The following is a 115,343-nucleotide window of genomic DNA, read 5'->3' as shown; positions in this document are numbered from 1 at the left end:
AAACACCCGCTTAAAACGATTGAAAAGGTAGCTATTTTCTCCTCTCAAATTAACCAATAAGGCCCCACAAAAACCTGCAATGACAAAGAATAAGGGCATTCTGAATAAATGCGTCCACTTCGCGATAAAATCAAAAACTATATGGTTAGTCACATCCGACGTAAGCCAGATATTTTGAAATGATGCGCCGTAGGCAAGCGCCGCATGAAATATAATGCCGAGTAATAATGCAATGGTACGGAGATTATCAATATAGTGATATCGCGTGTTTGTAGTCATATTTCCATCCTTGGTAGTTTTCATGAGTTTACCTCATAAAAGGGTCAAATAATGAGTCACTATGAGTAATTCACGTAACGAAATGTTTCGGATGAAATACCAAAAAACGCGTTTTATCTTGTTGGTGAAGACAGTAACTTTAACGTACACTGCAGCAGTGCTTTAGTTACTAATATGAGGTTTCTGTGACGCAGCAAGAAAACAAACCAAGTGGATTTTTCAGTCAACTCTTATTCAATATCATAGTGCCCGTTATCATCCTGACTCGCTTTTCAGGTGACGAACATCTCGGACCAAGCTTAGGTGTTGCAGTAGCGCTTGCTTTTCCTCTAGGGTTTGGTCTTTGGGAATTGAAAAAAGTCGGTAAGTTTAGTTTTATTTCTATCTTAGGTATTGTTTCAGTGTTATTGACTGGTGGGATCAGCTTATTAGAACTTGATGTGAAATATATAGCTATTAAAGAAGCTTTGGTACCGGGTTTAATAGCAATAGCCATCTTTGTAAGCCAACATACAAAGTACCCGCTTTTAAAAACTATGTTATTTAACCAAAATACCCTCGATGTTGCCCGTATAGAAAAAGCACTCGCAGAAAAAGGTAACTTAGAGAAACTACCAAAAATACAAGCTACAGCATCGAATATTCTAGGTGGCTCTTTTTTGTTTTCTTCTGCAATGAATTACATCTTAGCGAAAATTATCGTTGTGAGCCCCACAGGTACTGAGGCATTCAATAATGAACTTGGCCGGATGACAGCACTCAGCTACCCAGTGATAGCCATTCCAAGCATGATTTTATTTTTTGTCGCACTCTATTATTTGCTTAACTCAATCAAAAAACTATCAGGGTTGTCTCTAGAAGAAATGTTTCCTGAGAACTAGAACAATTCTAAAGGCTAGAACAGGCGTGTATGAATATTATTCAAATACGCCTTTTTTATTTAGAGTCCATGAACTTTCAATTCCACAAAAAAGCCAATATAGGTCCATAACTCAACGCCTATTAGTCAATAATCAAATTTATCGCTTTAGTTTAAAAGTATTTAAAACATCAGCTCTTGTTTCTTGAGAGAGCTCTTCTCACATTTTAAATCTTGCTTCACTTATTTTAAAAAACATTCAGTTGTATTTTTTTCATTTGCCAAAGTGCGCTTTTTACCTATAAGTTTTTAACGTTTTATTTACAAGGAAACATTATGAAACTACAAATCAAAAAACAGTCACTTAAACAACTTTCACAAAAATCATTAAGTAATGAGCAAACAGCAAAAATTGCTGCGGGTTACTTCACGCCAGACCCTCAATCTTGGCTAGTGTGCCCGACTCACCCTGCATTGTGTCAAAGCGCTCAAATTACACAATGCTGGGAAGGGTAAGGTATAGAAGCTCAACATCTAATATTAATTAGATGACCCAATGTGCTGAGTAAAGAATTAAGAATCGTGCAGTCGCACGGTTCTTTTATTCATCCCGCCCCTTTCTACCTCACTCTCTTATTATTAAAAAGTACCTTTATTAGAAAAATTCATTTTCCAAACACATATAGATAACGGTAGCTTATTTACAATTATTTTACACAAGGTACATCAAGGAGCGATGGTCGTACTCTACCTTGTCTTTACCGAGCCTAAAGTCTGAATTGTCGTTTTACTCCGAGTTTAGGTTGCTAACTCGCCTGCAAATTATTGCATGGCATTAAAACAACAAAAGGAATTAATAACATGTTGAAAACATCAAATACCCTAGTTGCAGCAGCTGTAATGGGCCTTTCATCACTTGCTTCAGGCAGTGCATTAGCGAGCAATGGTGACCTAATGGTTAACCAACCAAGTGGTGTCGTTGTCGGTTATTGGCATAACTGGTGTGATGGCGCGGGATACAAAGGTGGTAATGCGCCTTGTGTGGCGCTTGAGCAAGTTAACAGCCAGTATAACGTCGTGAACGTCTCATTTATGAAAGTGTATGACCTTGCAGAAGGACGTATTCCGACTTTTAAACTCGACCCTAAAATTGGGTTATCAGAGCAAGACTTTATTGCTCAAATTGCGAAACTGAATAGCCAAGGCCGTAGCGTGTTACTTGCCCTAGGTGGCGCTGATGCATTAATTGGCCTAAAAACCGGTGACGAACAAGCATTCGCTGATGAGATCATCCGCTTGACTGATAAATTTGGCTTTGATGGTTTAGACATCGACCTTGAGCAAACAGCTGTTACTGCTGACGATAACCAAACCGTGATCCCTGCCGCTCTTCGTCTTGTGAAAGACCACTATGCTGCGCAAGGCAAAAATTTTTTGGTGACCATGGCGCCTGAATTCCCCTACTTAACGCAGGCTGGTAAGTATATTCCTTACATCACCGCACTCAATGGTTATTACGATTGGATCAATCCGCAGTTTTACAACCAAGGTGGTGACGGCGTATATGTTGATGGTGTGGGTTGGATAGCACAAACCAATGAATCACTTAAACAAGAGTTTATTTACTATATGTCTGACTCGCTTGCCAACGGGACTCGTGGCTTCCATAAAATCCCACATGACAAACTAGTGTTTGGTATTCCAACCAATAATGATGCTGCGGCATCCGGCTATATTCAGAACCCAAATAACCTGTACAACGCGTTTGACCAGTTAAAACAACAAGGTCAGCCACTTAAAGGGGTCATGACTTGGTCGGTTAACTGGGATATGGGTACCAACGCGGCTGGCACGACCTACAACCAAAGCTTTATTAAAAGCTACGGCCCATTTATCCATGGTCAAATAATTGATCCACCAAAGAATGCACCAATATTCAGCGGTGTGAGCAATACGCGAGTTCGCCAAGGTGAGATATTCGATGTACTCGCAGGTGTGAGTGCTACCGACAAAGAAGATGGCAACTTAACCAGTAATATTCTGGTTTCGGGCAATGTCGATACTTCAACAACAGGCCAATACATATTGGTATATAGCGTCAGTGATTCAGCAGGTAACGAAACCAAGGCAACTAGAACCGTTGAAGTGTACAGTAACAAGCCTGTGTTTAGTGGTGTGGGTGATGTGCAGTTGGCGGTCGGCTCAAGCTTTGACGCCCTCGCAGGTGTCAAGGCAGTTGATGAAGAAGATGGTGATTTGACAGCAAACATCACGGTCACAGGCAGCGTTGATATAAGTACAGCTGGGCAATATCAACTGACTTATAGTGTGTCTGATAGTGCACAGCAAACTACGTCAGTCGTTCGCACAATCACCGTGTCTGATGCTTCATGTGCAAAGCCATGGGATCGCAATACTGTGTACTTAGCAAACCAACTTGTCAGCCACAAAGGCGATATTTATAAAGCGGGTTGGTGGACTAAAGGCGAAGAGCCAGGCACGACCGGTGAATGGGGAGTTTGGCAGTTAGCGGATAACGCATGCCAGCTATAACTAAATAACCAAAGTTCAGGCTAATTGGCCTCTTTATTAAGCCATTCATAGTGCTAAGTTTTACTATGAATGGCTTGTGTAACGACGTCAATTTAGGTACTAACAGTTAGTCTTTTTTAAAACGCAAAATCAATGACTTCAAATATCTACATAAAACTTCTAATAAGCCTAACTAGTTTCAACTTAGTTTACTGGCTCACTACGATTTTTACTGAACACCCATACTCACTCTCCACTGCAATTTCAGTGTCTTGTGGCATTGTGTTCGCTACCGTTCTTTTAAGCTTTTTTAAAAGTAATCACAGCAAATAAGCCGCTACTTCAAGTTAAAGAACAGCATAGCGACAGCACTCGCTACCGCAGATAAGGAGAGTAAGCGCAACACCAGTATCATCGCGCCTCCAGCTCCACCAGATAAACAATATCGGTAAACCAAGGGATATTCATGAAAGACGAGTAAATAAAGCAGGTTAAACAAGCCAACTCGCATATTATCTATATCAATCAGTTCGCCATTCTTTAAATGTATTTCACACGCATGCACACTCGCCGAGCTTTTAACTGTTCTTCCTCCTATCTGGCGCTTGTACTTTTTATCCATCGTATAGTTAAAGACAACCTCAGCAATATCACTTCTCATTATGGTGAGAGTTTTAGCGTTTTTATTTTTTTGCGCGAGTTTGGCCACTTCAAGCTTTTCTTTACTAACGGTCATCACCCATTGAGAGCCAAAACCGTACTTTCGATAAATTGCGATACGCTTTGCAATAAATACAAATAAAGCACCACCAAGGACAATCATAAACGCCAACAGGGGTGATACATTCGCTTGTAAGTAATAACTAAATATCCAGATAGAAAACATTAGAAAAGCAAAGAAGGTTTCTGCGCCACCAGATAGCAATGCCAAGGCAGGAAGCGAATCTAGCTTAGTGACAGAGCTTTCTCGCAATGACGTTTTTCCATCAAATGCCGCATACCGAAACCAAGTTTTATCATCCAAGTCGATATCAAGCGCATGTCTTGCCATTGAAGTCATATTAAAGTCCGTTTTAAGAATAAATAATTGATACTTATACCCGAAGGAGAAACGCGAGTAAATATTCGTTAGAAAATCAGGTCAGGAGCACTTAGGGCTCCCAACCAAAAAGAAGAGGGTTAAAAATACTTTAAATAATTAAGCTTTTGACAATTGCTCGTTTGACGGAGTTGCAGTCGAACTATGCGACTCGCCTTCAACATTAGCTGCATCGCCCAAAATACGATGAGTGATGGTACCCGCGGTCATTGAACCTGATACATTCAACGCGGTACGCGCCATATCAATCAAAGGCTCAATAGAAATAAGTAAGGCCGCTATCGTCACAGGCAACCCCATTGCTGGCAATACAATCAAGGCAGCGAAAGTTGCGCCCCCACCAACACCGGCTATACCAAATGAGCTAATGGTGATCATCGCAACCAATGACACAATAAAAGAGAAGCTCATCGGGTCAACGCCTACAGTCGGTGCAACCATCACCGCTAACATCGCAGGGTAAATACCCGCACAACCATTTTGACCAATGGTTGCACCAAATGACGCTGATAAGTTAGCAATAGCGGGTGGCACATTTAATTTGTTGATTTGTGTTTCAACATTAAGCGGTATCGTTGCAGCGCTGCTTCGTGAGGTAAAAGCAAAGGTCAACACAGGCCAAATCTTTTGAAAATACTGTTTAGGATTTACACCAAACAAGCCCACCAGCAGGCCATGCACAACAAACATTAATAATATAGCGACATAAGACGCGACGATAAAACCAAGTAAATTCAGAATGTCAGTTAGGCTAGACGTCGCAACCACTTTCGCCATCAAAGCCGCAACACCATAAGGAGTCAGTGAAATCACCATTTTTACCAGTCGCATAACCACGGCTTGTAATGTTTCTACAAAAGTACGAATAGGCGCTTCTAACTCTTCACGCTCTTGCATCACTTTGCGTGCTGCAATGCCCGTTAAAATACCAAAGATCACCACGGCGATAATCGACGTAGAGCGATCCCATGCGAGATCTTGGAAAATATTGGTTGGAATAAAGCTCACTAGCATTTCAGGAATAGATAAGTCACTGACTTTTTCCATTCGCGTTTCTAAGTCAGCAAGTCGAGTGGTTTCGCGAGCACCCTCGGTTAACCCCTCTGCGGTAAGACCGAAAAGTTGCGTAATGGTGATACCAATCAGTGCTGCAATCATAGTAGTAAGCAAAAGAATTGAAATGGAGATACCACTGATTTTGCCAAGTGCCCCTGACTTATCGAGTTTTACAACTGCCGCAATCATAGACACCAACACCAATGGCATGATGATCATTTTGAGCAAACCGACATAACCACTGCCGACCACATTGGTCCAAGCTAAGGTTTCTTGAATCGCAGCGTGCCCTTCTCCTAAGAATAATTGCAGTGCCAAACCAAACACGCTACCTAAAGATAAACCGATTAATACCAACCGAGAGAGCGGCGCCTCTTTTTGTTGTATTTTAAATAGTGCCAAGAGTATTGCTGCAAAGACAGCCAAACTCACCATAGCAATGAAAGACATAGCGTTAACCTATTAATACTGTTACTAACTTACAGACCAGAAAACCGACTGAATCAATTCATCGGTTAAGACGAAAACTTCTTATACGAAGGAAAACTTAAATTAGAAGATAATTTTTAAAGCTTTTACTCAATGCAGCACAGTAATAAATTATTGACTGCTAGAAAAGATTGAATCGGAATGAGATATATTTTCGAGTTATGACACTGTTTAAATAGTGATGCTTGTCGCACTGACTCTCACTATTTTAGACTCCCAAGCTCAGGTATACTTTCGCTGTATTAACTATTTGTCTTTATTGGTTCAATTATGAAGAAGCTTTCAAAAGTACAACAAAAGCAACAAGCCTTAGTTTTACAAATCGCAGATATGATCGAAGCGCAAGGTCGTGAAGAGATCCCAGGTATGCTGCAATGTTGGTTTGATGTGGAGTATCATTTATTTCCTGGTTCGCTTTTACTGTGCTTTCAATTTGAAGATGAGCAATCGCTAGAAGCGGCAAAACCTGATTTATTAAAATGGCAGAAACGCTTAAGCGCAGCCATGCTAAAAAAAGGCGTGATTTTAAAAGACATGCGCAAACATTTAACCTTTACGTTACTTGGGCCAGAAGACTAACCTAATTCAATCAAGAATAAATAAGGCGCATTAAGCGTTTTATTTATTCTTATCTCACAGCAGCAAGCCCTAATCTCTCTTTTCAAGTAACTCATCGATGCCAAACCTGCACTTCGTCGATTCTATATTGAAAATTAAATATTCATCCCAAACTATGGCATATCACTCATTTTACCGATATCAGAGCCATGGCATCACAAAGTAATTTAACTTCTAAGTTAGCGGCACTTGTTGAAGCAAAATCTTTTCAAAGCTTTCTTATTGCAGTCATTTTATTTAATGCGATTACACTAGGTATTGAAACCACCCAATTTGGCAAAACTAACTCTGCCTTACTAGCTAAGATCGATTTAGTCGTCCTTATCATTTTCACAGTAGAACTCGCACTCAAACTCTTTGTATACCGTTTTAAATTTTTTAAGTCTGGTTGGAATTGTTTCGACTTACTTATCGTTGCCATATCTTGGGTTCCTGCAACTGGCCCACTGTCAGTACTTCGCGCATTCAGAATATTAAGGGTGCTAAGACTTTTCTCAGTTGTGCCACAAATGCGCCGAGTTATCGGTGCGCTTGGCCACTCACTGCCAGGTATGGCCTCTGTCATTGGTGTGCTTGGGATTATCTTTTATGTTTCGGCCGTACTATCAACGAAACTTTTTGGACAACACCCTGACCCAAATATGCAGGAGTGGTTTGGCACTATCGGCGCTTCAGCCTATACCTTATTTCAAGTAATGACCTTAGAGAGTTGGTCAATGGGCATAGTGCGCCCAACGATGGAACTATTTCCGCAATCTTGGTTATTCTTCGTCCCGTTTATTATTATCACCAGCTTCGCGGTATTGAATTTATTCATTGGTATTATCGTTGATGCCATGCAGATCATGCATGAAGAAGAAAATCAGCCCGAAAAACCACTGGCAACAAAAGAAGATATTGTAAGAATAGAAGAAAAGTTAGATGCACTACTCAAAGAGGAAAAATGACTAACTTGATCTCATATTAGCTGCTTTACTAGGGGAGTCACTTTGGGCTCCCCTATTCATTTAATAAGTTTAAAGATAATCTTCGTTATTGTAACCAGCCTTTACTACTAAGCTGTTGCATAATTTGCATACCAATAACTTTCACTCACTAAATCTTCCATCGACTCCAGTCTGTCAATAAAAGTCAGACCATCTAAATGATCGATTTCATGTTGAAATATGCGTGCAATAAACCCCGTAAAGACATTTTCATGCTCTAGCCCTTGCGCATCATGATATTTCACCGTTACTGTTTGATGTCTTGGCACTAAGCCACGCATACTAGGTACACTCAAGCAGCCTTCCCAGCCTTTTTCTATTTCTTCACTGGCAGCGATTATCTCAGGGTTAATAATAGCTGTAGGTGTCATCAAAGGGGCATCTGGATATCGAGTATTTGGCTTTGAACACATAATAAATATACGCAAGCTATGATGAATTTGTGGCGCAGCTATACCTACACCTCCAGCCTTTTCGACGATAGACATCATGTCTTTTATCAAATTTTGACATTCATCGGCGAGAATGTCTTCTACAACAAGCGCTTTTTGTTTCAGAACAGGTTGACCCAACTGAGCGATCATTGTTTTTTTATTTTCTGTTAATTGCATTTGTGGGCTCCTTCATACTCGCCTTGAGCACCGCACTATATCGAAATCTATACATACTCACTATTGTAATTTGTTTAATCACTTGAGTGCCTTTAATACATCGACGTATTGTTCCATCGATAAACATTTTACAGTAAGCTACTTGATTCTGTTTAACCCAAACCAAAGGTAAATGTTTTGAGTAAAAGAATTGAACCTGAGCTGCCCAATATTATGCCCGATTTAGACCAGGTTAAAGACTTTAAGCAGTCTCAAGCACCATCGAACCACAAAGCGACTGCATTTGACAAAAGCGAGACGGTTAATCAACAGCCCGCTAAATCAAACAATGCAGCATTATGGCTGTGTATCGTTTCAATCATTGGCTTTTCAGTTGGCGGTTACACACTTCACCAACAAAACATAAAAACTCAAGCGAAACTGTTTGCCTCTGAACAACGAATTGTCGAACTTGAGCGAGCTTTATCAGCCACAGGTGAAGAAATGGGGGAATCTGCGGGCGCCATCAAAGCAAAGCTTAACGCAATTTCCGAGCGTACCGATGAGCTTTGGACACAAATGGATAAGCTTTGGGCATCAGCTTGGCGACGTAATCAATCCGAAATTAAAAAACTGCGCGAGCAAACAGCAGCATTAGAAAACTCACAATCACAACACAATAAAACGCAATCTAATACTACCTCTAGTCTTAAGTCATTATCAGATAATCAAGCTGATATGACGTTAAAACTATCTCTTTTACAAGAACAACTAGATGAAGCGCAATCAATCAAAAATCAGATAACCGCATTGAGCGCAGATATAGATAAACTAAAGTCTCAAGCACAAACCAGAGATTCAAAACAGTTAGAAATTGGCGGCAGCATCGCACAACTTGAAATGACGCAAAGTGCCCTCGTTGAGCAACTTGAGCGCCTTGAAACTAAACTTGCATCAGTACCAACCAACACTCAATCAAAGCAAACACTTAATTAATGAGGGTGCTGAAGCTATTTCAGCACCCAATTTTTACACATCAACGACTCGTTATTTTACGCCATCTGAAGCGTATCTCACTCGCCAGTTCGCTCATTATCGCGTAAACTTAATGGCTAAAGTTAATATTGATGAATGTGCGAGTTTCCTCGTTTATCAATGCCCCTACTCGGTCAGCTAATGGCTGTTTGAGTCCTTGTTTGCTTGAAGGCAATTATGAAAAAAACATTTGAACTAATTCACCCTAAAATCAAAATCGCACGCCGCGTTGACGCGGTTAAGCATGAGCTGAAAAAGTATGTAAAACGCGAGCGTAATAAAAAGCTACCTGCAGGCGTTGATTATTGGGACTTTGACTGTAAATTCGGTAACACGGAAGCTGAAGCTGAAACAGTACATTTATCACAAATCAATAAGTTGATTGATAAAACACAAGATGAGAGCCTAACCTCATTTTATGTTGAGATCTTAGCAAAGCCTGGTTTTAGAGAATCAGCAGACTTTGCTGATTACGACGACGAGTAAATAGCTAAACTGATTTCTTGGCTGAAAACGCACCTACTGAACTGATCCATCATGGCTGTGATATAAATCAGTTCAGTTTACTTAATTTTTCTCTCCCCCTTTTTATTCTTACTTCTTATTTCCGCAAATCAAGTAACCTTTTTATAGGCATCTTTAATATAAAACACCCTGAATTTGTGTTACCCATAACAAATACAAAAGTTAGCAAACATTATCAAACGGCTTTGCATTACCTTATCAATGTCGCTGAACAATCACTTTAACTTAGATTTTGAGTGAACCCATGAACCATAAACTTGTTACCAAAAATCAGTATGAACAACGCCTTCTAGGTGTTATCGACTACATCTATGAACATGTAGATGGTGAGTTGGATGTGAACGTTCTTGCTGATGTCGCCTGTATGTCTAGCTACCATTTTCACCGAATATATCGTGAATTTGCAGGAGAGACCATCAATGTCACGGTAAGAAGAATGCGGTTACTAAAAGCAGCGGCGTATTTAGTGCGTAGTGACCTGTCTCAACAGCAAATTGCAAAAAAGGTAGGCTATGGCAGTATTGAAGCTTTTAACCGAGCGTTCAGTAAACACTATCGAGAAACACCTAACCAATATCGTATTGCAAGAGCTGTTAAGCAAGTGACTATGCTTTATCCAAAATCAGATAAGGAATACAAAACCATGTATCAAGTTGAGCAACAAACAACACCCGCGCTTTCTTTAATCGCCATTGAGCACAGCGGTGACTATATGCAGATAGGTCAAGCATTCGAAAAGCTCTCAATGATGGCTAGCAAGCTAGACCTACTTAACGATAAAACACGCTTTTTTGGCATCTACTACGACGACCCTAAAACCGTTAACACGGATAAGTTAAGATCAAAAGCCTGTATTTCGGTTGATTTAAATACCCTGCCAAAAGAGCATGAATTTGAAGTGATGAGCATTCCCGCTTCTAACTCTGTGTCTTTGCTATTTAAAGGGGATTACCCTGAACTTGAAAAGCCTTATGACTGGTTATTTGGTGAATATTTACCAAGTAGTCAATATCAATTAAAAGACTTTCCTCCGTTTGAAGAGTACTTAAACGACCTGCGTGAGGTTGCGCCGCAAGATCTGCTTACACGTATTTATTGCTTAGTTGAGTAGTCATTAAACTAGGGTGTTTAATTAATCAAACACCCTAGTTTCCTTCCAAGAATAGCCCTTATAGATTCTCGAGCATACAACGTTTCTTTTTACATCACCCGCAACCAACGAACCCAAAAAAGAAACAGATATTTACAAATAAATAACATTCTATAATATCAGCCTCGTGTGTTTAAAAAGCACTCAAAACTAATATTAATAAATGAAAGGAAATCAAAATGATTAAAACAACCTTGATAGCACTAGCAACTGTATTTGTCGCTTCAATGTCGCCAGTTTCAGAAGCTCGCACTGCAACTTATGTTTTTTGTGAAAAAGGTGGAAAATTGGCTTGGTATGAGGAGCATTATAGCTCTCGTTCGGTTCAGGCTACATATTATCGCTGCGTAAATGAAGGTGGCTCACCGAGCATTGTATATATCTAAATCTATGCTCTTAGTGATTTAGCAATGACATAAGGGGAATACACTCCCCTTTATACTAAAAAGGATTCAAATTTTTGCTTTTATTTGGTGTTAATAAGCCTGTTTTCTTTGCTGCTCTAGATAAAATGCGCTGTAAAACAAACACAGTTAAAAACTGAACAATGAGCATACAGGAAAGTAACAAACCACCTATATAGGCAAAAAGGTTTGGCGCTTGCATTAAGGTGGTCATTAAAGACTCTTGATAATAAAAAAACCACTGATTTTCAGCAGGAAATACCCATTCGTGCAACTGATAAAACACGGTTTCAAAGCCTATTATTGCAACTAACACTAAACCCACCAACAGCAAAAATAGCATTATTAAATACACATCTTTAACTCTGAAACCCACCGCGGTTTGCGGCATTGCTTGACGTCGTAATGACAACAAAAATACTAAAACTGAGATACTAAGTGTCACATAACAAACCATTTGAATGTGTTCTAACAACACCGCGACATCGTATAAGTGTTGCACTTCAGCGTTATGTAATAAAGGGTTATTAAAGCTTGCTTCTTTAGAGCTATATTCTATTGCTTGCAACGCAGGCTTGACTTGCTCTAGTGGTAGTTCAATGCTCTGAGCTATCTCCGCAAAAAACTGAATATGTTGTGTTTGAGTAGTCGATTCAAAACCAGAACGATATTGGTTTTGCGGGCCGTACTTTGCGATGGTTTTATTGATTTCTAAGACTTGATACCAAACCGGGTAGGCAAAATTAACAGACGATATAGCCTGCCAAGATATAATAAAAGCGAGTGCGAGAGATAAAAACAGAGCACTCAATGTGGTCAAGACACGCATTGAATTCCTTGTAAAGCTGGCTTTTGTTTGGTCGTTTTATAAAAAGCTTTGTACCACACTCAACACATGTATTCACTCACTCGCGTACAGTGAGTGAACATTTTTTTGCAATCAAATGCTAATACTTACCTATTTGACCCAACTCGCCCGCTTCATACTTAGCCACGACGTCATCTATTTCTTGTTGCGTTGTCATGGCAAATGGACCTTGTTGAACAAACGTTTCTTTGATCGGCTCACCCGACATCACCACAAAGTGGCTCTGCATAGAGGCTGCACCTCGCAACGTTAATTGCTGTAACTGCTCAAAAGAGAGTGCTATAGATGACCCTTGCTTTAAACTTGCCCAATGACCACTTAACTTATACTCAATATCGCCCTCAACGGCATATAGCCATGTATTGAATCCGCTTTGTACTTGATGCGTAAACTGCGCACGGTTGTCGGCATAGCCATCTAAAATAGTTACAGGCCAAACGGCATTGCCTTGTGAAGAGTGTCCATTACTTTCACCTAACACCAAACGAACTCTATAACCTAGCTCCTCAAGAGTTGGCATGTCTTCACGTTTAATATGTAATGAGCTTGGAGCATGATGCTTTAACTTTGCAGGTAGGTTTACAAAAACCTGTAAGCCATGAATTTTAGCACCCGGTCTTGGTGCTTCATCATGAATTGCGCCACTACCGGCATTGAGCCAATATAAATCACCCGCTTCAATATCAAAGTCATTACCCAACGAATCACGGTTATTGAACTTTCCCTCAGTGTCTTCAAACAATATAGATACTGCTGAAATACCAGCATGTGGGTGTGCGCCAAAAGTGGGTACTGTCATCGTATAATGATCCGCCATGATCAAGGGGTCCATCACACCGTTAAATTGCTTGTGGCGAAAGCCTAAACCGGTAAAGCCTTCACCAATATTAAGGGGGCTACCTGTCACTGGTGAGAAATCAATTGTTTCATTTTTGTTTTCATAAGTCGTCATTTCACTATTTCCTGTTGAACTCTTTGCGATGAAATAACTATAACAACTTGGAATTGGTACAAAAACAGACAATAATCGAACTCATCGTTCCATATTTAGAACAATGTAAAGTATTCATGAAATTAGACCTCAACGACTATTACTACTTCGTACACGTCGTGGAAAAGCAAGGTTATACGGCTGCGGCTACCGCACTACAAATGCCTAAATCAAGGTTAAGCCGACATGTCGCGCAGCTTGAGGCCCGCCTTGGTATTAGACTGTTGCAACGCACTTCTCGACATGTCGCGGTGACACAAGAAGGTAAGCACTTTTATGAGCATGCTCGTAAGCTCGTTGATGCCATGGAGCTGGCTGAATCTGCCATGAAGAATACCCAAGGTAAACTCTCTGGCAACGCTGTGATCAGCTGCTCAACGGGTGTTGCGCAATACGCTTTGGGGGAGTTATTAATTGAATTCGCCGAGCAACATCCACAGTTACAAATAGAACAGCGCGTTTCAAACAACATGGCTAACTTAATCTCGGAAGGCGTCGATATAGCCATTCGAGGTCATAGCACCATTCTGCCCGACTCAAGCTTGATCCAACGTTCTATTGCGCGAGTCGACTGGCCGTTATTCGCCTCTCCAGTCCTATTAGAAAAAGTGACACCATTAAAAGATACCACCGATTTGGCTCAGCTCAACTTCTTAAAGGTTGGTCGCTTTAATCAAGCGAACACCATTAACCTCATTGATAGCAATGGCCAAAACACATCGCAAACGGTGGTAGCCAAACTTTGCTCTGAAGATATGAGCACACTCAAACGCGCAGCCATTGCTGGGCTTGGTGTAACCTCACTGCCAAATTATGTTTGTAAGTCAGAGCTTAAAAGCGGAGAACTTGTTCGTGTATTACCTCAATACCTGACACAAGCAGCGCATTTAAGTTTAGTGATGCCATCAAGGCTTGGTGTTCCTGCCCACATAAAAGCATTAGCCGACTTTATTCGTGACAAGCTACCCTGTGTGATGAATTGACAACTAAACCCGGTTAAAACATCTGTCATAATCTTTAGACATACTTTTAACTGTTGGTATTAGACTGCGACTTCATTCACCTAGCAATGATCTATGTTAGGCTTTTGCATGTAGAAACTTATATCAACACAGAATATGTTCTTTGATATTTCAACCTAGGATCCTCAGCTTGAATATACATACCCAGCAAGAAATAAAACAACTCGTCGTATTTGATCTTGATAGAACTTTACTTAACAAACACTCGCAGTTATCTCCGTTAACATTGCAAACACTTCGAGAAATGGACAAGCAAGGTATTCATTACACCATCGCCACAGGCAGAAGCTTTTTATCTGCAGAAGACATTATAAAGGGTCACACTTTTTCTTTACCTCAAATATATACCAATGGCGTCGTTACTTTTTGCCCTGCACAGCAGCGTTTTAGCTTTGATAATTGTTTAGGCCTCGATGAAACCTTAGCTGCAACTGAAGTAATGATATCGAACTCTGCGCACCCATTTATTAATGCACTCAACGACCAAGGAGAGCGCATTGTTTTTCACGGCGAATATAAAAACCGATTCGAACAAGCATTGTTAGAGCAATTTGAGTTATCACCAAAAACACGCATGTTGCCTTTAAGCAGACTGAATCACGACTTTCAAATTACCAACATCAGTATGATTGGCCCCCGTGATGAAGTTATTACAGCACACAACAACATTGAAGCACTCAACCATTTAATCGCTTATTCAGGGCAAGCCATAGAACATGAGGCGTACCGCTGGATAGATGTCCATCATGCCAAAGCCACCAAAGGTACTGCTATCGCGAAATTAAAAGAATTACTCAATATAGAGTCGATTATTTGTTTTGGAGATGGTGATAATGATTTAAGTATGTTCGAAATTGCAGACGAATGTTATGCACCAGAAAATGCCAATATTGAGAATAAACAAGTCGCTACCGCAGTGATTGGTCATCATAATGAAGATGGTGTTGCGAAGTTTCTAACTAAGCGATTTTCACTTTAGATAGCAAGCAAATCTGAGCAATTAGATGTATTTAGCGCCCTATTTTTTGCTACTTTGATATCCAATAACCTGTTATCCTAAAAAGGAACTTGGAAAATAATTCTTATGGAGTAAGAATATGAAAAAACTACTTTTAGCAACAGTCACTGGTGCAGCTGTTGCCTCAGGCGCTTACCTTGTTTCTAATCAAAACGATACTTACACCCCGCTACCTCAGCTAGATTATGTCCCTGCCGATACTGTCTTTTTTTGGTCTCAGCTTGAAGGTTTTCCTTATCTTGAGTATTTGGACGTATTGCCTGATGCTTATAAGAATGCGCATCAGTTTGATGACCTAGTTGAACACATACAACAAAGCGATGCGTCGAGTAATGAGCGTTTTTTCATTAATATTATGGAAAGCTACACTAAAAGTTTAAAGTCATCCGAAGCCTTTGCCAAAACATGGGGTGCTGACAATGACTTTAAGATGTTAGGCTATACAGTGGGACTTCTGCCAGTAGGCAGAGCCAAGTTAGCCAATGTTGAAACCTTTATAAATACAATTAAAACGGCAGCTGATAAATCAGATGTACGTTATGAAGCAACCGAATTAGCAGGCCTACCTGTGACGCGCTTTACTATCGAGCAAGGCGATGAAAAGCTATTTGATATTGTTGTTTCAACCAAAGATGACTGGGTCACACTCACTTTAGATACAGCCTTTAACACCGAAGAAGACTTAAAGGTGGCATTAGCAGCTACAAAACCTACAAAAGCATTGAGTGAAACGAATCGCGTTGAGCAATATATCAACGACTATCATTTAGATGGCCAATCTCTTGCTTACCTTGATACAACCCTTTTAGTTGATGCAATTACAGCGAAAGATCCACAAAGTAATACCACAAGAATGCTGGATAGTTTGCTTGCCCTTTTAGGTAACCAAGACGACCTCGCTTTAATTAGAAATGAAGCTTGCCAACAAGACTTTGCTGATATGGCAAGTAATTGGCCTGCGATTATATCTGGTACGCAAAAAGTTGAAATCACACATAACTATGCTGATCTTCAGATGTCTACTGTATTCGCTTCGACAGATAAGAAAGTGCTTGATGCGATGAGCAATGCCCGCGGCTTTATACCTGAGCACGCACACAACTTGAATGAAGCAATGATTTCTTTTGCATACGGAGTCAACGCGTCGCAAATCTCACCTATGGTTAATACAGTGTGGGCGCGTTTTGCTTCGGCTGACTTTAGTTGCCAACCACTCGTTACAGCGCAAGCGCAAAGTAAAGAATCAAACCCTGCGGCACTCGCAATGATGACCGGCATGCTTGGCTCTTTGAAAGGCGTCAGTTTAAGTCTTTTTGATGTCGAAGTTGTGGAGCATGCACAAAACCCTGGGCAACCTGATTTCAAATCACTCAATGTACTTGCGACAATTTCTGCCGATGATGCTGAAGCCTTATTTAATATTGCTAAAAGCTTCGAACCTACACTAGCAGGTGTCACTTTACCTGCAGATGGCTCTGCCATTGAAGTAAATGAGTTCCTTCCCGCTGGTTTTGAATTAGATGCACCAATCTACCTTGCATTAAAAGGTAATCATTTAGCTTTTTATACCGGTGAGCAAGGCAAAAAGTTTGCAGATACTTTAACTAAACAAACTGTTGAAGCAAACGGTATGATGGCATTGTCAATGAATACCAATAAGTTCTTCAAAGCACTATTGAAGGGCGCAGAAATTGCAGGTGAAGACTTAGGTGACGAGTTTGAACAGTTTATTGGCCAAAATACGCAAATGCAAATTAACCTTGATGTTGCAGATAAAGGGGTGGTTACTGATTCTCAAATTATGATTAAGAAGCTGTAATTCCTCGAGTATCGTCACTTTGCGTAGCCCTCAAGCCCACGCAAAGTGACGCCTTTTAAACATATTTAGCCTTACTTTTTTCACTACACACACCAAACAACTTCCAACCGTTTACTTTTTCATACTCAACGCGACTCCACAATCGTTGCACATTTCAATGCTGCAATGTCTGCGTTCAAAACAGAGCGCAGGTAAAAGAATGAATCAATCACCTTTTGGATCACACTCTGTCCAACCTTTAGGACAGCACATCACGGTCGATATTTTTGAAGCGTCAAACCTTGTTGGCGAAAAACATATTGAAGACATGATGGTTGACTGCGCTAATGCAGCCAAAGCCACAATTTTAAAAACACACTTGCACCCATTCGAAACCAATGGTGGCGTATCAGGCATGATCATTTTGGCTGAAAGCCATATTTCTATTCACACATGGCCTGAATATCACTTCGCAGCCATGGATATTTTTATGTGTGGGGATGCAAATCCTGAACTCTGCTTATCAGTGATTGAGCAATGCTTTAAACCTAAGAAAATGGTGATAAACACGTTAACCCGAGGCGGTAATGTCAATCGCTTAGGTCAGTTTGAACCACTCTTAAACCCGCAACTAAATACAACACTCAAAACCGCATAACAACACGGGGTATGCACGCAATGACTAAAATTAAATGGCATTATGAACAGATGACAAGTGGCATTCATGTGGCACTTCGTTCAGAAAAAGAATTGGCAAATGTAGAAACTGAGTTCCAAGACGTTAGCATCTTTGAAACTCGTCACTTAGGTAAAGTGATGCGTATTGATGATGGTATTCAAGTGACCACCCGCGGTGAACATATCTATCACGAAATGATGGTTCATGTGCCGACTTTGGTACATAACAGAGTGAAAAATGTATTGATTGTTGGCGGTGGAGATGGTGGCAGTGCACGCGAAATACTAAAACATCATGGCGTAGAAAAAGTCGTTATGCTTGATATTGATGAACAAATTATTGAGCTTAGTCGCGAGTTTTTACCTGAAATCAATAACGGCGCCTTTGACGACCCAAGATTTGAACTGCGCATTGGCGATGGCGCGGAAATTATTCCACAGTACAGTAACTGCTTTGATCTGATCGTGCTAGATGCAGCCGACCCAGATGGCGGCGCTTCAGAAACGTTATTCACACAAAGCTTTTTTAATAACTGTCTATCTGCACTTAAGTCAGATGGCATCTTAGTTGCGCAAGGTGGCACACCTTACTTCGAACCTTATATGATGCAATCAATGGTGTCGCGCTTAACTCAGGCCTTTAATAACCCTGCAGGTATTTATATGGGTGGGTGCTTTGATTACTTTGGTGGCTCTCATGCTTTTATCTGGGCAACGCGCAGCGGCACCATTAATACATTATCACTCGAAGAGATTGAATCTCGATTTAATAAAGCTGATATTCAAACCAAATACTACTCACCGGAAGCGCATTTTGGCTCATTCTTCTTATCAAAAGACATGCGTGAGTACGTAAACCAAGCAGTAAAATGTGAAAACGTCGATCAATTATCAATGCCAGAAGCTGGCGATTGGGATGACTATACACCAGAGACATCTCATCTCTAAAAAACGCACTGTAGGTTTATAACACCATGCGCAAATGCGTATGGATAAGCGATTTAAAGCCACTGAAATAAGGTTAACACCATCTCAGTGGCTTTACTCATTTAACCCTTAAGCATTTACCTCAAGTGCGCTATTTCACTGTTAGGTATCACTCAATTCGATGAAAGCACTATTTAAACTATTTGAAAAACTAGGCCAGAAAGACTCCTTTAACAGTCAGCTACGTGAGACCGCGCATAACTTTGCCTTTATTCGTCAGTGCACTAAAGAATTTTCTGGGTGGATAATCATCGCCTTCTGTATTGCTCTTTTCGGTGGCGTATTACAGATTGTGACGTTCGATTTTTTAGGCGATCTTATTGATTGGCTAGACATGACGCATGATCGTACTCAGTTGAATGAGAAAGGACTTGAACTCACACTGGTGGCCTTCACCATTGCCGTTATTATTCCTCTAATCACGCTGTTAAAAAACCTTATTTTTCAGCAACTACTCGGTCCTAATTTACAAAAGAATACCCTTATAAAGCTGTACAGAACTTTAATTGCCTCTCCTGCGAGCTATCACGAAGAAGATGACCCAGGCGAAACGGCCATTGTCATTGTCGATACCTCTGAAGCCATTATTGACACTGTGTTGCAGTTTTGTGGTGTCGCAGGTTTTTTACTGGCCTTTTTGGGGGCATTACTGCTGTATATTGGTAATATTGATGGTTGGCTTGTCATCCCTTTTATCGCTTGGACAAGCATATTTATCGCCCTATTAGTTGGCCGATGGATCCCAAATGCAAGAGTCACCAACCGCTTAGAAGCACAAAGCTGTGCGGAGATCACTGGAAAATTTACTGAGCGCTTTGCTCGGATCCGCACCGTTAAAATGCTCTCTAACTCGCAATTCGAACAAAAATTTGCTGAAAAATGGGCGAACAGACATCGCAGAGTGGTGGCAAAAGAGTTTCGCGTATTCTCAAGTTTTGCCTCTATGGTGGGTCTGCTCAATGGCGTATTAATTGTTGGCACTGGCATACTGTGTTTAAAACTCTGGACGAATAACAGTCTCACTATTGGTGAGTTTTCAATGGTTTTAGCACTCGTTTATCGTGTGATTTCTCTCTCTGAATGGTGCCTAGAAGAGTTTGATGCTTTCTTCGTGTCTTGGGGCCAAATATCAGTTGGAAGAAATGTCATCAATGATTTCCTCGAAGAGGTTGAACATGATGAAGAAGAGGGTACTTTCCGTATCAGCCGAGGCAAAATTACGTTTAAGAATGTAGAGTTTGGCTATGAAAATAAAGCGCCTTTATTCAGCAACTTCTCTTTAAAAATAAAACCTGGAGAAAAAGTGGGGATCATAGGCCCATCTGGTGCAGGCAAATCATCATTACTTAATATGCTCACCGGTATCGACGAAATTGAAAAAGGCGCAATTTATATCGATGGCAAAAATATTGAAGACTATGAAACTGGCAATATCTGTGGTGAGATTAGCTTTCTCAATCAAGACATCGGGCTATTTAATCAAAGCATCTACAACAACGTTGTATTTGGCTTAAATCACATTAAAAAAGCAGATGTATACCTAGCACTTGAAAAAGCCAATGCATTGGACTTTGTATTGCAATACCAAGATGCACAAGGTCGACAAGGACTCGATGCTTTTATTGGAGAAAATGGCGGACAATTATCAGGAGGCCAACGACAGCGTTTAGCACTTGCCAGAGCCATTTTAAGAGATAAAAAACTGCTCTTGTTAGATGAAGCAAATAGTGCTTTGGATCCTGCCCTAAAAGCCGACTTTATTCATTCTTTAAAGACACTTATGAAAGGAAAAACGGTTATTTCAATTGCCCATTCCTATGATGTGCTCACAATGATGGATCGCATTATTGAAATTAAAGATGGCAAGATTATTAGAGACGGAAAACCAGAAGAGATCCTCACCGCTGTAACTTAATTTTAAACCAGTTTCGATAAGATTAATCCGCTTTTAAAACCAAAAAGGTCAGTGAATTATGTCACTGACCTTTCCTTCTCGCTCGTTACCCTATTAAAGATTTTTAATACGAATAGAGCCGTTATTGCTCGACAGTGTAACTTTGGCTTTGCCAGAACCTATTTCACCAGACAGCGTTTTGCGGTTTGAACGGCTTTTATCTACCTCTAAACCAAAGTTATTACTAATTGAACCATTATTCGATTTTGCTTTAATGCTTGCATCAATCGAATCAGGGAAATAAACCGTAATCGACCCGTTTTGCGATTCAACATCCACATCAGACAGGTCAGTTAACACATCACTGAACGATAATTTAACTGACCCGTTATTGTTCTCTACACGGGTATTACCAGCAAGCCCTGTCGCCACCATACTGCCGTTATTTAAAGATGCGTTAACAGCCCCCGTTACACCTTTGATAGATAACGAACCGTTATTTAGCTCCACATCATCTAACTCAATGTGCGCAGGCACATTAATAAAATAATCTACTTTGGCATAACCACTATTATTCCAGCCAAACTGCTTAGCAAAGTGCGTTTCAATATCGATGGTGTTGCCTCTTTGTGATAGCTCTACCTCAACCCTTTCCCTGCCCTCTTTATCTTTACTGTAGATAGTTGCGGTTACAAGCACTTCGTCCTTGCCCCAAGCTTCAATTTCTACTTTGCCATTGGTATTTTCGATTTGTAATTGCGTGCCAGCATCTGCTGAGAACGTCTTCTCCACAGTTTCAGTGTAACGTTGACCGTTATGGGCAAATACACTTGCAGAAGTCAGTGCACAAAGCGCGAATAATAAAGTTGGTTTAACTAAATTCATGGTATTTCCTTTCTCTTAATCACCTGTCTTAACCAATAAGACGCAACCCATGAAGGAAAGGTTTAAAAGTGCAAAATATACGTTGCGAAGCAAGGTTATTTTGCGCAAGGTGAAATAACCAATTTTAACAAGCGATAAGATATACATCTTGCGGAGCAAGATTACTTTTGCGCAACGTGAACTAAGCAATTTTAAATAACGCTACGGTTAACTCCTCCGAAGCAAGGTTATTTTGCGCAAGGTGAAATAACCAATTTTAAATAACGCTACAGTTAACTCCTCCGAAGCAAGGTTATTTTGCGCAAGGGTGACGAGCGACCACAAAAATGTATGGAACATTTTTGAACTGCGAAGCAGGTCCAGAGGATGAAAGGCAGGAAGCCTGAAATCATACGAAGTTTCGCAGCATGAGGAGGTGAGGGTATGAATACCCGATGGGCGTAGCTACATGGATGTAATTCAGCACTGCTCTTAACCTTTTCATTTACAGTGCGCGCAGCAAGACTAGCGTTGAGCGTGAGGCCAAATCGTGCAAAATACACTTTGCAAAGCAAGGTTATTTTGCGCAACAGTAAATGAGTAGCCTTAAAGGCTGCTGACACTGTATCTAGCTACATAGATGTAAAACAACACCGTAAAGCGCACTTAACCTAACCCCTGCATATATAGCTCACTTAATTGAGTTGCAGAAACCCCTATTCCTGAGCTTTTAACACTTTCTTTGTTAAAGAATATCTGCCGCGCAACCTGCTTACCAATATTTTGAGCATGACTTACTTTAGATATCCTTAAGTTATAAAAGTCTTTGAGCACTTCATCTAGCGCTTTGTCACTTTTTAGTACTTGAGATAAATGCCAAGCATCTTCAAGTGCTTGGCAAGCTCCTTGACCAGAAGTTGGCAAGGCCGCATGGGCTGCATCACCTATCATAATTAAGTTCTTATAATGCCAAAACGGCTGAGAGTCCATATCATGTACAAAAATATGCTTCACACTACCTGCTTCACTATAGTTGAGCGCCTGTTGAACATTTTTGGGCCATTGATTAAAACGTTGATGCATCTCCTTTTGCCAGCTACTCTCCGCTCGTGCTCTATCCATTTCACAAGGCCATGCGGCAGCCCAATAACAAAGCTGTTTATTTATCGGCACTATACCAAAGCGGTTATTGCAGCTTCGATAATCCTGAATAATATCGTGCCCTTGAGAAAGTCTGCACTGGCTAATGCCGATAATGTTTATAAAGCCCTGATACTTTGGCGTTACCGTACGCTGATAAAGCACTTCTCGAACTGGCGAGCTCATTCGGCCTTCGCAGCCAACCACTAAATCAAATTGGTCCTGTAACTTTAAAACATCATCAATACCAACTTTACGACCAAAATAAACCCTAGCTTTAAGCGCCTTTAACTCTTGTACAAGAACATAGATAAGATCTCGCCTAAGTATACTGAATGTAGGCAAACCACAAAGAGAGTTTAACTTTGAAATATCAAACTCACTGACCACCTTATCATGCCCATCTAATTGCCTAATTAAAGATGGTTTGCCTGCATATTTGGTAAATTTACTAAGACCACACAATTTCTCTAGTACAAAGCTTCCATTTGGCCATAAAGTAACACCTGCTCCGATTGTTGAAAATGTCGATTGTTTTTCAAATATCGTGACTTTGATCCCTTGCTTTCTTGCAAATATTGCTAAAGCTAAACCCGAAACTCCTCCACCTATAACTGCAATATGATTTATCGTTTTCATATGTTTTCCTTTTTATACGATGTAGGCATACCTTCTCAGATTCACCAACAAGGATAAACATGCTAAGTTTGGCTTATAAATCCCAAAATATGAGATAATCTTATTGGAAAACATTGAGCTCAAATGGTTATTAAGCTTTAAAGGTGTCTACGAAGCTGGTAGTTTCAAACTCGCGGCAGAACAACTGCAACAACCAACATCTAACATTAGTCGGCATGTGGCTTTATTAGAACAAGCGCTAAACGTTCGCTTATTTGAAAGAACAACGAGGAAAATGGCTGTATCAACAGCTGGTGAACATCTTTATCATGGCCTTTCTCCGCTACTTATCGCGATGGCTGATACGCTTCAAGAGGTGCAACGTCAAGGAGACAGCATTGCGGGCCATTTAAAAATAATTGCACCTGACCTACCATTTTTAGCCGACGCAACGGCTCAGTTTTGCGCTCTCCACCCTAGAATCCACCTAAGTTATGACACGCATCTCAATCCCGCTGAAGGCATACTTGAAGGGTTTGATATTGTATTTAAATTTGCTCGTGGTGCCCTTGAAGACTCAGGTTGGGTTGCAAAAGAAATATTACGCTTACCTAGCTGCGTTGTAGCCGCGCCTAAATTATTACAACACTATAACAAACCACGCTCACTCAAAGCGTTAGCTAGAGTGCCTTGCATAACGAGCCTATCAGTATTGCAGGGCATGCCATGGCGCTTTAAAAATGGTGAATGCATTAACGTTACATCAGCTTATAAAGTAAATAGCGGGCAACTAGCAAAAGCAGCTGCATTAAATGCACTTGGCTTTGCTATCTTACCTTTAACTGCATGTCGAGAAGAGTTACAGTCCGGTGAGTTACTTGAAATTGAATTACCCTTTCAGCCAGAAGATCTCGTTTTATACGCTTATTACTCAGGTAAAAAATATCAACTTGCAAAAGTCACTGAGTTTCTCGATTTTATAAAGCAATCGATCAAGGAACAGTGCTAGTTTTCTTCATAATTTTCCAACCTTTACGCCATCAGCTTATTTGGTAAGGCCAGCTTAAAATTGGTTATGTAGAAAGAAAGGTGGTAAGAAAAAATGTTTTGATGTTATTTCAGCGCGGTAAACAAACTAGCTCTTTTACAATCGAAATATATTAAAAATGAAGAAATAAACAGTAAAGCTTATAAATACTGATGAGTTAGAATCAGAGTTTATTGTTCTGCCAGAAGCCATAATGGAGGGAGAGAATAAAAGCTCCCCCACCTTTAATGTTCAAGTACGATAAAGCACTTTAATCACGTGCCAACCAAACTTAGTTTTAACCAACTGCGGCGTTAATACTTCACAAGAAAAGCAGACTTTATCAAATTGTGGCACCATAGTTCCGCGTCTAAACTCTCCTAAATCACCGCCCTTTTTACCAGTCGGACAGTTAGAATACTTCTTTGCTAAAGTTTGAAACTTAGCGCCTTTCTTTAATTGCTTAAGAATGTCTTCTGCTTGCTCTTTATGCTTTACCAAAATGTGTAATGCATGTGCTGTACTGGCCATATTATCTCGATTAACAACTTAAAATTAACTCTTAGAATAATGCGTATTATAACGAAAAATCATAGCCAAGCTAACTCATGATTGCTCTGAGTTACTTTGTAAATAAACCAAAAGGAATAACAAACCCCACTTGAGCTGTCGTATCTCGTTCTAGCGATAGAAATACGTCAAAATTTACGCCAATTCCGATAAACTTACCCCATGAGGCAGACACATGTACTGGAATACCTATACTTGTGCCATCTTTCAAATCACAAATATCACTAGTGCCTAAAAAGCCATTTTGATAGTGTTCACAGTTTTCAGACCACGTGCCTTTACCATAGCCCAAGCCAGCACCGGCATCGACATAACCCCAGCTGAATGGCATAGAAACAAATCGAGTGACACCGTACACTTTAAACTCAGCATCATGGCGTGCTTTTGTTACTCTATTAAGATTTGTGGTCCCAAAAAACTCTTCTTCTGTGTATTTAGAATGAACAAATGCCCAGCCTGAATCATTGTCTCTGACTTTAAATTTAAACGAACTACCATATTGGAGCCCTTCACTTATTTCCAGCCAATACCTATCATATTCTGCATGAGCAGTTGTAGAGAGTAGGCATAGACTGATAGTCGAAAGCAATTTTTTCATGCGTCCTTTCTTCCTTATAAATATTACCGAGGTACATAGGCATAACAAGTGTTCACACAATAGGCGCTATGCTGATACAAAAGACCAAAACCATCTGTCGTTATTAATTGATAAATAGCAATGATTTACGCGCGAAAATATAACAGCCTAACCAACTTAGGTACAAGTGTTAACGTGCGCAAAATACACATTGCCAGTGCAAAAGGTTTATGGCTTCGAGCGCAACGAGTACATTCTCTTTACGCAAGATGAATTAAGCAGTTTTACAAAGTGCCAAGACATGCTCAGGCTACATAAATGCAATACAACACCAACCTTCATTTCAAACTTATTTTCGCGGGGTAAACCCATGACTTCAAACCAGGCTTACAAACTAGAAGACCATATACATGTTACGGCCTTTTAATGACTAAGAAGTCATTAATCTGAGCCCTAAATAAGTAAAATGATTTGCCCCTTATAACTTCGAACCATTCAACTTTGCTAATTGCTGCTTAGCTGAAGCAAAGTTTGGGTCTATTTCCAATGCTTGCTTTAAACGTTTAGTCGCAGCCCTATTTTGACCATTTGAAATTAACGCTTCAGCCAGGCTATCTAATGCATTTGGCGACTTAGGAAAAGCTTCAACGTTTAATTCAAAAGCTGCAATTGCAGCTTGAACATGCTCTTCTTGTAACAATACATAACCTAGGTCATTTAATTGACCTTCAGAGAAATCATACCCTGCTGCTTGATCTGCCTTTAATTGGTGATAGGCACTTATAGCTTTGCTGACATCTTGCTTAAACACGTCATAAAGTACTTGTGATATAGGCTGCTGAATAAATTCATATGTCTGACCTGCCAAAATCGCATCAACAGCTTTTTCATTGGCATCTACACTGTCATCTTGCCCATTATTCGTCAGTAAAATAATTGTGCGATTATCTTCAATTTGACGTGTATAAATCGATTTAAATGCACGCCAATGACCACTGTGCCCCACTTTTTGCTGATTAAAAGCATCCGCTTTTAGCATAAATCCAAAGCCATATTCTTTGGTTTTGCCATCTGTTGTTTTAGTCACTTGTGTGGCTGCTTGCCACGTCTTTGGGCTTAAAAGCTTATGACTATGTAGCGCTTGATCCCAAGTATAAAGATCGCTGGTTGTTGAATAGATCCCTCCCATTCCTTCGATATCAAAAAATGGAATTTGGTCAAATGTACGTTGAGTGCCATTAATTTGCTGACGAAAACCGTATGCGCGCTCAGTTAATCTATGTTCAGTTTTGCTTGTACGGCTTAATGACTGCGTCATTTTCAGAGGTGTAAAAATGTTGCTTTGCAAAAACTCGCCATAACTTTGCTTTGAGATCTTGGACACCAAAATCGCTAGCACGACATATCCCGTATTACTGTAACGCCACTGTGCGCCTGGCTGAAACATCGCCTCTGGGGCTTGGTCAATTAATGCATCTAGCACGGTGTTTTGGTCAAGACTAGCTGTGACTTTCCCCTGACGGTACAAACTTGTTAAATATGGCATCATATCAGCAATACCAGATGTATGATTAAGCAGGTGTTTGATGGTGATCTGCTCATACGGAAAATCAGGGATATGCTGAATCACTTTATCTTCAAAATTAAGTTTGCCCTGTTCTTGAAGCATCATAATTGCGACCGCTGTAAACTGCTTCGAAATTGAGCCAATATCAAATTGGTGTGAAGTTAAAAGCGGCGTATCACCTTTATGATTAACACCCATAGCTTGGTGATATAACACTTTTCCGTCTTCGGCCACCAAGAAACTACCATTACAAAGTTGCGCCTTATGGCACTGTTTAAAATAGGATTTTAATGTTTCTACTCTTGAATCCTGCTCAGCCATTGCTGATTGACTACTCAAAAACATTACACTGCTTACTAAGCTAGAAAGGATGAACTTGTTCATATTAATTCTCGATTATTATTGAATTCGTAGTAATCAATTAACAAGTATCAGACCAAAATTTTACCCTTTATTTATCAACAAGTTAAGATAAAACCTAATCTTCCCGCTATTATTAATGTCGCCAAATCGGAACATAAAACATGTGCAGTGTGTCAATTTCGGGACACATTTCTAGACCATTTGAGAGTATATTTACAGCAATATAGTGTATTGCTTTCGCACCAAAATCGACTCAGTAATACCAAAGAATAAGATAAATTACCTCTACATAAACTAAACAAAGGCGCTCCCATAATGGGGGAGAGATCATAGTTCTGCGATTTTTAATTTTGATCGAACGACCTTACATTTCGTATCAAAAGATTAATCAAGAGGATGAGATTAATGAGAATACGCCACAAACTCTGCGCACAATGCCAACAAAGCAAGTCAGTTATGTACCGGTGCCGCTATAACGGCAACACTGAATGGCAATTTGTCTGCGGCCCTTGCTTACTCGTCATTAAGCAACAGTACTGTGAAACATATCAATATGGTGGGACTTGGAAAGCCCGAAAGCAATAATCAGGCTCTAAATTAAGGTATTCTAATACCTTAGATTTCTCAGTGAACGTTTGGCAAAGTGCCTACTAGTTGTCGATATCTTAAGTTTAAAGCTAAAGTTCGCATTCCATATGAGGGGTCACGCTTAGCATCAGTCAGCAACGTTTCAACCATCTTCTTATCTTTAGATAGTATCGTGACATAATACATACAAGACCTTCTTACATTATGGTCAGGGTGGTGTCTTGCAGCCCATAGAAATAACTCGACTGTTTCTGCGCCCTGCTCAGGTAACCAGGCTAAAGTGTAAGGAATACGGTTATATTCTCCTGAACGTGCACTTTCAATTAAAGCTTCTGACAAAGCATTCCTGATGTCTGGCATATGTGCAATGGAATCAAGCCAGAACTGATTTCTTTTCTCTGAAAAACCGCTTTCTTCATTATGGGTATACTTAATATTAACCGCTGCTAAGGCTGATGCTATTTTTATTCTTTGATCGAGCTCTGGGTGAGTAAATAACTGCCAAAGCTCGCTGGGTGACTCACTAAGCATTATTGATTTGTAAACCAAAACTTCTTCATATGAAAAACCTTCTATCCACTTTTTATGTTCAGATAAATCACGACCCAATTCAGACATATCAACAGTTTGAATAATCATTTCTGGTTCAGAATATTGAATAAGCTCTTTATATTGCTCAACAAAAGGTGGTGGAGCCGCATAACTGATGGGTTTGGTAATGATGCCTGCAACTGCATCAATATAAAATCCAGCTATCAAGATAATTAAGGCGCAAATAGCCAAAAACGATTTTTTATATTTAAAAATAATTACTTTCAAATCAATGTTCCCAATCTTAAATTTATAACTCAGCGCACTTGTAAGTGCATTACCGAAGCCCAACTTTAAAAGACTAAGAAATAATTACATGACGTCGTCCTGACTTGTAATTGAAATTAACCTGACAAAAAATTTTATTATTAATATCAAAAACTAAAAACCGTTTTATATAAACCTATATAAAGTAACTCTTACAAAAAATTGACGCCGCACCTTAATTTTTCAACTCATTCTCGTCAACCTTCTATCTTTGAATAAATATACACTCAATTCAATAACCATTAGAACTGGTTTGAAAAATGCATATATAAATCCCTCTTACTCACTTACGCACGACACTACAATGAATAAAAGCGAAAATACAATCTATGTTTTAAGCGGATACGCTAAATGTGCAACTGCTAATAACAGTAAATACAAACTGGGTAATAAGCACTCAATAGGCTTACTAACTACAGATGAAAACTATCAAGACAACATCCATGAGCTTGAAAATTTCATTAAAAATTTAGGCTGGGATTCAATCTCTTTCTGCATGGTTGAAGAAGTTGCAGACATTAACACTTTGTCGAATGACGTTTTAATCTCGAGCTTTGTACGCGCCAAACAAAACGGCAAATCTTTAGTAGTAAACGACCTACCAATCACTGTGCATTAAAGTGCAAAATACACGTTGCGAAGCAAGGTTATTTTGCGCAAGGTGAAGCAAGCAAGTTTAGCAACCGCCGGGCTATTCTAATCGAAGCAAGGTTATTTTGCGCAAGGGTGACGAGTGAACGAAACGAAGTTTCGCAGCACGAGGAAGTGAGGGGATGGATACCCGATGGGCGTAGCTACATGGATGTAATACAGCACTGCTCTTAAACTTTTCATTTACAGTGCGCGCAGCAAGACTAGCGTTGAGCGTGAGGTCTTGGATGGCCGAAACGGACTCAGGTTAAATTCACGACAGCTCTGAACTATAATTCTGCGCGGGATAAACCCGCGCCTACAAATCGTACCTCAACTCCCTGTAAGCGCCGACTTTATGTCGCGCTTGAATAACGTTACACAAGTTAAGCAGCTTACGTAATCATCAACCACCCTACTCATCCTTTTCTAAATACCGGTTAGCATGCTTTAAACTATGCAAATCATTAAAGCGCACACCATGCTCAGCCATAACCAGCTGTATCTTCTTGCTGATTAACTGGCGAATATAAAAAGGTTGATTCGGTACAAAATGATGAATGGTATGTGTACGACCAAAGTCAAAACAGAAAAGCTGGAAAGGCAAAAACCAGCGACTGCTGATCACATGCGTTTGCTCTAGCAGGTTAGTCACACCACCATAGTAATGCATTGAAGAAGTCACAAAGTTGAGTGACGTTGAGCGGATCATGTTCGGTACAATCAGCACCACCATTAAAAACTCGGCCACCGCAACAACATCCGTCCCCCAAGGAGGCAATTCAAACGGCTGAATAAACTGCACTACATGATAAGCAATCACGCCATATAAAATCGCAAAATAAGCCGAGGTGATTGGAAAACCGGCATTAAACACCTGCAAAAACTTAAAACCTTTTATCTCTTTGCTAAAACGCTTAGAGTTAATCAGTAGACCGAGCAACCCGTCCATGATCACCACCGCTCTTAAAAATGGCGACTTAATACCATTACCGACTAAGCGCTCTTCTAAATCTTGCTCTGTGCCAGACACTTTGTGATGGTGCAGATGTATTTGCCTGCGATACCAAGGATTTACCGTATTAGGACGCATCAACCACACCGTTAACATCATAAAATTATGTATAAATGGCCGATTACTAAAATACTGTTTGTGAATTAGATCATGCTCTAACTCATGGGAAATAGACGTGATGAAGGCAGCTAAAATAATACACAACCATGCAGGAATAAGCGCAAAGTAGTAAAGCGCACCAACGCCAATGAGTAAAAAAAGTGACAGCAACATAATTGCCATCGCGATGCTGTTTTGCATTTTTAGAATAGGAAAACGCGCTCTTAGCGATTGCTCCTCGGCTTTAATCGCACTCACAATGGCTTTAATGTTCTGCTTCTCGGATAACTTTGACATTGAAAATATAACTAACTTCGTGGTGCCAAGATCATAGCGTAAAGGCGGCACTCCCTCGACTAAATGCGGTGGAACCAAGTGCAAAATACACGTTGCGTAGCAAGGTTACTTTTGCGCAAGGTGAAATGAGCTATTTTAAAAACTGCTGAGCCTGCATCTAGCTAGAAGGTGCAAAGGGTTTATGACTGTGAGCGCAGCGAGTACATTCTCTTTGCGCAATGTGAAATGAGTAATTTTAAAAGCAACTGACACAGTTCTACATGGATGTAATACCACGCCAATTTTGCTTCAAAAATTTTTGCGCAATCTCACTTAAGTTATTTTCACTTAATGAACCCAAAACGAAACGACTCTGCCTCAGCAAGGAGAATAAGAATACCTAAAAAGCATAACTCAATGGGTCCCCCCCCTCCTCTACCAATAAAACCTATTGAGTAACATCCATCTCATACTGCTTAAGTATGGCCAACATATTCTCTGGAATTGGCGACTTTTGGCCTGTTTTCATATTAAACATCACCACATTTGCATAACCTGTTGTACAGATTGCTTGCTGCGACTCGCTAAACGCCTCATAACGCATAGTAAAACGATCTTCTTTTATGTCTGTAATGTATGAACCAATATACAAGGTGTCAGGAAAGGTCACAGGTCGTTTATATTGCGCATAAGTGTCGCGTAATACAGGGCTATGCGTCGGCTCAGACAAAATAGATAACAAACCAGTTTGTTGTAAAAAGTCGATTCGCGCGGTTTCAAAATAGCGAAAATACGACACATTGTTCACATGCCCCAGCGCATCCATTTCCCCCCACACCACATTGACCTTAGTGTTGATTGCGAACTTCTCAAAAAATTCCTGCATGATGTTGCCTTTTTTATGGTTATTTGTTTTAGAGTAAAAAACTCATCGTACCAGTACAAAGTGCAAAATACACGTTGCGAAGCAAGGTTACTTTTGCGCAAGGTGAAATGAGCCATTTTAAAAACTGCTGAGCCTGCATCTAGCTAGAAGGTGCAAAGGGTTTATGACTGCGAGCGAAGCAAGGTTACTTTTGCGCAAGGCAAAATGAGCCATTTTAAAACTGCTGAGCCTGCATCTAGCTAGAAGGTGCAAAGGGTTTATGACTGCGAGCGAAGCAAGGTTACTTTTGCGCAAGGCAAAATGAGCCATTTTAAAAGCAGTTGACACTCCATTAAGCCAAATAGATATATGACAACACAGCTCTATCGTTTTAAGCTAATTTGCGCGGGGTAAACCCGCGCGTACAAACCACACCTCTAATCTCTCTTGGTAGACGCAGACTTTATGTCACGCTTCTCGCTTCTGCGCGGGATAAACCCGCGCGTACAAACCAAGCCTCAACTTCTTATAAGCACCGGCCTTTTTTCGAAATCAAAAAAGCCTTTACGAAACCGTAAATGCACACTGCTAAAAATCGCTCGGAAAAATTAAAAAACATAAATATCATAAACTTAAATTTGGGAACACACCTTGCTATTTCAATACTCTAAACATGAATAGTAAGGAAGAAACATGAACTTAATAAGCAAGTTAATCCTCGGGGGTTTAATCACAGCCAGCCTGCACGCCAATGCCATGATAATTCGACATGATGTGAGTGACGGTAAATACATTCAACAAGCAGCCGATTACCCCGCTATTTTCCCTTTGAAAGATGATGGCAAAACTAAAAACTGTGTGGGTACTTTGCTGACTCCGCAATGGGCTATTACCGCTGCGCATTGCACTATTTTATTAGAGCCTGACAGTCAGCTAGAAATAGCAGGTAACAAAGCTAAAGTTCACTCGATTCATTTACCACCTGAATATGGCTATATGAAAGCGATAAAAAATGAGCAAGGCAAAATCATTGATATTGAAGACAAGGTTAAAGACGCGTCATTTGATATCGCTTTATTAAGACTTTCACATCCTCTCAAAGGCGTTCAAACCTTCCCTTTGCTTGAGCAAAAAGTCAATGTGAACCAAACCATAGAAGTAATGGGCTGGGGTGACTTTGGTAACGGTTTGGAAGGCGTCTCTCGCAAAGAGCGAGTGAACGACAGGCAACTGCGTGTCGCGCACAATAAAATAGACGCCATCAACGGCAACTATCTGATTTTTAATTTTGATGCGCCAGATAGCAAAAACGCATTACCCCTTGAGGGCATTAATGGCCCCGGAGATAGTGGCAGCCCTGCCCTTATTAAGCTTCCAAATGGCTATTTCGTTGCGGGGATCAGCTCAGGAGGAGATTACCCGGGTGTGCAAACTCATAAGAGAGAGGGAAAATATGGTTGGCAAGAATACTATATTAATATCAATGCGATGACTGCTTGGATAGCTGAGACCATGGCTTTGAGCATTACGAAAAATTAGAAGGTGTAAAACCTCTTATATGCCGTACTTAAGTGTCACTTTCTGGAAGTCGTAGACTCAGCGCTATGACTTCCAGTTTAAAATTAGGCGACTTTTAATAGCTGCAAACGCTTAGTCAAACCTGTCACAAAAATAACAGGTTTAATAGCGAGTTAGAGCAAACTCTTAACGGTTATTTTGAAACGAAAATAGCCCGATATTAACGGCACTTGGCAGCCAAATAGCCAACTGAGACTTCAAAGTTTGTGGCGCTATATTCATTCGCTCAGCACAATGCGTTACCGCATCACGGTAACATAACGGCTGCGCTTGAAAATGCAGTAATAAGTCTGTTTGCCAGTCGTTTAAGGTTGTGACTTTTAGCCGATATTGCTGTCGAGATATCGCTATATTTACCGACTCTGCTGCAGGTAAGGTCCACGGCTCTGCTTGCTCAAGCTGCGAGACAAGCGGCAATATAGAGTACTCAGTATGAATAAGCTGAACAGATTCAGGAACAGCTAAAATGCGCTCTTCTGCAATACCACAAAGTAACTCAAGTTCACTGATTGCCTCACTTTGATACTCAGTTTCAGGCCCGGGTTTTAGCAGCGCTAATGCTTTTGCTCTTTCAAACTTAGCCAGCTCTGATGGCACACTAAACATCGCTTGTTGATGGGCATTAAAATCACCTTCCGGCTTAGTGTGGGCTAAGAAATCAGAAAAACGCGCACCAAGCTGATGAAGCGTCCAAGATTCTGAGGGCAAGGTAACAATAAATGCTTTGGCAAACGTATCGAACACTTCATCTCCCATAAATCGACAAAGCAACGCAAACTCCCCCCGAAGACATTCAACCAAGCGCATCACATAGCCTGCAGCATAAATATCAACTCTTCTCATGGCGTTGAGTGATTCGCTACTTTTGACGCACTCATGCAAAGTTAAGCCATTGGCAGCTGCTTTATTCAGCTTTTGAGGCAGGTCGCCCCGAACCATTAAGACAGTGCTAAGCCATTGCTGAGTTTGTGTTAAATCGGGTACTTTCATTACAATAACTCTGCTCGCTCGTTAACAATCGGGGTCGAAATGGCATTTGTCTTAGATACTGTATCTTGCTGAGGAATGTGACCTTCAAGTACTAACTTCGCTTTATTTAGTTCTTCAACAAGCTCAGGGAAGCTTGGAATATTGGCATCCCATTCAAGTAGCGTCGACGCCCCACCAGTTAAGCTTTGTGCTAATTGATATAACTGCCAAACTTTTTCTGGAACGGGTTGGTCATGCGTATCAATCAAGCAGTCACCGCAATCACTGGGACCTGCAAGGTGGATCTGCACAATGTGTTCATGTGGTAACTCATGTATAAATTGCTCGGCATTAAAACCATGATTAAAGCTGCTCACAAAAACATTGTTTACATCCAACAACATGCCACAACCAGTAGCTTTAACCAACTCGCAAAAAAACTCACTTTCGGTCAATGTTGAATGCTGAAACTCAAGGTAAGTTGAAGGGTTTTCGAGTATTAAAGGCCGCTCTAAAAAGTCTTGAACTTGATCAATGCGGCGAATAACGTGGTGCAAACTTTCGTCGTTTAACGGCATAGGCAACAAATCGTGGCTATTTAACCCCGCAAGACCTGTCCAGCATAAGTGATCTGAAATAAGTTGCGGCTTCACAAACTCACCCAAAGTTTTTAACTTACTCAGGTATTCGAAATTAAGTGGATCACTACTACCAATATTCATTGATACACCATGCATTACCAATGGATATTGCTCCTTTAACAGATCGAGCACATACCGACCGTAACCGTGATTATCAATATAGTTTTCACTGATGATTTCAAACCAATCCACACCAAGTGGCGTGCCTTGATCTAGATGAGACATAATATAAGGGTAATGCTGACTTCGCAGTCCAACACCAAACCCTAAATTGCCTAGTTTGCTGATAGCAGACGCAGAAAACTGCTGCGTCTGAGTTCGTTTTATCATGCTAGCTTCCCATCAAGTTGAAGGAGGAAGTGCGAGACGAATATCTGAAGGTGTTGGCTGTTCTTTTGGATTACCATCCGCATCCAACAGACCATTGGCATTACAATAAGCTTGCCAAGCAATGTTATACACCCCATCGCCTTTTTCGTAAGGCATTAGTACGTGTTCATCTTGCTTTTCTGGAGCTTGTTTGCCTTTGCACGGATCATCACTTTTTGGATAAGTGTAATCAATGGCTGAGAAACTGTTTTTGTTTTTCAGATCAAACTTAAACAGCTGCATTTTATACTCACCGTCAGCCAGTTCAGGGAATAACTGAGAAGCCGAAATTGGCACTGCACACCCCCCTAAATTATTACACTTATTATCTGCAGGTGCACTTTTCGGCCCTTTAGCGACTGAGCCGCCACAGCTGCCACCAGCGGTTGTACTATGCACAAATCCACATCCCCCTTGTGCTTTACAATCGTTGCTGCCTTTACAACTGTGATACACCTCTGGAGGCGGTAAACCATCAGAGCCAATATTGGTATAACTCATTCCTTGGCAGGCATGGTATAGGGTTTGAGGATTCTGGGGCTCAATACCTGTTACCAGATCTGGTGCAATGCCTGTGGTGGCCCAACAAATCGACACCCTATCGCCAGAGCCACCCATTGCAGGACCAGGAAACTCATTAGTTTGACCAGACCAATAACGGTCAAGCGCTGTCGTTAGCCCTTTAATTGTGCCAACCGCAGATTGGCTAAATAACTTATGAGTATCACCAATATTTGCTGCTAGCTTCAAATTATTTAGTGCTTGAACCACGCTCTCTACCTGCGGCAGTTGCGAGTTAGTTTTATGCGCCTTATCTCCACCATTTGGGTCTAACAACGCTGAACTCCAAGCATTACCCTCAGCAAACCAAGTTGGCCAAGTCATATAACGCTCACTTGAGCTAGCGTTAGGTTTTTCAAAATCAACGATCAGCTGCAATGTGTCTGAGAATATTTGAAAATGATCTTTGTATTTATTCGTGATCCGCGCGCACGCAGAGCCAGAAATAGGCCCTTCATCGCCGCTTGCTGGGTAATCTGCTTTTAATGCTTCGGCACTAGGTTGAAACTTTTCTTTAACTTTACTTGGATGCTCTTCTTCCGATGACGCTGCCAGAGCTGCAAGAAGGTTCTGCGCCCATTGTTCTTCAACCCAGCATTTACTCAGCATTTCAGCTACACCGCCACCTTCGCCTTGATCTGTAATGGCATTCACATTATTCATTAAGGCTTCTTTTAAAACCGTATGATCTGCCTTAACGTTGAGCGAACCATTAATACCTGGGAACTGTGCTTGATAGCCTTTATCGCCAGAGCGTTCATTAAAGTAGTCACGTTGAATCGTTGCGTAATCGAGCAAGCTAGTGCCATCGTCATATTGGATCTGAATATAATTCCAATAACTGAGATACATATGCCCAATGGAACCAAATAATGGCAAATCACTTTCTTTATTGTTTGGCTGCCACCAATCATACGGGGCTTGTTCAAAATACTTAGGTCGCTTTGTTTTTTTGTTTGGTTCTAAGTATTTAGATTGAATAATTTTCTTCGCGTTCTCTTCCGTTTCTTCAATCAGCATAAAGAGCAATGTTTGTTCTTTATTGAGCTCAGTGGCGTTAACGCGTAAGTCTTGTAAAGTTTTGCCAGGGAAGATTTTTTTGAAGTAAGTTTGCACCTCAGGGCTTAGTTTCGATAAGTCTGTAGTGCAGTCAGCAAAGTCCAGAATATGCGGAATACCACTTTGGTTGTTGTAACACTCCCAACCATATTGTTCGTTGATCAATGCCTGACTAGTAAAACTTGGTGTTAGCCCCAATTTACTCGCCATATTTGAGGCAAGCTGTAAGTGCAACATTTCTTCAATAAAGACACTATATACGCCATTGAACACCTGCTGATTCACAGACAGAGCATATTTTTCGGCTTGCTTGTTTACATTACCTGACTCTCCTGCCAAGCAATCAATATTGAAAAGCGGTTCTAAATTAACATCGTACTCATTACGTCTATCTTCAGGAATATAGCCAGCAGAAGGCCCGAGCCCAGGCCAATAACGACCAGGGTAGAGATTCGACGAATCAGCAATTTGGTGTGTGCCCTGAATCGAGTAGAGACTAGTCATATATAGTGGAATTGTGAATAACTCTACGTTAATTGCTGCTTGTGCAATTGCCCGTAAACAAGATAAGTCGGCCTCTTTGTATTTGCTATCACGCGCTTTTATTTTCTGCTTTTGCATAGCACTGAGGAGGAGTTCAGGATTAATTTCTTTGCCTACTTCTACCGATGGGTCTATTTTGTTCTGCACATTCATAACTTGCTCCTTTGTGACGGTGAACGTTGTGTAATATTGCTGGCCTACATAAAAATGTGGCTGGATGTTTTATCCAGCTGTGACTCACAAATTTTAGTTAGCTAGTACAGGTGAGCGATGACCGCTCGTTATACACAGTAGTCGAAAACACCGCTGAAGAAGATTACACAGCATTACAAACTTTTAACATTTACCACATATTAGAATGGTGAATTGGGTAGATTAAATAAATACAGCGATCAGATTTCGTCACTTTGTACTGATTCATAATATATCCAATGTTCATTTTCTGATTTTCATTTTCTTACTTGACGTACGAACAACTAAAACAGCGAAATCAAAGCTTTATATTATTTAAATTCAATACCTTAATTACTTCATCTCCCAAAATAATAAGCATTGTAATAGCCTGTAATGGTTATAAGTATTTTCCATGCTTAAATTTGTGTTACCGCTTTCTAGGAAGAAGTCATTCACTAATTTAAGGTAAAACTATGAAATCACTGTTAGAAAAAAATCACCCATCACTATATGAAAAACTGGAAAATGAACAATGTAACGAAAAAAAGCAGGAGGCTTACTACGAGTTTGTGCAATCTTCAAACAAGATAGAAAAAGCTGATTTTTTTACATTACTACCAGATAAAAGAGCCGCGCTCCTCGACAGTACTGGAAAGAGTATTGAGAAAGAGCTGAAAAGTTTAGTCGACGGCTTAAGTGATATTGCTGATATGGTAGACAAGAAAAAAAGCCACAGCGAGATAGCAGATAAAATGATGGATGTAGGTGTTGCGGCATTTGGCGTATTAGCCACTGAAGCATTTGAAAACACATTGAAAGATCACGACAAGATAACGACAGAAGTGATCAAAAGTGCAATTGAAATCGCACTCGATGTGGCTGAAAACCTCGGTGAAATCGGGGAAATTATTGCTGCAATTATTTTAGTCATCATTCCGATAATTTATTTTATGCTGAAACCCGCATTTACAACTGTACTTATCATCAATGATTCAGATGAAAATTATAAGTTCGGAAAACACTTCAATACACATGGCAAAACGACGTCTTACACAACTTCCATAACATCAACATTTGAAAAAGATGGGCAAACCTTCTCCAATGCGGGTTTTTTCACATCTTCTAAAAAAGATGGAGCACTCTACGGCACACAATCAGGGTTTACGCTACTAACCGGTCAGGAAACGCTCGCATTTGGTGCTGAATGTCCTTTAAATGGCAGCAATAATTGTTATTGTGAGTTCGATAAATCTGCAGAGCAAATCTCAAAACTGACAGAGAAAAAGAAAGATCTGTACCATGAAGTAAGCAAAGGAGGCTTAGGCTTAAATATTCGTGGCAACTCTAAATCTGGTGGCTTAGCTTGGTTTATTGGCCGAATTTATAACACGTAGAGTAAATCATAAGTTATTTTGTAGGTGCCCCATGCTTAGTCTGATTTTGGGGCACAAATAAATATACGTTTAAATAAAATCTGCCGTTTTAATTATAACTCCATTAATCGTGACACAGAGTTGGTATATGTTTCTATTCTCTAATTATTTATGCCGTACAGTTCGCTGTCTTCATATTAATCTATTGAATTAGCAAAGATAAAAAAAGCCCACATAGATGTGGGCCTTTACTCTTATATGTCGTTAAAAGTAACTTAAGATTTTACACCTAAATTATTTTCCTAGCTCTTTAGGCATCGCAGGTGCAACAGTGTGCCTAACTGGTTTAAAGGTTTTCAACTGCTCTAACACTTCGCTAATAGCACGATCAAGTTGTGGATCTTTGCCCTGATTTACCAGTACAGGATCTTGCTCAACGTCAATATCAGGTTTAACCCCTTCATTTTCAACACGCCATTCATGATCTGGTGTAAAGAACCTAAAGTGAGGCACATTCATTCTGCCACCATCAACAAAGTTACGATTTGCCGAAACACCAATTAATCCACCCCATGTCGTTTTACCGATCAGAGTGCCTAACCCCATACGGCTAAAGCTGTAAGGTAAAAAATCACCGCCCGAACCTGCATCTTGGTCGATAAGCATCACTTTAGGGCCATACACTGCACCTGCTGGCGTGCTCAAAATCATATCGCCTGAACGATATTTCCAACCCGCTAAATATTGACGAGACAGAACATCCGTAATGTAGTTTGCTGCTTGACCACCACCATTACTACGTTCATCAATGATCATGCTTGGTTTATCTGTTTGTGGGTAGAACATACGGTTAAAGTTGGTATACCCTGCCGTCGTTGTGTTAGGTAAATAAACGTAGCCAGCTTTACCATCGGTTTGCTGCCAAACGTATTTACGATTGTCTTCAACCCAGTTCCAGTGGCGTAGCATACGCTCATTACTGATAGTCTCGACCACAACTACTTTGGCATCTTCTTGCTTGCCCGTCTTACTTACTTCTAGGCGAACTTGGGTATTCGCTTTACCAGTAAACAAGCGATAAATATTATCTGCGCCAGTTAATGGCTCGCCATCAACGCTATGGATCACATCTCCTTCGGCCACTTCAATGCCCGGCATTGCTAGCGGCGCTTTAAGGTGCGGGTTCCAGTTTTCACCGGTGTAAATTTTGCCAACGGTATACTGGTTGTTTTTAACAACAAAGTCGGCACCTAATAAACCAACAGCAACACGTTGCTCACGATGACCATCACCACCATAAACAACATTGTGGCCGACTTCCATTTCAGAAATCATTTCACGCATCAGATAGTTTAAGTCTTCACGTCGACCAACATGCTCAACCAATGGCTGATACTTCTCATACACCTTTTGCCAATCTAAACCATGGAAATTAGCATCATAAAAATAGTCACGTTGATTGCGCCAGCCTTCAGTGAAGATCTGTGCCCATTCTTGACGAGGCTCAATAAGCGCTTTCACACCACCGGTGTTAATCGCTTTCGCTTTGACCGTTGCCCCCACTTTACCAACGCTGAGTTTATTGCCTTGGCTCAACATCAATAAATGCTTACCATCATGAGAAGTTCGAACGTTGAATACGCCACTTTTTACTTCTTCGACTTTACGCTTTTTAGTATTAAATCGTTTTAAACTTGCATCTCGCAGTGCACGACCTGAAGTTTCGATACTGCTGCCAGGCTGTTCATTCTCAACAAAGTATAAATTCTTGTCATCACCCACAGTTAACGACGAATAGAAACGTTGTGGCACAGGCAGCGCGACAATACGTGTTTCAATGCCTTGGGCATCTATTGCCGGTTTGACTTCTTGCTTATCTGACTTCTTATCGCTTTTTGCTTCTTTACTGTCATCTTTAGCGGCTGATTTATCGTCTGTGCTTTTTTCTTCAACAGCATCTTCATCAGCTAGTTTAGGCAGTAGCGGTGATTTACCATCGGCTTTCAATACCGCTGCGTACAAACCATAACGCTGCGGGTTTTCTTGCGTACTCATATCAAGGAAGAACGCGCTTTGACCATGATTAGTCGATGATGCAAAGTACAATAGTTCTCCATCAGGACTAAACGCAGGAGATGTACTATGGCTCATGCTGTCAGTGATTTTTACATGCTCTCCTGATGCAATCTCATAGACATATAAATCTCTGAAATAATTATCATTGGTTTTGGTATAGGCAAGCAGCTTTCCATCTTTTGAAACCGCGGTATTAAAGCCGTTCATATTGATATTTTGCATGACTTTGGTTTTGTTACCTGAGTCCAACTCCAGTAACCACAGATTCATTTTAGAATCGGTATACACAAGTTGTTTGCCGTCACCGGTGAAATGCAAAAGTCTTGCGTCTGCCACACTTTCGTTTGCAGCAAAGCGTTTTTGTTCTTTACCAAATTGGTCAGCAATCACAATCTGGTAAAGGCCATTTTCATCTGTAATATAAGCCAGTTCATCACCTTTTGGTGACCATAAACCATCGCGGTCATTAGCACCGCTCGACTTAGTTAAATTCTTTGTTGCGCCATCTTTGATAGGCACACTAAAAATCTCGCCACGCGCACTTAACAGAACACGTTTACCCGTCGTTGAAAGCTCCGCATTCGTCAATGAAGGCATGGCGCTTTTCCATGATGCACGTAATTGCGGTAAATCAGGATTTAGAGAGATATCTAATTTTTTACTGCGTTTCTTTTTACTATCAAAAATATAAAGCTCACCACCCATGCTATAAACAATTTCTCGTCCATAGGCATCGGCACTCGTAATATCCCAGTTTTTGTTTTTACTGACTTGTTTTATTTTGCCATCGTCGTAGCTATATAGGCGCTTATGCTTGCTTCGATCTGATAAGAAATACACTTTGTCACCCACCCACATAGGATGCGTGTCGCTGGCATTTACATGAGGGATCTCTTTATAGCTGTTTTCTTTTAAATCGTAGATCCAAACTGGAGGGGTTGTTCCGCCGCGGTGGTTTCTCCAACCACTACTTCCTGCATGCGCAGGGTGATGAGGGTTATAAGCTAAGTAACGGTTATTGCTAGACAAGTCACCATTTGCGACTGACGCCTCCATCACCTTCTGTGGTAAACCGCCCTTAACGCTCACTTTATAAAGCTGGCCAGTACGACCATTAGCTGTTTCACGATATGAAGTAAACAAGACGCTGTCGCCATCATCAGCCCAACCAATCACAGTATCTCTACTACTATGGAAAGTGAGGCGCTTAGGCTGACCACCGTCAATCGATATGATGTAAACATCGCTATTGCCATCATAACCGCCTGTGTAAGCCACCCATTTACCGTTAGGAGATAAATGCGGGTCACGCTCGTCAGCAGCATGAGATGTTAAACGAACAACCTCTTCACCTTTTTTATTAGTACGATAAATATCACCAGCGTAGACAAACGCAATGTGATTTTTACTGATGGTTGGCGACAGAAGCAGTTTTGTATTATCGGATGCATTCGCTGAGGCTGCACTAAAAAGTCCTGCTAAAGCGAGTGTTATTGTTTTTTTATTCATTCCATTTTTCCATATTTTCCGCGTTATAACATAACGAAAGGTTTGTACCTTTTTTATCATAGGGGAAGAAGCTCAATACTAAAACCTAAGAGATCTATCAAACTCTAAGTTAACTCGCCCTTCTCCCTTGAAAAACTTTTAGACAATAAGATTTATCGCTAATAAAACTTAAAGTCACGAAAATTTATGTAAGCGGATATAACAACATGTTGTTTTTATAAGACTTTAGTGGGATGTTTGGTTGGGTGGCTATGTTTTTGCGGTGGTGAATTCAGGCCGCAGGAGTTTATTGAAAACGTAAATGTCTTTAAGTAGACAAATCACTTATTCGTTCTTTTAGTAAAACGAAAAAGAGGTTGTCTTTGAGCAGTCACGGCAAAATTTAAACCTAAAAAGCCAGTCCATTTCCTACATTAAAAAGCAATGAAAACACTTATTGATGTGCAACTAAAACGGGCGCTTTATAGATCCCATCTAAATAAAATTTTATTGATTGTTATCCTTCTTGTTAGACTTAACTAAATTAAAAGAACTTATTTAGGGCATAACATGAACGTAGTTGAAGTTAAGCACCCACTGATTTCTCACAAGATGGGACTGTTACGAACACACGATATTAGCGTTAAAGCATTTCGTGAATTGGTATCTGAAATTGGCAGTTTATTAACCTTTGAAGCAACAAGAGACCTACCGCTAGAAGATACCACCACCGCCTCTTGGCAAGGTGATATCACTACGCAACAACTAGCTGGTAAGAAGCTAACCTTGGTCCCTATTTTAAGAGCCGGATTAGGTTTAAATGAAGGTGTTCTATCAATTATTCCGTGTGCCAGAGTCTCTGTGGTTGGCCTTTATCGAAATGAAGAAACCCTAGAGCCTGTACCCTACTTTGAAAAGCTCACTTCTGATTTAGATAAACGTGTTGCTCTAGTCGTTGACCCAATGCTAGCAACGGGTGGCTCTATGGTAGCGACCATCGATTTATTAAAAAAGCAAGGCGTAAAAGACATTAAAGCCATGGTACTAGTGGCGGCTCCAGAGGGTATTCAAGCGCTGGAAGAGGCTCACCCAGATGTCACACTGTATACAGCCAGTGTTGATGAAAAGCTCAATGAGCAAGGCTATATATTGCCGGGTCTTGGTGATGCGGGTGATAAGATATTTGGGACTAAGAAGTAAAGGTCTGTTAAAAAGAGGCAGCGAAATAAACAGCTTTAATCTGTAGTAGTGGCTTTATGCCGCTACTGTTTTATATGAAGGATTATCCAATTTAGTCATTTTGAACTTATTTCAGAATCTATATGTCTTCATGACTGCTTTCGGCTCTCTGAGTGCTATTAATGCACAGCGCATGACCTATTCCTGTTTCACAAACAAGTTGTACCTACGGGGCAAAGATAAACATCATAGGTTAGATCATTTGAGGCACCACACCCTGTATTCACTTCAAAACTAATGTTTTTAGTCACAAATGGATAGTATCCCTCTGCAAACGCCACAATGCTCACATCAAATGCTAGGTTGTTATGTTCTAAAATTGCATGGTACGCACCCGTTTTTGTATCCTCATTACGATCATCTGACGAAATAAACACTGGTTCCACGGTGCTCTCTTCATTTTCACTTTCCATCACTACACGAACAGATGCGTTTTCAATCAGTACATCACTGTTCAATGACTCTCTAATAAATACATTTATATGAGGTGAGCCAAACCCTGTACAAGTATTTTTTCCGCCTTCAACAGGTGGAGTTTCAATTTCATTTCCTGCGTGGGCATCACTACCACAGCCACTAACATGTAATGCACTCAATAATACTAAGCCGATAGCTTTTAGATTCATCTCAACATCCTATTTAAGAAATTAATATAATTTACTAAAAACCATCATACCCAGTATAGGTACGCAGATAAACCACTGTTTACATTAAATAACTTTTAAGATCTTTGAATTACACTCTAAATTGCGGTAGAAGATTCAGCTACATCTTCTACCGCAAGCTGCTCACTCGCTTTTGGAGGCTCAAAATATTGAGTCACTTGATGAAATACCTCAGGCGTATCGAAATGTGCTCGCTTGGGCTGTGCCAATCTGCGTTTAGCAATCCGAGATAAACATACTTCGTCACTAACCTGTAAATAAAAAAGCGTATGTTCGCACTGAATCTCATTTGCCAGTGAGACTAACCAAGCCCGTTGTTTTACTGTATTTGCAGGGAAATCCATCACAACACTAAGACCAAGGCTAAGTAATTGCTGAACATGTTGTTTTACAAATGGTTTAATTAGATTCGAGTAGTGTATATAGTCATTAAACTTCGTGATTTGATGAGGGTAATGTGCTGCCAACCAGGCATCTTCACTCAATAAAACCGCCTGCCTCTGCTTAGCAATAACTTGCGAATAAGTTGATTTACCCGCCCCCATCTTCCCACAAAATAAAAATAACTGAGCCTTACTGTTCATTCCTTTCCCTCGTCACTAATTGAACATGCACAAAGCGTCTTTGCTGCTTTGTCATGCGTATCTGAGTTGCACTTTGCCTATGAGTTTTTACCGCCGACTTTAATGTATACCGTTATGAACTCACTTAACACCTAACTGCCACTTGTTTAGCATCTAAATGAACAATGAGGTCAGTATTGATTCTGTAGATAGTTTAATTAACCAAGTTGCTTTCTAATTTTTGGCATTATCCGCCTACTGACGGGCACGGTGTCACCCGAGCTCAGTATCAGATTTCCACCGCCTGATGGCAGCTTTTCAAGAGACTGAATCAACTGCTTATTTACAATATATGAGCGGTGTATACGCAAAAACGTTGCCGGCAATTTTTCTTCCATGAGGGTCAGGGTCTCGTTGTGCAACACATTACGTCTATCCAATAGACTGATCTCGACATAATCTCTTGCCCCCTTCACAAAACAAATATTCTCACATGATATCCATTCGCTTTTGTCTGCAAGATTTAGCTTTATTTTGGATGGCGTCTGCTGCTCACTATATTCATCTAGTGCTTGTTGCAGCTGAGCAGCTCTTTGCTGCGCAAGCTGCTTTTGAGACTGCTCGTGTTTATATGCAATGGCATGCTGAACAAAAAAGAATAACAAAAGCGCTGCAACAAAATAATAAAAATAAAGATCGAGAAATTGATTAGGATTTACTGCAATTATGATAAAAAATATAAAAAGTGCACTAGCATGTTTTCTCGCATTTTCCTGCCTATTGAATGCTTGAAAAGCGGTAATTAAAAAGCTGACACCAGCAGGCACTTGTATGGCGAACACGGTTTTATTTTCTATCGTATTTCCCAAATAAATACATACCAGCGTAAATAACATTGAGAGCAAGAAGCAAGCCTTGCGATGATTTTGCACAAACCCATCTATGATATACAACAGCAAACTTAGCCCGCTTAACGTCCCCAGCAGTAAGATAACCATCAACCGAACTTCATGATAAGGGTATTCGTATGCAACTAATCCTCTTGATACCTCAGTCAGCAATTGCAGTACTACTAACAAAGAGAGTATAGGCAGCCAAAAAGTGCCTCGTCTTGGACTCAAGTCTTGCCATACCAACACGCTTAAGAAAATCAAACCGATGATCAAAACACCTAACGGCACCAATGTAGGTAGATAGTGGTGCAATACGATATCTTGAGGTGAATCATAGTATGTAACTATCGCAAGCGGGATTGAACGACTGATATCAAACGCTTTATGATGAGATGACAGTTTAATCACTAGCTCATTTTGATGCTCTTTAAGTAGCCCCTTAGGTATATAGGTTACAAAGTCCATCACACCAGGCTGCTCTTCTTCAGCTTGGAGAGACGGGTAACCATTTCGGCCAATTAATTCGCCATTAAAGTAAAATTCAGCCGCTGCTTGAGCAGAAAAAAACAGCCCTACGGGTTTATCAATGTGCTCGGGGTCGCCTAAGTTAAACGTAGTGCCTATCCAAGTTAATTTATTGCCCGTCTTTACCTCGCTCAAAGGCATCGCTTTGCAGTTTTGTAAGAAGAAGGACTTTGAAGAAATCTTTTCATTTTCATCATAACAAACCCTAACCTCTTGAATAAAATACTTATTAAATTCATCCGCGGCGAGTTGCGTAGAGAATATCATGGTAAAAATAGCCAAAAAGCAACCGCATATGTGATTAATATTTATCACAGTCTGATTCATGAAGGGCCGAACACTCATCCTTATAATTTTTACTACCTTTTGCAGAAGAAACGCCACCGCTTGCATATAAGTGCTAGAAAAGTAAGAAGTAATTGGTAATGTCCTTATCAATTAATATATCGCTTTAAAGGGCTCATTTTTTATGAACTATATCAAAAAATCTGTTTATACAGGAATCGTCTTATCTCAGTTAGTGTTTGCCCCACTCTGTCTAAGTGCGCAGTTAACCCCAAAACAAATAGATGCACTTGTTGAAAAAGCATCAGGCGAGCTTAATGTACCAGGGGTAGCATTGGCAGTTGTGAAAAGTGGTGAAGTGGTCCATGCAAAAGGTTATGGCGTTCAATCTATTGAAAGCAACACACCAGTAAACACCGATACCCTATTTCAGGTCGCCTCAATTTCAAAATCATTTGTCACTGCAGCATTGGCAAAACTCGTAGATGAAAATAAACTCAGCTGGGACGACAAGGTCATTGACTACCTCCCACATTTTCAAATGTATGATCCTTGGGTAACAAGAGAGTTTACTATTCGCGACTTGTTAACTCATCGCTCTGGTTTGCCACAAGGTGCTGGAGATTTATTACAATGGCCTGATGCAGCAGCACATGCAACGCCGGATGAAATCATCTCGGCACTCAAATATTTAAAACCAACCAGTTCATTTCGTTCTGACTATTCCTATGTCAATTTAATGTATATTGTCGCCGAAGAGGTTATACGCGAAATAACCAAGATGCCTTGGGACCAATATGTCGAAAAAGCATTAATTGCCCCGCTGCAAATGACCCAATGTGTAGCAAACCCAGCTCGAATTAAAATACCAAGTAAGCGTGCTATACCACATATGGAAGTTAACGGCGAGCTCAAGGCCACTTTTTTCAAAGATGATAACCAAATTAATTGTGACATAGCGGGTATGGCAAAGTGGGCACAGCTCTTTCTTAGCAAAGGTAAACTACCAGATGGACAAAACTTGCTCTCTGAAAAGCAACATGCAGAAATGTGGAAACCCGTTACTTTAAAAAAAGTCTCTTATGTTGATAAAAAATACGCACAAGCACATTTTCAAGCATATGGATTAGGCTGGAATTTGATGGATTTTCATGGCCACTTGCATGTCTCTCATGGTGGTGCGGTACAAGGCATGACCTCGCATATCGCATTTTTACCTGAAAAAGATGTAGCGGTTATAGCGCTGACAAATCAATGGTCACGAGCAGCCCAAGGTCTCACCGCGACTATTCTAGAGCACTACATTGAATCAGAACCTACAAATTACATTGATGTATACATTGAAGGTAGAAAACGATATGAAGCCTACATAAAACAACAAAAGAAAACAGAAAAGCCTTTGCAACCGGGCACAACCAAACCACCTATGAAGCTTACTCAATATGCCGGCACTTACAAGGATAACTGGTATGGCACAGTGGATGTCACAGCTACAGGCTCAGAGCTTAACATTAAGTTTTCTCGTGGTAACGCGTTAACTGGTGAGCTTAAACACCTAAAAGGCAACAGATTTGTTGCAAAATGGTACGACCGAACATTGAATGCAGATGCGTTTGTTAACTTTGACGTCGACTTCGACGGTAAGGTGAGTGGATTCAAAATGAAAGCGATAAGTGCAAGCACTGACTTTTCTTATAACTTTCATGACTTAGACCTAAAAAGGGTGAGCGAGTAGAAGTAAAGTTAGATATTAATTACTAAGGACAGCCCCCTGAAATTCAACTAATTAGGTAAGTTTAAAGTGGAAGTCATTGCAACTTACCCACAAACACAAATGAAGTCAGAGTCCGAAATCAGCGACTCTGACCCTTTTATGAAAATCAACGACCCTGACCCCTTTGATTCTAGGCGGCGACCGTAACCACCGACCCTTCACGTATTCCTAACAAAAGCAGATTAATAAAGATTACTGAGCAACGTGTAGCGACATGATATTTAGATCCTGCTTGTAAAAACCCTCAAAATGACGAGAAGCCGCTGTGGAATATTTCAATAATAATTATAACCACATGATTTTAATGATAATAAAATTAAAATTAATTCATGATAACTTCATAAGCGACTCACCGAGCAGAGATAGTTAATCTTGTCGTCAACAGCAGAGGAGACAGCATTCGAGCGAGCTCCTCTAAACAGATAGATAAAATAATAAAGTTGATATAAGGATTTTCTTATGCTTTTAAACAAAGTAGCAATGGCAGTAATTATGGCTGCAACATTAAATGGCTGTAGTCAGTTTCAATCGTCTGAAAACATAAAATATGCAGGTGCAGAATTTGTTGAACAAAAACAGGTTGAGCGCGGTGATATTGGTATCGCATATGAAAAGTTTGAATTGGATAATGGCCTAACAGTTATTCTACATGAAGACCATTCTGACCCATTAGTGCATGTGGATGTGACTTATCATGTTGGCTCTGCACGAGAAGAGCTGGGTAAGTCAGGGTTTGCTCATTTATTTGAGCACATGATGTTTCAAGGCTCAAAACATGTGGCAGATGAAGAACATTTCAAAATAGTGACTGAAGCGGGTGGAAAGCTAAATGCCACAACGAATTTAGATAGAACTAACTACTTCCAAACCGTCCCAGTAAATCAATTAGAGAAGATGCTGTGGTTAGAGTCAGACCGTATGGGCTTTTTTGCTCAAGGTATTACCCAAGAAAAGTTTGAAGTTCAACGTGCTGCGGTAAAAAATGAACGTATGATGCGTTATGACAATGTGCCTTATGGGCAAGGTACCGAAAAGTCGCATCAAGCACTGTATGGCTATGGACACCCTTACTCTTGGATGCCAATTGGATATATGTCGGATCTAAATAGAGCTGATGCCAACGATTTAAAAGCCTTCTTTAAACGTTGGTATGGCCCAAATAACGCGACACTAACGATTGGTGGAGCAATTAGTCGCGATGACGTGTTGCCATTGGTACAAAAATATTTTGGTTCAATACCTAGAGGCGAGGCCGTGACCAGCGCTGCAAAACAGCCAGGTACATTAAGTGAAACCCGTTTTGTATCATACGAAGATAATGTATCACTACCACTGATCAGAAAAACCTATCCGACGGCCTATATGGGGCACCAAGACGAAGCCGCATTAGATGCGCTAGGTTATTTTATTGGCCAAGGTGAAAGTTCAATGCTGCATCGAAAATTAGTTGATACTCAGCAAGCTGTCGTTGCAAGCTCTACGCATAAGTGTTTTGAATTATCTTGTCAGATGATTATTGTCGCACTGCCACACCCTGTAAGTGGTAAAACGTTAACGGCGCTAAACCAAGATATTGAAACCTTAGTGAGTGACTACATTGAAAATGACCTGACTCAAAATGACATTGAGCTATTTATTACCAAACGAGAAGCAGAAATTGTTAGAGCGCTGCAAAGTGTTCAAGGTAAAGTGTCAATGCTTGCCGAGTTTGAGACTTTCCATAATAGTCCTGACTACTTGAGTCAGCAGCTAGCGAGTATTAGAGCGCTAAAAGTAGATGATATTAAGCGTGTATATGCTCAATATGTTGCTAACAAACCGCATACTGTGCTCAGCATTGTACCTAAAGGCAAGCCGGAGACAGTGGCGAAACCGGACAATTATACACCAACATTTTTCGAACCAGCAGGCACTGAAACGGCTAAAGCTGAGGTAGAGTTACCGGTTATCGTAGATACTTTTGACCGCAGTATCAAGCCTACCTCTGGTGCTGCAAAAACGCTTAAATTACCAAAGCTTTGGAAAACAAAAACTTTGAATGGTATTGAAGTGTTAGGTACAGAAGATGCTGAAACGCCTACTACAACCTTACTATTACAAATTCCAGCCGGTCGCTTATATGACCCAGAGCAATTACCAGGTCTTGCATTATTAACGGTGGAAATGCTAACTGAAGCCACAACCCAACATACAAAATCAGAGCTCGCTCAGCAGTTAGCTAAACTTGGTGCGGAAATATCATTTGATGCTAAGCCTGAGCACATTGAAATTGAAGTGTCGACTTTAACGAAGAATCTAACGCAAACATTAGCGGTGTTGGCAGAGAAGTTATTGCAGCCTAAATTTGCTGAATCAGATTTTGAACGGGTGAAAGGCCTTGTCATGGAGTACAGTAAAGCAGAGCGAGATAGTGCTGACTTTTTAGCGGATAGCGCATTAAATGAAGTGATGTATGCAAAAGGAAACTACAGTAAACCTTGGTTACCTACTGTTGACGAGCTTGCAAAACTAGAGCTTACCGATATTAAATCTTATTATGCCAAACAAGTTCGCCCGCAAGGCAGTAAATTGTCGGTAGTGTCTGATATGGCGCAGCCTAAACTGATTGCCGCATTGGAAGGAGTATTATCTAAGTGGCAGGGTAAAGGTGAGCTTACCATGGCTAAACCAACACCTGCGCAGTTAGACAGCAACACGATTTACCTTGTGCACAAAGAAAAAGCACCACAGGCGCAGATTAGGGTAGCAACGCATACTGTGGCTGCAGACTTAACCGGTGAGCATTTTAAAAATCAGATTATGAACTTTGCGTTCTCAAATAGTTTTAACAGCCGTATGACGCAAAACTTGCGAGAAGATAAAGGCTTCACCTATGGTATTCGTGGCATTTTCTCTGGAAATCGAGACACTGGACACTATGTGATTTCTTCAGGCATTAATGCTGAAAATGTGGCAGATGCACTAAACGAAATTCAACATGAATTAAACTTGGTTAATACATCGGGACTTACAGACAAAGAAGTGGAGTTCACAAAAAATGCCATTGCCCAAAGAGATGCACTGAAATATGAAACACCAGCTGCGAAGTTAAGCTTCTTTGCGATGATGCACGCACATAATGTTGATTCAAGTATTGTAGAAACACAGGCTAACATTATCGAAAAGGTGACTAAAAAAGAACTAAACCAATTGGCTGCTAAGCACCTTGTACCAACAAATATGACTTACATTGTAGTGGGTGACGCGCCTTCATTGACAACGCAACTAGAAGCTAAAGGCTTTAAAGTTAAAACATTAACCATCCAATAAGTTAAACAAATTGATCCCAACCGTGGCGAGCACTCTGTGCTCGCCATTTTTTTTTTACTCGACTTTTGACAAATAAGCGCATACCGAAGTTGGATTTTTACTTGGTACTGGGAAGACGGAAAACACGTGGTAACTGAGTACCAATACGATGTAATCTATTATTTGTGCTGACATGTCCTAGCGTTGATATAACTTAATTTCATTATGGTATCGAGTGATGTAAGAAATCAGCAGTTTGTCACCATGTGCATCTAAATAGTAGATGCCAGAGTCGGCATTGACTACGGACTTGATATCCCAAACGGTTTCAAGGGTGTTATCGCCATTAAGCTTAAATACAGACTGTCGATTATAAAGGTATATATCACCGTTAGCTGCCGTTATCATGGGTCTAACCTTTTCACCGTTCAAACTATGGTGCAGGGCTTCTCCCGATATTAACGGGGTGACTTCGGTGGTTACAACGTTTAATAGTGCAATGTCTCGATTGCTAGATAGAGTGACAAGCTGGGTATCGTCATACCAGTCAATACCGACAATATTGCTAGCAGGAAGAGTTTTGCTTTGTTGATCTCTGATAGAGATCACTTCAATTATTTTATCATCCGTTATTTCATGGGCGCGCAACTGTGCCACTCGATTATTGTATAGGCGGGTGTCACCATTCTTTTCGTTATCTGGCATCGTGTATAGTATATCGAGTGAGCCTAAAGCTCTTACTTGAGCGACTTTATTCACAGTCTGCTTAACCAATATTTGCCGCTCGGTAGGATCGGAGTCTGTGATGGAATATCCAGCACTCAGCTGTGTGATAGGACTATATCTATGATGTTGGTCGATTCGAATTACACTATATGACTCGGTGTCCTTAAAGAGCGAATCCGTGTAGGCAAACTCCCCCTCTCCAAGATAGGCCATAATCACTTCGTAGATCTTGGGTTTAGCAAAAGCTGTTGACTCGCCCGTTTTTAAATCAATGACATAACTGTCATGATCATAGCCATAAGTCGTCATGAGTAGCTGACTCTTTGACATAGGCAAAACGTATGATGTTGGTTCTACTGCTACTTTCACAGGTGGTAGCTCTGTTAAAGTTTGCATTGAATAACGCTTTATTTCGCTGCGGTCATGGTCAAACCACAACACCGTTTTTTGCTTAGGATCCCAATTTGCAGCCCACAGCAAATGTGGATATTCAGCTAATTTCAAGGTTTTATGGCCATTTAGAGTGGTGACTAATAGCTCAACCTTATCACCAATGTTACGCGTAAAAATTAACTGTTGTGTATCGGGGATGATTGCAAGCAGGCGATCACCAAAACCATGATTGCTGGGTGTCGTGATCCGAGTTTCTTGCTGTGTATTAAGGTCGTAACGATAAATGGCTCCGAGGTTGGGTATCCCTAAATACCCCCATCGGCTATACACAATTTGTGCTTGGCCAAAATCAAATATTGCGCTGATAGAACCGCCAGAGCAAGGGAATAAAACTTGATCGCGGTCACTGGTGTTAAGAGATAGGCGATGTTTGCGATATTCGCACACCGATTGCTCTGAATCTTGCTTAGCTTGGTGTAGATAGTAAATCCAATTACTGTCGGCAGACCACCCTAAAATAGAGCTGTTTGTCGGTATGCTTAGTGCCTTCTCATGTTGGGTGGTGAGATCCATTAATCTTATCTCTCCTAGTACATTCGCTTCATTGGTCGCGGATTTAAAGCTATAAGCAAGGAAGCGCTGATCTGGAGAGTTGTATAATTTGCCGTGATGGCCTCGATACCACGAGAGAATTTGATTGCTAAATGTTGTAGCTTGTGGTAGCTGATGGTTATGCTCAGTAGTTTTACGGGGTATCACTACATATAGAGTGATGGCAATAACTGCCAAGAAAAAACCGGTAAACGCAATAACATAATATTTATAAGGCTTTGATACTTTGCTTTTTTTGCAAATGGGAGTCTCTGCTTCAGCTGACAGCTCCGTTGCATCTTCTAGCGGTACAGTAAAGCTATAGCCTTTTCGGTAGTGTGTTTTAATCACTGGTTTGGGTTGCAGATCAGAAGCCAGCTGCTTTCTTAGCTCAAATATGACACGGTTAATTGTATTATCATCAACAAAATTAAGTTGCCACACGTTTTGTGCAAGCTCTTGGCGAGTAATGATCCGGTTTTGATTTTGAATAAAATACATCAGTGCTTTAAAAAGTAATGGTTCTAGCTCCTTACTTTCTTGGGCATTACTGATGGTTTGCGTGGCTGTATTCAGTTTCCAGCATCCAATATCAATATAGTTCGGGTGCGTTGTTTCGAGATCCATGAAAATTCCAAATTAGTGACGAGTAATATCAACTTGTTTAGGGTCTGTTGAGCTTTGCTGTTTAATTTTTTTCGTGTTTTTTGGTCGTGACGCTCAGTTTGCCGCCTAGTGTTCTAGGTAAAATTTAAGCAACAATGAACAATGCCAACTCAGGTAAATCCAAAGGGCCGCGCTCGATTAGCACTTCTAATGTGTTGCTCCACATGGAAGTAGAGTAAGGTGACTTTTTAGGAGTTCATAGTCTTATCGACTGACTTACATAGAATGACTACGCTACGCAGACACTGCCTTGTATAAATACCACTCAAACTACTGCAACAACACACTTGATGATAAACAGATCCTAATATCGATATTATCAAAGATTTTAAAAGAATATTCAGCAGTTATTCCTTATATCCTTGAAAATTAACAGCTATGAGCGCTGTTTGTGGTTAAAAAAGGCAGTTATATTGTTGAGACAAGCGCTTTAGTGGTTGGGGTTTAATGTAGATATAATGGGATCAGGTCGAACCCTTTGACTATAAATACTACAGATGCAAAACCTGAATCTGTAGTTTGATATAAATGCAATCAAAGCCAAAAATCAACGACTCTGACCCCTTTGATTGTAAGTAAATTGAAAAGCCGTATTGATGTTGATCCGAATCTAAATGACCAATTAAAACTATTAACTAAAATCCTGACCAATTACTTTAATTATTTTAATTATTTAATTTTTTAATTTTCGACCGCTATTTCTTGCGTCTTGGGTGGTGACTATACATGTCCTAAAAATTTTTATTAAATAATAGTTTTGAAGATAAAAAACATAATTTACTCCGATTGGTGCTTTATGAAACTAGGTATCATTTCTCCGAAATAATCGAACCAGAACATGATTTAGCCAAATAACAAAAGGAGAGATCAAATCATGCCATATAACCCTAAAAATTATACTCATTTTCAAATGATCGCTTATGAAACACCTACTTTGCATCCTGCGCCTGCAGGTGGAAATGCGCCAGCCATTGGTGATGTTCCAGTTGAAGACCCAGGCAATGCGGATGCCTACACTCGCCTTTTACGATTAGCATGGGTAGTTGAACAAGCCTATCAACAGGTATTTGCAGCTGGTGACAATGCCAATACGCTAAAAGTATTCATGGTACCAGAATTCTATTTTCGTCCAGATGATGGCCCGAGTAATAGTTACGACATGGTTACCGGTGGTGCCATCGTTAAAGCTTTGTCATCGATGTTTGCTAATGATAAATTTGAGCACTGGTTATTTGTTGTCGGATCGATTTTTTATTATGTAGATGCCGGGACGCGAATCCATTGGAATGACGCCTACATTGTTAAAGGCGGCTACACGGGGATTGATCTACCGACCAAGTTGGTCACTAAAAGAAAAATATCCTCCATTGATGGTGCTAATCCCATTTCGAGTCCCGCCAACCATTTTAAGTTAAGCGATTATCTCGGTACTTGGGCTACCCGACAAAAGAATCTTGGCTATATTGATAATCTGTTGTACGGCATCGAAATTTGTCTCGATCATGGTCTAACCTATGAAGGGGGTAAGAAGGGTTTTTTGAGGGATACAGCTAAGGAATATAGTGTCTACCATGGTACCCCTTACCCCGTAAAACTGCACTTTCTAACCGCGTGTGGGATGCCGTTGAAACCATGCGCTGTAGCAGCGAAAGTCGGTGGTTATGTACTGAGGGTTGACGGTCACTACTGTTGCCAGCCTGGTATATGGAATGTACCTTTTTCTCAATGTGCTAAGGTTACAGCCCAAGATCTTGAGGGTGGGGTAACTTTGGATGCAAATCTGGCAGAAGCATGGCATTTCGATATCCCTCTCTTGCAAAGAGCACCAGTTGTAGCTAACCCTGTTGAAGTGGCGGCCGTTACTCAGCGGGTTGTTGCTTATCAGGTCGCTGAACTTTAAAAGTACGAATAAACCTAATAAAGGTGTCAGGTCAGTTGCTTTACAATGCTTTTAATAGATGGGGTAATCCCCCCATTTTTAATTGAGCTTAAAAATAGAGGGTTGTTGTTTAATTAAATCTAACTTTTGTATGGGAGTACTTTCACCTTAGTGATCCCCACAAAAAATACAATTAAATCAATCATCATCGAGTTTCAGTGTTTTCCAGTTCAATTCCTCCAGCCGTCCTTTGAGCCATTTTAACGCCGCTTTCATCTCAGTGAGAAGGTTTTAACAGGACAGCCACTTTAACTTTTGAAAACAGAAAGCCAACAACAAAGTCTGTATGCAGGCTAACCTATTCAAATGTCTAAACCTAAACCCAAAAAGGTAAGTAAATGATTAAAAACCACAGGGGGTAACGTAAAAGTATAATTAAGCAACGTGGCTATCGATAAACAACCAAGTAAGTACAAAGAAGAGTATGAGATATTTAGGCAAAAAGCCTTTGGCATTGAGTTAAATTGCTGCGCCGCTGTAATTGTACGTGGTCACAATAGCTTTGCAGTGACTGTTCACGCCCTACTGCCCCTCTAAAAGACTTGGTAAATTGCGTGGTAAGTTTTAGCCAGTTTTCAGGGCAAATATTTAACCTAGCTAAAATAGGCTGAGAGGAGTCGATTGAACCTCTTTTATCTACACGTATGCACTGCCCTGTTTGCTCTACCAGCTGTAGATAATTCTTAAATTCAAAAGGCAGACCTTTAGGCATATGTTTTCTGGGACTACCAGAGAAGCGAAGTAAACTCTTGGGCTGCTTTCCCTCTTTTGCTGATTCAATACGTTTTTTAATGCTCGTATGCTCTGAGGTTTCTGGCGTTTTCGCCATCTTAGCGCGAATAGGATTTAAATCTACATAAGCCATACACGCAGCTAAGGCGGCTTCATCTAATAGCGCTTGTGATTTAAAGCGGCCTTCCCAAAATCGGCCTGTGCAGCTGTCTTCTTTATTGGCTTTTCGGGCGATATGCTCATTTAAAACCCGCATAAACCAACTGATATCAGACAAGCGCTGCCTAAACTCTTTTATTTCTTTTGCTAAAAAGAACTGCTGACCTTTATCTAACTTTTCACCAGCCAAAAACTTTTGTGTATGGAGCGTGCCTTTAAACAGTTTATGCCATCGGATTAGCACTGCTTTATCGCTGAGTCTGTTTGCTTTTTTATCGTCAGCGTATAGTACAAAGTGGGTGTGGTTACTCATAACTGCATACGCACAAACATCAATACAAAATACTTTAGATATCTGTTGCAGTTTATCTTCTATCCACTGTCTTCGATGCTCGTAAGATTTTCCCGTATGCGCATCTTCACCACACAAATAGGCACGTCGCACACAACGTGAAATGCAGTGGTAGTACTTAGTATCTTGCAAGCTCACTTGCTGCTCTCGTGCCTTTGTCATTGTATGTGCCTACTTGAAAGTCTTGAGTTTAAAAGTAGGCGATGGGTGTTTATTGGTCAATTTTTATGGTGGGTGTCCTATTTAAATTTACTTTTGAACCTAAATACTACAAATGCTCAATGCAAGACCTGACCCTGTTGATTTCTCAATGCTGAGTATCTTTGAACTTTCTGAACTTTCTCTCTAAATAAAGAACAAATGGCAAACTTATTAAAAACTTAACAAATTCTCCCGATAAGAAAAACGAACCAGAAAACCCTACTGCTATTATGACCCCAAATATTTGTACCCATTCAAAAATATCCCTGAACCTCTGCTTATTTGATAAGTCAAATTTCCATATCAAAACACAAAAAATCAAATATAAAAATACGAATACATCTAAAAACATTTTAGTTCCTTTAATTACCTCTCATAAAAAGTAGCGAGCATAGAAATGGATGAATGTGTCACTCACTACTTGTCTTTAGTCTAACTCTTTGTCGCGTTGGCGACTACAACCAAGGGAAGGCTGCCGCCGGTCTCCCCTTGGAACCCCACGGCGCCCTTCATCATACTTATCGTGCAAAATACACGTTGCGAAGCAAGGTTACTTTTGCGCAAGGTGAAATAAGCAATTTTAACTTTAGTCAGAATCATCAAAGTACGTACACGCCATGAAGGTACATCCATGTACAAGCATGGCTTGGCTCGCATTGCCTAAATGGATTTAGGTACTTGGGATTTGTCGGGAACATAAATCCCGCCATGCGAGCGCATTACTCATCAATTTATTCTTTTCAGGGTGTGATAAAAGGGAAAGGGTGTAGCTTGTAAGTTATGGGGTTAAATTAAGCTTTGAGCTGTCTTTGAGCTCATAAGGTCAAATTCTTTGAACCTAAATACTACAAATGCTCAATGCAAGACCTGACCCTGTTGATTGTACAACTCTGACCCCTTTGATTACATGCAACGATGCAAAACCAGAATTCATCTATTATTATTTATAATAAATAGCTACTCTAATTTCCCCATACCAATTAATAACTGCTTTGCACTAGTAGAGCCATTTTTGTATGCTTCCATTAAATAAAAATCCCTTTTTTCCTCATTGTAGAGTGGTGACCTCTCAAAGCCATAATAACCTGAAAGCATATAATAATAATCACCTTCATAACCACTGTAGTCAAAAGTTGTAATCTTTTTTAGTACTTCACGTGCATCAATCTGTCCCTTAGATTCTAGAATAATATCTAATGCTAACCTGCCATATAGTATTGCCGCTTGTGGCCTTCCTCGCTCTAGTCCCCTCTTTAAAAATTTTATTAGTTTTTCCTTATTTTTGTATTTACCTTTTTTGTATAAAACAAACAAATTATGCATAGCAACGGTGTCTCCACCTGCAGAAGCTATTTCAAGGTAATTTATACCTAATTTAAGCTCTTCTAATTCATCACTCTGAGACAAGAAACTACCAAGCAAAAAGTATATATCTCTATACTCTTTTTCCAATAATGGACTAAGGGTGTCTACAGCTTTTTTAAGATCAATTTTAGTTGAGTAAAGACCATAGCCGTAAATTACTCCCAATAAATACTTTGCTTGATCATCTGTGCTTGAGCTCAATTTGTTTAAAACATCTTCTTTTCCTAGTTTTTGATAACTATTTATATCAAATTCAATATCATCAATTGATATTGAGAAAACTTTGAAAGTTATTAAATAAATCAAAACTATAAAATATTTCATTGTAACTACCCTGTTATAAGAGAGAAAACAAATTATACATAGTTTTCATTTACAAACTAATTGGGGCAATTCTTGCTTTGTGCAACACCAAACACGAAACCAATAGGTAACCCCCCCCTTTCTATCACGCCTGAAAATAATTAATTGATGAGTAATGTCAGCGCATGGTTGCGCTGCAAGGCTGACTTAGTCCATGAAAGGGTGACGAGTGACCACAAAAATGTATGGAACATTTTTGAACTGCGATTCAGATCCGGAGGATGAAAGGCAGGAAGCCTGAAATCAAACGAAGTTTCGCAGCGCGAGGAAGTGGAGGCATGGATGCCGACAGGCAGAAGCTTCATGGATGAATTCCTGCACATTATTGAATTGAAATACTTACCGCCCTTTGGTTGCCGTCGCCAACGCGACAAAGAGTTAAATTGAAGGCTGATTTTAAACCTGTCGCGCTAAAGCACGACCTACAGGATTAGAATGCCGCCATAAATGACGATCTACACCCACAAAAAAACCGCCTTAATTGCTTAAGGCGGTTTTCAAAAATCTAAGTCGGGGATTAGCCCGACCTACCATTCATTACTCTGCATATGTCTCAACTGCAGGGCAAGAACAGATAAGGTTACGGTCACCTAGTACATCGTCGATACGCGTAACTGTTGGCCAGAACTTATCTTTAGCAACTGCTTTCACTGGGAATGCAGCGTAGAAACGGTCGTATGCACGATCCCACTCGTTGCCAAGTACGTCAGCTTGCGTGTGCGGTGCAAATACTAGTGGGTTGTTTTCAACAGACCACTCGCCGTTTTCAACTTTGCGTACTTCTTCACGGATTGAAACCATGGCTTCGATGAAGCGGTCAATCTCAACCTTAGACTCAGACTCAGTTGGCTCGATCATTAACGTGCCCGCTACTGGGAACGACATAGTCGGCGCGTGGAAGCCATAGTCCATAAGACGCTTAGCAATGTCCATCTCTGTGATGCCAGACGCTTCTTTAAGTGGACGTAAGTCAACGATACATTCGTGTGCAACACGGTTGTTTTGACCACGGTAAAGAATTGGGTAGTGCTCGCTTAACTTCTCAGTTAGGTAGTTTGCGTTCACGATGGCCATCTCAGTTGCGTCTTTTAAGCCTTGGCTGCCCATCATTGTGATGTATGCCCAAGAGATAGGTAAGATAGCCGCTGAACCGTAAGGCGCTGCAGATACTGCACCGTTGCCTTCAGTTGTACCCGGTACGTTGATAACGCTGTGGTTAGGCATGAATGGCGCTAGGTGCGATTTAACACCGATAGGACCAACACCTGGGCCACCACCACCGTGTGGGATACAGAATGTTTTGTGAAGGTTTAAGTGCGATACGTCTGAACCGATTGAACCTGGGCTAGTTACACCAACTTGCGCGTTCATGTTCGCACCGTCCATGTAAACTTGGCCGCCGTGCTGGTGAACAATTTCACATACTTCACGGATAGACTCTTCGTATACACCGTGTGTAGATGGGTAAGTAACCATGATACAAGATAGGTTCTCTGACACTTCTTCGGCTTTCGCTTTAAGGTCAGCCATGTCGATGTTACCGTCGTCGTCACATGCAACAACCACAACTTTCATGCTTGCCATTTGCGCAGATGCCGGGTTAGTTCCGTGCGCTGAGCTTGGGATCAAACAAACGTTACGGTGACCTTCGCCACGTGACTCGTGATATTTACGAATAGCGATAAGACCTGCGTATTCACCTTGTGCACCTGAGTTAGGCTGCATAGATACTGCATCGTAACCTGTGATGTTTACTAACCAGTCGTGAAGCTCACCAATCATTGTTTGGTAACCTTGCGCTTGGTCTAGTGGGCAGAACGGGTGAAGCTCTGCAAACTCAGGCCAAGTTACTGGGATCATCTCAGCTGTCGCGTTTAGTTTCATGGTACATGAACCTAGCGAGATCATTGAGTGGTTAAGCGCTAAATCTTTGTTTTCAAGACGCTTGATATAACGCAGCATTTCAGTCTCGCTGTGGTACGAGTTGAAGTTAGGGTGCGTTAAGATTTCGTCGTCGCGTACTAGGCTTGCAGGAATACCTGTGATGTCGTCTGCAGATACTTGTGCGTCAAGTGCTGCAACATCAAGACCGTGGCCTTCACCTAGGATGATGTCGAATAGTGCTAATACGTCTGCACGGGTTGTTGTTTCGTTCACAGATACTGAGAACTCACCCGCGTGGTTTGTTGCAAAGTTCGTCTCTGCCGCGATTGCGCGTGCAACGATCTCTTCTTTGTTGTCAGCTACCACTGTGATTGTGTCGAACCAAGTGTCATGCTTAAGGCTCACACCTTTCGCTTTAAGACCTGTCGCTAAGATGCTTGCGAAACGGTTAATGCGCTGTGCAATTGTCTTAAGGCCTTGTGGACCATGGTAAACCGCGTAGAACGCAGCCATGTTTGCAAGTAGTACCTGAGCTGTACAGATGTTTGAGTTCGCTTTTTCACGACGGATGTGCTGCTCACGAGTCTGCATCGCCATACGTAGTGCATCGTTACCTAAACGGTCTTTAGATACACCGATGATACGACCAGGTAGTGAACGCTTGTACTTGTCGCGTGTTGCGAAGAATGCCGCGTGTGGACCACCGTAACCCATAGGTACACCAAAACGCTGCGCAGAACCAAGTACTACGTCTGCGCCTAGTTTACCTGGTGCTTTAAGTAGCATTAAGCTCATGATGTCAGCTGCAACACAGGCAATCGCTTTTTTGTCTTGTACTTGTGCGATTAGGTCAGTGATGTCTACCACTTCACCTGATGTTGTTGGGTACTGGAATAATGCACCGAAAATTTCATGGTTAGCTGCATCTGCCGCAGGACCTACTACCACTTCGAAACCAAACTGCTCTGCACGTGTTGTTACAACGTCGATTGTTTGTGTGTGAACGTCGTCAGCGATGAAGAAGATGTTTGCTTTTTTTGCTTTAGATACGCGCTTAGCAAGGGCCATTGCTTCTGCTGCTGCAGTTGATTCGTCTAGTAGAGATGCAGATGCTAGGTCTAGACCTGTGATGTCAATCGTCAACGTTTGGAAGTTTAATAGTGATTCTAAACGACCTTGAGCGATCTCAGGCTGGTAAGGCGTATACGCTGTGTACCAACCTGGATTTTCTAATACGTTACGTAAAATTACATTCGGTACGTGTGTTGGGTGGTAGCCCTGACCGATGTAAGATTTGAAGATTTTATTTTGGCTAGCAACAGACTTTAGGTAGCTTAGTGCTTCAACTTCTGTGCGGCTCTCACCCACTGCTAAACCCTGCTCTAAACGAATACCAGCTGGTACTGTTTGCGTGATTAGCTCTTCAACGCTTGATACGTTAAGTGCCGATAGCATGTCGCTCACTTGTGCCGGTGTAGGGCCAATATGGCGGCGGATAAAATCTTGCTTTTGCTCTAATTGCTCAAGAGATTTAGCGTTTGACATTAGTCTAGATTCCTATGATCCAAAAAATTTAGGGGGTTAGTGCTGATTCCTGCTGCGGGTACTGCTCTGGCTTCAGCTTTATCAACTTATCGCTAAGTTGATGAAAAAGTTCTGTACTCTGTATGGTTTAGTACGGACCTTTTTTAAAATTAAACTATAAAAGTTTAAAACAACAAAAGCCCCACGAGGGGCTTTTGTGATCAACGAAGTAATTAGTCTTCGTCGATTGCGTTTTCGTAACCTTCAGCGTCAAGAAGGTTCGCAAGCTCTGACTCGTCAGACGCTTTAACTTTGAACAACCAACCGTCACCGTATGCGTCGTTGTTAACGTTTTCAGGTGAATCTTCTAGGTCTTCGTTGATTGCTACAACTTCACCAGTGATAGGTGCGTAGATGTCAGATGCTGCTTTTACAGACTCTGCTACTGCACAGTCTTCGCCAGCGTCAACTTCGTCACCAACTTCTGGTAATTCAACGAATACCATGTCGCCTAGAAGCTCTTGTGCGTGCTCTGTGATACCTACAGTGTAAACGCCGTCGCCTTCAGCGCGAACCCACTCGTGTGAAGACGCGTATTTTAACTCGCTAGGAATGTTGCTCATCTTTTTGTTCCTTTGGTTCGGTGTAATAACTGGACGATGGTTCGCCCTTATTAATATTAAATAACTGACTTGCCGTTACGCACGAAGCAAGGCTTCACTACTTTAACGTCAACTAACTTTTTACGCATTTCTACTTGCGCTGTTTCGCCCGTTGAGCGAGGAACACGCGCTAGTGCAACACTAAAGCCTAATGTCGGAGAGAATGTACCAGAAGTAATGATACCTTCGCCACCTTCTACGACAACTTTAGAGCCACCACGTAGAACACCTTTGCTTTCAAGTACTAGACCAACTAGCTTGTGTGTGCTCTTTTCAGCACGTTGCTTAGCAACCGCTTCACGACCGATGAAGTCACGATCTTCAGGTTCCCATGCAATCGTCCAAGCCATGTTTGCAGCAAGTGGAGATACAGTTTCATCCATATCTGAACCGTATAGGTTCATGCCCGCTTCTAAACGTAGCGTATCACGTGCGCCAAGGCCAGCCGGAGCGACGCCTGCGTCTAATAATTTTTGCCATAGGTCAGCTGCATCATCGTTGTGTACAACGATTTCGTAGCCTGCTTCGCCAGTGTAACCAGTCGTTGCAATGAATAGGTTGCCCGCTTGTACACCGAAGAATGGTTTCATACCTTCAACTGCAGCGTTTTGCGCGTCATCAAGTACTTTAGCTGTTTTTTCTTTTGCGTTAGGGCCTTGTACTGCGATCATCGCAAATTCAGGACGCTCAGTGATTTCTACTGCGAAATCAGCCGCAACTTTAGCAATGTGCGCTAAATCTTTTTCACGCGTTGCTGAGTTAACAACTAGGCGGTATTCAGTGTCTGAGAAGAAGTAGATGATAAGGTCGTCAATTACGCCGCCTTCTTCATTTAACATGCCTGTGTAAAGTGCTTTACCAGGTACTTCTAGTTTAGCTACATCGTTCGCTACAAGCTTACGTAAGAATGCTTTTGCGTCTGCGCCTTTAACGTCCACAATTGTCATGTGAGATACGTCGAACATACCTGCATCAGTACGAACTGCGTTGTGCTCTTCGATTTGTGAACCATAGTTGATTGGCATTTCCCAACCGTGGAAGTCAACCATTTTTGCGCCAGCTTCTACGTGCTTAGCGTGTAGTACAGTTTTAGAAGTCATATCATTCCTTCACTAATTACTGACCTTGTAGTGTATGGCTACAAGATTGCCTCTTCGAGGCGGGGTTAATGCAATAACAGCTAAGGCACCCGTATTGAGTGCCTTAGCAAATTTTATTTGAAATCTAGTTTAGGCTAAAGCCTTGTTCTTGCAACTGTTGATGCCATTTATTCAGAGTGTCAGTTTGGGCAATCAACTGATACTGCTGCAAGTCGTCTGAAAGTAATGAAGTAACGAACACTTCACCACTTTGACGGCCATAGCACACTTGCTCGTCTGATAAACGCAGACCCGGTGTTAAGCCAAACTGCTTGATAATGGTATCAAACGCTTGCTCACCGCTTAATGTGCTCATGCTTAAATCTTTACGCGCCACCAGCTCGATGTCGTAATCGCTGTGGTGGGCTTCGACCAAATTTTGTAGCTCATCAGCGTGATTTTGTTCAATCACAAAGCGGTAAGCCGTTTCACTGAAGTAATAAACCGTAAATGCCGCACCCGATGCCAGTTGGCCTTTAACGCCTAAACCCGGTGCTAATAGTTTATTTAGATTAATACCTAAAACTTGGTTTAAAAATGGTGTGGTTTCGAAGCCACTGAAGTCTAAGACCAATTGTGCGCTGTCTAACACTAATGTGTTTAGCGCAGGCGCTGTGCCTTGACGATGTTTTGCAAACATACTGGCTGAAAATGTCATAACCACACCTTAATAAAACTTTAATTTGTGCAGTATATGAGTGCATTTGGGCAACAACAAATTGTATTTATTTATACATTGATAAATAATGCTTATGTAACTTGGTTTTATAAATTGATTTTTTAAATATGAAGAACTTATCGAACGACGGCTTACGCACATTTGTTACTGTGGTTGAATTAGGTGGCTTTGCCAAGGCCGGTGAACTGCTGGGATTATCGCAACCTGCGGTGTCATTACAAATTAAACGACTCGAAGAAATGCTCGGCTGTCGGCTGTTTAAAAAACAAGGTCAAAGACAAGTTATCAATCAATATGGCGAGCTTTTGCTGCCGCTGGCTAAACAAATGCTGCAACAAAACGACGCCATTTTACAGCAGTTCACCTCTGAAAGTGTGACCGGTAAAGTGCGCCTAGGTATTCCAAGTGAATTTGCAGCGCGCATTCTGCCGTCTATTATTGGCGACTTTGTTTCTCTTTATCCTGATGTGGCCCTCGAAGTGAAGTCACGTTTGAGTAAGCATTTGTTGTCTGTCTCGCGCCAAGATCAATTCGATTTAGTGTTGGCACTGAATGAAGAGCTTAATTCAGATCAGTTCCCTGTGTTTATGCAAGACCAACTGGTATGGGTCGGTAATTTAAACCTCGCCAAGAACGATGTAGTGACTTTGGTCACCGCACCTGAGGGCTGTATCTACCGCCGCCGCGCCATCGAAGCCCTTCAACAAGCCGGATTAAAATACCGTATTGTTTACAGCAACGCCGATTTAACCGGTTTAATCGCCGCGATTAAAGAAGACCTAGGCGTCACCGTGCTAGCCAAAAGCACCGTACCAAGCGATTTAAACTACCAATCACATACCCCTAACCTACCCGAGCTAGGCCAAATTGGTATTTGCTTGGTAAAAAATTCACCCGAATCTGTGCATGCGGTGGATAAGTTAGCTGAGTTTATTGAGTTGAGATTGGGGTAAGCGGTAAGCGGTAAGCGGTAAGCGGTAAGCGGTAAGCGGTAAGCGGTAAGCGGTAAGCGGTAAGCGGTAAGCGGTAAGCGGTAAGCGGTAAGCGGTAAGCGTACAATAGTTTGCGAGTTACGAGTTACGAGTTACGAGTTACGAGTTACGAGTTATCAAGATGATTCTAAAAGCGCGACGTAAAGTCAGCGCCTACAGGATGTAAAAATTTGCTTTGTAGGCGCGGGTTTACCCCGCGCTAATAAATGTGGTTCGGCTCACCCGTCACCCTGAATTTATTTCAGGGTCTATTTTTATCTACTGGATCCTGACCTTCGTCAGGATAACAAGTTGTGTATTTGTGATGGTTCAAAAAGCGCGACATAAAGTCAGCGCTTACAGAATGAATATCAATCTAACAGGCTACGCCCTACCCCCTTCTATCACGCCTGAAAATAAGTAATTGATGAGTAATTCATTTCATGGATGAAATGTAAGGCTGACTTAGTCCATGGATGGACTATTCAGCCGCTTACGTTCACATCAATTATTTATTTGAAGAATTAGCGTGATAGAGAGGCGCCGTGGGAGTCCAAAGGGCGGTCGGCGGCAGCCGCCCTTTGGTTGCTGTCGCCAACGCGACAAAGAGTTAAATTGAAGACTACTGTAAAACAATTTTAAAAATAGATTAGTGTTGTATTACATCCATGTAGCTACGCCCATCGGGTATCCATACCCTCACCTCCTCGCGCTGCGAAACTTCGTTTCGGTCTTAATAATGTTTGGTGAGTATATTACGTCCATGTAGCCTGGGTCCGGTTCGGCCATCCAAGGCCTCACGCTCAACGCTAGTCTTGCTGCGCGCACTCGCAAGCCTCAAGACACGTTTCGCCCTTGCGCAAAAATAACCTACTTCGTAGGTCTATTTTGCACTACCTTTCCCAACAGCCTCTTTGGCAAACAGGGTTTTAATCGGCCCTAAGTTATCAACCATACTCAAGCCAACACCGCGGATCAGCTTCTTCAACGGGTTATCGCCTTCAAACAACTCTTTTAAACCTTGCATCATGGCAATGTGCTTTTGCGCATCAAGTTTACGGGCACGTTCGTATTCACGCAGCACGCGTGTGCTGGCAAATTCTTGCTTGCTGTCGGTGAGTAGTTTAATTAATAGAGCCGCATCTTTAAGACCTAGGTTCATACCTAACCCAGCCAGCGGGTGAATGGTGTGTGCAGCATCACCCATCAACGCAATTTTGCCGTTTACCCACTGTTGGGCGTAACGCATTTTCAGTGGGAACACTGCTCGGTCATCTTGTACTTCGCATAAACCACATTGACCGTCGATGGCGACATTCAATGCTTTATTAAACTCAGCGTTGTCTAATGACATCAAATGCTGTGCTTGTTCAGGTGAGGTTGACCACACGATTGATTGACTAAGTTCATCACTCAGCGGTAAAAACGCCAAAGGACCAGTTGGTAAAAATACTTGTCTTGCAGTGTGGCTGTGCGTCTCTTGCGTCTTAACCGTTGCGACGATGGCGTGGTGGCCGTAGTCCCAAAAGGTAATGGGCATTTTAAACTGAGTACGAATACCCGAATTTGCCCCATCTGCTGCAACTAATAGCTTCGCCATAACTGGCATGCCGGATTCTAAGGTGATTAACACGTCAGTGTCGGTTTGATGAATAGCTTGATAACGAGTATTAAAGCTAAGCGTTGCAGATGAATACTGTTTTAACTGCTGAAACAGCGCATAACGAATGGCATCATTTTCAATGATGTGGCCAAGCTCAGGTAAATCTAGCTCGGTGCTGTTAAACGCAATTTTGCCAAAACTGTCTTTATCTCTGACATCCATATGCGTATAGGCACAGGTGCGCTGCGCTAAAATATCATCCCATGCACCTAGCTCAGAAAATAACGTTTGACTGGCAAGACTGATGGCACTCACACGATTAGCAAACTGCTCAGTAAGTGGTGCAGGCTCACTGCCCGCATCAATCACGTGTACATTAATGTTATTTTTTGCCAGACCTAACGCCAAAGTAAGGCCTACACAGCCGCCACCGACAATACATACTTGCGCTTGTTGCATCAGCTTTTTCCTTTAATAACATGACCCATTAGTTGCTTGGCTAACGGTGCTTTTAAATTTTCAGACAGTGACATGGCAAGCAAACCGCAGCTGCGACCGAGTGCCATTAAACGAGAAGAGTTTGAGAATAGTCGCACGAGCGCATCGGTCAGTGTCATCACCGTTTTGATGTCTTGTGCACGCGCACGATTATAAGCTTGCGTAAAGGCATGTTCACCCAAAGCATGTTGCTTTGATGCAATCAGCTCAACCAAGGCTTGAATGTCTCTTAAACCCAAATTAAAACCTTGCCCAGCAATGGGGTGAATCGCATGCGCGGCATTACCAATTAATAGGCTACGGTGATGAACCAGCTGCTCGACTCGACCTAGTACCAGCGGATATTGTGCGCGCATACCAACCTGTTTGAATACCCCAGCGCGATAGCCAAAGGCAGCTTGCAGCTCAGCAATAAAGGCTTTTGGTTCAAGCGTTTTGTAATGTTCAAGGTGTACGTTTGGCATACACCAAACCAGCGAGTAGCGATTTTGTGTCATAGGGAGCAGTGCCATTGGCCCATGCTCGGTAAAACGTTCAAACGCTTGGCCGCTATGACCGCCTTCAACTTCGATATTGGCGATTAGCGCCCCTTGCTCATAAGCCAGACTATCAAAACCAATATTGAGCTGTTTACGCGTGGGTGATTGTGCACCATCGGCAACAACCAATAACTTTCCACTTAACTGAGTTTCGTCGTTTAAGGTTAGCTCAACACTGTCTTGTGTTTGCTTTAATTCGCTAATGGCCGCTGGGCAGTATAGTTGAATGTCAGTTTTAGCTAATTGTTGATGTAAATAAGCACCAAATGGGTTCACTTCCACCACATAACCAAGGGCATTCGTTTTATAGTCTTGGTGGTGCAATGACGTTTTACCAAAGTGACCTCTATCAGACACATGCACTTGCTTAATGGCTTCGGCAAACGGCCAGTCGGCATTAAACAAGTTAAATTGCTTTAAATACTGCACAGATTGATCGGCCAAGGCAATTGAGCGGTCGTCAAAACTGGGGTGTGTTTGGCTTTTTGGTGCAAATGCCTCAATCACGGCAACTTGCAAAGTTGGGCTGGTTTTTTTGATTGCCAAAGCAGCGGTGGCCCCTGCCATACCGCCGCCTACAATCACAACATCAAAGTGCTGCAACGCATTCTCCTACTGCTGCATTAACGCTTCTATTTCTGCTACGGTTTTCGGCACGTCTTGGGTCAGATTTTCGTGACCATTTTCAGTTACCAATAGGTCGTCTTCAATGCGAATGCCGATGCCTTTATATTGTTCTGGCACTTGTGCATCTTCATCGAAGTACAAACCAGGCTCTATGGTCAACACCATACCCGGTGCGAATGGCCTTTCAGCTTCATCGAGTTTGTACTCGCCCACATCGTGCACATCAAGGCCTAACCAGTGACCTAAACCATGCATATAGAACGCTTTGCATGCTTGTTTTTCAACAAGTGTATCTAACTCGCCAGATAAAATACCGAGCTCGATCAAACCTTGGGTCATTACTGTCATCACCGCTTTATTAGCAGCAACCAAAGTACCGCCTGGCTTCACATGCTCAAATGCCGCCGCTTGAGCTTTTAATACCAGCTCATAAATGGTTTTTTGTGGCTCACTGAATTTACCAGACACAGGGAAAGTTCGCGTGATATCAGCGGCATAACCTTCAAGCTCACACCCTGAGTCAATCAACACTAAGTCGCCAGCTTTTAAAGTATCGCTGTTTTCTGTGTAATGCAGAATATTGGCATTATTGCCTGAGCCGACAATGGTGCCATAAGCCGGATAGCGTGCGCCGTTCATAGCATAATGATGATGAAGTTCGGCTTCTAGTTGGTATTCAGTAGCATCAGGTTTGGCAAACTGCATTGCACGCACATGACCTTCAGCGCTAATTTGACCCGCTTTACGCATCACGGCAATTTCTGCGTCTGATTTAAACAAACGCATTTCATGAATAAGCGGTCGTGTATCTTTGATGATCTCAGGCGCGCGATAGCCTTTTTTCGGTGCACCGCGCAGGGTATTTAATAAAGCCCATACCTTGTCATCAAACGCACTATAAGTACCTTGCGCGTAAAATAAAGTGCGATTGCCATTCACTAACTGCAGTAGCTCATCGTCTAACTCACTCAACGGATAAGTTTCATCAAACTGATAATCTGATTTAGCGCTTTCATAGCCCACTCTGCGGCCGTGCCAAATCTCGGCAGTTTTATCTTTGTTGCGACAGAATAACGTGCTTTTACCTTCACCTTGTTTGTCTTTTGACAAGACTAAAATGGCATCAGGTTCTTTAAAGCCGGTTAGGTAGAAAAAGTCGCTGTCTTGGCGAAACGGGAATTCGGTATCGCGGCTACGAGTGAGCTCAACCGCTGCAGGAATAATCGCTACGCTGTGGTTGTCGAGTTGCGCAAGTAATTTGCTTCTGCGCTGAACAAATTCTTGAATGCTGATCATTAGTGTAACGTCTTTGATGGAGTAACCGTTTCTCTACCCATTTCAGCAAAACATAACAGTGCTGAAACACGGATATATTCAACAATTTCATGGAAAGCTTGTTGGTCTTCTTCTTCTTCACCGAAGTCAGTGTCGAGCTTAGTGATTTCACTAAAATCGCTGATCACTTCTTTGACATCAGCCGACAGCTTGCCATAGTCTTTTTGCTTTAAGCCAAAACCCAATAAAAAGCCCGACACCCATGCCACTAGCGCATTGGCTTTATCTAGTAGGGTTTCGTCTTCATTTGGCAAATACAGCTCAAAGTTTGGCTCTTCGCTGTTGAAGCATGACATAACATGCGTAAACATTTGGCCAAATAGACCTTTTAATTCATTTGAGAAACTTTGTCCGTCGTTAAACACGTCACTTAACATGATCAGGTAATCTTTTTCATCAATGTTTAAGCCACAAGCCAGCAAACCACTGATGGTGCCGTGTGCTTCTGAAGGCGATACGAAAATATCATGCTTTTCAAGCAGCAGTTGTGCTTGTGTGTAATCGGTCATTTCTGTCATTGCTAATGCTCGTCAAAGAATCTTCATTATAAGAACATACTCAATTTAAAAAGTACGTCTTAATTTAATTGCTATTAATGCTAACACTCACAGTATAGCAACTCCAAACAATTGTCTTTAAAGGGCTTCATTTATACCCAAACCACCTAAAGATACGAGATTCAGCGAGAATTGATTGGCTGTCAGACAAGGCATTGATTTGAAGATCTAGTGATTCTAAATCAAAAATTGATAACGCAGTATGAAAGCCAATCAAACTCGCCCAAGGGAGCGTGCTTTCAGTCCTATTTCATCGTCAAAGAACTTGGAAAAGACGCGTCATTTCGCTGCGTCCTTTTCCTTGAACTAGAACAGAAGGCAGCGCTCTGAATCATCCATCTTGAGGAAGTGTGGGTATAAGCAATTGTTGTTAATATCAGCAGCGGCGTTTAATTTGCCAGCAGTTGAACTGATATTTTTTGATTTATGGTTTACCTCTGCTGCGAGTCTTATATACTGAAGTTAATTCCCTAGCTCGTAGGACAGCAGATTAAGTCCCTGAGCCGATAAACTTTATCTAGGGGTGTAGTTTGCTTACTATTGCGCAAGCTTGGCATGTACCGAGAAGCCTACGGTGAGCTGTTACACTCCGCCTTGAACCTTAGGGTTCAAGGGCTGACATCAGCATCCGCGAAGCCGGGGAAGTCTTACCTTATATTCGAGCCCTCTTTTTAATTCAATTAATGCCTTTAATCAATTAATGAAATATTTCATAAAAAATACACATTATTAATTTTTTATTTACAATTAAATAACTCTAGTGATATTTGTATTAGCGCTTTATACAAAAAATAATCAAGGAGTTTGAAAATGAAAATTAAAGCAATCCTATTAGGCGCTGTTTCTGCCATTACCCTAGCCACTTCTATGCAAGCAAGCGCTTGGTTCGAAAATGAATCATATTTTGTTGAATGTTATGACGACGCAACAAATAAACCTCTTTTCTTCCAAATGGTGTACAGCCGCACTCAAGTAAACTCGCTAATCAGCCGCTGTTCAAGTCTTGGCGGTAGTGCATTCGTTGAAAGAGTTAGATAATTAAAATAATTAAACAAGGAAATTAACAGTGAAAATTAAATCAATTTTACTCGGTGCAGTTGTTGCAGTAACAGCATCTTTGTCTACACCATCACAAGCTTACGGTTATGACTTTTGGTTAGTCGAGTGCTCAAAAAACAACGGTAGTTTCCTTTGGATGGAAATGACTTACAGCAGTAAATCTCGCGATGCAGCAGTTAGCCGTTGCTATGCAGATGGTGGCTCACCAACTATAGAAAAAGTATTTTAATAATATGTAATATATTCTGCTAGCGGCTTTCTTTAGAAAGCCGTTTTTGTTTGAGCTAATTGCATTGATAAAAATTTAGGCAAAAAAAAGCCCTGGCATTTGCCAAGGCTCTTATCGATAAACTTAATCGAGATTAGTCAGCTTGTGGACGCATATGCGGGAACAAGATAACGTCTTTGATTGTTGGTGAGTCAGTGAAAAGCATCACTAGACGGTCAATACCAATACCTTCACCCGCTGTTGGTGGTAAACCATACTCAAGCGCTTGAATGTAGTCAGCATCGAAATGCATTGCCTCATCATCACCGGCATCTTTTTCTTCAACCTGACGCGCAAAACGCTCAGCTTGATCTTGTGCATCGTTAAGCTCAGAGAAACCATTAGCAAGCTCACGACCACCTACGAAGAATTCGAAACGGTCAGTGATGAATGGGTTTTCATCGTTACGACGTGCAAGTGGCGATACTTCCCACGGGTACTCGGTGATGAAAGTCGGTTGAATTAGCTTGTGCTCAGCAGTTTCTTCGAAGATCTCACATAAGAACTTGCCTGCACCCCATACACATTTCTCTGGGATCTTAACGTGTACTTTCTTCGCGTAAGCGACTAGCTCGTCGAAGTGGTTTTCAGGATCTTTGAAGATGTGCGCGATTTCTTCAGCGTCAGGACCATACTTGATGATGGCATCAGCCATAGATAGACGCTCGAACTGCTTACCGAAGTCATATTCAATCGTCTCAACCACTTCGCCTTCAGCGTTCTTAACTGTGTTAATCACGGTTGTTGTTCCAAGAACGTCTTGTGCAACAGTGCGTAACATGTCTTCAGTTAAATTCATTAGGTCGTTGTAGTCAGCATACGCTTGGTAGAATTCGATCATCGTGAATTCTGGGTTGTGACGCGTTGAAAGACCTTCGTTACGGAAGTTACGGTTGATCTCGAATACACGATCAAAACCACCTACGACTAGACGCTTAAGGTAAAGCTCAGGCGCGATACGTAGGTACATATCGATGTCTAATGCATTGTGGTGCGTCACGAATGGACGCGCCGTTGCGCCACCAGGAATAACCTGAAGCATTGGCGTTTCAACTTCCATGAAATCACGCTCAGCTAAGAAACGACGAATGCCTTCGATCACTTTTGAACGGATACGGAAAGTTTCACGTGTGTCCATGTTGGTGATTAGGTCAACGTAACGCTGACGGTACTTAGCTTCTTGGTCTGTTAGGCCGTGGAACTTCTCTGGTAACGGACGAAGTGACTTAGTCAGTAGCTCGTACTGAACCATGTCTACGTAAAGGTCGCCTTTACCTGACTTATGAAGTGGACCAGACACACCGATGATGTCACCGATATCTAGTTGACCATATTTTTCTTTAAGCGTTTTTTGCACGTCTTTTGATGCATATGCTTGAATACGGCCTTTCATGTCTTGTAACACAAGGAAAGGACCACGTTTAGCAAGGATACGACCTGCAACCGATACCTGATGGTCTAACTCAACAAGCTCTTCCTTCGATTTATCACCAAACTTAGCCTGTAGATCAGCCGTATAGTCTTCACGGCGGAAGGTGTTCGGGTGGCCATTGGCATCACAATTCTCACGAATTGTATCCAATTTAGCACGACGCTCAGCAATGAGTTTATTTTCGTCTTGGATTTGATCTGTCATTTTTTAGCTCTTAGTTTAGCTTGTTGATTAAAGGCCTGATTTCAGGCTGGCTTCGATAAATTTGTCTAAATCACCGTCTAGTACCGCTTGGGTATTACGGTTTTCAACGCCAGTACGTAAATCTTTGATACGTGAGTCATCTAATACGTATGAACGGATTTGACTGCCCCAACCGATATCTGATTTAGCATCTTCTTGAGACTGCTTTTCGGCGTTTTGTTTTTTCATTTCAAGTTCAAACAATTTCGCTTTTAACTGCTTCATTGCTTGCGCTTTGTTCTTATGTTGTGAGCGGTCATTCTGACACTGCACAACGGTATTCGTTGGTAAGTGGGTAATACGTACCGCAGATTCTGTACGGTTAACGTGCTGACCACCGGCACCCGATGCACGATATACGTCGATACGTAAATCAGCAGGGTTAATATCAATTTCAATGTTGTCGTCAATTTCTGGGTAAATAAACGCAGACGCAAATGAAGTATGACGACGACCTGTTGAATCAAATGGGCTCTTACGCACTAAACGGTGTACGCCCGTTTCTGTACGTAACCAGCCGTAAGCATATTCACCAGATACACGTACTGTTGCGCCTTTAATACCGGCAACATCACCATCGGTCGCTTCAACGATTTCAACTTTAAAGCCTTTCGCTTCAGCCCAACGTAAGTACATACGCAATAGCATGTTACACCAGTCTTGCGCTTCAGTACCGCCCGAACCTGACTGTAAGTCAATGTAGGCATCGTTAGCATCTTGTTCACCAGAGAACATACGACGGAACTCTAGCTTTTCTAATTGACCAACTAAGCCTTCTACTTCAGCTTGTGCTTCTTCAAAGGTTTCTTCGTCTTCGGCTTCAACCGCTAGCTCTACTAAGCCTTCTGCATCATCTGCACCACCAACAAGGTTATCAATGGTTTCAACAATTACTTCTAGATTCGACTTTTCACGGCCCAATGCTTGTGCTTTTTCAGGCTCGTTCCATACTGCTGGGTCTTCTAACTCTGCGTTTACTTCTTCTAAGCGCTCTTGTTTTAGAGCGTAGTCAAAGATACCCCCTAAGCAGCTCAGTGCGTTCGCGAATTTCCTTGATTTGGTTAATCACAGGATTCACTTCAAACATGCTCACTACTCCAAAAAAATTAACGTCTCACACGACTAACATAAATGGCTGAATGCTTTTCCAGCCCATAAAAAAGGCGCGTGATTTTTAAACGCGCCATAATAACAGACAATTTGTGCCCTATAAATGGATTTATGCGGGTTGTGCTTGAATTTCTCGCACTAATAATTGCAGTGAGAACTTGCCTCTAAACTCATTTATATCGAGCTGATACGCCAATTTGGCATATTGTGCAGCAGTATTTGGCCAAGCTTTTACATCAATGTTGAAGGCGATGGCATCAACTAACTGACCAGAGCAGTGTTTTAGAACCAATTTTAAGTGTTTTTCACCGACAATACGCTGCTGAATGAGTTCAAATACGCCTTCAAATACAGGTTCAGGGAATTGCTGACCCCAAGGCCCTGCTTGCTGAAGCAGTTGCGCAAAATCTAGATTGAAACAGGTCGCAGGCAACTCGCCATCAGTCAGTAACACACTTTGCTTATGCTCTTCGGTCAAAATCGCACTGGCAGCATCAGTAAACGCCATTTTAAAACGTTCAAAGTCACGCTCTAAAATGGTTAAACCTGCCGCCATAGCGTGACCACCAAACTTAGCAATTAGGTCTGGGTGCTGAGTGTTAATTTGCTCAAGTAGGTCACGCATATGCAAGCCTTCGATAGAGCGACATGAGCCTTTTATTTCACCCTCGTCACCTTGTGCAAAAATAATTGCCGGACGGTGATAACGCTCTTTTAAGCGCCCGGCTAAAATACCGATCACCCCTTGGTGCCAATCGTCTTGATATAAACAGACAACATCAGGCACGCTTTGTTGTGTCGATACCAAGCGCTCCAGCACAGCTTGCGCTTCTTGCTGCATGCCCGCTTCAATTTCACGGCGTTCATGGTTAAGTGCGTCAAGCTCGCCTGCTATGCGTCTTGCTTGGTTGATGTCTTTCGATAACAAACAGGCGATACCTAGACTCATATCATCCAGTCGGCCCGCAGCATTGAGGCGCGGCGCGAGTGCAAAACCAAAGTCACTGGCAGATAAACGCGCTGCATTGCGTTTTGCCACTTCAATCAGTGCAGTGATCCCCGGTCGCGTTTTACCACTACGAATACGTGCTAGGCCCTGATAAACCAACGTGCGGTTATTGGCATCGAGTGCCACAACGTCAGCAACGGTGCCAAGTGCAACAATATCGAGTAACTCTGCTAAATTTGGTTCAGGCTGTTGTTGAGTCGCAAAGTATTGCAGCTCGCGCAGGCTATGACGCAGCGCTACCAACAAGTAAAACGCCACCCCCACACCCGCAATGCTTTTTGAAGGGAAGTTACAACTATGCTGATTTGGGTTGACGATGGCATCGGCATTTGGGAGTTGCTCACCTTGCAAGTGGTGATCAGTAATAAGTACTTTAATACCGGCATTTTTAACAATCTCAACGCCACTGATACAAGAAATACCATTATCTACGGTGATCACGAGATCTGGCGCGATGGTAACAATTTGCTCTGCCAGCGCAGGGCTTAAGCCATAACCCAAACTAAAGCGATCTGGCACAAGATAATCGACATGCTGGAAACCGAATAATGCTAACCCTTCCATCAATACCGAGGTACTGGTTGCGCCGTCGGCATCAAAGTCACCAACGATTAAGACTTTACTTTGCTGTTGCAATGCTTCAACTAACAAAGCACAGGCCTTATCCATATCTTTGAATAAGTTGAAATTTAATAAGGTGCTAGCACGATTATCTAGCTCAACAGGGTCGCTTACACCGCGAGCTGCATAGATTTGTTTAATTACAGGATGAAGATGCGCAGGAAGATGACTGTCATCCACGCGCTCACGTGTTGCTATCACGGTTTGCATTTATTCTTTTACCCTTATACCTGCTCTCAAAAAGCGTTAATTAAGAGAGCAAGTATTACAACGTTAAAACTGAGATTTAACAGACAACAAAAAAAGGCCCTTAGGCCTTTTTAAGAATACGGTGATTATAGCGAATTTTATCGCTTATGACTTCTTACCGTCTAACGCTTGCGCCAATGCCGCTGCTGGTTGGTAACCAGGAATAATCGAACCATCTTCTAAAATGATTGCTGGCGTACCAGAAATGCCAAAGCTCTGACCTAACTGGTAGTGCTCAGCCACAGGTGCAGAACAGTTTTTCACTTCAGCCACTTCTTCACCCGCTTTTGCCTCTGTTAATGCTTTTGCTGCATCTTCAGAACACCACACATTCATCAGATCTTTGTAACCTTTACCGCGTAAGCCACCACGAGGGAATGCAAGGTACTTAACTGTGATACCCGCATTTAAGTAATCATCTAATTCACGGTGTAACTTACGGCAGTAACCACACGTGATATCTGTAAATACTGTAATTTGATGCTTTTCGTTTTCAGCTTTATAAACGATCATTGAGTCTTCGTACTCAGTTACGCCGTCTTTACGAACACCACTCAAAGCTGATTCAGTTAAGTTTTCACGATTTTCAACATCGATCATCGTACCTTGAACCAGGTAACGACCATCTGGACTTACGTAAAATACGCCTTTGTCAGTTAAAACCGTACTTAAGCCAGCGACTGGGCTATCTTGAATTGCTTTAACTGTTAAGCCTAAGTTATTTAACTGAGTTTCGATTGGGCTTACTTTCGTTTCTACTGCGTCAGCTAAAGGAGCAGTCACTTGCTCAGCCATTGCGCCTGTAGATAACGCCATTGCTGCAGCTAAAATTAACTTTTTCATTCTGTTCTCATAAATTTCGTTGCTATCCAGTATGACCGGATAAATTCAAAAAAATTCCATCACGCACGTGGATGATGTTCTTGATGCAGCGATTTCAACCTTTCGCTCGCTACATGGGTATAAATTTGTGTCGTCGATAAGTCGCTGTGGCCCAACATCATTTGCACGACTCGTAAATCTGCACCATGATTCAACAAATGTGTTGCAAAGGCATGACGTAACGTATGTGGCGATAATGGCGACGTTATGTTTGCCAAAATAGCATAGTGTTTGATTCTATGCCAAAAAGTTTGACGAGTCATACCTATCCCACGTTTTGATGGGAAAACAAAGTCGGTGGCATGCTTAATCATTAAAGCGCGACCTTGCTGTATAAATAGCTCTATCCAGTGTTGGGCTTCTTCTCCCATCGGCACCATGCGCTCTTTGCCGCCTTTACCACGGACTAACACTACGGCTTGGCGCAAGTTAATTTGCTCCATGCGCAAGCCCACCAGCTCTGTGACGCGCAGACCTGTTGCATATAAGAGCTCTAACATGGCTTTGTCTCTAAGCCCCATGGGGTCTTCAACATTGGGCGCATCAAGCAAGGCTTCGACTTCGTTTTCAGTCAGCGTTTTCGGAATTGCCTGCCCAGTCTTTGGTAATGCGATATTGACCATAGGTGATGCTGAGATTTTTTGCGTCTTCACCCAATGCAAGTAAAAACGTTTTAACGCACTGATCGCTCTGGCGGTGCTACGAGGCTTTAAACCCAAATCTACACGATGTGCTAAGTATTGTTCAATATCTTGCTGCGTCACCTCAAGTAGATTATCCCTGCCTTGTTCTGCTTTCATAAAGGCATCGCACTTTTCTAAATCGGTGCGATAAGCAGCTAAAGTATTTTCACTCAAGCCATGCTCAAGAAAAAGCACATCGATAAATGCTTCTATCACATCTTCTTGCTCGGTTATGTCATTTTCAAAATCTGCAAAATCGCTCACTGGTCGCCTGTATCAATTTAAAGTGTCATCAGGTAAAATTTGCCCCATCATATCAGCCTTATAAGAAGTGATAAACCGCATGCAAATTGGCTTATTCTATGGTTCAACCACCTGTTACACCGAAATGGCCGCTGAAAAAATTCAAGACATCATCGGCAAAGACACCCTGTCTATGTTCAACATTAAAGATGTGAACTTAAAAGACGCTGAAAATTTCGATTTTTTAATCTTCGGTATTTCGACATGGGACTTTGGTGAACTACAAGAAGATTGGGAATCAATCTGGGACGACATTGAAAACGTCGACCTAGCAGGTAAAACCATCGCACTATTCGGTATGGGCGATCAGCAAGGTTATGGCCAATGGTTCCAAGACGCCCTAGGCATGCTACACGATAAAATCGCACCACAGGGTGTGACCTTTTTAGGATACTGGCCAAATAACGATGAATATGAGTTTGAAGCCTCCAAAGCACTCACCGAAGATAAGTCGCACTTTGTTGGCTTAGCTTTAGACGAAGACAGTCAGTACGAAAAAAGTGAAGAACGCATTGCCACTTGGGTTGAGCAAGTACTTACTGAGTATAGTGAGACTTTGTAAGAAAAAGCCAAAAGTTTAGTTGAAGCCGCGTTATTTATCGCGGCTTTTTGTTACGTGAATTTCAGGCATAAAAAAACCCTAACCAAACGGCTAGGGTTATATAAAAAGTGGTACCAGTGGACGGACTCTTAACATGTATGAGCGCCACCCGCGTGGCGCCCAAGTTCGTTTCGCTCAATTTAGATGTTATTTACCCGACGTAAAGTCGGTGCTACAGAAGTTGAAATGCAGTGCTTTCAACGAATTTCAGGCATAAAAAAACCCTAACCAAACGGCTAGGGTTACATAAAAAGTGGTACCAGTGGGCGGACTCTTAACCTGTATTAGCGCCACCCTCGTGGCGCTCAAGTTCGTTTCGCTAAATAATTAGATAAGTGACCCAACATAAAGTCGGTGCTACCGAAGTTTTAAAATCCGATGCTTTCAACGAATTTCAGGCATAAAAAAACCCTAACCAAACGGCTAGGGTTACATAAAAAGTGGTACCAGTGGGCGGACTTGAACCGCCACGCCCGAAGGCAACGGATTTTGAATCCGTCATGTCTACCAATTCCATCACACTGGCATAATTTTTCTTTGATCTTCTAACCAAGAGAAAATAAAGAAAAACCACTTTGAGCTCAGGCTTTTTTTCTATGCCCTCATCTCTGTGCAAAACACTATACAAACATCCCCTAGTGGGAGCAAGCAATTTTTTTATTGCTCCATTTAACTGCTGATATTTTAATCGCTTAACTTTTATAAACAGCAGTTTCGCCATTTTCATTGGCTTTGTGTAAAATAGCTGCATTATTTTCTTATTTAAGTGTTGGCTAAGATGTCTGAATTTCCTCGCGCTGGATTAATGCGCCGACTTGCTTCTTTAATGTATGACGGTTTAGTCGTGATCGCGTTTGCTATGCTAACTACCGTGGCATACCTGCTCATTATTCAGGGCTTTATTTCGTTAGGCATGATTTCATTGGGCGATCATGAAGATGTGTCTGCACTGATTCAATCCACTCCTCTTCTATACGGCCTTCGCAGCATCTTGTTAGTTTTAGTCAGTATGATTTTTTTCAGCTATTTCTGGACTAAGAGCGGTCAAACAATTGGTATGCGAGCATGGCGTTTAAAAGTTCAAACCCCTGATGGTCAATTACTGTCTTGGCCAAAAGCCATGGCGCGTAGTTTATTTGCTCTATTAGGCTTAGGTAATTTACTGGTACTGGTTGACTTTAAACAAAAGCGTGCACTGCAAGATATGATCTGTGGCACAGAAGTATTGTTACTGAGCAAAGAAGAAAATAAGCGTGTATATAACAGCTTAGATTAAAACTATACCCAAACTTCCTCAAGATGCATGATTCAGAGCGCTGCCTTCTGTTCTAGTTCAAGGAAAAGAACGCAGTGTAATGACGAGTCCTTTCCAAGTTCTTTGACGATGAAATTGGACTGAAAGCACGCTCCCTTGGGCGAGTTTGATTGGCTTCCATACTGCGTTATCAATTTTCGATTTAGAACCACTAGACCTTCAAATCGATGCCTTGTCTGACAGCCAATCAATTCTCGCTGAACCTCGTATCTTGAGGTGGTTTGGGTATAAAAATAACAGCAACAAAAAAGGCTTCACATCTGAAGCCTTTTTTAATTTTGAACTAAAAATAGTACTGTTGCTTAACTACCTTTAACTTGTAAGTTAAGGAACTCTGCTAACTTTTCAGGCTGCTGAGCTAGGCCTGCCAATTCCATTGCAAGTTGCGATACCGCTTTGTTTTCATTTAGCTGCATTGAAATATTTAAGCTATTTAAGCCATTTACAAAGTTCATTAATTCAGACTTTGAATCTTCAGCAAGCGGCAGCATGTCTACTTGCATCTGTGCTTGTTGAACAAAAGTCAGTTTATCTAATTGAACTGCAGACAATTGCTTCTCTACAACCGTGTCAAACTGACCTTTATTGTTAAAAGTAAAGTTGAATGACTGCGGTTGCAGCTCTTGCATTGCCATCATCATTTTACTTTGAAGTTGCAGCTCTTGCTCCATGGTAAGTGGGCTTTGAGATTGCAGTTTTTGCGACTCAAGAGACACCTCCATAAGCGACTTTGAATTACCTAACGAGAAAGCCATATCCATAGAGGCAACTTCACCAGCAACAAAGCCAATGTCGAAGTCACTCTTACCGCTGGCTTCATCATACTTTAAGCTTGAAGTGATGTCATAGCTTGCATTTAATAACTCTGAAGGTGCTGTTTGTTGTGCTTGCTCAATTAAAGGCTGTGCTAAACGTAAACCTTGCAAGTCCATCGAAGTGTAAGGACTAATCTTGTCAGCTTCATATCCTTCAATGATGATTTGGTTAATCACAGCAAGGTCTTCACCTTCTGGGCCTTTAAACTGAATATCTTTCAGGCTAACTTCTTGGCTTAACAAAGAGTAGTTTGCTTCTTTGTAATCAATAGAGAGACCAGATGTTTCTTCAAAAACAGAGATCTGCTTAGCAATCTCGTCATTCAGCTTTTCATTGGCTTTGTATTGAGTTACACCGTAACCCGCTGCTATTGTGCCAATAACAGCAATCGCGATAAGCGGTTTTTTCATGTTTTAACTTCCTGATTAAAATAACGCGTCCAGGGCTTCGCTTAGACTGTTCACGCCTATAACTTCCATCCCTTCAATAAGCTCCTTCGGCTTATTGGCATTTGGTACAATAGCACGTTTAAACCCATGTTTCGCGGCTTCTCTTAATCTTTCTTGACCACTTGGTACAGGACGAATTTCACCACCGAGTCCAACTTCGCCAAAAACGACAAGTTGCCTATCGAGTGAGAAGTTCTTAAAACTCGATACAAGCGCGGTGATCAAAGCAAGGTCGGCACTGGTTTCAGACACTTTAACGCCACCTACCACATTTACAAACACATCCTGATCGGAAACTTGCAAACCGCCATGGCGGTGCAATACCGCCAACAACATAGCTAGACGGTTTTGCTCTAAACCAACAGTGACACGGCGAGGATTTGCTAATTGGGAATAATCGACCAAGGCTTGTACTTCAACAAGAAGCGGGCGCGTGCCTTCCCAAATGACCATCACCAGTGAACCGGGCGTTTGTTCCTCACCACGATTTAAGAAAATAGCCGATGGATTAGACACTTCTTTTAAGCCTTGCCCTGTCATGGCAAACACACCTAACTCATTCACTGCTCCAAAACGGTTTTTGTTACCGCGCAATGTTCTAAAGCGACTATCGCTACTACCTTCTAGTAAAATAGAGCAGTCAATGCAGTGCTCTAGTACCTTAGGCCCCGCCAAGGTGCCATCTTTAGTTACATGACCTACCATAATAATGGCCACTTGGTTTTGCTTCGCAAAACGCGTCAAATAAGCGGCACTTTCGCGTACTTGTGAGACACTGCCCGGCGCTGATTGCACATCGCTCATATGCATAACCTGAATTGAGTCAATTACCATGATGCTTGGCTTTTCTTGTAAAGCCAATTGGCAAATTGTCTCAACATTGGTTTCTGCAAGGGTTTTCAATTTGTTAGTTGGTAGCCCCAAACGGTGGGCACGCATGGCAACTTGTTGCAGTGACTCTTCACCAGTGACGTACAAAGTATTCATCGACTCGGCAAGTAAACACATGGTTTGCAGTAAAACGGTACTTTTACCCGCGCCTGGCGAACCACCAATCAAAATAGCACTGCCTGGAACCACCCCGCCACCAAGTACTCGATCAAACTCTTTAAAACCAGTTGAAAAGCGGGGTAAGCTTTCAAGGTTTACCTCATCAAGCGTTTGTACCTTAGCATCGACCATGCCTGCATAGCCGGCCATTGCTGAACTGCGAGGTGGTGATTTAACACTGGGCACTCTAAATTCAGTGACCGTATTCCAAGCCTTACATTCTGAGCATTGCCCCTGCCATCTAGCAAATTCGGCTCCACACTCACTGCATACAAATGCTGTTTTTTTCTTTCCCATACTAAGGCACACTTTTTGCTTTAAAATTCACTGAGTAAAATTATATTCAGTTTTATCATATAAATCTGGCACTTTACTCATTTATTGCTCAAGAATAAGTTAACTATGTCTAATTATTGTCATAGTATTAACGAAGAAATCTAAAAGAAAATTAATGCCTGTTTTGTTCAATGACAAAATTCGGCAAGTAAAATGGTTTTATATGGCTGAAGATAAGCTGCAACAATATCAACCTTTGATAGAAGAACTCAAGCAACAGTTAGGCTCGCCTGGCTTTGATGGATTCTTTGCGCAAAAAACAGCCCACCTCACCAAGCCCGATCAGTTTTTGATCAAAATGGAAATGTCTCGTCTATCGCAGCCTATTGCCCGATTTATTGATCTGCGGGGACAAGTTTCAGGTGAAGTAAAACCCTATATTCATGATGGCAAGCAACACTTTATGGACGATTTAGCCATCACCGTATTTGAACAAGAAATTGCCAAGCACGGTCAGTACACCCTTGCGGTATATGAAGCTGTCATGAATACAGATAATAACTTTCGCGTAATTCAAAAGCGAGCTCAGCAACAAGCACAAGATGATGCTGACTCTCCACCTCAAGCGCTCAATCAAGGGGCTAAATTAATAAAGTTTGCCTCATATGAAAGCCGCATTGAAGAAAGGATGAATTACTCGATCAAGATAACGGTTGAAGTATCTAAGAATAATATTATTTCGGCCAATACCTCAGATATTTCTTTAAGTGGCGCCAAAATAAAAGTACACCCAAAAGCGGTGTTTGAAAAAGGTCAGTTGCTGAGTATTCGACTGGTTGGTTTGGAGCAAGATTTTGAACTGGGTCTTAAAAGTGGCATTCAATACGAAGTAGTAGCCGTTGAGCCTGTAAGCCAAGATTACCAGTTTGTTCGTTTAAAGCGCACTTTCGTTGAAAAAAACCAAGGCTTTGATGAGTTTTTGAATAGTTTTATACACGGTAACAAGCGTCGTTATAAGATTAATTTAGATAACACAATGGATGCTGTTGTGTGCAAAGGCTATGAACAATACTACCTGCCCCGAGTTAGTTCATTGTTTGTGTTTCTTAGTAAAGTCAACAATAAGCACACGCTGCCTTCAATGGTGTTAACCAATGAAAATAACGCGTTTGTTCATTATTACTTCGAAGATGAAAGAAAGAAATCGTGTTTATACAGTATTTTTAACCAAAAGCGTTTAGCGTATTTAAACAACCTTCAGAGTGCGGTCAAAGAGGCCGTACTCTATACATTTACCCACTCAAATGGCGGTAAGATTTACTATTATTCAGCCTTTGATTTCGAGTTAAAACAAGAATCCAGCCTTAACGCTCTGTTTTTCGGGTTTGGCGCGCAAAAAGACAGCTGGCGAGCTTATAAAGTGCAGATAATGCCAAGTTATCATGAAGATGCTTTTATTCCCCTTTCACTCCCGGCCAGTGCAGGAAAAACGCTCGAAAAGCTAAATAAAAGGCCGACACCTCGAGTACAAGGTTTCATTCAAGATGTACAAAACTTGATGTTACTCACAGATATCACTGATCCACGTCGCACAGAAGAGTATAAAAAATTCCAATACGACGCTGGACAAGTGAATTTACTGAAGCACTTTGGCCATGGTAAATCCTCAACCCCGCCAACGCTGGAGGTTGTGGCGTTAGAATATGTAAACCTTCGCGCTCACAAACGATACTTATATAAAACAGATATCGCTTTCCACAGCGACAATAGCAATATCTTAGAAGGCCATACTCGTGACTTGTCTGTGATGGGCCTTCAAGTCGAATTAAATGATATATCCGATGCTAAAAAAGGTGATTTGGTGTATCTCGATTTACCCGAGTTGCAGAAAATTACCAAAAAACATGATTTAAAACGCTTACGCTATCAAGTCATGGCGGTAAGCAAATCAAAAACGATCATTAACTTAAAAGTCCATAAAGTGACTGAAGGCAAACACCCTGCAATTGAGTTTTTCACACAGCTCATTGATAAAAACAAAAGTAAACTTCAAGCGTGTGAAGAAACGCCAAAAGTGCCAGGCCTATCGACGGCACTTCGAAATATGATCACAAAGAGTGTGTGCCAACTTCCGCTCTATCTACATAAAGAGTCTGCTCATTTTAACATTGGTGCTGTCGGTCGAGGTCTTTATCCAACGCAGCTGCACAAAGTTTTAGAGTATTTCAATCAAAGCGGTGAAGAGCAATTAGAAATCGCCCCTGTGTTTCCTGCAAACTTCATTGAAGATGAGCTATCAGAAGCACTGCGCAAACAAACACGGCAAGATAAACCTCTAAAATACACCCTATTTATGCGCTTTGATCCTAATAAGAAAACCTTAAATGAAGCAGTTAAAAGTCAGGTTTTAAGAGATGAAGACTCGCTAGATAGCCTCTTCCTATTTATTAAAAAAGCGCTCAGAAAAGAGGTTTTATTTGTGTTCCAGCTACAAGTATCGAAAACTGGTCGTCCAGATACCGACTACTTAGCGAATGAACTGAAGTATGTCAGCCACTATGCACTTCACAAGGCAAAAGATTTAGAAGAGTCATTGTGGAATGTTGCCGGAGTCTGTGACCTTATCGATATTACCGACGAAGTGATCCCAACATTAAATGTTGAAAATAGCTTAATCGAGAAAATGACTGAAAAAAAGCGACTCTGGTTTGAGTCGCTTCCTATGTAATCGTTGTTTCTCACCTTTGCTTAGTGTTTTAAGCAACTCCCCCGAACAAAGTAAGTAAAGCTATAAGCGCTAAGTAAAACAAAATATTACGTTTGACCAAACGCATCATACACGTTGCTTCGTATGTGCACCCTGCATATTGTTGTTCAATTTGCTCAGCTGCAAGCGCAGTACTCGTCACGACTTTACGGTTCGGAGTTTTAAAATCTAACGCGTATTTTAGCCAACACCCAGTGCCTTTTGAGAAGTTGCCAATTATTAGATAACCAAAACTGGTAATACGTGCAGGTAACCAATTTAGCCAGTAGAGCATATCAGCTAGTACGCTACTACGAGCCGTAAGCACACTCTCTTCGCTTTGCTGCGCCTCATCAAAAAAACTACGCGTAACGGCATACATAACCGCTCCCGGTGCTCCAAAAACAACAAACCAAAAAATCACTGCACAATAATGCCTAAAGTTGACCCAAGCCAGAGTTTGACCAAGCCATTCACCCCCCTGTTGATCTTCAGTACGATGCTGGCCTAATTGAAGTGCATATAAAGTAGCCCCCTCAGTATCACCTCGAGTAAGTGCATTTAAATAACCCTTATACAAAGCGCGGGGTTTAGCACAACCAAAGCAAACTAAAAGTAATAACGCATTTAACGCCAACTCAACAAGAAAGAAATCAGCTAAATCCATTACAAAATATACGCCTAAAGCAGGTAATAAAACCCATAGAGCAAACACAAATGGGGATTTTAATAATGAATTATTTTGCAGTAGCGACCGACTCATGTTGAGGTAGCCTTTACTGTAATGATCAATCTGCCAATGTGCATCTCTGGCTCCCAGCCGCTCGATGGCCAGCGCTAAAATTATTGAGATCAAAATCATAGTTTACTCATTCACTTAACAACTTAAAAAATTTCTGCCAATCAAATGCTTCTCCGGGGTCTGTTTTGCGGCCCGGCGCAATATCACAGTGCCCAACGATATGAGTGGGTGTAATATCAGGGTACAGCTGCATAATATATCGAGCGCATGCTACCAAGGTGGTATATTGTGCATCAGTATAAGGCGTGGTATCTGTCCCTTCTAATTCTATTCCAATACTAAAATCATTACAGCGAGCTCTGCCTTTAAACTCAGAAAGTCCAGCATGCCATGCCCGTTTATTAAATGGCACATACTGAAGCACTTGCCCATCTCGTTTGATAAAGCAATGTGCCGACACTTTAAGACCTTGCAAATCGACAAAACTGGGGTGAGCTGAGCAATCAATATTCCCAGTAAATAAAGCATCGACATGTTCAGTATTAAACTCACCTGCAGGTAATGAAATATTATGGATAACTAATAGGCTGACATCTTGCTCAGAGGGTCTTTCATCATAAAATGTACAAGGTCTTTGAGTGACCTCAAAGCTTGTGTCAGGCAAGCAAAATTCACTTCGTTTCACAGCTAAAACCATTTGCTTTGGTAATAACCTTACCTTAACAAGCTTTGCTAAATTTCACTAGTGCGATTGTCTTAAACTCTTGGAAGCAGTAAAATTTAACTCTCGCACAAATGCAATTAGACAACATAAGTGACGCTTAGTATGCAAAACCAACTTCTTACGCCAGCTTTAATCAGTGAATTAGTCACACAAGCTTTAAATGAAGATTTGAATTTTCAGTCTGCTGCAGACGGTGATATCACTGCTCAGTTAATTCCAGAAACACAACAAGCCGATGCTTATGTTATTACTCGTGAAGACTGCGTGTTTTGTGGTAAAGAGCTTATTCTAGAAGTATTTAAGCAAGTTGACGCTAGTGTAGAAGTTGACGTGCTTGTTAATGACGGTGATTTTGTCGCGGCAAACAGTCAATTATTTACAGCTAAAGGTTCAGCTCGCGCCATTCTTACAGCTGAGCGTACAGCACTCAACTTTGTACAAACACTATCAGGTACCGCAACAACCACGGCTCATTATGTAAAGGCATTAGCAAATAGTAATACTCAATTACTTGATACACGCAAAACAGTACCTGGACTTCGTGCATTACAAAAATATGCCGTTGCATGTGGTGGCGGTAGAAATCATCGAATTGGCTTATTTGATGCGTTCTTAATAAAAGAAAACCACATTGCAGCTTGTGGTGGAATTGCAGCTGCAGTAAAACAGGCAAAATTGAATCACCCTGCAAAACCAGTTGAAGTAGAAGTCGAGAGCTTAGATGAACTTAAACAGGCCATTGAAGCGGGTAGTGACATCATTATGCTGGATAACTTTAGTGTTGAACAAATTCAACAAGCTGTGGAAGTCACAAATAAGCGCGCTAAACTTGAAGTGTCTGGCAACATGACCATTGAAATCTTAGCTGAATACGCGCAGGCGGGTGTTGACTACATTTCAAGTGGTGCACTGACTAAAAATGTACAAAGTATTGACCTATCAATGCGCTTCAACACAGATTCGGTGTAATTTGCTGTAATTCAGGATAGCTGCATAATTGTTGACAATTGATTTTAAAGAGAATTTAATGTGCTGGCTTTTGCTTTATTGATAACAAAATATTAATTTATTCCTGAAATTATCAATTAAAATATCTCAAGCTAAGTATTAAATAATTAGATTTAAAGATAAAAATAAGAATTAGTACTTATTTACTCTTGTTAATATCAGGTTTAACAATTAGAGTAAGCAAAGAATTAAATTTGTTATTCATTTTAATACGTAATTGCCGATAACCTAGTATGGGCATTTATGGTTAAGTAAAGTATTCAAAGTTTAATTTTGTATGGTGGTATCGCGTTAAACCCAACTTTTTGCAATTAAAAGAAGGTAAACGCACGCTAACACCCCTTAGTGTAATAAGCAGTTTATTAATTGCTCGTTTCACTGTGTGGTAGCCCCATTAAATGAGTTAGCACTATAAATTTGCAATACAATGGGTGTAAACTTTGCCCATTGATACAAACTTTATAACTATTTAATAACCTAGCTTACCACGGTGAGTTAGCAATTTTCCTTTAGGAGACACATCATGACGCAAAATCAAAAGGGTTTCACCCTAATCGAACTAATGATTGTAGTTGCAATCATCGGTATTCTAGCTGCAATCGCATTACCGGCTTACCAAGATTACACTGCTCGCGCTAAAGTGAGTGAAGTAATTCTTGCTGGAACAACTTGTAAAACAGCGATTTCAGAAGTTTCTCAAACAGGTTTAAGAGCAGCTCCAACTGCCAATGGCTTTGGTTGTGGTGAAGCTGCACCAACTGGTGGTATTTCACAATATGTAGCATCAGTTCAAACTTCAGCTGACGGTGTAATCACTATCGCAGCTCAAAATATCCCTCAGCTGGGTGCTAATGTAAACATTACTCTAACTCCATACCTAAATGCTGACGCTAGTACTGCTGCAGCTGCAAAAAACTTTCACACAGCTACTGGCGGTGAATTATCTGCTGTGAGAGCTTGGGTTTGTGCTTCAGCTGGTACTAATGGTGTTGAAGCCAAATACTTACCAGCTAGCTGTCGTTAATTTTGACGCACTAACTTAAAGGGCTGTTAACACAGCCCTTTTTGGTTATTTATGAAAAAAGATAAAGATACCGCAGATAAACTCGATACCTTCGTTTGGACTGGTTTAAGCGCCCGAGGCAAAAAACTCGAAGGTGAAATGACTGGTACTAGTATTGCCCTTGTTAAAGCCCAGCTTCGTAAGCAAGGTATTACCCCCTCAAAAGTAAAACGTAAGCCTAAACCTTTATTTGGTATAGGTGCCGGCGGTCAAAAGATCACCGCCAAAGACATTGCGATTTTCACTCGCCAAATTGCCACCATGTTGACTGCAGGCGTACCGCTTATCCAGTCTTTAGAAATGATTTCATCTGGGGCAAAGAATAAAAGTTTAAGTAAACTCATTGGCGGCATTGCCGATGAAGTTAAAGCAGGTCAGCCGTTGGCAAAATCACTCCGTGCTTACCCGCGTTATTTTGATGAGCTCTATTGCGATCTCATTCACTCAGGGGAACAATCGGGTGCTCTTGATAAAATTTTTGACCGTGTTGCCGTTTATAAAGAAAAAGCCGAGGCGTTAAAGTCAAAAATTAAAAAAGCCATGTTCTACCCTATTGCGGTAGTCGTAGTCGCACTCATTGTCACGTCGATCTTACTTATTTTCGTAGTACCACAATTCCAAGACATTTTTAGCAGTTTTGGGGCTGAACTGCCTGCGTTTACCTTATTCGTTATTGGTATCTCGGAGTTTATGCAAGAAGCTTGGTGGGTGTTCTTATTGGTTATTGGTGTGAGTATCTATTCTTATAAAGAAGCTTTGATCCGCTCACCAGCAGCACGCCACTTTAACGATCGTCTAGTACTACAATTACCCGTTGTAGGTATGATTTTACACAAAGCCGCTGTAGCACGTTACGCACGTACACTATCGACGACATTTGCTGCAGGTGTACCACTGGTTGACGCACTTGATTCAGCCGCAGGCGCATCGGGCAACGTCATATATAAAAATGCCATTACCGAAATCAAAGCCGAAGTCAGCTCGGGTAACCAAATGAACTGGGCGATGCGTAATTCAAAGCTCTTTCCTGATATGGTGATACAAATGGTCTCTATTGGCGAAGAATCAGGCTCTCTTGATGGCATGTTAGAAAAAGTCGCCAATATTTACGAACAAGAAGTCGATGATGCAGTTGATGGTCTATCTAGTCTGCTTGAGCCGTTAATTATGAGTGTGCTTGCTGTGCTTGTTGGTGGTCTTATTATTGCCATGTATTTACCTATCTTCCAACTGGGCTCAGTGGTTTAAGCCCCGTTTTCTTACTGTTAGAAAGTGACGTTTTAATGCAAGAAGTAATTTATTTAATGCAAAGCCAACAGTGGTTTTTTCTTTTGACCGTTGGTTTAGTTAGCCTGTGTATTGGTAGCTTTTTAAATGTGGTGATTTACCGACTGCCAATCATGATGCAACGTGAGTGGCAGCAAGAGTGCCGTTTATCGTTGGCCGATGAATTGGCAAACTCTAGCAAGCAAAAAACATCGAGCAACGACACTTTCAACCTAATTAAACCTAACTCGACTTGCCCTCATTGCAAAACCCCAATTAAAGCTTGGCATAATATTCCCTTGTTGGGCTGGCTGATGTTAAAAGGCAAATGTGCTAGTTGCTCAGCAAAAATCTCAATTCGTTACCCGCTAGTAGAGTTAGGAACTGCCCTTGCCTCACTTTGGATTGCATTACACTTTGGCGCAACTGAGCTCAGCTTTCTTTATATTTTTATCACTTGGGTACTCATGGCGCTTATTTTTATCGATATCGATCACATGTTATTACCCGACCAGCTCACGCTTCCTTTGGTTTGGCTGGCATTAATTGCCAGTGTCATGGGCTATACCATTGCCCCCAGCGAAGCCATTATCGGTGCTGCAGTAGGCTACTTAAGTTTATGGACGGTATTTTGGGCATTTAAGCTACTCACAGGCAAAGAAGGCATGGGATATGGTGATTTTAAACTGTTAGCTATTTTTGGTGCACTATTGGGTTGGCAGGCCATTTTGACCATAGTTTTACTCTCAAGTGTTGTGGGCGCCATCATTGGTAGCATTCAATTAGCTGTACAAGGTAAAGAGCACAGTACACCTATTCCATTTGGGCCATATTTGGCCATCGCTGGTTGGCTAGCGATGCTCTATGGCACCGAGATTCAAACTTGGTACTTTTCTCTTTTAAGCTAATTTTTCAGCCCGCTTTTTCAGGTAAACAAGTATGAGTAACTGGATTTTAGGACTAACAGGGGGCATAGGTGCAGGGAAAACTCTCGTGTCTAATCACCTAGCTTCTTTAGGCATTGAAATTGTCGATGCAGATGTCATCGCTCGGGATGTGGTTGCTATTGGCAGTGATGGCCTCAATGCCATCGCCAAGCACTTTGGCAATACTATTTTGTTAGAGGATGGCTCACTCAACAGAGCCAAGCTGCGTGAAATTATTTTTGCTGACTCAGAACAGAAGAGCTGGTTAAACAATTTACTTCACCCAATGATCCGTCAGAATATTACAGAACGGCTAAATAACGCCAAAAGCACCTATGTTGTATTAAGTGCCCCCCTACTTTTCGAAAACAAACTCGATGCACTATGCAACCACACTCTCATGGTTGATGTCCCTGTTGAGGTGCAACTAGCGCGAACAGCAACGAGAGATTCAGTCAGTGCCGAGCAAGTAAAAAATATTATCGCATCACAAATGTCACGGGAAGATAAGCGACAAAAAGCCGATTCAATTCTTGATAACCACAGAGAAATTGCTCTCGTACTTACTGAAGTTGAAACACTACATCGCACTTTTTTACAACAAGCTAAAATAAGTAAATAATTTTAATGCTCTTTATTAGTTTTGTACCTCATATTGAGCAATCAATATGCAGAAAACTAATACTTTGTGTTAGGTCTATTTTTTGCTTTGATATTTTTTGCTAAGCTAGGCTAAGTTCAAGTCGTCATAGAGGCATTATGGAACATCACTCTCCCCTTTTACGGAAGTTTATTACGCTCGGCCGTGTGACCGCTGAGCAATTAAAATTAAAACAAGCCGAGGCACAGTCAACGGCAGAGCTGATCTGTCTATGCAGTGGGATGACCAGTCAAGAGTTAGCTGAACAATGCTTAGATCTGTTCAGAGTACCGATGTTCGACTTAAGCGACTTTGACGTTGAACAGCTGCCAAAAGAGCTCATAAAAGAAAAACTGATACGTCAGCATCATTTACTACCTCTAGTAAAAAAAGGTCGTAAACTCTATATTGCCACCTCTGATCCTACTGATTACGGTGCATTTGAAAACTTTGAGTTTAGTACTGGTCTTCAATGCGAAGTCGTAGTTGTTGATTACAAACTGCTCGAACAAAAAATAGATCAATTATTTGATGCCACTGGTGGCCTGTCCATGAGCGAGGATGACTTTAAAGAGTTCTCGGGCATGGATGTTGAAGAGACTCAACAGCAACAAGACACCAACGATGAAAAAGACAAAGATGATGCCCCTATTATTGTCTACATCAATAAAATCTTGATGGATGCGATTAAAAAAGGGGCGTCAGATTTACACTTTGAACCTTACGAGCATAAATACCGCATTCGTTTTCGTATTGATGGCATGCTGCATGAAATGGCCAGCCCGCCAACTAGCTTAGCAACTCGGTTATCTGCTCGTATCAAGGTTATGTCTCGGTTAGACATCGCCGAAAAACGTAAACCGCAAGACGGCCGTATCAAATTAAAGATCTCTGATCGTAAAAGCATTGATTTTCGTGTCAGTACCCTGCCCACTTTATGGGGAGAAAAAATCGTAATGCGTATTCTTGACTCATCAAGTGCTATGTTAGGCATTGATGTGTTAGGTTACGAGCCTGAGCAAAAAGCACTTTACATGGATGCTTTAGCACAGCCGCAAGGTATGATCTTAGTAACCGGCCCAACAGGTTCGGGTAAAACAGTTTCACTCTATACAGGTTTAAATATTCTTAATAAACCAGAGCGCAATATCAGTACTGCGGAAGATCCAGTTGAAATTAACCTCGAAGGTATCAACCAAGTTCAGATCAACCCCAAAGCAGAGATGACTTTTGCCAACGCGCTCAAAGCCTTCTTACGTCAAGATCCAGATGTCGTGATGGTTGGTGAGATCCGTGACTTAGAAACCGCAGAAATCTCTATTAAGGCTGCACAAACAGGTCACTTGGTGATGAGTACACTACACACCAATTCGGCACCAGAAACGTTAACTCGTCTACTGAATATGGGTGTACCAGCATATAACGTAGCAAGCTCGATCAGCTTGATCATCGCACAGCGTCTAGCACGTCGTTTATGTCCTAAGTGTAAAACGCCTGAAACTTTGCCTGAAGAAGAGCTTAATCGCCAAGGATTTATAAAAGCAGGGATCAGCGAAGTCACGCTGTATAAAGCCAATGGCTGTGAACACTGTACCGAGGGCTATAAAGGCCGTGTCGGTGTGTATGAAGTAGTGAAAATCACACCTGAAATTGCACAAGTTATTATGGAAGGTGGCAACTCGATTCAAATCGCTGAAATGGCGGTAAAAGCAGGATTCGCCAATTTACGTATTTCGGGTCTGAAAAAAGCCGCTGCAGGCGTCACCTCATTAGCTGAAATAAACCGAGTAACCAGTTACTAAATTCTAGATACTTAAATCTAAGTAGTAGAATTTAGTCTCAGGTAGCAAAGTGCATTGGTTTTAATTACACTGTGGCCAAACCAAATCAATAGAGAATGATGATGGCCACAGTTGTAAAATGCCCGACTTGCCAAGCCGATGTCGTATGGGGCGAACAAAGCCCGCACCGTCCTTTTTGTTCAAAGCGTTGTCAGTTAATTGATTTAGGCGAATGGTCTGAAGAAAATAACAAAATATCAAGTAAGCTCTCTGCAAACGAGGAACTTGATGAGCAAGCCAAACAAGATATGATTGAAGACATTGAAGCTATGTTGGCTAAAAACGATGACTTCTTTCAATAAACTCTTTCACCGTTAAAGAAGGCGGTGCTAAATATAGAAAAGGCGACTATCTCATATTGATAATCGCCTTTTTATGTTGAAGACCTTTTGTAGATGCTATTTAATCGCGGTGACGACGCTGCTTGTTTTTACGTTTTTCTCGCATCTCAGTTAACTTTTCTCTTTGCTCTACAGTCAGCAATTGCCAAATCTGATGGCGGCTTTTTAAATGTGCCATAATTAGTTCTGAGCGTTCAGCTTTGATATCAGACATCAAGGACTTTGCTTTGTCCTCGTCAAAACTGTCGGCTTCAACCAAAGCTCGAAATGCTTCACGATTTTCTTTTCGCTCTACTTTTTTATCTTTTTTATCTGCTTTTAATTCTGTAATAATCGATTTAATTTGCGCTTGCTGGTCGACCGTTAAATCAAGTGCAGCAACTGCACGCTTAGAGAGTAAAAAGTCTCCACGCTGTTCAGAATGACCTTTTGCATTGGCTGTTACTGATACTAAAATACTGCCAGTTAAAACGATTGCACTTAGTAAAGTTGATAGTTTCATAATAAATTCTCTCTCGGGTTAGCTCTGATTAACTTTTAAATAAGTCTACGCTCTGCAATGCAAAGTAACGCAAGCGAACGTAAAGAGTGTGTAAAGTTCTGCAATACAATATGATTATCAGTACACTTGAGATAAGAAGTACGATGTTGACAGGTGCCTTATGAGCCAATTATTACTAATAGAAGACGATATTGAATTAAGTAATTTACTTTGCGAATACTTGCAAAGTCAGAATCATACTGTCAGCCAAGCGTTTGATGGAGAAGCAGGGTTAGCAATGGCTAAAACTAATAGCTTCGACGTAATCTTACTTGATATCATGATGCCAAAACTGGATGGCTTCGAAGTACTCAAACAGTTGCGACAAACTCACCTGACTCCCGTGATCATGTTAACCGCCAAAGGCGATGATTTTGATCGCATATTTGGTCTAGAGTTAGGTGCCGATGATTATATTTCTAAACCTTTCAATCATAGAGAGTTGTTGGCTCGGATCAATGCCATCACCCGCCGTGTCGAGTTTGTAAAGCAAGCGGAAATTGCTGAGATAATAGAATATAATCGCGTTTCTCTAAATATAGCTGCTCGGACAGTACATGTTAATAAAGTACTACTTACATTAACCGGTACTGAGTTTGCTGTTCTACAGCTGCTCATGACACAAGTCGGTAAAGTGGTCACAAAAGAATGCATCAGCCAAGAAGTGCTGGGCCGCCGATTAGCTCCATTTGATCGCTCTATCGACATGCATGTCAGTAACTTACGCAAAAAAATAGCGCAACACAGTGATGTAAATTGTATTCAGACCATGCGAGGCAGCGGTTATGTCTTTTTGGCTCAATAAAACCAATATTAAACAAGTCCTGAGTAGTCGACTATTTTATAAAGCATTTGCTGGATTTTGGCTGACCATTGTTTGTATCTTTCTGTTATTAGTTCTATTTACACGCCTACAAGGTGAACTATTAGATAATGACCCACTTCATGGCAGGCATTTAGATAGCCTTAAGCATTTAAAGAGAAATATTGTCAGGCTAGTTGAAAATAAAAATAGAACGCTTCAGGAAGCCGTTGATCACCCGCGCTTATCACGCCATAGCATGATTTTATTAGTCCATGACAATGTAGATAAAACGGTCTCAACTGAAAATAATGATCGAAATTTGAACTTATCGCTACTCAATGATCTTGGTGATCAGAATACCCCAAGCCAAATTAGAACTGAGCGCTATATTGCCTATGGTCCACTCGATATTTCACTCAATCAAGATGCCTATCGTTTATATCAAATAAGACAACTGCCTCGACCTATGCTCTTTCATTCCATCCGTATGCTACCGGCATGGATGAAGTTACTCGCGGTATTTATTCCCTCTGTTATTTTAAGTGTATTTTTAACCATATATTTGATTACACCGCTCAATACCTTGAGTCGCAGTGCAAGACGCCTTGCACAAGGAGAGCTTAATGTTAGAGCACCAACTAACTCTCAGCGAAAAGACGAAGTCGGTCAACTCATTCATGACTTTAATTTTATGGCTGATAAGCTCACCCATAGTATTCAAGCGCATAAACAGTTGTTGGCCGATGTCTCTCATGAATTACGTACGCCACTGACGCGTTTAAACTTGGCAAATGCTATGGCACAAGATACTGCCAGTGATGCAACTCAAAACTATTTAGCGCGTATAGAAAAAGAGTCTCAATGTTTAGATAAAATGCTTGCTGACGTACTGACTCTTTCGCGATTGGAATATACAGACCACTCATTAACTATTGAGCCAATCTCTCTTTCAAGTTTATTACAAGAGTTACTTCTAAATGCTAAATTTGAAGCGCAACAACACAATAAGACGCTCTCAAATAATGCTATTCCCGACATTGAACTAAGCTGTGATGCTATCTTGCTGACATCTGCAATTGAAAATATCACTAGAAATGCCATCAAATATGCCAATACTCATATTGATTTCGATATAGCTCAAAACGCTGAAAGTTTAATTATTTGTATTAAAGATGATGGTCAAGGTGTTGATGATAGTGCACTTGCCGAACTAGGCAATGCATTTTACCGTACTGATAGTGCGCGTGCTCGACAAACTGGTGGGATTGGGTTAGGTTTAGCTATCGCCAAACGCGCACTCATTGCGCACCATGGTGATATTCAGTTTACCAACCACCAGCCACATGGATTAACGGTCACAATTACATTACCACTATGACGTTTTACAGCTATTCAGATCAACTTAACGACAATATAGATGTGATAGAGCAGCATTGGCAATCAGGTATACATAGCCAATTTACGGGTAAAAATGGTAATTTGTTCTACACCATCCACCAGCCTCAACATATTGATTATGCTGTGGTATTAATTTCTGGACGTATTGAAGCAAGCCATAAATATAGAGAATTAATCTGGGAACTCAATCAGAATAATATTGCCGTTTACTGCTGCGATCATATTGGCCAAGGGCAATCGGCGCGTCTCACAGCTGATCAACAGCTTGGCTATATTGAACAATTTGAAGACTTTGCCGATGACTTACATCTTTTTATCGAAAGTATCGTAAAACCTCAACTCTGCAGCGATTACTTTTTATTGGCACATTCTATGGGCGGTGCGATTTGTTGTGATTATTTAGCAAGATACCCAGTAAACGTTCAAGGCGCCTTTATATGTGCGCCTATGCTGGGGATAAATACAGCGCCTTTTCCGAGTAAAGTTGCTCTTTGGGTAGCACGTTCAGCATGTCGTCTAGGTTTTTCGCAGCGTTATGCGTTTGGTCAAGCTAGTTATATTGAAAAGCCATTTTCTGAAAATGAGTTAACCAATAGCGCTGAAAGGTATGCGCATTTTAGATCGTTATATGCAAATCAAGCTCATCTACAGTTGGGCGGAGTCAGCTTTGCCTGGTTACAAGCGGCATTAAATTGGACCTTTTTATTGCCTGAGCTTTTAAGTTCTACGCCTGTACATATTGCACTTGCAGAGCAAGACAGTATCGTAGACAACCTCACAACAAAACAATGGGCACAACAACAAAACAACATCAGTATTTCTGAATTTCCCATGGCAAAACATGAGTTACTAAATGAAATTGATTCTATTCGCCACCCACTAATGCTGCAATTCTATGGATTTTGTGATTCACATCGTTCATTTAAAGCAACAGGGTCTTGATGCACCATAATATCAATATGCTCACCAAATGCCGTGCGTATTTTTTCGCATACTTGTGCTGAAATCGCGTGCGCTTGCTGCAAACTTAGCTGCTTATCGAGTTCTATATGAAACTGCACAAACTTCAGTTTACCACTTTGCCGTGTTCTTAAATCATGGACTCCCTGTACATCAGGATGCTTTGAAATAATAGCAACCAACCTGACTTTCTCTTCGTCTGATATTTCTTTGTCCATTAAGTGGTTGGCGCTTTCTTTGGCAATTTCCCAGCAGTTAAACAACAGATAAAACGCCACGCCAATGGCAAATACTGAATCAGCAAATACATAGCCTATTGATGCTAAGTAAATACCTACTAGCACTGCAATATTAAGTAATATATCGCCTTTATAATGTAAAGAATCGGCTTTTACAGCGATAGACTCAGTGTGCTTCACCACATATTGCTGAACTGCCACTACCAATAATGTACAAATGATTGCAAAGCCACTGACCCAAACGCCTAACATAGAGTGAGGGAGTGGTACCGGGTTGATCAGACGTTCAATACCATGAAATGCTAAAAAGCAGGCAGAACCAGAAATAAATGCAGCTTGACCTAGCCCTGCTAATGCTTCTGCTTTTCCGTGTCCAAAACGGTGATCGTCATCAGCAGGTCTCAATGCATAGCTTAAAACCAAAAAGCTCATCATAGATGCCGAAATATCCAACAAAGAGTCGGTAAGTGAGCCCAACATAGCTGCGCTCCCTGACGCCAGCCAAGCCCACGCTTTTGCCGCGATCATGATACTCACGATAGCCATGGTAAATAGACTTGAAAAACGTACTAGTACATCGTAGTGACGCGTCATAAACTCACTCCTTAATTGGTTCTCATTAGGTATAGACACCTAAATGACTTATTGCTCAGTATACTTTTCGGTATACTTAGCTCAATAACTTTAGAGGTGATTATGTTAGATATTGTTTTATACCAACCTGAGATCCCACCTAACACGGGAAATATCATTCGTTTATGTGCTAATACCGGCTATACATTGCACTTAATTGAGCCGCTCGGCTTCGAATGGGATGATAAGCGTATTCGTCGTGCAGGCCTTGATTATCATGAATTCAGTGAAGTAAAACGCCACCCTTCTTTTGAAAGCTATTTAGAAACGGAGCAGCCTAAACGCGTGTTTGCCTGCACAACTAAAGGGAGCACTTATCATCACGAGCCAGAGTACCAAGCGGGTGATTGTTTAATGTTTGGGCCAGAAACCCGAGGGTTACCCGAAGAGATCATTTTTTCTCTGCCTGCTGAGCAAAGAGTTAGGATCCCGATGAAACCTGATAGCCGTAGTATGAACCTATCCAATGCAGTTGCAGTGTTCGTCTATGAATCATGGCGTCAACTCGGGTTTCCACACTCAAAATAATTAGCTGTTTTTTAACAATTTGCTCGCACAGCGATGAATAATTCACTAGTATTAAATTTAAAACGGACTGAGGAGGATATTTAATATTATGAAGTTATGGCATTCATTGCTGTTGTGCCTCGTAATAATATTATGCAAATCAGTATTTGCATCGCAGCTCAATACTCAAGCCATAGCAAGCCAAGCCAATAATCAGCATTGGTTTTTATATGCCGATGATTTAATTAAATATGATGGCCATAACGAATTTAACGCCAAGCAACTCACCAGTGAACTAACAGCACCATTTTTAAGTATTTTAAGTCAATCACCATTCATATGGGTGGGGCATCAGAATGGCCTAAGTAAAGTTGATACAGTCACTGGCGAAACACGGACTTGGTTAGAAACGCCTGTCACTAAAATAAGCCAAACTGGAAATGGTATTATATTTCAAAGTAATGGACGTTTGTACCAACTCGTTAATACCACATTGTCTGTTCTACCTATTAATTTAAAGCAGCAGCTCTGGCAAACCTCGTCGCAAGGAGTGGTATATGTTTCTCTCGATAATTCACTTATGCACTGGGATCCAATTAATGGAAAGAAGAAACTCGACATATTGCCATTTGATGCTGACCAACTGTTACTTCACCAAGAGCAAATTATCTTAAGGTCTAAAACTGGAGAAGTTTTTCTTTTTGATGAAACCTTACAGCCTCAACCTCTTTTTTCAGCTGAAAATCTCGCTATTTTTGAGTCCAGACTATTAAGTTTCAAAAACAGCTTTATCAACAGTTTTAACTTAAACACCCAAACTCAGTATCAATATCAGGTAAATAACTTACCGATTGAAGACCTCAAAGTGTCGAACCAATCAATTTGGCTTCTACAACTGGGTCAGTGGCAAAAATTCCAACCGGCCAGTTTAACCTTACAAACTGATATTGAGAATTCTGAAGAGTTAAAACTATACCAAATGGGTATGCAAGCATTTCACAAATTTGCCAAAAGCCAGCCTGTTAACGCGGTGCGCTATATTGATGGAGGTCGCTGGGCGGTCGCTACAGAACAGCAAATTTTTATATTTAGTGGCGAAAAAGGTAACTTCTCCCCTTTTATAGACAAACAACATACCCAAGCACTCTACTTCACCCATGACGGCAATTTATGGGTAAGGGATAAAGATGGCTTTAGTCAATTTGATTTAGGCAGCAAAGAAAGGTTATTCCGCTATGACGTAAAACACATTCACAGTATTACGCGCTTAGCAGATAATGCCTTTATCGCCTCAACATCGAACGCATTATGGTTACTTGAACAAGGCACTGCACTTAAACTGCCACTACCTTTTAAAAGTCTGATATTTCACGATGTATTATATTCAAAACACAACAATACACTTTTGCTGAGCACCGAATCGGGCTTATTCGAACTCACTTTTGTTAACAAACAAATCACCGGCTTTATTCAGCGTAATCAATTTTCAGGTAAATATTTAGCGACAGCAGAAGAAGGAATTTGGCAATTTGATAAACAAGGCATCGCGCATTATCAAAATCGAGTGACCAAGCGCTTAGTAGCACCATTTCAAATACAGCGACAAGTATTAAGTTTTAGACAAAAGCTCATGCTTTTAAACCAGAGCTTCTCTCTCATAGCAGAACAGGTAAAGACACAATCTCCTTCACTTGCACTATCACATGTACGCTATCATTACCGTGATAAGATAACCGAATCATTTTCTCCAAAGTTACCACTTACAATAGAAACGGATGTGAAACGTTTCAGTTTATGGTTCAACACATGCCAATCCTGTCAATTACATTACCGCCTATCTGAAGATGCGCCATGGCGGTTACTTGAAAACAATAAACTTACACTCACCCCTTCTGAAATGGCAGTATTAGAAGTGGTTGCTTCTAGTCAAAGCATGTCAAAGACATTAACTGTCACAGCTTCTAAACCGAAACAGGTTTGGTGGCATTGGATTTTAGCTCTGACGTTGACTGCTGGCTGTGTTTATTGGTTACTTAGCAAACAGCTACGTGCTTCTAAATCCAAGCTGACAGAGCATTTTAGTGACATGCTAATGACCCATTCAAAAGATGCGATTTGGCTTGCCGATGAGCACTTCAATGTACTTAAAGTTAACCAAGCATATAGTGATATCACTGGTTTTTCTGCAGATGCATTGGTAGGCCTGAAACCAAAAATTTATACCGAGCAAGGAAGAGACCGAAAGTTAGAACAACACATTGTCGCAGAAAGTCAGTTAAACGATTATTGGACCGGAGAAATTTGGACACTTGGTGCTAATAATCAAAAATTAGCGCTCGATGTCACGGTCACTAAATTAACCCATGAGGATCACCCCTCTGAAGTGTTTTACCTCGGTGTGCTAACCAATATTTCAGAACGCAAAGCCAATGAAAAGGCACTACTTAATTTATCTACTCGAGATTCAATTACAGGACTCGCTAATCGCACACTCTTTATTGAATCACTTAATCAGGCTATCGCAAGCTGTAATAAAGCATTTCCGTCTTTATTATTGGTCCTGATCGACATTGATCATTTCAGAAAAATTAACGATCTCATGGGTCATGAAAGTGGCGATGCGTTGTTAAAAGAAGTCGCTAATCGTTTATCTAAACATCTTGATAAGGGGTTTACTTTAGCTCGTGTTAGTAGTGATGAATTTGCTGTACTTATTCCACCATACCTATTTTCTGGTATGACAATTTTCTTTGCCAAAAAACTTGCTGATGACATATTGAAATGTATTAATCATCCGTTTACCCATCAAGGTGTAGAGACTTCAGTGAGTGCATCCTGTGGCCTCGCTATTTATCCTGATGATGCCATCGATAGTGAACATCTGATCCGCTGTGCTGACTCAGCACTAGATCATGCAAAACATAAAGGTAATAACAGTTACCAATTTTTTGACAAGCAACGCCATCAATTAGATCCGACCATTTTATCTCGCGAGTCAGCCCTCCTTAGAGCCATCGACGATGAACAGTTTATGCTTTTTTATCAACCCAAGTATCAAGCTGATAGTAAGGAGCTCGTTGGCTTTGAAGGGCTTGTTAGATGGCAACAAGATGATGGCAGCATAGAAAGCCCTGCCAACTTTATTCCTTTCGCAGAGGAATGCAGTGCTATTATCCCAATGACTAATTACCTGCTTGACGTTGCGTGTAAACAGATCAACCACTGGCGCATGATGGGGCTCCCTAACAATCATGTTGCTATCAATATTTCAGCTAAGCACTTTGAAAGTGACTTTTTAGTCGATACTGTTCGAGAATGCTTACTCAGATACCATATTCCAGCCCACTGCTTAGAGCTTGAAATCACCGAAAGTGCCATGATGGCAGACCCAGAACAAGCCCTTAAAATTATGCACCGCCTCAAAGCGTTAGGGGTCACAATTGCACTGGATGACTTTGGCACGGGTCATTCGTCTTTGGGATATTTAAAGCGTTTTCCGATCGATATTCTTAAAATAGATCGCTCTTTTATCATGGACATTGAATTATCAGATCAAGATAGAAATATCACTGCGGCAATTATACGATTAGCCAAATACCTCAACATTACTGTGGTCGCTGAAGGGGTTGAAAATGAAAGGCAAGCTTATTTATTAAACGTCATGGGATGCGGTATTTTACAAGGGTATTATTTCTCAAAACCACTTCCAACTGATAAAGCAACTCAACTATTAGAAAACCAGTTTGAGGAAACAGCAACGCTGAGCTAGCGTTTTTAACGAATAAAAAAACGGCGCCAATGGGCGCCGCTTTATATAATCATGCTATGAGTATTACTCAGACTTTTGCTCTCTACCTAACAGTGCCATGGCCGCTTCTTTCACATCTTTGTCTTCATAAAGTACTTGATAGATTTGCTCACAGATTGGCATTTCAATTCCACTGCGTTTTGCGAGTAAGTAAACTTCTTTGGTATTACGATAACCCTCGACCACTTGGCCAATGCTCTCCATCGCTTCATCTACACCTAAACCTTTGCCTAGGGCAAGACCGAAACGACGGTTGCGAGACTGATTATCAGTACAAGTAAGGATCAAATCTCCCAAACCCGCCATCCCCATAAAGGTTTCAGATTTGGCTCCTAGTGCGCAACCTAAACGGCAAAGCTCAGCAAGACCACGAGTGATTAAAGCGGTACGTGTGTTTGCACCAAAGCCAAAGCCATCTGACATACCGGCGCCAATGGCGATAACATTCTTTACTGCACCACCTAATTGAATACCAATGAAGTCATCATTGCTATACACACGGAACGACCGACCGCAGTGCAGTAATTTAGCTAAATCACTGGCAAACTCAGTTTCAGTTGCAGATACCGAAATAGCAGTCGGCAAACCTGCCGCCATTTCTTTGGCAAACGTCGGTCCAGACAATACAGCTAAAGGCACGGCTTCACCGAGCTTTTCAACTGCAACTTCTTGTAACAAGCGTCCAGTATTAGGCTCTAACCCTTTTGTAGCCCATACAACTTTAGCACCCGCATTGAGCATAGGTTGAATTTGCTCTAATGTTTTTGCAAAAGCATGGCTTGGCACAACCACTAAGATGATCTGGCTAGCCTTAACTGCTTTTGCTAAATCACTTTCAAGCTTTAAAGTTTCAGGGAAAGTAATATCGGGAAGATAACGTTGATTTTTACGCTCAGTTGCCAGCGTCTCAACATCATCGGCGTTTCGACCCCATAAGGTTACTGCATGTCCGTTTCGGGCAAAACTAATAGCAAGGGCGGTGCCATACGACCCCGCCCCTAGTACAGATACAACTGATTGTTCTGTTTTCATATAATTATGCGTCAGCTGGTTGCTCTGCTTGAGCTGCACGTTGCTGCATGTACTGAGCAAATAGCGCGTCAAAGTTTACTGGCGCCAGGTTAAGTTGTGGGAAAGTACCCTTGTTCACTAAACCTGCAACAGCTTCACGTGCATATGGGAAAAGAATATTCGGGCAGAATGCACCTAGCATATGTGCCATTTGAAGCTCTTCAAGTTCACCAATTTGGAAAATACCGGCTTGTTGAATTTCACATAGGAATGCCGTTTCTTCACCGATAGAAGCTGTCACTGTCAGTGCTAATACAACTTCGAAGATACCCTCGTCTAACTTGTTAGAGCGTGTATCCATGTCTAATTTTACTTCAGGCGTCCACTCTTTTTGGAAAATAGCAGGAGAATTAGGCGTTTCAAAAGACACGTCTTTTGTGTAAATACGCTGAATTGTGAATTGTGGGCCTTCCTGCGGAGCTGCAGCTTGATTTGCTTGTTCTGTCATGAGTGTTCCTAAAACTTGTATTTCTTAATGTAATTATTATGCGTTTAATAGGGTATCAAGTTTACCCTGCGCTTCGATTGCCATCATATCATCGCAACCGCCAATATGCGTGTTATTGATAAAGATTTGTGGGACAGTCGTGCCACCATTTGCTTTTTCAATCATTTCGTCGCGTAATTCAGGCTGAGCAGCAATATCATACTCAGTGTATGTTACACCTTTACTGTCTAATAATGCCTTTGCTCTGTGGCAAAACGGGCAGTAATCTTTCGTATAAATAACAACGTTGCTCATAAAATCCTCTTGATTATTTACCAGTCGCTACAGGCAGGTTAGCATTTTGCCATGCGCCCATACCACCACTTAGTACATAAACATGCTCGAAACCTGCTTTTGATGCGTTGTTTGCGATGCCATTTGCTGTCATGCCTGTTGTACATACCAATATAATGGGCTTTGATTTAAACTTTTCAAGACCTGCAAAGTCACTTTGTTTGGCTTTTTCAGCGCTTAGCTGAACAGCACCTGCAATGCGGCCTGCGTTAAACTCTTTTGCTGGGCGGATATCAACGACCTGCCCTTCTTCTTTATTAACCAACAGGGTTAGTTGCTGCGGATTAATTTGGCGAATTGCAGAGAATTTGCTTTTAAACCAGCTCATTACAATCATCGCAACAAGGGCCAACCAAATAATGCTTAGCACTGCATTATTGCCGATAAATTCAATATATTGTTCCATGAAAATTCCAACTACTTAGGATCTAATAATTTAGATCTTGTCTTAATGCTCAATGACTCGGCAGTATACCGTTTGCGATTGTTTGGGTATACCCTTTTATAAAAGCGTTATTTACTTAACGTTAATATGAAGATTATTCCTTTTCAAAGGGCTGAATATTCATACAAAACACGGTATGCTACGCGCAGAGTTCGTGCCTTAGTTTAGGAGCCCAAATGACTGCACAGAAAAAACCACTTGTTCTAATGATTTTAGATGGTTGGGGATACAGAGAAGAAAGCGAAAGCAACGCAATTTTAGCTGCAAACACGCCCGTTTTAGATAATTTATGGGCCACCCGCCCTCGTACGCTCATTTCAGGCTCAGGTTTAGATGTGGGTCTACCAGATGGTCAAATGGGTAACTCTGAAGTCGGTCACGTAAATTTAGGTGCTGGACGTATCGTTTATCAAGACTTTACCCGTATAACTAAAGCAATAGACGATGGTGAATTTGAACATAACCCAGTGTTAGTAGAAAACATCGATAAAGCGGTTAATGCAGGGAAAGCAGTGCACTTAATGGGCCTATTAAGCCCAGGTGGCGTTCATAGCCATGAAGATCACATTATTGCGGCTATTAAACTCGCTGCAAAACGTGGCGCACAAACTGTTTACTTCCATGCCTTCTTGGATGGTCGTGATACACCACCTCGCAGTGCGCAAGCTTCAATCGAAAAAATCGAAGCACTTTTTGCAGAATTAAACTGTGGCCGTCTTGCTTCAATTGTGGGCCGTTATTACGCAATGGACCGCGATAACCGCTGGGAACGTGTAGAGTCAGCTTACAACCTAATGGTGTGTGCAGAAGGTCAACATACTTACAACACTGGCGTTGAAACGCTGTTAGCCGCTTACGAGCGTGATGAAAACGACGAGTTTGTTTCAGCATCACTGGTTCAACCTGATGCAGCACCTTCTTCAACCATTAATGATGGTGACACGGTTATTTTCATGAACTTCCGCGCTGACCGTGCTCGTCAAATGACACGTGCGTTTGTCGATGCTGACTTTGCAGGATTCGAAAAGAAACAAGCGCCTGAATTAAGCGCCTTTGTAATGATGACTGAGTATGCTGCAGACATTAACGCACCAATCGCCTTTGCACCTGTAAAACTGCATAACGTACTAGGTGAATGGTTAGCGAAACACGATAAGACACAACTGCGTATTTCTGAAACAGAAAAATACGCACACGTGACCTTCTTCTTCAGTGGTGGTCGTGAAGAGTTATTTGCTGGCGAAAAGCGTGAACTGATCCCTTCACCGCAAGTTGCCACTTATGACCTACAACCAGAGATGAATTCAACGATGTTGACTGACACGCTGGTTAACGCAATTGAAAGCGGTGAACACGATGTCATCATCTGTAACTATCCGAACGGCGACATGGTTGGTCACTCAGGTGTATTTGAAGCCGCAGTGAAAGCCTGTGAAGCCGTAGATGCATGTATTGGTCGCGTTATTGAAGCGCTAGAAAAAGTTGGTGGTGAAGCACTGATCACAGCGGATCACGGTAACGCTGAACAAATGACCAATGCAAAAACGGGTCAAGCACATACGGCCCATACTAGTGAGCCAGTACCATTTATTTATGTAGGTCGTGATGCACAGCCACACTCGGGTAAAACATTAAGTGATGTGGCACCGACTATGCTGCACTTACTTGGTATGGAACAACCTGCAGAAATGACAGGCTCACCAATTATGACCATTAAGTAATGCGTACAAGCTTACGCATTATTTTTTGTTTAACGACATTGTTGGTATTGGCTTTTGCCAATGCCAACGAGTCTCGTACTAAGCAAGATTTAGACGCGGTACAAAAAGAATTAGAAAAAAGCCAAAAAAGCTATCAACAACAAAACGAAAGATTCAATAAACTCAAACGCAAATTACGTGACTTCGAGTTGCAAATTGCACAGCATGCCAAAGCATTGTCATTGACCGAGCAAGGGATCAATGAAAATCGCCAACAGCAATACACCCTTGAAAATGAAAATAAAAGTTTAAATCAACAAAAGATTAGGCTTCAAAAATTACTCGCGGGACAATTAAAAAGCGCCTATATGACTGGTAGTCATGACTATTCAAAAATGCTTCTTAATCAAGAGCATAGCGCAACACTTGAACGCACCCTCAGTTATTATGATTACTTCAACAAAGCGCGTATTGCACAAATTGAAACGCTCAAAGAAGTGATTAAACAATTGGCTGAAAACCAAGAATCACTTGAACAGAAACAGCAGCAGCTCAACGATTTGTTTAAACAACAAACTGAGCGATTAGCGGCTTTAAAAGCTTCCAAAGAACAACGCCAAAACAGCCTTTCTCAACTTAATAGTGCATTAAAACAAACACAAAGTGCCATCGCTTATTTAAAAGAGAACGAACAAACCTTGATCACCACGCTCTCTCAGTTGCATGAACAGCAAAGTGAATCTTTGGTACCCGTCGAGCTTATTGGCTTGCGCAGTAAAAAAGGGAAATTACCTTGGCCTAGTAAAGGCCGCTTGAAACATAGGTTTGGTCAACGAAAACATGCAGGTATGAATTGGAAAGGTGTCGTCATTGCTGCAAAAACAGGTGATAACGTTAAAGCCGTTCAACAAGGCCAAGTCGTTTTTGCCGATTGGCTCAATGGTTTTGGCTGGGTCATTGTTATTGATCATGGCCTTGGTTATATGAGTTTATATGGCCATGCACAAACGCTTTTAAAAGATGTCGGTGATCAAGTTCGTAGTGGGGAAAGTATTGCATTAGTAGGTCAGAGCGGCGGACAAGCTAATCCTGGTCTATACTTTGAACTACGGCATAAAGGAAGCGCTGTCGATCCAGTAAAGTGGTGCAAATAAGTTAAGAGAATAACCTTGCTGCACCTGACTAGGAGCAGCATATGAATTCATTTTTAATTAATTCAAAACCGTTAGATTGCCTAAAATCTAAACTAATTTTTTTATGCATTATTGCAATGCTGAGTCTTTATATCAGCTTTGCATCGATTGCATCTACTACATCATTCACTCAGCAACAAGCCAACGAAATTCTCTACCATATTCATACTTATTATGTAGATGATTTACCGCTTAGTCAGTATCACAAAAGCAACTTAACCGATGTATTTGAGCAACTTGATCCTTATTCTAAATATTTAACTGCCAGTGAACTCGACAGCTTATTTAGTGCCGCTAATGGCCGTTACACCGGTATTGGTATTGAAGTAGAAGAGATTGATAATCGCATTGTAATTTTAGGGACACTCCCAGGTTCACCCGCAGAACAAGCTGGCATTGAAGGTGGCGATAAATTGGTAGCGATAAACTCTGAAGATGTCACAAAAAGAGACATCGCACACATTTCAAAGCTACTAAAAAAAGCGGCGCTAAAAACTATCTATATCACCGTAGAGCGTGCGAAGAGTGAGTTGACTCTAGCACTGAGACGGGAAGAAATTAACGTCGAAAGTGTGTTTAGCCAACTGTTGACTAATCAAAATGCCTACATTTCTCTGCAGAGCTTTAATAATCATAGTTACCATGACGTAGCGCGTCATATAAATAAATTGATTTCAAATAATGGGGGTCCGCTTTCAGGATTGGTTATTGATTTGCGTGATAATCCTGGCGGCACATTAAGCAGTGCGGTCGCCATTTCAGATTTATTTTTACAAGCTGGTACTATAGTTACCACTAAAGGACGCTTTTATGATGCAAACCAACAATTTGTCGCACAACATGGTGATATTTTAAATGGTGCGCCGATTGTGGTTTTAATCAACGAGCAGTCAGCTTCTGCGGCTGAAATCTTAGCTGGCGCTTTGCAAGACAACCAACGTGCTATCGTTGTTGGCAGCAAATCTTACGGTAAAGGCTCTGTACAATCTCTTATCCCCATCGGCGATGGCACAACAGCACTGAAACTCACGACAGCAAAATACTTTACGCCGTCCGGTCGTTCAATAGATGGAGTGGGTATTAAACCGAATATTTTACTGACCGAACAAGGACTTTCACATTTAAATAAACGCGCTATAATGGCTGGTGAACTTTCGAACAACAGAGATAAATTAGCCTTGTTAGACAAGCATTTAGTTGATGCGAAAGAGTACTATAAAGATAAAAATTAAATAAGAGGGGATAAACCCTCAGGCTACAGATTTATAAATAGAAGAATACACTGTGCGCTCATTACTATGGCTTTTGCTAAGTGCTTTATACTTAGCACTGCCTTTGCAAGCTAAACAAATTGCCATTGTGATCGATGATGTGGGAAACCACCAGCGCGATCTCAATTTACTATCTCTGCCCGGTGAGCTAACTTTTGCTATTTTGCCGCACACCCCCTATTCCCAAAAATTTGCATACCTTGCCAGCCAACAAAGTAAAGAGTTACTTTTGCATGTACCGATGCAAGCGATTGAAGACAAAGCCCTCGGCCCTGGCGCACTCACCCTAGACATGGATAAGCAAACACTTCAAATGACATTGGGGCACGCACTAGCAAGCTTACCTCAAGTAAGTGGCATCAATAATCATATGGGATCTGCATTAACTCAATATAGCGATCCGATGAAATGGACGATGGAAATATTACGTAAACGCGGTTTATATTTTCTTGATAGCCGAACGACAAAGGAGTCGCAGGCACAGACTGTAGCTGATTTATATGGTGTTCCTAATATTGCTCGCCAAGTTTTTTTAGATAATGAGAAACAAGACACTTACTTATCTCAGCAGTTGGCTGAAGCCAAAAATATCGCTTTGCGAACTGGCCAATCGATACTCATCGCACACCCTTACCCTGAAACCGTCGCGTTTTTACATGAGCAAATCCCGCAACTATTAGAACAAGGCTTTGAACTCGTGCCCGTTTCACAAATTGTTCGCAGTCGCTATATCCAATTAGCAAAACATGCTGGCGCTCCTATGCCAAGCATTGCAAAAAAGTAAAACTTTGATCTCAATTTAAGCAAGCTCGAATAAAATGAGTTATAAGTTTATTCATTGATCCAAATTAGGACTGTTTAATATGCTTCATATTGTTTCTGATCTCATGACTGCCGATCCATTCGCTGTGCACTATCAATCAACTATTAAAGAAGTGCACGACTTGATGCGTGAAAAAAATATTCGCCACATTCCAGTGATCGATGATCAAGGTATTTTAAAAGGTATGCTGACACAAAAGATCATGGTCGCACAGGTAATGAAAATCATGGCAACCTACGGACCCAATGCGATTGAAAGAAAGGAAAAGCAAAGTATTGCTCAAGATATAATGGCAACTGACTTTGCTAATATTCGACCTGAGCAATCACTCAGTGAAGTGGCACAGTTTTTTGTAGAAAATCGCCATGGGTGTATGCCTGTTGTCGACGAAGAAGGAAAGCTGTTGGGGATTTTAACTTCATCAGATTTTGTCAGACTTGCTGCAGCCCTTTTGTCTTAAAACTTAAATGTAAGTAAAGCTATAAACACAAAAAAGGAGGCTAAGCCTCCTTTTCAGATGAGCTTACCAAAAAGCTTAGGCTTTCGCTTGGAGTGTTCTAGCCACAGTACGCATACCTAGTGTTGTTGCACCTGCAGACCATAAGCTACCAGCGCTGTTTTGGAATGATGCAGCGAGATCGATGTGTACCCAACCTTGACCTTCATTTGGTACAAAGCGCGATAAGAAACCCGCAGCATTTGATGCGCCACCATAACCGCCACCTTTTTGCGCTCTGCTGTTAGCAGTGTCAGCGTAAGGTGAAGGGCAGTTGTTTTGGTGCCACTTTTCAAGTGGAAGTGGCCAAGCAGCTTCAAACTCTTCTTCTGCGAACTGCTGAACCTCAGATACCAATGCTTTATCTAGACCGAATAATGCATTGTATTCTTGACCTACTGCAACCAGGGCTGCGCCCGTTAGTGTTGCCGCATCAATGATCAATGGCGCACCCGTTTCACCAGCGGCCATAAGACCATCAGCCAAAACTAAACGGCCTTCAGCGTCCGTATTTACGATCTCAACAGTTGTGCCATTTTTATAAGTTAAGATATCACCTAGCTTGTAAGCATGGCCTGAAATTAAGTTTTCAGCACAGCATAAGAACAACTTGATACGCTTGTCGATGCCGCGCTGAATGGCAATCGCCAGACCCGCTGTCACAGTTGCCGCACCACCCATGTCGCACTTCATTGATAACATGCCTTCGCTAGGCTTGATTGAGTAACCGCCTGAATCAAATGTAATACCTTTACCTACAAGCGCAGCACTCACTGGTGCATCTTCGTCACCAGTCGGATTGTAATCAAGCTCTAGTAATACTGGCGGACGCTCACTACCACGACCTACTTCGTGAATACCAATCCATTGTTGTTCTAATAGGGCGTTACCCTTAATAATATTGTAGCTAACATGCTCAGGCGCTAAAGATTGAATAAACTCAGCCGCTTTGCCTGCAAGGCTCTCAGGGTAAACGTCCTCTGCTGTACCGTTGATCATCTGACGCGTCCAAGTTGCCGCATTTTTTAATGCTGCCAGTTCAGCTAAATCTGACTGTTCATTGTCAACAAACTCAACACCATCTAGTTGCTTAGCTGTCACAAAGCCTTGATAGAAAGCCCACTGAGATTCAGTACACCAATTATCACCTTGTAAAACTACTTGCTTAATGCCTTGCTGTGAAAGGCTACGCGCAGCTTTTTGTACTAACTTAAGTGTTTCATTTTGTTGTAGGTGTACTATGGCACCAAGTTGATCAAACGATAACAATGCATCGGCACCCCATGGCGCTGTAGGTGCTTGTTCACTGATACGAACAATGAATTTATCAGACATAGATTGTGTTCTCTTATACGCTTATTAGTGGCATTAAGTGTACACTAGCACCGAGTATCCCCCAACCTATTGCGATTAAACAATGAAGTTCACGCCAAAGCTCGAAAAAGCCACCTTAATAAAGCGCTATAAACGCTTTTTAGTTGACCTAGAAACACCTAATCAAGCATTTACTGTTCATTGTGCTAATACTGGAAAAATGACTGGTTGTGCTGATCCGGGTTTTAATGCTTACTACTCGACCAGTGATAATCCGAAACGAAAATATCCCAATTCTCTGGAGCTTACAGAAAATTCAGAAGGCCATTTCATTTGCGTAAATACCGCAATTGCAAACAAACTGGCTATCGAAGGCATAGAGCAAGGTATGATTTCTGAGTTGCAAGGCTATGCGCATTTGCAACCCGAAGTAAAATACGGGCAAGAGAATAGTCGCATTGATATTTTACTTAAAGATGACAACAAGCCGCTTTGCTATGTAGAAGTAAAATCTGTCACTTTATTGGAAGATGGACAAGGTTACTTCCCAGATACCCAAACAGTTCGAGGTCAAAAGCACCTTAGAGAATTAATTGACATCACCCAACAAGGGCATCGTGCTGTATTGCTATTTATGGCGATGCACACAGGTATAAACTCAGTAAAAGCCGCGGCTCACCTTGACGCTAAATACGCGCAATTGTTGAATGACGCACAAGCTGCCGGCGTAGAAGTCATCGCTTATAACTGTCAAATAAGCCCAAAAGAAATAATCCTAAATCACAAAATTCCCGTACTTAGCTCTTGAATTAATCAATGTTGCCCTTATATAGCAGCCAATATTAAGTTGTTCTCTTAATTTGGCACCTGCTGTATTTTAGCCAACCGACAGCAAAAAAGTGTTTGCTTAGGGGAGCATATTTTGCTATTTATAGCCGCCGGCGCTAGCCGTCGTTATGTTAAGGATTTAGGAGAATGCTATGCCAGACCAAAAAAAATTAGGGTTATTGGCTCAAGCCGGTTTAGAACCATATCAAGAACAACCGGGCGAAGAATACATGAATGACGCACAACGTGCGCATTTCAAAAAGATTTTAGAAGCATGGCGTTCAGACCTACGCAACGAAGTAGACAGAACAATGAACCACATGCAGGATGAAGCAGCAAACTTCCCTGATCCGGTTGACCGTGCAGCGCAAGAAGAAGAGTTTTCTTTAGAGTTACGCACCCGTGACAGAGAAAGAAAACTAATCAAAAAAATTGAAAAAACACTGACTTTAATCGAAGAAGATGACTTCGGTTACTGTGAATCGTGCGGCATTGAGATTGGTATTCGCCGTCTTGAAGCTCGCCCAACTGCCGACCTATGCGTAGACTGTAAAACGCTGGCTGAGATCAAAGAAAAACAGATCGGCCGCGCTTAATACGGCACATGCATAAAGAAGCATTGTCCGATTCAAGGGGCTATCGAGGCCGATTTGCCCCTTCGCCTTCTGGTCCCCTACACTTCGGCTCACTCGTCGCCGCTCTCGCAAGTTACCTAGACGCTAAAGTACACCAAGGCGCTTGGCTAGTGCGTATGGAAGACATTGATACACCTCGTGTCGTGCAAGGTGCTGATAACGCGATCTTAACTGCACTGGAAAAGTTTGGTTTGCATTGGGATGAACAGGTTGAATACCAAAGTCAGCGTCACGCGCTGTACCAACACACCTTAACGCAGCTTAAACCCGATCTTTACGCCTGTAACTGCACACGTAAAATGATTAAACAAGCGGGTGGACTATATCAAGGCCATTGTAAATCGCTAGCACTGGATTTTAGCGAGCACGCTATTCGGCTAACACAAACGCACCCAATTTATCAATTTACTGATTTACTGCAAGGTCAAGTAAATGTGCCTCAAGATTTGGCCGACGAAGACTATATTGTCAAACGTCGCGATGGCTTATTTGCTTATCAGTTAGTGGTCGTGGTTGATGATATCGAGCAAAAGATAAGTCGCGTTGTACGTGGTGCTGATTTATTAGAGCCCACAGCAAGACAAATTAGCTTGTTTAAACAGCTCGGTTACACAGTACCTGAGTATGCCCATGTGCCTTTGGCTGTTACAGAGCCAGGCTTTAAGCTCTCGAAACAAAACCATGCCCCTGCCATCAATATCGATGATCCGATCCCTGAATTATTGCAAG

At 41.4% G+C, this 115,343-nt stretch carries 98 protein-coding genes, 1 tRNA gene and 1 other RNA gene (2 of these 100 only partly in view); 50 read left to right on the top strand and 50 right to left on the bottom strand.

The features are described from left to right. Positions 1-303, bottom strand: the start of a protein-coding gene (locus tag PP2015_RS03310) for an acyltransferase family protein (RefSeq protein WP_227009194.1). 891 nt of this gene lie to the left of the window's left edge; only the first 303 of its 1,194 coding nucleotides appear in the window; its start codon is at positions 301-303; its stop codon lies beyond the left edge, outside the window. A 161-nt stretch (positions 304-464) separates the two neighbouring features. On the opposite strand from PP2015_RS03310, the gene PP2015_RS03305 reads away from it, so the two are divergent. The 3 genes from PP2015_RS03305 to PP2015_RS03295 all read left to right on the top strand — a co-directional run bounded on the left by PP2015_RS03305 (position 465) and on the right by PP2015_RS03295 (position 3,691). Next, positions 465-1,160: a VC0807 family protein gene (locus tag PP2015_RS03305; protein ID WP_058028928.1), complete on the top strand. Its 696-nt coding sequence runs from the start codon at positions 465-467 to the stop codon at positions 1,158-1,160. A 314-nt stretch (positions 1,161-1,474) separates the two neighbouring features. Beyond that, positions 1,475-1,654, top strand: coding sequence for a hypothetical protein (locus tag PP2015_RS03300; RefSeq protein ID WP_058028927.1), 180 nt, complete (start codon positions 1,475-1,477; stop codon positions 1,652-1,654). A gap of 345 nt (positions 1,655-1,999) precedes the next feature. Continuing rightward, on the top strand, positions 2,000-3,691 hold the full coding sequence (locus tag PP2015_RS03295; RefSeq protein ID WP_058028926.1) for an immunoglobulin-like domain-containing protein: 1,692 nt from the start codon (positions 2,000-2,002) through the stop codon (positions 3,689-3,691). A 316-nt stretch (positions 3,692-4,007) separates the two neighbouring features. Here the strand turns inward: PP2015_RS03295 and PP2015_RS03290 are convergent, their stop codons facing one another. Both PP2015_RS03290 and PP2015_RS03285 read right to left on the bottom strand, forming a co-directional pair. After that, entirely contained in the window at positions 4,008-4,730 is a 723-nt protein-coding gene (locus PP2015_RS03290) for a hypothetical protein (protein ID WP_058028925.1), read from the bottom strand. Positions 4,731-4,868: 138 nt separating this feature from the next. After that, positions 4,869-6,275, bottom strand: a complete 1,407-nt coding sequence (locus PP2015_RS03285; protein WP_058028924.1) for an L-cystine transporter — start codon at positions 6,273-6,275, stop codon at positions 4,869-4,871. A 309-nt stretch (positions 6,276-6,584) separates the two neighbouring features. Here PP2015_RS03285 and PP2015_RS03280 point away from each other — a divergent pair, with 309 nt between their 5' ends. Together PP2015_RS03280 and PP2015_RS03275 are read left to right on the top strand one after the other, a co-directional pair. Continuing rightward, positions 6,585-6,893: a hypothetical protein gene (locus PP2015_RS03280; protein ID WP_058028923.1), complete on the top strand. Its 309-nt coding sequence runs from the start codon at positions 6,585-6,587 to the stop codon at positions 6,891-6,893. Between the two features lie 188 nt (positions 6,894-7,081). After that, complete coding sequence (locus tag PP2015_RS03275) at positions 7,082-7,879, top strand: ion transporter (protein WP_058028922.1); 798 nt, start codon at positions 7,082-7,084, stop codon at positions 7,877-7,879. Between the two features lie 107 nt (positions 7,880-7,986). Here PP2015_RS03275 and def read toward each other — a convergent pair whose 3' ends face one another. Beyond that, complete coding sequence (gene def / locus PP2015_RS03270) at positions 7,987-8,529, bottom strand: peptide deformylase (protein ID WP_058028921.1); 543 nt, start codon at positions 8,527-8,529, stop codon at positions 7,987-7,989. A 177-nt stretch (positions 8,530-8,706) separates the two neighbouring features. On the opposite strand from def, the gene PP2015_RS03265 reads away from it, so the two are divergent. The 4 genes from PP2015_RS03265 (at position 8,707) to PP2015_RS03250 (ending at position 11,604) form a co-directional block, all read left to right on the top strand. After that, a complete protein-coding gene (locus tag PP2015_RS03265) occupies positions 8,707-9,504 on the top strand; it encodes a hypothetical protein (protein WP_058028920.1) in 798 nt (265 codons plus the stop codon). Positions 9,505-9,720: 216 nt separating this feature from the next. Then, positions 9,721-10,029, top strand: a complete 309-nt coding sequence (locus PP2015_RS03260; protein ID WP_058028919.1) for a DUF6172 family protein — start codon at positions 9,721-9,723, stop codon at positions 10,027-10,029. A 283-nt stretch (positions 10,030-10,312) separates the two neighbouring features. Beyond that, the gene (locus PP2015_RS03255; RefSeq protein ID WP_058028918.1) at positions 10,313-11,179 is read left to right on the top strand and encodes an AraC family transcriptional regulator; all 867 of its coding nucleotides are present in this window, start codon (positions 10,313-10,315) and stop codon (positions 11,177-11,179) included. A gap of 218 nt (positions 11,180-11,397) precedes the next feature. Further along, positions 11,398-11,604, top strand: coding sequence for a hypothetical protein (locus PP2015_RS03250; RefSeq protein ID WP_058028917.1), 207 nt, complete (start codon positions 11,398-11,400; stop codon positions 11,602-11,604). 55 nt (positions 11,605-11,659) lie between these two features. Here the strand turns inward: PP2015_RS03250 and PP2015_RS03245 are convergent, their stop codons facing one another. Then, complete coding sequence (locus tag PP2015_RS03245; protein WP_058028916.1) at positions 11,660-12,451, bottom strand: lipoprotein intramolecular transacylase Lit; 792 nt, start codon at positions 12,449-12,451, stop codon at positions 11,660-11,662. Positions 12,452-12,569: 118 nt separating this feature from the next. Then, positions 12,570-13,442, bottom strand: coding sequence for a pirin family protein (locus PP2015_RS03240; protein WP_058028915.1), 873 nt, complete (start codon positions 13,440-13,442; stop codon positions 12,570-12,572). A gap of 116 nt (positions 13,443-13,558) precedes the next feature. On the opposite strand from PP2015_RS03240, the gene PP2015_RS03235 reads away from it, so the two are divergent. From PP2015_RS03235 to PP2015_RS03210, 6 genes are all read left to right on the top strand, one after another. Then, positions 13,559-14,464 carry a LysR substrate-binding domain-containing protein gene (locus tag PP2015_RS03235; RefSeq protein ID WP_058028914.1) on the top strand — a complete coding sequence of 302 codons (906 nt, stop codon included), beginning with the start codon at positions 13,559-13,561 and terminating at the stop codon, positions 14,462-14,464. A gap of 169 nt (positions 14,465-14,633) precedes the next feature. After that, positions 14,634-15,482, top strand: a complete 849-nt coding sequence (locus PP2015_RS03230) for an HAD family hydrolase (protein ID WP_058028913.1) — start codon at positions 14,634-14,636, stop codon at positions 15,480-15,482. A 118-nt stretch (positions 15,483-15,600) separates the two neighbouring features. Further along, positions 15,601-17,340 carry a hypothetical protein gene (locus PP2015_RS03225; RefSeq protein WP_058028912.1) on the top strand — a complete coding sequence of 580 codons (1,740 nt, stop codon included), beginning with the start codon at positions 15,601-15,603 and terminating at the stop codon, positions 17,338-17,340. 199 nt (positions 17,341-17,539) lie between these two features. Further along, on the top strand, positions 17,540-17,977 hold the full coding sequence (gene speD / locus PP2015_RS03220; RefSeq protein WP_058028911.1) for an adenosylmethionine decarboxylase: 438 nt from the start codon (positions 17,540-17,542) through the stop codon (positions 17,975-17,977). Positions 17,978-17,997: 20 nt separating this feature from the next. Next, positions 17,998-18,945, top strand: a complete 948-nt coding sequence (gene speE / locus PP2015_RS03215; RefSeq protein WP_058028910.1) for a polyamine aminopropyltransferase — start codon at positions 17,998-18,000, stop codon at positions 18,943-18,945. A gap of 160 nt (positions 18,946-19,105) precedes the next feature. Next, positions 19,106-20,899, top strand: coding sequence for an ABC transporter ATP-binding protein (locus PP2015_RS03210; RefSeq protein ID WP_058028909.1), 1,794 nt, complete (start codon positions 19,106-19,108; stop codon positions 20,897-20,899). 93 nt (positions 20,900-20,992) lie between these two features. Here the strand turns inward: PP2015_RS03210 and PP2015_RS03205 are convergent, their stop codons facing one another. Together PP2015_RS03205 and PP2015_RS03200 are read right to left on the bottom strand one after the other, a co-directional pair. After that, positions 20,993-21,763 (bottom strand): DUF4097 family beta strand repeat-containing protein, encoded by a 771-nt coding sequence (locus tag PP2015_RS03205; protein WP_058028908.1) that lies wholly within the window; start codon positions 21,761-21,763, stop codon positions 20,993-20,995. Positions 21,764-22,408: 645 nt separating this feature from the next. Beyond that, entirely contained in the window at positions 22,409-23,521 is a 1,113-nt protein-coding gene (locus PP2015_RS03200; protein WP_058028907.1) for an FAD-dependent oxidoreductase, read from the bottom strand. A gap of 103 nt (positions 23,522-23,624) precedes the next feature. On the opposite strand from PP2015_RS03200, the gene PP2015_RS03195 reads away from it, so the two are divergent. Beyond that, complete coding sequence (locus PP2015_RS03195; RefSeq protein ID WP_227009195.1) at positions 23,625-24,509, top strand: LysR family transcriptional regulator; 885 nt, start codon at positions 23,625-23,627, stop codon at positions 24,507-24,509. A gap of 270 nt (positions 24,510-24,779) precedes the next feature. Here PP2015_RS03195 and ppiC read toward each other — a convergent pair whose 3' ends face one another. From ppiC to PP2015_RS03175, 4 genes are all read right to left on the bottom strand, one after another. Then, positions 24,780-25,058 (bottom strand): peptidylprolyl isomerase PpiC, encoded by a 279-nt coding sequence (gene ppiC / locus PP2015_RS03190; RefSeq protein WP_058028905.1) that lies wholly within the window; start codon positions 25,056-25,058, stop codon positions 24,780-24,782. Between the two features lie 91 nt (positions 25,059-25,149). Further along, a complete protein-coding gene (locus PP2015_RS03185; protein WP_058028904.1) occupies positions 25,150-25,695 on the bottom strand; it encodes a hypothetical protein in 546 nt (181 codons plus the stop codon). A 457-nt stretch (positions 25,696-26,152) separates the two neighbouring features. After that, on the bottom strand, positions 26,153-27,625 hold the full coding sequence (locus PP2015_RS03180) for a serine hydrolase domain-containing protein (protein ID WP_083496499.1): 1,473 nt from the start codon (positions 27,623-27,625) through the stop codon (positions 26,153-26,155). A 603-nt stretch (positions 27,626-28,228) separates the two neighbouring features. After that, on the bottom strand, positions 28,229-29,011 hold the full coding sequence (locus PP2015_RS03175; RefSeq protein ID WP_128724250.1) for a hypothetical protein: 783 nt from the start codon (positions 29,009-29,011) through the stop codon (positions 28,229-28,231). Between the two features lie 343 nt (positions 29,012-29,354). Between PP2015_RS03175 and PP2015_RS03170 the strand changes: the two genes are divergently transcribed. Next, entirely contained in the window at positions 29,355-29,669 is a 315-nt protein-coding gene (locus PP2015_RS03170; RefSeq protein WP_058028901.1) for a hypothetical protein, read from the top strand. A 426-nt stretch (positions 29,670-30,095) separates the two neighbouring features. Here the strand turns inward: PP2015_RS03170 and PP2015_RS03165 are convergent, their stop codons facing one another. After that, positions 30,096-31,091 (bottom strand): fatty acid desaturase, encoded by a 996-nt coding sequence (locus tag PP2015_RS03165; protein ID WP_058028900.1) that lies wholly within the window; start codon positions 31,089-31,091, stop codon positions 30,096-30,098. Between the two features lie 427 nt (positions 31,092-31,518). Further along, positions 31,519-31,956: an acyl-CoA thioesterase gene (locus PP2015_RS03160; protein ID WP_058028899.1), complete on the bottom strand. Its 438-nt coding sequence runs from the start codon at positions 31,954-31,956 to the stop codon at positions 31,519-31,521. 672 nt (positions 31,957-32,628) lie between these two features. On the opposite strand from PP2015_RS03160, the gene PP2015_RS03155 reads away from it, so the two are divergent. Further along, positions 32,629-33,474, top strand: coding sequence for a S1 family peptidase (locus tag PP2015_RS03155; protein WP_058028898.1), 846 nt, complete (start codon positions 32,629-32,631; stop codon positions 33,472-33,474). 165 nt (positions 33,475-33,639) lie between these two features. On the opposite strand, the gene PP2015_RS03150 is transcribed toward PP2015_RS03155, so the two are convergent. From PP2015_RS03150 to PP2015_RS03140, 3 genes are read right to left on the bottom strand one after another with little or no spacing between them, the layout of a single operon-like run. Continuing rightward, positions 33,640-34,503, bottom strand: coding sequence for an HvfC/BufC N-terminal domain-containing protein (locus PP2015_RS03150; RefSeq protein WP_058028897.1), 864 nt, complete (start codon positions 34,501-34,503; stop codon positions 33,640-33,642). Beyond that, entirely contained in the window at positions 34,503-35,453 is a 951-nt protein-coding gene (gene bufB, locus PP2015_RS03145; protein WP_058028896.1) for an MNIO family bufferin maturase, read from the bottom strand. Before bufB ends, PP2015_RS03150 begins: the two co-directional genes overlap by 1 nt. A gap of 12 nt (positions 35,454-35,465) precedes the next feature. Next, positions 35,466-37,808 (bottom strand): ferritin-like domain-containing protein, encoded by a 2,343-nt coding sequence (locus PP2015_RS03140; protein ID WP_058028895.1) that lies wholly within the window; start codon positions 37,806-37,808, stop codon positions 35,466-35,468. A gap of 494 nt (positions 37,809-38,302) precedes the next feature. Between PP2015_RS03140 and PP2015_RS03135 the strand changes: the two genes are divergently transcribed. Beyond that, positions 38,303-39,223 (top strand): hypothetical protein, encoded by a 921-nt coding sequence (locus PP2015_RS03135; RefSeq protein WP_058028894.1) that lies wholly within the window; start codon positions 38,303-38,305, stop codon positions 39,221-39,223. A gap of 273 nt (positions 39,224-39,496) precedes the next feature. Here the strand turns inward: PP2015_RS03135 and PP2015_RS03130 are convergent, their stop codons facing one another. Further along, positions 39,497-42,787, bottom strand: coding sequence for a S41 family peptidase (locus PP2015_RS03130; RefSeq protein ID WP_058028893.1), 3,291 nt, complete (start codon positions 42,785-42,787; stop codon positions 39,497-39,499). A 549-nt stretch (positions 42,788-43,336) separates the two neighbouring features. On the opposite strand from PP2015_RS03130, the gene upp reads away from it, so the two are divergent. Beyond that, a complete protein-coding gene (gene upp, locus PP2015_RS03125) occupies positions 43,337-43,966 on the top strand; it encodes a uracil phosphoribosyltransferase (RefSeq protein ID WP_058028892.1) in 630 nt (209 codons plus the stop codon). Between the two features lie 188 nt (positions 43,967-44,154). Here upp and PP2015_RS03120 read toward each other — a convergent pair whose 3' ends face one another. The 3 genes from PP2015_RS03120 to PP2015_RS03110 form a co-directional block, all read right to left on the bottom strand. Then, entirely contained in the window at positions 44,155-44,631 is a 477-nt protein-coding gene (locus PP2015_RS03120; RefSeq protein ID WP_058028891.1) for a hypothetical protein, read from the bottom strand. Positions 44,632-44,747: 116 nt separating this feature from the next. Continuing rightward, a complete protein-coding gene (locus tag PP2015_RS03115; protein ID WP_058028890.1) occupies positions 44,748-45,254 on the bottom strand; it encodes a P-loop nucleotide/nucleoside kinase family protein in 507 nt (168 codons plus the stop codon). Between the two features lie 197 nt (positions 45,255-45,451). After that, positions 45,452-46,933 (bottom strand): LytTR family DNA-binding domain-containing protein, encoded by a 1,482-nt coding sequence (locus PP2015_RS03110; protein ID WP_169792712.1) that lies wholly within the window; start codon positions 46,931-46,933, stop codon positions 45,452-45,454. A gap of 187 nt (positions 46,934-47,120) precedes the next feature. Between PP2015_RS03110 and PP2015_RS03105 the strand changes: the two genes are divergently transcribed. Further along, positions 47,121-48,671: a serine hydrolase gene (locus tag PP2015_RS03105; protein ID WP_058028888.1), complete on the top strand. Its 1,551-nt coding sequence runs from the start codon at positions 47,121-47,123 to the stop codon at positions 48,669-48,671. A gap of 498 nt (positions 48,672-49,169) precedes the next feature. Further along, positions 49,170-52,019: a M16 family metallopeptidase gene (locus PP2015_RS03100; protein ID WP_058028887.1), complete on the top strand. Its 2,850-nt coding sequence runs from the start codon at positions 49,170-49,172 to the stop codon at positions 52,017-52,019. Positions 52,020-52,196: 177 nt separating this feature from the next. On the opposite strand, the gene PP2015_RS03095 is transcribed toward PP2015_RS03100, so the two are convergent. Further along, the gene (locus PP2015_RS03095) at positions 52,197-54,335 is read right to left on the bottom strand and encodes a winged helix-turn-helix domain-containing protein (protein ID WP_058028886.1); all 2,139 of its coding nucleotides are present in this window, start codon (positions 54,333-54,335) and stop codon (positions 52,197-52,199) included. Between the two features lie 913 nt (positions 54,336-55,248). Between PP2015_RS03095 and PP2015_RS03090 the strand changes: the two genes are divergently transcribed. Continuing rightward, positions 55,249-56,274: a hypothetical protein gene (locus tag PP2015_RS03090; protein ID WP_058028885.1), complete on the top strand. Its 1,026-nt coding sequence runs from the start codon at positions 55,249-55,251 to the stop codon at positions 56,272-56,274. Positions 56,275-56,746: 472 nt separating this feature from the next. On the opposite strand, the gene PP2015_RS03085 is transcribed toward PP2015_RS03090, so the two are convergent. From PP2015_RS03085 to PP2015_RS03050, 7 genes are all read right to left on the bottom strand, one after another. After that, positions 56,747-57,718 (bottom strand): transposase, encoded by a 972-nt coding sequence (locus PP2015_RS03085; protein WP_058028884.1) that lies wholly within the window; start codon positions 57,716-57,718, stop codon positions 56,747-56,749. Positions 57,719-58,714: 996 nt separating this feature from the next. Beyond that, a complete protein-coding gene (locus PP2015_RS03070; RefSeq protein WP_058028881.1) occupies positions 58,715-59,446 on the bottom strand; it encodes an SEL1-like repeat protein in 732 nt (243 codons plus the stop codon). Between the two features lie 140 nt (positions 59,447-59,586). Next, entirely contained in the window at positions 59,587-59,790 is a 204-nt protein-coding gene (locus PP2015_RS21845; RefSeq protein WP_157599065.1) for a hypothetical protein, read from the bottom strand. Positions 59,791-60,022: 232 nt separating this feature from the next. Beyond that, complete coding sequence (gene gcvP / locus PP2015_RS03065) at positions 60,023-62,914, bottom strand: aminomethyl-transferring glycine dehydrogenase (protein WP_058028880.1); 2,892 nt, start codon at positions 62,912-62,914, stop codon at positions 60,023-60,025. A gap of 212 nt (positions 62,915-63,126) precedes the next feature. Further along, positions 63,127-63,516, bottom strand: a complete 390-nt coding sequence (gene gcvH, locus PP2015_RS03060) for a glycine cleavage system protein GcvH (RefSeq protein WP_058028879.1) — start codon at positions 63,514-63,516, stop codon at positions 63,127-63,129. Positions 63,517-63,572: 56 nt separating this feature from the next. After that, positions 63,573-64,655: a glycine cleavage system aminomethyltransferase GcvT gene (gcvT, locus tag PP2015_RS03055; RefSeq protein ID WP_058028878.1), complete on the bottom strand. Its 1,083-nt coding sequence runs from the start codon at positions 64,653-64,655 to the stop codon at positions 63,573-63,575. A 124-nt stretch (positions 64,656-64,779) separates the two neighbouring features. Beyond that, positions 64,780-65,352 (bottom strand): hypothetical protein, encoded by a 573-nt coding sequence (locus PP2015_RS03050; RefSeq protein ID WP_058028877.1) that lies wholly within the window; start codon positions 65,350-65,352, stop codon positions 64,780-64,782. A gap of 128 nt (positions 65,353-65,480) precedes the next feature. On the opposite strand from PP2015_RS03050, the gene PP2015_RS03045 reads away from it, so the two are divergent. Further along, positions 65,481-66,326, top strand: a complete 846-nt coding sequence (locus PP2015_RS03045; protein WP_058028876.1) for a LysR family transcriptional regulator — start codon at positions 65,481-65,483, stop codon at positions 66,324-66,326. Positions 66,327-67,227: 901 nt separating this feature from the next. On the opposite strand, the gene PP2015_RS03040 is transcribed toward PP2015_RS03045, so the two are convergent. The 4 genes from PP2015_RS03040 to PP2015_RS03025 are packed head-to-tail and all read right to left on the bottom strand — an operon-like array spanning position 67,228 to position 71,464. After that, the gene (locus tag PP2015_RS03040) at positions 67,228-68,406 is read right to left on the bottom strand and encodes an FAD-dependent monooxygenase (RefSeq protein ID WP_058028875.1); all 1,179 of its coding nucleotides are present in this window, start codon (positions 68,404-68,406) and stop codon (positions 67,228-67,230) included. After that, on the bottom strand, positions 68,406-69,587 hold the full coding sequence (gene ubiH, locus PP2015_RS03035) for a 2-octaprenyl-6-methoxyphenyl hydroxylase (protein WP_058028874.1): 1,182 nt from the start codon (positions 69,585-69,587) through the stop codon (positions 68,406-68,408). The genes PP2015_RS03040 and ubiH overlap by 1 nt, the downstream gene beginning before the upstream one ends. A gap of 9 nt (positions 69,588-69,596) precedes the next feature. Further along, positions 69,597-70,907 (bottom strand): Xaa-Pro aminopeptidase, encoded by a 1,311-nt coding sequence (gene pepP / locus PP2015_RS03030; RefSeq protein WP_058028873.1) that lies wholly within the window; start codon positions 70,905-70,907, stop codon positions 69,597-69,599. Next, positions 70,907-71,464, bottom strand: a complete 558-nt coding sequence (locus tag PP2015_RS03025) for a UPF0149 family protein (RefSeq protein WP_058028872.1) — start codon at positions 71,462-71,464, stop codon at positions 70,907-70,909. Before PP2015_RS03025 ends, pepP begins: the two co-directional genes overlap by 1 nt. Positions 71,465-71,967: 503 nt before the next feature. On the opposite strand from PP2015_RS03025, the gene ssrS reads away from it, so the two are divergent. The 3 genes from ssrS (at position 71,968) to PP2015_RS03015 (ending at position 72,791) form a co-directional block, all read left to right on the top strand. After that, a non-coding RNA gene (ssrS, locus tag PP2015_RS21560) (6S RNA) lies at positions 71,968-72,150 on the top strand. A 163-nt stretch (positions 72,151-72,313) separates the two neighbouring features. Continuing rightward, on the top strand, positions 72,314-72,541 hold the full coding sequence (locus PP2015_RS03020; protein ID WP_058028871.1) for a hypothetical protein: 228 nt from the start codon (positions 72,314-72,316) through the stop codon (positions 72,539-72,541). A 28-nt stretch (positions 72,542-72,569) separates the two neighbouring features. After that, positions 72,570-72,791: a hypothetical protein gene (locus PP2015_RS03015; protein ID WP_058028870.1), complete on the top strand. Its 222-nt coding sequence runs from the start codon at positions 72,570-72,572 to the stop codon at positions 72,789-72,791. A gap of 133 nt (positions 72,792-72,924) precedes the next feature. On the opposite strand, the gene lysS is transcribed toward PP2015_RS03015, so the two are convergent. From lysS to xerD, 5 genes are all read right to left on the bottom strand, one after another. Beyond that, entirely contained in the window at positions 72,925-74,466 is a 1,542-nt protein-coding gene (lysS, locus tag PP2015_RS03010) for a lysine--tRNA ligase (RefSeq protein ID WP_058028869.1), read from the bottom strand. 27 nt (positions 74,467-74,493) lie between these two features. After that, positions 74,494-75,592, bottom strand: a protein-coding gene (prfB, locus tag PP2015_RS03005) for a peptide chain release factor 2 (RefSeq protein ID WP_128724206.1) whose coding sequence is annotated in 2 segments (ribosomal slippage) — positions 74,494-75,516 and positions 75,518-75,592 — 1,098 coding nt in all. Because the reading frame shifts where the segments join, the coding sequence is not laid out codon by codon here. A 132-nt stretch (positions 75,593-75,724) separates the two neighbouring features. Then, a complete protein-coding gene (gene recJ / locus PP2015_RS03000; protein ID WP_058028868.1) occupies positions 75,725-77,455 on the bottom strand; it encodes a single-stranded-DNA-specific exonuclease RecJ in 1,731 nt (576 codons plus the stop codon). 144 nt (positions 77,456-77,599) lie between these two features. Further along, positions 77,600-78,337 carry a bifunctional protein-disulfide isomerase/oxidoreductase DsbC gene (dsbC, locus tag PP2015_RS02995; RefSeq protein ID WP_058028867.1) on the bottom strand — a complete coding sequence of 246 codons (738 nt, stop codon included), beginning with the start codon at positions 78,335-78,337 and terminating at the stop codon, positions 77,600-77,602. A gap of 59 nt (positions 78,338-78,396) precedes the next feature. Next, the gene (gene xerD, locus PP2015_RS02990; RefSeq protein WP_058028866.1) at positions 78,397-79,323 is read right to left on the bottom strand and encodes a site-specific tyrosine recombinase XerD; all 927 of its coding nucleotides are present in this window, start codon (positions 79,321-79,323) and stop codon (positions 78,397-78,399) included. Positions 79,324-79,402: 79 nt separating this feature from the next. Between xerD and fldB the strand changes: the two genes are divergently transcribed. Beyond that, complete coding sequence (gene fldB / locus PP2015_RS02985; protein WP_058028865.1) at positions 79,403-79,924, top strand: flavodoxin FldB; 522 nt, start codon at positions 79,403-79,405, stop codon at positions 79,922-79,924. A gap of 480 nt (positions 79,925-80,404) precedes the next feature. Here the strand turns inward: fldB and PP2015_RS02980 are convergent. Continuing rightward, positions 80,405-80,489 (bottom strand) — tRNA-Leu (locus PP2015_RS02980). A 252-nt stretch (positions 80,490-80,741) separates the two neighbouring features. Here PP2015_RS02980 and PP2015_RS02975 point away from each other — a divergent pair. After that, positions 80,742-81,239, top strand: a complete 498-nt coding sequence (locus PP2015_RS02975) for an RDD family protein (RefSeq protein ID WP_058028864.1) — start codon at positions 80,742-80,744, stop codon at positions 81,237-81,239. Between the two features lie 341 nt (positions 81,240-81,580). Here the strand turns inward: PP2015_RS02975 and PP2015_RS02965 are convergent, their stop codons facing one another. Both PP2015_RS02965 and radA read right to left on the bottom strand, forming a co-directional pair. Continuing rightward, the gene (locus tag PP2015_RS02965) at positions 81,581-82,504 is read right to left on the bottom strand and encodes a hypothetical protein (protein ID WP_058028862.1); all 924 of its coding nucleotides are present in this window, start codon (positions 82,502-82,504) and stop codon (positions 81,581-81,583) included. A 15-nt stretch (positions 82,505-82,519) separates the two neighbouring features. Next, the gene (radA, locus tag PP2015_RS02960) at positions 82,520-83,890 is read right to left on the bottom strand and encodes a DNA repair protein RadA (protein ID WP_058028861.1); all 1,371 of its coding nucleotides are present in this window, start codon (positions 83,888-83,890) and stop codon (positions 82,520-82,522) included. Between the two features lie 202 nt (positions 83,891-84,092). Between radA and PP2015_RS02955 the strand changes: the two genes are divergently transcribed. Then, a complete protein-coding gene (locus tag PP2015_RS02955) occupies positions 84,093-86,597 on the top strand; it encodes a PilZ domain-containing protein (protein WP_058031526.1) in 2,505 nt (834 codons plus the stop codon). A 28-nt stretch (positions 86,598-86,625) separates the two neighbouring features. On the opposite strand, the gene ampE is transcribed toward PP2015_RS02955, so the two are convergent. Then, positions 86,626-87,477, bottom strand: coding sequence for a beta-lactamase regulator AmpE (gene ampE / locus PP2015_RS02950; RefSeq protein ID WP_058028860.1), 852 nt, complete (start codon positions 87,475-87,477; stop codon positions 86,626-86,628). A gap of 7 nt (positions 87,478-87,484) precedes the next feature. Then, complete coding sequence (gene ampD, locus PP2015_RS02945) at positions 87,485-88,042, bottom strand: 1,6-anhydro-N-acetylmuramyl-L-alanine amidase AmpD (RefSeq protein WP_405127322.1); 558 nt, start codon at positions 88,040-88,042, stop codon at positions 87,485-87,487. Between the two features lie 141 nt (positions 88,043-88,183). Between ampD and nadC the strand changes: the two genes are divergently transcribed. From nadC to yacG, 7 genes are all read left to right on the top strand, one after another. Next, complete coding sequence (gene nadC / locus PP2015_RS02940; RefSeq protein ID WP_058028859.1) at positions 88,184-89,050, top strand: carboxylating nicotinate-nucleotide diphosphorylase; 867 nt, start codon at positions 88,184-88,186, stop codon at positions 89,048-89,050. A gap of 562 nt (positions 89,051-89,612) precedes the next feature. Continuing rightward, positions 89,613-90,113 (top strand): pilin, encoded by a 501-nt coding sequence (locus tag PP2015_RS02935; RefSeq protein WP_058028858.1) that lies wholly within the window; start codon positions 89,613-89,615, stop codon positions 90,111-90,113. Positions 90,114-90,164: 51 nt separating this feature from the next. After that, a complete protein-coding gene (locus PP2015_RS02930) occupies positions 90,165-91,400 on the top strand; it encodes a type II secretion system F family protein (protein ID WP_058028857.1) in 1,236 nt (411 codons plus the stop codon). A 35-nt stretch (positions 91,401-91,435) separates the two neighbouring features. Continuing rightward, on the top strand, positions 91,436-92,326 hold the full coding sequence (locus PP2015_RS02925; RefSeq protein ID WP_058028856.1) for a prepilin peptidase: 891 nt from the start codon (positions 91,436-91,438) through the stop codon (positions 92,324-92,326). A gap of 31 nt (positions 92,327-92,357) precedes the next feature. Next, positions 92,358-92,966 carry a dephospho-CoA kinase gene (gene coaE, locus PP2015_RS02920; protein ID WP_058028855.1) on the top strand — a complete coding sequence of 203 codons (609 nt, stop codon included), beginning with the start codon at positions 92,358-92,360 and terminating at the stop codon, positions 92,964-92,966. Between the two features lie 137 nt (positions 92,967-93,103). Then, complete coding sequence (pilB, locus tag PP2015_RS02915) at positions 93,104-94,786, top strand: type IV-A pilus assembly ATPase PilB (protein WP_058028854.1); 1,683 nt, start codon at positions 93,104-93,106, stop codon at positions 94,784-94,786. Between the two features lie 101 nt (positions 94,787-94,887). After that, a complete protein-coding gene (yacG, locus tag PP2015_RS02910; protein WP_058028853.1) occupies positions 94,888-95,127 on the top strand; it encodes a DNA gyrase inhibitor YacG in 240 nt (79 codons plus the stop codon). Positions 95,128-95,227: 100 nt separating this feature from the next. On the opposite strand, the gene PP2015_RS02905 is transcribed toward yacG, so the two are convergent. Further along, positions 95,228-95,668: a Spy/CpxP family protein refolding chaperone gene (locus PP2015_RS02905; protein WP_058028852.1), complete on the bottom strand. Its 441-nt coding sequence runs from the start codon at positions 95,666-95,668 to the stop codon at positions 95,228-95,230. A 160-nt stretch (positions 95,669-95,828) separates the two neighbouring features. Between PP2015_RS02905 and PP2015_RS02900 the strand changes: the two genes are divergently transcribed. From PP2015_RS02900 to PP2015_RS02890, 3 genes are read left to right on the top strand one after another with little or no spacing between them, the layout of a single operon-like run. After that, complete coding sequence (locus PP2015_RS02900; RefSeq protein ID WP_058028851.1) at positions 95,829-96,512, top strand: response regulator transcription factor; 684 nt, start codon at positions 95,829-95,831, stop codon at positions 96,510-96,512. After that, on the top strand, positions 96,493-97,890 hold the full coding sequence (locus PP2015_RS02895; protein WP_083496496.1) for an ATP-binding protein: 1,398 nt from the start codon (positions 96,493-96,495) through the stop codon (positions 97,888-97,890). The genes PP2015_RS02900 and PP2015_RS02895 overlap by 20 nt, the downstream gene beginning before the upstream one ends. Then, on the top strand, positions 97,887-98,852 hold the full coding sequence (locus PP2015_RS02890) for an alpha/beta fold hydrolase (RefSeq protein ID WP_058028850.1): 966 nt from the start codon (positions 97,887-97,889) through the stop codon (positions 98,850-98,852). The genes PP2015_RS02895 and PP2015_RS02890 overlap by 4 nt, the downstream gene beginning before the upstream one ends. Here the strand turns inward: PP2015_RS02890 and PP2015_RS02885 are convergent. Then, positions 98,804-99,703: a cation diffusion facilitator family transporter gene (locus tag PP2015_RS02885; RefSeq protein ID WP_083496495.1), complete on the bottom strand. Its 900-nt coding sequence runs from the start codon at positions 99,701-99,703 to the stop codon at positions 98,804-98,806. The genes PP2015_RS02890 and PP2015_RS02885 overlap by 49 nt on opposite strands. Positions 99,704-99,805: 102 nt before the next feature. Here PP2015_RS02885 and trmL point away from each other — a divergent pair, with 102 nt between their 5' ends. Further along, positions 99,806-100,270: a tRNA (uridine(34)/cytosine(34)/5-carboxymethylaminomethyluridine(34)-2'-O)-methyltransferase TrmL gene (gene trmL / locus PP2015_RS02880; protein ID WP_058028849.1), complete on the top strand. Its 465-nt coding sequence runs from the start codon at positions 99,806-99,808 to the stop codon at positions 100,268-100,270. 88 nt (positions 100,271-100,358) lie between these two features. Beyond that, entirely contained in the window at positions 100,359-104,018 is a 3,660-nt protein-coding gene (locus tag PP2015_RS02875) for a bifunctional diguanylate cyclase/phosphodiesterase (RefSeq protein WP_058028848.1), read from the top strand. A gap of 63 nt (positions 104,019-104,081) precedes the next feature. On the opposite strand, the gene gpsA is transcribed toward PP2015_RS02875, so the two are convergent. The 4 genes from gpsA to PP2015_RS02855 are packed head-to-tail and all read right to left on the bottom strand — an operon-like array spanning position 104,082 to position 106,315. Next, the gene (gene gpsA, locus PP2015_RS02870; RefSeq protein ID WP_058028847.1) at positions 104,082-105,089 is read right to left on the bottom strand and encodes an NAD(P)H-dependent glycerol-3-phosphate dehydrogenase; all 1,008 of its coding nucleotides are present in this window, start codon (positions 105,087-105,089) and stop codon (positions 104,082-104,084) included. Between the two features lie 4 nt (positions 105,090-105,093). Next, positions 105,094-105,576, bottom strand: a complete 483-nt coding sequence (gene secB, locus PP2015_RS02865) for a protein-export chaperone SecB (RefSeq protein ID WP_058028846.1) — start codon at positions 105,574-105,576, stop codon at positions 105,094-105,096. Between the two features lie 36 nt (positions 105,577-105,612). Then, positions 105,613-105,870, bottom strand: coding sequence for a glutaredoxin 3 (gene grxC, locus PP2015_RS02860; RefSeq protein ID WP_058028845.1), 258 nt, complete (start codon positions 105,868-105,870; stop codon positions 105,613-105,615). A gap of 13 nt (positions 105,871-105,883) precedes the next feature. Then, positions 105,884-106,315, bottom strand: coding sequence for a rhodanese-like domain-containing protein (locus tag PP2015_RS02855; RefSeq protein WP_058028844.1), 432 nt, complete (start codon positions 106,313-106,315; stop codon positions 105,884-105,886). Positions 106,316-106,530: 215 nt separating this feature from the next. Here PP2015_RS02855 and gpmM point away from each other — a divergent pair, with 215 nt between their 5' ends. The 5 genes from gpmM to PP2015_RS02830 all read left to right on the top strand — a co-directional run bounded on the left by gpmM (position 106,531) and on the right by PP2015_RS02830 (position 111,801). Beyond that, positions 106,531-108,075, top strand: coding sequence for a 2,3-bisphosphoglycerate-independent phosphoglycerate mutase (gpmM, locus tag PP2015_RS02850; RefSeq protein WP_058028843.1), 1,545 nt, complete (start codon positions 106,531-106,533; stop codon positions 108,073-108,075). Beyond that, complete coding sequence (locus tag PP2015_RS02845; protein ID WP_058028842.1) at positions 108,075-109,208, top strand: murein hydrolase activator EnvC family protein; 1,134 nt, start codon at positions 108,075-108,077, stop codon at positions 109,206-109,208. Before gpmM ends, PP2015_RS02845 begins: the two co-directional genes overlap by 1 nt. 116 nt (positions 109,209-109,324) lie before the next feature. Next, complete coding sequence (locus tag PP2015_RS02840; RefSeq protein ID WP_128724849.1) at positions 109,325-110,479, top strand: S41 family peptidase; 1,155 nt, start codon at positions 109,325-109,327, stop codon at positions 110,477-110,479. Between the two features lie 52 nt (positions 110,480-110,531). Further along, entirely contained in the window at positions 110,532-111,302 is a 771-nt protein-coding gene (locus tag PP2015_RS02835) for a divergent polysaccharide deacetylase family protein (RefSeq protein WP_058028840.1), read from the top strand. A gap of 79 nt (positions 111,303-111,381) precedes the next feature. Beyond that, on the top strand, positions 111,382-111,801 hold the full coding sequence (locus PP2015_RS02830) for a CBS domain-containing protein (RefSeq protein WP_058028839.1): 420 nt from the start codon (positions 111,382-111,384) through the stop codon (positions 111,799-111,801). A gap of 75 nt (positions 111,802-111,876) precedes the next feature. Here PP2015_RS02830 and pepB read toward each other — a convergent pair whose 3' ends face one another. Continuing rightward, positions 111,877-113,172: an aminopeptidase PepB gene (gene pepB, locus PP2015_RS02825; protein ID WP_058028838.1), complete on the bottom strand. Its 1,296-nt coding sequence runs from the start codon at positions 113,170-113,172 to the stop codon at positions 111,877-111,879. An 82-nt stretch (positions 113,173-113,254) separates the two neighbouring features. Here pepB and sfsA point away from each other — a divergent pair, with 82 nt between their 5' ends. The 3 genes from sfsA to gluQRS form a co-directional block, all read left to right on the top strand. After that, complete coding sequence (sfsA, locus tag PP2015_RS02820; RefSeq protein ID WP_058028837.1) at positions 113,255-113,959, top strand: DNA/RNA nuclease SfsA; 705 nt, start codon at positions 113,255-113,257, stop codon at positions 113,957-113,959. Between the two features lie 172 nt (positions 113,960-114,131). Further along, complete coding sequence (gene dksA, locus PP2015_RS02815) at positions 114,132-114,575, top strand: RNA polymerase-binding protein DksA (protein WP_058028836.1); 444 nt, start codon at positions 114,132-114,134, stop codon at positions 114,573-114,575. 8 nt (positions 114,576-114,583) lie between these two features. Continuing rightward, positions 114,584-115,343, top strand: partial view of a tRNA glutamyl-Q(34) synthetase GluQRS gene (gluQRS, locus tag PP2015_RS02810; protein ID WP_058028835.1) — the 5' portion only. It continues 134 nt past the right edge of the window; 760 of the gene's 894 nt are visible here — the first part of the coding sequence; the start codon lies at positions 114,584-114,586; the stop codon falls past the right edge of the window.

The organism is Pseudoalteromonas phenolica (genome assembly GCF_001444405.1).
Taxonomy (GTDB): Bacteria; Pseudomonadota; Gammaproteobacteria; order Enterobacterales; family Alteromonadaceae; genus Pseudoalteromonas; species Pseudoalteromonas phenolica.
This window is presented reverse-complemented; position numbering and strand designations above follow the sequence as displayed.

What these genes read in the sequence shown, in the direction of transcription:
- PP2015_RS03300 (WP_058028927.1), top strand. Translation starts at nt 1,475, where the DNA reads ATGAAACTACAAATCAAAAAACAGTCACTTAAACAACTTTCACAAAAA.
- PP2015_RS03295 (WP_058028926.1), top strand. Translation starts at nt 2,000, where the DNA reads ATGTTGAAAACATCAAATACCCTAGTTGCAGCAGCTGTAATGGGCCTT.
- PP2015_RS03290 (WP_058028925.1), bottom strand. Translation starts at nt 4,730, where the DNA reads ATGACTTCAATGGCAAGACATGCGCTTGATATCGACTTGGATGATAAA.
- PP2015_RS03285 (WP_058028924.1), bottom strand. Translation starts at nt 6,275, where the DNA reads ATGTCTTTCATTGCTATGGTGAGTTTGGCTGTCTTTGCAGCAATACTC.
- PP2015_RS03280 (WP_058028923.1), top strand. Translation starts at nt 6,585, where the DNA reads ATGAAGAAGCTTTCAAAAGTACAACAAAAGCAACAAGCCTTAGTTTTA.
- PP2015_RS03275 (WP_058028922.1), top strand. Translation starts at nt 7,082, where the DNA reads ATGGCATCACAAAGTAATTTAACTTCTAAGTTAGCGGCACTTGTTGAA.
- def (WP_058028921.1), bottom strand. Translation starts at nt 8,529, where the DNA reads ATGCAATTAACAGAAAATAAAAAAACAATGATCGCTCAGTTGGGTCAA.
- PP2015_RS03260 (WP_058028919.1), top strand. Translation starts at nt 9,721, where the DNA reads ATGAAAAAAACATTTGAACTAATTCACCCTAAAATCAAAATCGCACGC.
- PP2015_RS03255 (WP_058028918.1), top strand. Translation starts at nt 10,313, where the DNA reads ATGAACCATAAACTTGTTACCAAAAATCAGTATGAACAACGCCTTCTA.
- PP2015_RS03250 (WP_058028917.1), top strand. Translation starts at nt 11,398, where the DNA reads ATGATTAAAACAACCTTGATAGCACTAGCAACTGTATTTGTCGCTTCA.
- PP2015_RS03245 (WP_058028916.1), bottom strand. Translation starts at nt 12,451, where the DNA reads ATGCGTGTCTTGACCACATTGAGTGCTCTGTTTTTATCTCTCGCACTC.
- PP2015_RS03240 (WP_058028915.1), bottom strand. Translation starts at nt 13,442, where the DNA reads ATGACGACTTATGAAAACAAAAATGAAACAATTGATTTCTCACCAGTG.
- PP2015_RS03235 (WP_058028914.1), top strand. Translation starts at nt 13,559, where the DNA reads ATGAAATTAGACCTCAACGACTATTACTACTTCGTACACGTCGTGGAA.
- PP2015_RS03225 (WP_058028912.1), top strand. Translation starts at nt 15,601, where the DNA reads ATGAAAAAACTACTTTTAGCAACAGTCACTGGTGCAGCTGTTGCCTCA.
- speD (WP_058028911.1), top strand. Translation starts at nt 17,540, where the DNA reads ATGAATCAATCACCTTTTGGATCACACTCTGTCCAACCTTTAGGACAG.
- speE (WP_058028910.1), top strand. Translation starts at nt 17,998, where the DNA reads ATGACTAAAATTAAATGGCATTATGAACAGATGACAAGTGGCATTCAT.
- PP2015_RS03210 (WP_058028909.1), top strand. Translation starts at nt 19,106, where the DNA reads ATGAAAGCACTATTTAAACTATTTGAAAAACTAGGCCAGAAAGACTCC.
- PP2015_RS03205 (WP_058028908.1), bottom strand. Translation starts at nt 21,763, where the DNA reads ATGAATTTAGTTAAACCAACTTTATTATTCGCGCTTTGTGCACTGACT.
- PP2015_RS03200 (WP_058028907.1), bottom strand. Translation starts at nt 23,521, where the DNA reads ATGAAAACGATAAATCATATTGCAGTTATAGGTGGAGGAGTTTCGGGT.
- ppiC (WP_058028905.1), bottom strand. Translation starts at nt 25,058, where the DNA reads ATGGCCAGTACAGCACATGCATTACACATTTTGGTAAAGCATAAAGAG.
- PP2015_RS03185 (WP_058028904.1), bottom strand. Translation starts at nt 25,695, where the DNA reads ATGAAAAAATTGCTTTCGACTATCAGTCTATGCCTACTCTCTACAACT.
- PP2015_RS03180 (WP_083496499.1), bottom strand. Translation starts at nt 27,625, where the DNA reads ATGAACAAGTTCATCCTTTCTAGCTTAGTAAGCAGTGTAATGTTTTTG.
- PP2015_RS03170 (WP_058028901.1), top strand. Translation starts at nt 29,355, where the DNA reads ATGAATAAAAGCGAAAATACAATCTATGTTTTAAGCGGATACGCTAAA.
- PP2015_RS03165 (WP_058028900.1), bottom strand. Translation starts at nt 31,091, where the DNA reads ATGTCAAAGTTATCCGAGAAGCAGAACATTAAAGCCATTGTGAGTGCG.
- PP2015_RS03160 (WP_058028899.1), bottom strand. Translation starts at nt 31,956, where the DNA reads ATGCAGGAATTTTTTGAGAAGTTCGCAATCAACACTAAGGTCAATGTG.
- PP2015_RS03155 (WP_058028898.1), top strand. Translation starts at nt 32,629, where the DNA reads ATGAACTTAATAAGCAAGTTAATCCTCGGGGGTTTAATCACAGCCAGC.
- PP2015_RS03150 (WP_058028897.1), bottom strand. Translation starts at nt 34,503, where the DNA reads ATGAAAGTACCCGATTTAACACAAACTCAGCAATGGCTTAGCACTGTC.
- bufB (WP_058028896.1), bottom strand. Translation starts at nt 35,453, where the DNA reads ATGATAAAACGAACTCAGACGCAGCAGTTTTCTGCGTCTGCTATCAGC.
- PP2015_RS03140 (WP_058028895.1), bottom strand. Translation starts at nt 37,808, where the DNA reads ATGAATGTGCAGAACAAAATAGACCCATCGGTAGAAGTAGGCAAAGAA.
- PP2015_RS03135 (WP_058028894.1), top strand. Translation starts at nt 38,303, where the DNA reads ATGAAATCACTGTTAGAAAAAAATCACCCATCACTATATGAAAAACTG.
- PP2015_RS03130 (WP_058028893.1), bottom strand. Translation starts at nt 42,787, where the DNA reads ATGAATAAAAAAACAATAACACTCGCTTTAGCAGGACTTTTTAGTGCA.
- upp (WP_058028892.1), top strand. Translation starts at nt 43,337, where the DNA reads ATGAACGTAGTTGAAGTTAAGCACCCACTGATTTCTCACAAGATGGGA.
- PP2015_RS03120 (WP_058028891.1), bottom strand. Translation starts at nt 44,631, where the DNA reads ATGAATCTAAAAGCTATCGGCTTAGTATTATTGAGTGCATTACATGTT.
- PP2015_RS03115 (WP_058028890.1), bottom strand. Translation starts at nt 45,254, where the DNA reads ATGAACAGTAAGGCTCAGTTATTTTTATTTTGTGGGAAGATGGGGGCG.
- PP2015_RS03105 (WP_058028888.1), top strand. Translation starts at nt 47,121, where the DNA reads ATGAACTATATCAAAAAATCTGTTTATACAGGAATCGTCTTATCTCAG.
- PP2015_RS03100 (WP_058028887.1), top strand. Translation starts at nt 49,170, where the DNA reads ATGCTTTTAAACAAAGTAGCAATGGCAGTAATTATGGCTGCAACATTA.
- PP2015_RS03095 (WP_058028886.1), bottom strand. Translation starts at nt 54,335, where the DNA reads ATGGATCTCGAAACAACGCACCCGAACTATATTGATATTGGATGCTGG.
- PP2015_RS03090 (WP_058028885.1), top strand. Translation starts at nt 55,249, where the DNA reads ATGCCATATAACCCTAAAAATTATACTCATTTTCAAATGATCGCTTAT.
- PP2015_RS03085 (WP_058028884.1), bottom strand. Translation starts at nt 57,718, where the DNA reads ATGACAAAGGCACGAGAGCAGCAAGTGAGCTTGCAAGATACTAAGTAC.
- PP2015_RS03070 (WP_058028881.1), bottom strand. Translation starts at nt 59,446, where the DNA reads ATGAAATATTTTATAGTTTTGATTTATTTAATAACTTTCAAAGTTTTC.
- PP2015_RS21845 (WP_157599065.1), bottom strand. Translation starts at nt 59,790, where the DNA reads ATGAAGCTTCTGCCTGTCGGCATCCATGCCTCCACTTCCTCGCGCTGC.
- gcvP (WP_058028880.1), bottom strand. Translation starts at nt 62,914, where the DNA reads ATGTCAAACGCTAAATCTCTTGAGCAATTAGAGCAAAAGCAAGATTTT.
- gcvH (WP_058028879.1), bottom strand. Translation starts at nt 63,516, where the DNA reads ATGAGCAACATTCCTAGCGAGTTAAAATACGCGTCTTCACACGAGTGG.
- gcvT (WP_058028878.1), bottom strand. Translation starts at nt 64,655, where the DNA reads ATGACTTCTAAAACTGTACTACACGCTAAGCACGTAGAAGCTGGCGCA.
- PP2015_RS03050 (WP_058028877.1), bottom strand. Translation starts at nt 65,352, where the DNA reads ATGACATTTTCAGCCAGTATGTTTGCAAAACATCGTCAAGGCACAGCG.
- PP2015_RS03045 (WP_058028876.1), top strand. Translation starts at nt 65,481, where the DNA reads ATGAAGAACTTATCGAACGACGGCTTACGCACATTTGTTACTGTGGTT.
- PP2015_RS03040 (WP_058028875.1), bottom strand. Translation starts at nt 68,406, where the DNA reads ATGCAACAAGCGCAAGTATGTATTGTCGGTGGCGGCTGTGTAGGCCTT.
- pepP (WP_058028873.1), bottom strand. Translation starts at nt 70,907, where the DNA reads ATGATCAGCATTCAAGAATTTGTTCAGCGCAGAAGCAAATTACTTGCG.
- PP2015_RS03025 (WP_058028872.1), bottom strand. Translation starts at nt 71,464, where the DNA reads ATGACAGAAATGACCGATTACACACAAGCACAACTGCTGCTTGAAAAG.
- PP2015_RS03020 (WP_058028871.1), top strand. Translation starts at nt 72,314, where the DNA reads ATGAAAATTAAAGCAATCCTATTAGGCGCTGTTTCTGCCATTACCCTA.
- lysS (WP_058028869.1), bottom strand. Translation starts at nt 74,466, where the DNA reads ATGACAGATCAAATCCAAGACGAAAATAAACTCATTGCTGAGCGTCGT.
- recJ (WP_058028868.1), bottom strand. Translation starts at nt 77,455, where the DNA reads ATGCAAACCGTGATAGCAACACGTGAGCGCGTGGATGACAGTCATCTT.
- dsbC (WP_058028867.1), bottom strand. Translation starts at nt 78,337, where the DNA reads ATGAAAAAGTTAATTTTAGCTGCAGCAATGGCGTTATCTACAGGCGCA.
- fldB (WP_058028865.1), top strand. Translation starts at nt 79,403, where the DNA reads ATGCAAATTGGCTTATTCTATGGTTCAACCACCTGTTACACCGAAATG.
- PP2015_RS02975 (WP_058028864.1), top strand. Translation starts at nt 80,742, where the DNA reads ATGTCTGAATTTCCTCGCGCTGGATTAATGCGCCGACTTGCTTCTTTA.
- PP2015_RS02965 (WP_058028862.1), bottom strand. Translation starts at nt 82,504, where the DNA reads ATGAAAAAACCGCTTATCGCGATTGCTGTTATTGGCACAATAGCAGCG.
- radA (WP_058028861.1), bottom strand. Translation starts at nt 83,890, where the DNA reads ATGGGAAAGAAAAAAACAGCATTTGTATGCAGTGAGTGTGGAGCCGAA.
- PP2015_RS02955 (WP_058031526.1), top strand. Translation starts at nt 84,093, where the DNA reads ATGGCTGAAGATAAGCTGCAACAATATCAACCTTTGATAGAAGAACTC.
- ampE (WP_058028860.1), bottom strand. Translation starts at nt 87,477, where the DNA reads ATGATTTTGATCTCAATAATTTTAGCGCTGGCCATCGAGCGGCTGGGA.
- nadC (WP_058028859.1), top strand. Translation starts at nt 88,184, where the DNA reads ATGCAAAACCAACTTCTTACGCCAGCTTTAATCAGTGAATTAGTCACA.
- PP2015_RS02935 (WP_058028858.1), top strand. Translation starts at nt 89,613, where the DNA reads ATGACGCAAAATCAAAAGGGTTTCACCCTAATCGAACTAATGATTGTA.
- PP2015_RS02930 (WP_058028857.1), top strand. Translation starts at nt 90,165, where the DNA reads ATGAAAAAAGATAAAGATACCGCAGATAAACTCGATACCTTCGTTTGG.
- PP2015_RS02925 (WP_058028856.1), top strand. Translation starts at nt 91,436, where the DNA reads ATGCAAGAAGTAATTTATTTAATGCAAAGCCAACAGTGGTTTTTTCTT.
- coaE (WP_058028855.1), top strand. Translation starts at nt 92,358, where the DNA reads ATGAGTAACTGGATTTTAGGACTAACAGGGGGCATAGGTGCAGGGAAA.
- pilB (WP_058028854.1), top strand. Translation starts at nt 93,104, where the DNA reads ATGGAACATCACTCTCCCCTTTTACGGAAGTTTATTACGCTCGGCCGT.
- yacG (WP_058028853.1), top strand. Translation starts at nt 94,888, where the DNA reads ATGGCCACAGTTGTAAAATGCCCGACTTGCCAAGCCGATGTCGTATGG.
- PP2015_RS02905 (WP_058028852.1), bottom strand. Translation starts at nt 95,668, where the DNA reads ATGAAACTATCAACTTTACTAAGTGCAATCGTTTTAACTGGCAGTATT.
- PP2015_RS02900 (WP_058028851.1), top strand. Translation starts at nt 95,829, where the DNA reads ATGAGCCAATTATTACTAATAGAAGACGATATTGAATTAAGTAATTTA.
- PP2015_RS02895 (WP_083496496.1), top strand. Translation starts at nt 96,493, where the DNA reads ATGTCTTTTTGGCTCAATAAAACCAATATTAAACAAGTCCTGAGTAGT.
- PP2015_RS02890 (WP_058028850.1), top strand. Translation starts at nt 97,887, where the DNA reads ATGACGTTTTACAGCTATTCAGATCAACTTAACGACAATATAGATGTG.
- PP2015_RS02885 (WP_083496495.1), bottom strand. Translation starts at nt 99,703, where the DNA reads ATGACGCGTCACTACGATGTACTAGTACGTTTTTCAAGTCTATTTACC.
- trmL (WP_058028849.1), top strand. Translation starts at nt 99,806, where the DNA reads ATGTTAGATATTGTTTTATACCAACCTGAGATCCCACCTAACACGGGA.
- PP2015_RS02875 (WP_058028848.1), top strand. Translation starts at nt 100,359, where the DNA reads ATGAAGTTATGGCATTCATTGCTGTTGTGCCTCGTAATAATATTATGC.
- gpsA (WP_058028847.1), bottom strand. Translation starts at nt 105,089, where the DNA reads ATGAAAACAGAACAATCAGTTGTATCTGTACTAGGGGCGGGGTCGTAT.
- secB (WP_058028846.1), bottom strand. Translation starts at nt 105,576, where the DNA reads ATGACAGAACAAGCAAATCAAGCTGCAGCTCCGCAGGAAGGCCCACAA.
- grxC (WP_058028845.1), bottom strand. Translation starts at nt 105,870, where the DNA reads ATGAGCAACGTTGTTATTTATACGAAAGATTACTGCCCGTTTTGCCAC.
- PP2015_RS02855 (WP_058028844.1), bottom strand. Translation starts at nt 106,315, where the DNA reads ATGGAACAATATATTGAATTTATCGGCAATAATGCAGTGCTAAGCATT.
- gpmM (WP_058028843.1), top strand. Translation starts at nt 106,531, where the DNA reads ATGACTGCACAGAAAAAACCACTTGTTCTAATGATTTTAGATGGTTGG.
- PP2015_RS02845 (WP_058028842.1), top strand. Translation starts at nt 108,075, where the DNA reads ATGCGTACAAGCTTACGCATTATTTTTTGTTTAACGACATTGTTGGTA.
- PP2015_RS02840 (WP_128724849.1), top strand. Translation starts at nt 109,325, where the DNA reads ATGCTGAGTCTTTATATCAGCTTTGCATCGATTGCATCTACTACATCA.
- PP2015_RS02830 (WP_058028839.1), top strand. Translation starts at nt 111,382, where the DNA reads ATGCTTCATATTGTTTCTGATCTCATGACTGCCGATCCATTCGCTGTG.
- pepB (WP_058028838.1), bottom strand. Translation starts at nt 113,172, where the DNA reads ATGTCTGATAAATTCATTGTTCGTATCAGTGAACAAGCACCTACAGCG.
- sfsA (WP_058028837.1), top strand. Translation starts at nt 113,255, where the DNA reads ATGAAGTTCACGCCAAAGCTCGAAAAAGCCACCTTAATAAAGCGCTAT.
- dksA (WP_058028836.1), top strand. Translation starts at nt 114,132, where the DNA reads ATGCCAGACCAAAAAAAATTAGGGTTATTGGCTCAAGCCGGTTTAGAA.